Origin of the sequence: Roseovarius sp. PS-C2 (assembly GCF_018862045.1) — a bacterium.
GTDB lineage: Bacteria > Pseudomonadota > Alphaproteobacteria > Rhodobacterales > Rhodobacteraceae > Roseovarius.
In genome coordinates, this window is record NZ_JAHKSQ010000008.1 from 1 (window position 1) to 113533 (window position 113533).

Here is a 113533-nt window from a genome sequence, read left to right on the forward strand (position 1 = left end):
CTCAGAGGCCGCAAAGAAAAAGAGAAAGGAGACGCCTGCATTGACCACAACATGACCGCTGAGACATAAACAAGGGTGGGTCAGTTCTCGGTGAAAATACCGGGTCACTTCTCAGCAGAAATCAACACCCCTAGGGCGTTTTGCGATAGGGACGTTCCCGCCCTTCCTTGCGGCCGTTCGTCAGGTAATGCACATATCCCGAGGGGACACGGCCGCTGGCGACTGCGGCTTTGACATCGGGATTCCCGGTCAGATAGGCCTCTTCGTCGAATTGCGGCTGTATGGCGACGGGGATATCCCCCGACGCCAGAATCTGAACCAGCGCGTCGATGGGCGCGTCGGGGTCTGCCGGGTCATGATCTTGGTTCTTGCGGCCCTTCCGGTTCATGTCCGCGCGCTGGATATGCACAAGAAGCCACAGCCTGTCGATTTCGGCGGTGTCTGTCCTGTTCTGCGTTTCTTGCGGTGCAGCGCCGGTTCCGACCGCATGTTCCAACTGGCCGATGCGTGTGCCGACCGCATCCAGCCGGTTGCGGATATCCGCTGCGAAATAGGCCGAGATCGCCGCCGCGGCGAGAGGGCTGCTGTTGCCATACTGACGCATGAACATGTTGCGGAAGACCGAGGCGAATTCCTCGTGTTTGCTTTGGCCGCCGACAACCGAATTGGCGTAGATACCCTGACGGGAGCTGTCGCCGAAATCACGGTGGTAATAATACGCCAGCGGTTCCGGCATGACCTTGATGTCCGAGCGCAGCACGAATTCGAGATTGAAATACCAGTCCCCGAGAACCGGAAGGTCCTCGTTATATCCGCCGATGTCGTCATAGACGCTGCGCCGGTAGAGGAAACTGATGGGCGCAAACAGGTTCTGGGCCAGCAATTCGGACAGGTGGATGTTGCGCACCCAGTTCATATAGGGCCTGCGGGCGTGTTCGATCACCTTGTCGCCGCGAATTTCCTCGGAGATGTATTCCGATCCGGTGACAACGCCATCGTAACGCTTGCCGCCGGACCCTTCGAGGAACCTGACCGTCTTTTCCAGAAACTGCGGATGCAGGGCGTCGTCGTCGTCGTGGATGATGATGTAATCGCTGTCGACGCTGCGGATGCCGACATTCGAGGCCGCCTCCATGCCAAGGCTGCGGGCATTCGAAACCAGATGAATCTTGCGCCGATCCACCGCACTTTGCGCGATCACCTCGCGCACCACGTCTTCGTCGCCGCCATCGTTCACCACGACCCAGACATAGGAATCATAGGTTTGCCGCGCCACGCTGTCGGCGGCCCGGCGCAGCAGGATCGGCCGGTTCTTGGTGCGTGTGACGATAGCGACCAGCGGGTCCTTGGGCAGGTCTGCGTCAATCCCGGCGGTCTGCGTGGCGGCGTCCGTTCCCAACGGATCGAAATGGGATGTGTTGTCTTCCTGCCCGCTCACCCGGTTTTGCAGGCTTTCGCGGAACGCGCCCGTGTATTCCAGGGCGATCTGGCCCTGCGGCCACAGCGCGCGCTGAATGCGCTGATCCACATTGAGATCCGAGGCAAGCGTATCGCCATCGGGCTCGATCAGAACCGGAACGTCCAGATCCTTGCCGAAATCCGCAGACCTGTCCTTGCACAGAACGGCCAGGGCCTCGTCGCGGGTGGGCCGGGCAAGGATGCGGGCCAGTTCGGGGGCCGCCTGTTGATGGTTCGCGATGATCGCTGCCGGGCCAAGGCCCGCATGATCGCGCAAATAGGCCTCGACATGCAGGAACAGGGCGTCGCGTTCGGGATCGACCCGTTCGTTCAGGTTGGCCTGGATCTGGTCTTGCGCCACGTCGTCGTTCGGGCCGCCCGTGATTTCCTCGATCGAGGGGCCGTTCGGCTCCAGCAGGGTTTCGAACAGGTGGCGATGCAGCGTGATCGCGGTTTCGGGCCTGTCCGGCTCATAGCTTTCGGACTGGAACAGCAGGCCGATCACCCTGTCGGCGATCCTGGCGTCATGGGCAGGTGTCAGGATGCGGCCCACATAGAGGCCGTGCCAGTCTAGCGACGGAAAGGCGCGATGCAGAATGCTTTGCGACGTGCCCTGCCAGCCACTGTCGATCAGCACCACATCGGTCGCATCGCCGATCAGCGACGAGAGATAGGCATCGAACGAGTCGGCGCACCCGCGCAGATAGGCATCGACGGGTTCGACAAGCGGATGATCGCTTTTCAGCCAGCCGGGAAAATTGAAGCCATGCGCATCGAACACACCGTCCTGCAACAGGTCTTCGTTCGCATTCAGAAAGGTCTGATCGTGCCGGAACAGCCCCGCGATCAGGTCGCGCATCGGCTGATGATGGTATTCCCGCGCGATGATCTCGGCGGCATACTGGCGGTTATGGGCATAGGTGCCCTTGCACAGCGCCAGACGCGATATCCAGAACATGTGATGACGATCGCCCGTCTGACGGCCCAGACCGTCGAGATACAGGTCGTACAGCCGGCTAATCCGCACGCCCGCCCGCGCGCAATACAGGAAACGGGTGCTGCCCTTGTCGAAGAAATGCACATGCTGGTCCAGCGCCAGCAGCCAGCGATGCACGACAGGTCCAAGGCAATCATAGCCAACGTGCCGGATCATTTCGTCAGAATTTCGCGCCATGTCTTTTCGGTCCGGGGTCTGGGTCATTTGGGCATCGCGATGTCGATATCGACATTGAACATATCGCGCAGCATGCTGGCCGTTTTCGCATGATCCCTGCGCCGCTCGAGGATGTCGGCCTGCGCCAGCGGCAGGTGCAGCGCCTGCCAGCCCTGCCGGATCGGCTGCGCCACATCCCCGCGGAAACTGTCACCGATGTGAACGAATGCGCCGGGGGCGGCCTGCAGCTCGTCCTGCATGTTCCGAAAGATCCCGCCCGAGGCTTTGGACACCTTGGTATCGGCGCTGGACAGAAGGAAATCGTATTGCTTCGGGGAGATGCCCAGAAGGTTCAGCAGCTGTGTGACCTGTTCGGCATGCATGTACATATCGGTCAGCAAGACCACCCGGCCACCGCGGGCCCGGTGGCGGGCGGCGTAGTCCACAAGGAACGGGTTCGGTTCGATTCGCCCCGCTTCATACTCCAGTTCGGCCTCGACAAAGGGCGAGGACATCTCGCCGCCACCGGTCAGGATACGGCTGGCCGTGGCGTGGATTTCCAACAGCGATCCCTCGCGGCAACCCCTTATCTTGCCCGAGGCGCGATAGGTGGCCTTGGTGCCCAGATGACGCGCCACAAAGGCATCGACCTGCGCGATATCCCGCCCGGTATGCGATGTGGCCAGATCGGCCATCTTGCCGCCGATCTCGTAAAAGCGGGTTATCTCGGATGAATTGTCCCGCAACACCAGCGTGTCGAAGACATCCATCGACAGGATGCGCTCCCCGTCCAGCATGCGGTCCAGGCGATCCGCCAGCCGTGCGGTGAAATCCTTGTCGGAAAACAAATCCCGCCGACACGTTTTTGCCTGGGTCAGCAGGGTTTCGATCTCATCGAAACGATGCAAACTCGTTACATCCGTGTCCCTCATGGTTTCCCCGTTTAACGTGAAAAGCTTTCGGGCATTGCTATGTCAGGTTGTGCCTGGAAGTTCAAAGCAATTTATGGGACCAGCCGTATCCAAAGTTGTTGAAGTCGAACTCGTAGATTTCCTTGATCAGGGAAATGGCGTTTTCTGTCATGAATTCTTCGAGTTTGCCCGAGGCGCCGGTTGCATGACGGCTGACATTGCGGGACGGCACATTTATGCCGAGAAAGGCCTTTATGCTGTCGAACTGGGGCCCGAACAGCTCGAAACGGCCGATAAAGGAATACTTGTATCGCCGGGGCCGCAACAGGAATGTCTGGGTGGCCCAATGGATGTCGCGTTCCATGTCGTCCTGGGCGCGGATCGCCTCCAGAAACTCGATGAAGGTTGGCGGCGTTTCGGGATCGAACCCCAACTGGCCGGACAACCGCTGGCGCTCCCATTCGTTGGTGACGAACTTGTCCAGATAACATGACAGCGCGCGCGAAAACGGGTTTCGCACAAAGCAGAACTTGAACGTGTCGGGATCGTCGTTCAGCGCCTTGAACTCGCCGGGCGCGTCTGTGACCCGAAGCAACGGCGAGGCATCCCGGTCATGGACATTCCCCGTGACGGGTTCGCCGGTCGCATCCATTTGCAGATCGTGTTTGATCGTCGTGCAGGCCACCTTGGGAGTTTCGACATAGATGTAATTCCGGCCTCTCGTCCAGTGGACAAGGTAGTTTGCCGTTGCCGGGCGATTGGCAAACAGAGCCTTAAGGTATTCCCGCGTCTCCACCGTCTCCGCTCCACTCGAAATTGAACCAGAATGTAGCTAGCAGCCGCACCACAGGCGGTCAACGAAAGACGGACGGATAATACACGGAAAAGGCGAGCGTTTGCCACGTCACAGCCGCCGGGCCTGTCTTCAGCACCCGGCGGCCCTGATAGTGAGTCGCCGCAATCAGAACCGCGCGGCAAGGGCGGCGACGCTGGCGGGCAGGGTGGGCCATGCCGTGTCGTCGCGATAGGGCGCGGACGGGTTTGCCGCCAGTTCCGCGCAGGCCGCCCGCATCCGTGCGATCCAGTCCCGTGTCGTCGCCGAACCGGCGACATCCTCCGCCGACAGCCCCGAGGCCGCTTCGGCCCCGTCCGGATCGAGGCCCGAGGCCAATGCGGTGGCGTGGCTCGCGATGGCCTGCGCGATGTTGGTCTGCACCTCGAAGGGCAGGGCGGCCAGAATGCGTCGGCGGCACTCTGCCTTGACGGCATCGCGGTGCGCGGCAAGCTGCCGGTCCGCCGCATCCTCGGCGCTGATGATCCGCGAGAAATCTATATTGCTCATGGCCGGGGCTCCTCGGTGTCATAGGCGGGCAGGTCTACCGGCCCGTCGTCGTTCAGGGTGATCGGTGCGGGATGGCGGGTCATGCCGGGGGCGTTCGCGCCATGCGGCAGGATCAGCGGGATGTGCAGGCGGCCCTCCTTGCGGCTGACCTCCCCGGCGATCCAGTCCGACCTGATCGCATCGCCGGGCAGGGTGGCCCCCTCGGGCAGGGCGGTAAAATCGAACTCTTCGCCGTTGATCGTCAGAACGTCGCCCTGCCGCGACAGGGTCAGCCGCACGTCATGGCGCATCGGCGTGAAAATCAGGTGCATGTCTTATCTCCTCAAACCCAGCGACCGATTGCCGTTGCCAGAACAACCGCCGTATCCCCGGACAGGAATCCGGTATTTCCGTTGATGCTGTTGACCCTCACCATGACACTGGTGCCGCCCAAGGCCCCCGCATCCAATGTGCCGATGTCACCGATGCCGGCGCTCGACACGCCCTGAACAAAGGACGTGCGGTCGATTGAGGCGCTGTAGCCAGGGATCTGCGAAAACGCCGCGGGAAAGACCCAGAATCCACTCATGTTGCTTGCATTGGCATAGCTGACCGGAACGGCGTGCGTACAAATCTGTGTCCCGTCCGCGAAACGCACATAGTCACCATTGGCGTTGCTGCCCCGTTCGATGACCGACCCGGTCGGGATGCCACCGGATTGGGCGACGGCCCCCACAAGGGTGGCCGTGGAATAGTATTCCGCCCAGCCGCTCCATGCCGATCCGCTCCAGCCGCGCGTGAACATCCTGTTGCTCCCGTCAACCACGCCCAACTGGAAGGAATCGCCGTGGGGCGGTTCACCATGCCGGACCGAGATCAGGTTGAAGGCGTTCGTCGGCTTGTCGCCCGCCGCATCGTCGCGCACCCGATAGAACCCGGTCGGAAGCTGCGCCGGATCGTCGATGTCGCCGCTGAACGAGATCATCGACCCGCCCAATCCGAACGCCCCGACGCGCATCAGGCGGCCTTCGGTCGTATCCGTGGCGTCGGCCTGAACCGCCGCGCCCGAGGCCCGCCCGCTCTGCCCGTCGAACCGCAAGGCACTGGTCCAGGCCGCGCCATCCGGGCTGATCTTGATCGAGAAATCGTTGTCTCCGGTCAGGCCCATTTCCGCATGACCGGTCCAGCCCGTCTGGAACATCACGCTGGCAGTATCCGCCGTTTCGGCCTTGTTGACCTTCAGCTGATGCCCCGCGTCTTCGCCGGTCAGCAGCGTCGCGGGGGCGGAAACGGTCAGGCGGTTGGTGTCGTCCGCTGTCGCGTTGATGCCGATACGGTCCAGGTTCTGCGTCCAGGCCTGCCAGCCCCCCGCGCGCCAGACACGCGGCGCACCCTGTGTCGTGGGAACGGCCAGCCACCCGTCTTGCGGCTGCAGGAAGACCCATCCGGCATTACCGAAAACCGCAAGCTGCCCGCCCTGTCCCGCCCAGTGTCCCAGCGGGGCATCGCCAAGCGCGAATATCGCGCCCGGCGCGGGATCGGCTGGCGGATCGGTGGCATCGAAGGCCTCGACCCGCAACTGAACCAGCGCGTCCAGGCGCTCCAGCGCTTCGTTATGCGTGACGTGTTTCTGGGCTTGCGATTGCGCTATGTAAGGCAATCCCAGCCGTGCCGAGATTTCTGACATTCCGTGCTCCTGGCGATTTGCTGTCCCCCGCGACATTCACCGCCAATCCCTCACGTTTCCCGAGCAGGGCGTTCCATCGCTTAACGCTTCGTCAAGACTCACCCGCTGGCCAGCGGCCTCAGAACAGGATGTCCTCCGCGCCCCAACTGTCGGTTTCGATCGGGTCGCCATCGGCGCTGTGGATGTGCAGCAGCTCGTCGCGCCACGCGATGGTGGCGCCCCAATCCTGCCGGGTCAGCGTCAGCACGGACAGGTCGTACAGCATCCCCCAATCGCCCAGGTCGATCCGGTCGATGCCCGGCTGGAAATCGGTGATCGTATCGGGCTGCCCGTCGGCGCGGAACACGAACACATCCGCACCGCCCCCGCCGGTCAGGCTGTCCTCGCCCGTCCCGGCCATCAGGGTATCCTCCCCGCCCGATCCGAACAGGGCATCGTTCCCGTCCCCGCCGATCAGCATGTCGTCCAAAGGGGTGCCCGTCATTGTATCGTCACCGGGGCCGCCACGCATCGACATGCCCAGGTCCGACAGCGGCAACACCAGTTGCGCAATCGCTCCCGCATGGCTGCCCGCCAGAACGATATGCTGGGTGTCACCCGTGACCGCCACACTGATATCGAGGATATTGCCGATATCCCAGTTCGCGGATTGCTCCACGCTCTGATGATGCCAAAGCTGCCCGTCAGGCAGCACCTCGAACAGGCTCAGCCCCCCGTCCGTGCCGCCCGTCACCACGAATCCCCGGCCCGCGATGCTGAACACGTCCAGCGCGACCGCCCCGGCAAAGCGCGTGTTGCGGTCGTCATATTCGATATCCTCAAGAAACAGGGCCCCCACCGGGTTGATCCGCACCGATGTCAGCGTCCCGCTTTGCCCCGAAACCCCGACGATATATTGCGTCTCTCCGGCGGTCAGGGCCGCGATATCGTTCAGCCCGTCGATCCAAAGCCCGTCCTTCGGCCCCAGCGTGTCGCACAGGTTCAGCGTGTCGCCATCCCCGATGGCATAGCTGCTCAGCCCGTCCTCGGCGGCAGAACTGACCGCTATGAACTGAGTGCCGCCGACCGACAGGGCCACGATATCGGACACCCCTTGCAGCGTCGTCTTGGCCGTTTCCTCGGCCCGGTCCAGCAGCGTGGCCCGTTCGGCCCCGTCCTCCAGACGATAGAGGGACAGGCCCTGCCCCAAGGCAGGCGCACCGATCAGCAGGCCGGGAGACCGATCCGCAGGCAGGACGGCAAAAACCGACAGGGCCACCGGATCGCCCGCATTGTCCCGTATCTCTACCGGTGGCGACAGCGCCCTCGACTGATCCGCGCGCAGCGACACAAGCCGCCCGCTCATCGCTTCGGGCAGAATCAGAACCTCGCCGCTTACGGTGTCGGCGGTGGCAAGCTGACTGAAGCGATACACATGATCGGTAAGCCAGCTTTCGCTTTGCACCGTCAGCGTCAGGTTGTCGTCCATGACCATCCGGCGCAGCCCCCCGGTGGCGCTGCTGCCTGCCCATATGACGGCCTGCCCGTCCGGGCCGGTCCACAGCCGGTCAAACAGCATCATGTCCCCGCCGCCCAGAAGCGCGCGGAATGTCATCTTGTCCATGTCGCCCCCCACGGGCCGTTGTCGTGCCATCGAACGTGGTCGGCCAACACGGATCAAACGGGCCACGGATGCGGCAGGATCGTGGAGGTTTCCTAAAATCCGGGCATTTCGGATTTGCCTCAAACCTGAGTGACTTCACCGCCGGACGTTCACCCAATCTCAATTCCGAACGCCGATTTTTCCGGGTGGGAGGTGCTGACAATGGCGCAAAACGGAACGGTCGTATCCGGGCTCGGCGGCCCCGAAGGCTATGGCGAACTCATGGTGCCACGCAATGACGACGGGTCGCTGCAACTGGATGCCAGCCTCATATTCGGCGCGGGCTTCGATTTCTTCGGCACGCTCCATGCGGCGGACAGCCTGTTCGTCAACACCAACGGCACGCTGTCCTTTGGCGCGGCGCTGCCCCTCTATCCGACGCCTGAGAACGAAAGCCTGTCTTGGGACGTGATCGCGCCGTTCTGGGGCGATGTGGACACCCGCCTCGATGGCGAGGGCGCGGAAAGCGGTGCGATCTGGGTCGACCTGTCAACGCAAACCGGAACGCTGACCGTCACATGGCACGATGTCGGGGTGTATCGCCGCAATGGCGACCTCACCAATACCTTTCAGGTTCAGCTTGTCGATCGCGGCAGCGGCGATTTCGATATCGTGTTCCGGTATCAGGCGCTGAATTGGGCGACGGGCACCGCCGAAAACGATGCCGGGGCGCGCATCGGGCTGGCGGCAGGGGGGGCATCCACCCCCGGCTGGCTTTTCACGCATGAACAGAACAGCGATCTTTTGCAGCTGCCGGGGATCGCCGGGAATACCGGGGTCGCTGGGCTGTGGCTTTACGAAATGCGCGGTGGCACGGCGTCCCTGCCTGCGGATACACCGCCTGACCCTCCCGTTCCGCCCGATCCTCCTGACCCATCCGATCCGTCGGACCTGCCCGAACACCTGATCGGCACCGACGGCACTGACATCCTGCGCGGTGAAGGTGGCAATGACACGCTCGAGGGGCGCGACGGGCGCGATACCCTGTCGGGCGGCGACGGCGATGACCTGATCTTCGGCGGCGCGACCGATCTGGACCGTGGTGACGTGATCTATGGCGGTGCGGGTCATGATCACATCGACGCGGGATACGGAAATGACGAGGTGCATGGCGGCACCGGCGATGACACGATCTCGGGTTTCTATGGTAACGACACGCTGATCGGGAACGAGGGCGACGACCGGTTGAACGGCTCGGTCACCGCCGACCTGATCTTTGGCGGCGACGGGTTCGATTTCATCAATGGCGGGTTCGGCAGTGACCGTCTGAACGGCGGCGCGGATGGCGATACGTTCTATCACACCGGAATCGCCGGTCACGGCAGCGACTGGATTCAGGATTACGATGCCGCCGAGGGCGACGTGCTGCAATATGGCGGTGACACCACGGGCGCTCATCGGTTTCAGGTAAACTACGCCTCAAGCGGCGCGGGCGACGATGCGGTGGACGAAGCCTTCGTGATCCACAAGCCCACCGGTCAGATCCTCTGGGCGCTGGTCGACGGTGAGGCGCAGAGCAGCATAAACCTGCGCATCGGCGACGAAGTGTTCGATTTGCTGGCCTGATTTCGCCATGCGCGTGTTTTGCCGGTTGATTTCGCGCCATGCGTGTTCTACCGCCTTTGAAATCGAAAGCCGCAATAGCGCAGGTGCACATGAGTTTTGACATCGGGTTCGGTTATCGTTTCGGCGCGACAGGCTTCTTTGGCGGCAAGCTGTTCGATTTGCCGGTGTAACGGAGCTGCCGTGCCATGATTTGCCGGACTCCTGGAAAAGAACTGTCGGTCTGCCGGTATGGGCCCCTGCCGCCCATATTGCCCCAGTCGTCGGAGGCCGGTGCCATCACGACAGAATGTCAGATATCCGGCAGGACACCGGCGGTTGCCGTCCTGCTCGCAACCTGGAACGGGGCGGCCCGGCTTCAGGCGCAACTGGACAGCTTCGTCGCCCAGACATTGCAGCCCGCCCTGATTCTGGTCAGCGACGATGGCTCGACGGATGACACCCGCGATATCGTCCGCGCCTTCGCAGATGCGAATCCCGCGCTGAACGTGACCTTGCTAAATGGGCCTCGCAAAGGGGCCGCGCAGAACTTTCTCAGCCTGATCCGCGCCATCCCGGAAGGAATCGATTATGCCACCTTGTCCGATCAGGACGATGTCTGGCTGCGCGACAAGCTGCAGCGCGGAGTAGATGCGCTGACGGGGGCAGCCCGCCCCGAGGATTGCCTGCTCTATTGCGGGCGCACTTGGGAATGTAACGCCGAACTGCGCGACATGCGGATATCGCGCCCCTTGCGCCGGCCGGCGGGATTTCGCAACGCCCTGGTTCAGAACATCGCCAGCGGAAACACGATCATGCTGAACCGGCCCGCGATAGAACTCGCTCAGGCCGCCAGTCTCGAGGCGCGCAAACCCGTGGTGCATGACTGGTGGCTCTATCAGATCGTCACCGGCGCGGGCGGCGCGGTGCTGTTCGATCACGCCCCGCTTCTGATGTACCGGCAACACGAGGGCAACCTGATCGGCGCCAATCGTGGCTTTCAGGCCAAAAGGAAACGGCTGCGCTTCATGCTGGCCGGGCGCCTGCGCCGCTGGAACACGATGAATATCGATACCCTCAGCGCATCGGCCCATCGACTGCGCCCCGAGAACCGCCAGACGCTCGAGGATTTCGCCACCGGGCGGAACGGCGGCCTCTGGACCCGCCTGGCCACGATCCGGCGAAACGGCCTTTATCGGCAAGGCAAACAGGGTACGCTGTCGCTCTATCTGGCGGCCGCCCTGCGCAAGCTGTGACAGGCTGGTTCAGGCGACAAGGACGGTCAGGATACCATGAAACTCCTTCTGCACATCGGAACCGGCAAGACCGGCAGCACCTCCATTCAGGGCTGCCTGCAGGCCAATGCCGACAGGATACGCGCCCAGGGCGTATATGTCCCCGCAATCCTGGGTGAGCGCAATCATCGCAAACTGCCCGCCATCGTGCAAAAGGACGCGGCCTCGAAAAACTTCATGGCGACGCAGGGCATCAAAGGGCCCGGCCAAAGGCAGGCCGCGCGCGACAACTGGAAAACGGAATTCCTGAACGATATCGTCGCCGCGCGGGCCCGGTATGACAGATCTATCATCACCGCCGAACACCTGAGTTTTCTGGACGCCGGTGAAATCGAAGACCTGAAGGCCCTCCTGTCCGGCCCGTTTCAGGCGCCGCGCATTCTGGTCTACCTGCGCGATCCCATCGACTACGAAGTGTCGATGTACGACACCGCGCTCAAGGTCGGCGGCCTGCGCCCCGGCCCCCGCCCCCCCGAACCCGGCGGCGAGACCGATTACCGGATGCTTCTGGAAAAATGGGCCGGTGTCTTCGGCGTCGATGCGCTGGACGTGCGGATTTTCGACCGCCGCGAATTGCTTCAGGGCGATATCGTGGCCGATTTCGCCCAGGCGGCGGACCTCGACGCCACCGGGTTCGCCTGTCCCGATCCTGAAAACCCGTCGCTCGATCTTCTGGGCAAGGCCTTGCTGACGCAGGTCAACCGGAAACTGCCGCGGTTCCTGCCGGATGGCCGCCCCAATCCGCGTCGTCGGCAAATCCATCGCATGTTTGAACGGCATTTCGCCACCGGGCCGAAATATACCCCCGATCCCGATCTGGTCGCGGCCTATCGCAAGGTGCTGGCGCCCTCGAACGAATGGGTCCGCAGCAGGTTCTTTCCCGACCGCCCTGCGCTGTTCGAACCCCGCGACTATCCGCCGAAAACGGCGCTGAACGTCAGCCCGCAAGAGATCGACCGGATCGCCGATCTGGTCATCGCCCTGTGGACGCGGAAATGACCCTGCATCGCCCCGCCCAGGCCCCGCTCAGCTTTCGGCCGATCCCGCCCTGCGCGCCAGCCTGCGGCTCAGCCGCAGCCAGAACGGCCCGCCGATCCGGTTGCGAAAGATCAGCCGCTCGATCTCCTCGGGCGTGCTGCGGCTCAGGGTGAAACCGGGCTGCACCTGCGCCAGCCGCTCTTGCAGGGCGGTGTTGATCGGCCCGAAACGGGCATTCAGCGCATCGAGCTCATCCCGGCGAAACAGGCAGGGCTGGCTTTCGGGGCCGAATTCCGCCTCGAAAGCGGCGCTGGCCTCTTCGATCAGCCATCCGGGGGCGGGATCGGGCTGACTGACCATGACGGCGGCCCATGCCGGCAGCGACGGGGGCGATGTGTTCGCATGGGCCTTGCCGCCCATGTCCAGATCACCGGCGCTCAGGTCGCACTCCATCAGATGCAGCAGCCTGCCCAGAATCCCGCCATCCGATTTCCGCGCGCCGGCGTAATCCTCGAACCGGATTTCCTCGGGCGCGAAATGCTCCAGAAGCCGGTCGTGAAACTTCAGGTAATCCACCCACATGCCTGCGCAATACTGACCCTCCAGCGCCCTGGCGACCATCTGTTTGGGGGCCGGAGGAACCGCCTTTCTGGCGATCTCCAGATACACCGATTGCATGAACCGCCACTGTTCGCGCAGCAGGCACAGCACGCGGATTTCCTCGAACGGGGCCAGCGCCGCGCGAATGGCGCGGTAATCCGGCGCACCGTTCGGATGCCCGATCGACAGCGTTTCGCTGGACAGGAACACCGTGGCGTCGCTGTCGGCATGGCGTCGGGCGATCTCGTGCCACATCTTCAGGCTGCCGCCGGGATAGCGCAAATGCGCGGGCAGGTCCTTGTACCCGTCCGCCGCCAGCCCGTGATGCCCCGCCGCCGTGCCCAGCCGGGGATAGACGATCCCGTGTTGCGCCAACAGCGTCGCGTTGCGGTGAAACACGTTCTGAATCGTGGTCGTCGCGGTCTTGTGCGTTCCGATATGAAGAACGATCCGGGCCATTGTTCTACCCTTCCGCGGGGGGGGCTTGCATCCGTTCCCGAACGAACTCCCTGCAAAACCGGGTCCAGAACCGTCCGTCGATCATCCCGCGCATGACGGTATCGTCTTTGGGCGAAACCTCCGACAGGGCAAAGCCCGGCTGTATCCCGGCGCGGCGTTCGGCCAGCTTGCGGTTCAGCGGCCCGAACCGGGCCTGAATGTTCCGGATTTCGCCAGCGGTGAAAATGCAGGTTGCCAGGTCCTTGTTCTCGAAATGCGCGCGCAACAGGCTCCCCGCCCGCTCGACCAGCCATTCGGGTGCAATCCTGGGCTGGGCCAGCACATTGGCCGCCCAGCTTGCCAGCGGCATGGGCGAGACATTGGAACTGCCCTGATTGACGGGCTCCAGCGCATCGGCCCCGATCCCGAGCCCCAGATGGTTCAGGAACGCGCCGATGATCCCGCCCGGCGCGGCGATGCCCGAATGGTAGTCGAGCAAGGTGATTTCCTCGGGTGAAAACACCGTTTCCAGCCGGTCGAGCAGCTTGTTGTAATCCACCCAGAGCCCGGTGACTTTCCCCGTGTCGATGGCCGACCTGACCATTTCGGGGGGGCGCGGCGGTGTCTGTTTCTTGGCGATTTCCAGATAGACCGACTGCATGAACTGCCATTGCGTGCGCAGGGTGCAGATCACCTCGAAACTCTCGAACCCGTCCAGCAGGCGGCGGATCGCGGCCAGATCGGTGTGCCCGTCGTCACAGCGTGAAAATTCCTCGCTCGACACGAAGACCGTGCCGGGACCATCGGCATATTTGTCGGCCAGATCGCGCAGGGCGGCGCGGCTGCCGTGTTCCGGTTTGTAGAACGGCGGCAGGTGCGCCCAGTCATAGATCAGCCCATGATGCCCCGTGGCCTTGCCCAGCCGGGGATAGATCAGCCCGTGCTGCGCCAGCAGGTCGGCATTGTGGTGAAACGTATCCTGAAGCGTCGTCGTGGCCGTCTTGTGTGTGCCGATATGCAGAACGATTTTCGCCATGCGCTCAGCCCTTCGAAGATGCGGAGGCCGTGGCCGCCGCGCCGGTATGATCGGCCAGAACCTTCAGGTACATGTCGTCCCATGTGACGCTGGGTTCCAGCATGGCTTTCTCGGCCCATTCGTTCCAGGCGTTGACGAACAGTTCCTGCCCGTACGATCCGCCCAGCCGCGTTTGCGTCAGGTCCAGAAGCCAACGGTTGAAACTGGCAGGGTTCGCGCCATAGGCGATATGCGCATTCAGGTCGCGCCGCGCGGTGTTGTCCCAGCTCGGCATGACGCCGCAGATCGTGTTGCCGGGCAACGCCCCGGTATAGTCGGGCGACATCGCGTTCGCGATCACCTTGCGGTAATCGTAGACCAGCCCCTCGAACCCGGTTTGAATGTCGCGCTCCAGACGATTGCCCGCCGAGCCGCCGAACAGGTAATCGTCCTTGGTTACCAGACCATGCGGCGGCATCTCGATCCAGAAATCGAACAGATCGGAGTCGACCGGCGAGTCGCCCGCGATATGGAAACAGACCGCACCCAGTTCGACCTCGCCGATCCCGGCCTCGCGCCATGCCGCGCGCATCCGCGCTACGCTGGCCGCCGGGTCGGGCATGTCCTCGGGGCGGTAGATGACAAACCGGGGGCGGGTGCCGTCGGGCCGCTGATAGCGCGGGTCGCGCATATAGGGCAGGCAGTCGGCGACAAGCCGCTCCTCGAACCCCTCGGCATAGGTCTGCTCCAGCAGCACGCTGCCCGACAGCCCGTCCCAGTTGCGCCGCCAGCTTTCGTTGGCCCAGCACAGGTAGAAGGGAAAGTCGATGTCGGGGCGTTGCAGAAGGTTGTCCAGCGGCGCTTGCAGTACGCGGCGGCCGTCGAACCAGTAATGATAGACACAGAACGCGTCGATCCCGGCGGCCCGCGCCATGCTGGCCTGCTCGCCCATGGTTTCAGGCACCCGCAGGTCGTAAAACCCCAGGTCCGAGGGCAGGACAGGCTGCGTATGCCCCTCGAAAAACGGCTCCGCGCCCACCGTGCCGCGCCACTCGGTAAAGCCCTTGCCCCACCACGCGTCATTCTCGGGGATGGGATGGAACTGCGGCAGGTAAAAGGCCGACACCAAGGCGGGCCGCAGCCGCTTGGGGGCCGGTTTGCTCAGGGCCTGCTGCAATTCGGTGGTCTGCACCACATGCTGCCCGGCGGCCCGCGCCAGGATACCGATGGCGCGTTCCATCGCATGAGCCAGGGTGCCATCCACCTGCGCCTCTTCCGGGTCGAAATGTCCGGGGCGCAGCTTCATCGCCTTCAGCATCCCGACCATCAGCGGTTTCAGCCAATAGATCGACCCGGCGGGAAAGGACAGGTCCGCGCGCCCGATCTCGATCTCCACCCGCCGCAACAGGCTTTGTGTGGCCTCGAAATTCGATCCCCACCAGCGCGGATCGCTGTAATGCTGCCCGTCGGCCACCCAGAAGGCGGCGGTCGGGTCGGACAGGAAGGCGCTCAGCAGATGCTCCAGCCCCTCGTCCGGCAAAACCCCGTCGATCAGGTGCCGCCGCCAGATGTCGCCATCCTCGCGGTGCGGGGATTTCTTGGTGTGGATCTTGCACACGGCCTCGTACCCGTCCAGCGCCCCGGCATTCACCAGCCGCAGAAACGGCAGGATATCGCGCCCGCGGTTCTCGACCGGATGCACGAAGGCGCGCGGGAAATCGCGGCGGATCTCGTCGGCCAGATCGTCGGTTTCGTCGCCGCGATAGGTCAGGGTCACGAAGACGTCGAAATCGCCGGGCAGGCGGCGCAGCCTGTCGGCGAATTCCGGCCACAGGTCGGGGTAATAGACATGCATGACAACCGCCACGCGCCCCCGCTCACGCATCCGCTCGAACCGTGGCAGGCGCGGGGTGTCGTCCGGCATCTTCTCGACCTTCGGCAGGTCCTTGTGCACGCGCTGTTCCGCGTGCCCGCCCCGTATCCAGTGCAGCAGCGGCGATATCTCTTCCCCGGCCACGTCCGGGTTGTAGCGCAGATAAGCCCAGGGCGAAAAATCCGGGTTCGGACGATAGCCGCGCTTCTCGCCGTAAACGATGTAATGGCGCAGTGGAAAGCGATGGAACAGCGGGTGAATGTCGGGATAGGCGCCGGTATAGTAGACCGGATCGAAAAACCCCGATCCGCGCGCCGCCCTGTAAAGGGCGCGTTCCTCCCGGGTCAGGCTGAAGATCCTCAGAAAACGCAAAAGCCGGGCGGCATGCCCATTGGAAGACGACATTATTTCACAACCCAGTTCAACTTTACCCGGCCCATAGCAACCCCCCCGGACAGAGGCAAACGAAACCCGCCGCCGCCGCTATAATTGCATATATGCGCCGACTTGTCTCTCGGGGGTTGTGTGTCGTGGCGATGCCCCGCGGCTCAGCGTTCGTCGATGATCATGCGGTGATAGCGATGCAAAAGCAGCACCCCGGACACGGCGCAGACCAGGGAAATCAGATAGACATAGACCGGCGACACAAGGGGGGCTTCGTAGGTGGCGTAGAACCCCGCGCGCATCTGCATGATCACATGCGCAACAGGATTATACAGCAGGATATCGCGATAGGCGGCGGGCAGGTTGTCTATCAGAAAGAATATCCCCGACACGATGAACAATGGCCGCGTCAGGATTTGCCAGACCTGTTGCCAGACCGGGAACATGCTCATCAGGAAACAGTTCAGTATCCCGACGCCAAAGGACAGAGCGGTCAGCATCGCCCACGCCTTGAAGATTTCGGGCAGGTCCAGAATGATGCGCAGATCGAACATGGTGACGATCCCCGTCATCAGGATGATGAACACCAGGAACGAGGTCAGCGTGTTCAGCAGGAACCGCGCCAGAATGGCGTCCATCAGCGTGACGTTGGGATAGGTCAGCAACGGTTTCGAGAACCGGATCGCGATGCCCATTTTCTGGTTCAGCCCGTTGAAATGGCTCAGCACGATGAACCCGGTGGCATAAAACAGCGCAAAGCTGGTGCCGATGGGCGGCGAGCGAAACGCATAGGAAAACACGATCGACAAAAGCGCGATGCCGCCGACCGGTTGCAGGACTTCCCAGACATAGCCGCCCGGTGATCGCCCATAGGTGGTGGACATTTCCCGCAGGATCAGGGCAAAGATCGCCCGCGCCGAGGCGAAACGGCGCTGCGGGCGGGGCCGGGGGGGCGCAATATGGCCGATTGTGTCGGACAGGGCCTTCACTCCAGGGGCTGTTATGCTAGACGTGCCTTGTTGTATTGGGTCGCCTTTCGCGTGTAAACTCGGAATGCTTCCGTGACAGGAAGGTCAGAAAAAGGGCTGTTACGATTTCCCAGGTCTCTCCACAAACCACTCCCGTGAAAAACGCGCCACAACCCGCCGCGCAGGCGGCAAAAGGGCCCGCAAAAACCGCCAATCACAGGGGTAAGACGCCGGAGGTCGCGGGCCTTGCGCGGGTGCGTCCGCGTCACTACGGCATTCTCGCCAGCTTCGTCATTCTGGTGCTCGTGCCATTCGCGCTATGCGTGTTCTATCTGTTCGTCGTCGCAGACGATCAATACGCCTCGCGCGTCGGCTTTGCCGTGCGTTCCGAAGAAATCAGCAGCGCGCAGGATTTGCTGGGCGGGATTTCGAGTTCGCTGTCGGGGGCCAGTTCTTCGGATACCGACATTCTCTATGAATTCATCCAGAGCCAGAACCTGGTCGAACGCGTGCACGCCGATCTCGACCTTGTCGCGATGTATACCGTCCCGTCTTTCGATCCGGTTTTCGCCTACCACCCCACCGGCCAGATCGAAGACCTCGCCGAGTACTGGAAAAGGATGGTTCAGGTCTCCTATGACAGCAACACCGGGCTGATCGCGCTGCGGGTCAATGCCTTCCGCGCCGAGGATGCCCACGCCATCGCCGAACGCATCGTCGCTGAATCCACCCGCCTAATCAACGATCTGTCGGCCATCGCGCGCCAGGACGCCACGCGCTATGCGCGCGCCGAACTCGAACTGTCGCTCGAACGGCTCAAGGGCGCGCGCGAAACGCTCACCGAATTCCGCAGCCGCACACAGCTTGTCGACCCCAGCGCCGATATTCAGGGCCAGATGGGCCTGCTGAACTCGCTCGAGGCGCAACTGGCCGAGGCCAATATCGAACTCAACCTGTTGCTGGAAACCTCGCGTGAGGGCGATCCCCGCGTCAGTCAGGCGCGCCGCCGCATCGCCGTCATCACCAACCTGATCGAAGAGGAACGCACCAAGTTCGGGTTCGGCGGCACCACCCGCGCCGACGGCAAGGATTACTCGACGCTGGTGGGCGAATTCGAACGCCTGATGGTCGATCTGGAATATGCCGAGAAAAGCTATCTCGCGGCGCAGGCCGCGCTCGATACCGCTCTGGCCGAGGCACAGCGCCAAAGCCGCTATCTGGCCACCTACGCGAACCCGACCATACCGCAAAGCCCGCGCTACCCGAAACGGTTCCTGCTGTCGGTGATCGCCGGTGCTGTCTTGCTTTTGTCATGGGCCTTGCTGGTGCTGGTCTATTACAGCCTGCGGGACCGGCGCTGAGCCACAGGGGGCGGACGCGATGATCGAACTGCGCAACCTGTGCAAGACCTACCACCTCAACGGCGTGTCCAAGACCATCGCCGACAATATCAGCTTTACCTTTCCCACCGGCTCCAGTGTCGCTTTGCTCGGGCGCAACGGGGCCGGCAAGTCCAGCATGCTCAAAATGATCGCCGGAACGATGGACCCCGACAGAGGCCAGATCGTTTCAAGCGGCACGATCTCGTGGCCGGTCGGGTTTGCGGGATCGTTCCATCCGGATCTGACCGGCGCGCAGAACGTCCGCTTCGTCGCGCGCATCTACGGTGTGGACACCGATGAGATGGTCGCCTTCACCCGCGAGTTCGCGCAGCTCGAAGGGCATTTCAACCTGCCCCTGCGCACCTATTCCTCCGGGATGAAATCGCGGCTGGCCTTCGCCATGTCCATGGCCGTGCCCTTCGATACCTACCTGATCGACGAGGTCACCGCCGTGGGCGATGCGGCCTTCAAACAGAAAAGCGAGGCAATGCTGCGCAACCGTCTGCAAAACAGCGGCGCGGTCATCGTCTCGCATTCGATGCCATTGCTGACGCGCCTGTGCGAGTCCGGTGTCGTTCTGGATCGCGGGCGGTTCTTCTACTACCCGAGGATCGACAAGGCGATCGAACATCACGAACACGTCATGCAGGGCCGCCTGCCGCCCTGGATGCGCCGGAACCAGGGCAAGGGCAAAAAAGCCGCCGGTCACGCGTTCCCGCGCGAGGACTGATCCGCGCCGGGCCGTCCGGCCGATGATGCGGCGATGGTTGAAATCCGGTCGTGGCGCTCGGCGATCAGGGCCGGTTTGCGTCCATGATGGGTGCAAATTCGCGATACCACCCTGTATTTCGTACAAAACCCGCGTACAGATTGTACGAATTGTACGAAACTCCACAGCACAGGGGGGCGGCCATGCAGGCAGAATACGCGATCATCGGCGGCGGCGTTGTCGGCCTCTCCATCGCGTGGGGGCTTCTGCAAAAAGGCCGTAAAATCATCGTGTTGGATGGCGGCGACACCGCTTTCCGCGCCAGCCGCGGCAATTTCGGGCTGGTCTGGGTGCAAGGCAAGGGCCTGACCCAACCCGCCTACGCCCGCTGGACCCAACACTCCGCCACCGCCTGGCCCACCTTCGCAGCCCGGATTTCCGAGGCGACGGGCCATGATCTCGCCCTGCGCCAGGACGGTGGTTTCGATTATCATCTGAGCGAAGAAGAGCTTGAAAACAAAGTAAAATCTTATGAAAAACTGCGCGAGGAACTGAACGGAAATTACCCGTTCGAGGTGCTGAGCCCCGCTGACCTGAAACGCGAAGAGCCCAATATCGGCCCTGCTGTCGCGGGTGCAATTCTGCATCGTCAGGACGGTCATGTGAACCCTCTGCGCTTGCTCAAGGCGCTGTCCGACGATGTCCGCCGCATGGGCGGCATCGTTCTGACCGGCAAGCAGGTCACCGATGTGGACAAGCCCTCGGGATTTCGTCTGACCTGCGCGGATGGAAGTGTATTCGATTCTGAAAAAGTCATTCTTTCCGCAGGTTTAGGCGGAATCGAGCTTGGCCCGAAAATGGGCTTCAAGGCCCCAATGCGCCCTCAGCGCGGCCAGGTTCTGATCACCGAAAAGCTGCCAAAACTGATGAACCGCCCCTCCGGCATCATTCGTCAGGTGGACGAAGGGGGCGTGCAGATCGGCAACAGCAAGGAAGAGGTCGGATATGATGACGCCGTCACCACCGACACCATCACCCGCATCGCCGCCCGCGCCACTCAGGTCTTTCCCGATCTCGCCCGCGCGCAGGTCGTTCGTGCGTGGGGCGCGCTGCGGATCATGTCGCCCGACGGGTTGCCGATCTATCAGGAAAGCCATGAATTTTCAGGAGCTTACCTAGTGACCTGTCATAGCGGAATTACCCTTGCCGCTGCTCATGCCATGTCTTTGACCGACTGGCTGGAAGGCAATGACTCCGCCCCGGATCTGGAGGTGTTCAGTGAACAACGCTTTGCCGTTTCATGATCTTTCGACCGATACCGCACCCCTTGTAAACGTGCGGTTCGACGGGGCGGAATACGCCTTGCCCGAAGGCGCCAACCTGGCCGCGGCACTTCTGGCCGCCGGGGTCACGGTGTTTCGGACAACCCCTGCATCGCAGGCCCCCCGCGCACCCTATTGCATGATGGGGGCTTGTTATGACTGCCTTGTGAGGATCGACGGTACGACCCGTCAGGCCTGTATGACAGAGGTGCGGAAAGGTTTGATCGTCGAACGCGCCCATACTGTGGGAGGTATGGATGAAAACGGCTGATCTGATCGTTATCGGTGCTGGCCCGGCTGGCATGGCCGCAGCATCCACCGCCGCCGATGCGGGTCTGAGCGTTCTGTTGCTGGATGAACAGCCCCGCGCGGGCGGGCAGATTTACCGGGATGTAAAACGCGCCGCCACTGTGCGGGGCCATATTCTGGGACATGAATTTGCGGATGGCCTACCGCTGGCCGAAGACATTGAAAAACAAGGGATTAAACGTGTCTTCGGCGCTACCGTATGGAATGTCGAGCCCACAGGCAAGGTCGCCTGTTCGGTGAACGGACAGGGGATGGTTGCACAAGGGTTGCGTGTCTTGCTGGCCACTGGCGCACTGGAACGTCCCATGCCCATTCCCGGCTGGACCTTGCCGGGTGTGATGACGGCAGGTGCGGCGCAGATATTGCTCAAGCAGTCCGGTTTGGTGCCCAAGCGGGCGGTTCTGGCCGGGTCCGGCCCGCTGCTCTACCTGATCGCGGCGCAAATGGTTCGCGCTGGCGTCCCTCCGCTGGCATTGGTGGAAACCCAGGCGCGCGGCGATTTCATCGCCGCCCTCAGGCATTCCGTTGGGGCGCTGCGGGGCTGGCGGTATCTGCTCAAGGGATTGAAAATGCTGCGTGAAACAGAGCGAGCCGGTGTGCCGCGTTATCGCGGGGCAACGGGGCTCGCCGTGGAGGGGGAAGGTCAGACCGAGGCGCTGACATTCACTGTATCCGGCCAATCGCACCGCATCGCTTGCGATACCGTGTTGCTGCATCACGGTGTCGTTCCCAATACGCAGGCGGCTCGCTCGCTTGGCGTCGATCACGTCTGGAGCGATCGACAGGCGTGTTTCGTTCCCCGTCTGGATCAATGGGGCGGCACCGGTCATGACCGTATTCTGATCGCGGGTGACGGTGCGGGTATCGGCGGTGCCAGGGTGGCCGAAATCGCGGGTCGGCTTGCCGCACTCAGGGTCGCGACGGATCTGGGCCGGATGACCGGGCAAGAGCGCGATGCACTCGCCGCGCCTTTGTTTCGGCAACGAAACAGGGAACTGGCTGTGCGTCCCTTTCTTGATATGGCCTATCCGCCCTATACCGGCGCGCTTTCGCCGGATGACGGCACGATCATTTGCCGCTGCGAAGAGGTGACAGCAGGTGATATCCGCCGTTTTGCCCGATTGGGGTGCAAGGGCCCAAATCAGGCCAAGGCTTTTGGCCGCGTCGGTATGGGACCTTGTCAGGGTCGATATTGCGGTTTGGCCGTCAGCAGCCTTCTGGCGCAGGAAAACGATGCCACGCATGACGAGACAGGGTATTTTCGCATTCGCCCGCCGCTGAAACCCGTCACTTTGGGCGAGTTGGCGGCGACGGAAGATCAAACCGACCGGGCCGGGTAGTGCGAGGAAACAGCACTGCCCAAGCATCTGTATTCCGCTTCACAGAGTGTTAACCACTCTCGCGAGATAGGTTTGACTGTTTTCGGGCTTTGTGGCTCAATTTCAGGTAGTATGTATGGAATGGTGCGATGCTGCTTCTTGCGGGTCTGTTAAGTATGATGGCTGTCGGCGCTACGGCGTTTTTCGGGTTCGATATGGGCGCGAACGACGATGACGACAGTATGATGGACCTGCCGATGCCCGATTCCGCAGATAGGCTCTCTGGCGGTGACGATCTGCTGACCGACCCCGAGGACGAAGCAGAGCGCGATCCGCCCCCGGAGTCTCCGTCGCCCGGTGGCAGTAGCGCAGCCGGGCAGATCGTATCGGGCGGGCCTTCGGCGGATGTCATGCAGGGAACTCCCGGAAACGATCAGATGAATGGCTATGCCGGGGCCGATCAGGTGTTCGGCGGGGCCGGAAACGATCAACTGTTCGGCGATCTCGGCGCTGACACCATCGACGGGCAGCAAGGGAGCGATACGCTGCATGGCGGTGCGGACAATGACAGCCTGATGGGCGGCCCCGGTAGCGATCAGGTGTTCGGCCATGACGGGGCTGACACGCTCTCGGGCGATGACGGCGACGACAGTCTTGTGGGTAGCGCCGGGAACGACCTGCTTTTTGGGCAGGATGGCGCGGATGCGCTGCATGGTGATCTGGGCGACGATACGCTGGATGGCGGCCTCGGGGCGGATACGCTGTTCGGGGGGTGGGGTAACGACACCCTTATCGGTATCATCGACACTGATGATCTGGCCGGCATTCAGGATCAGGATGAAGGCGACTATCTGAATGGCGGGGACGGTGACGATCTGATCCTTGCGGGTCGTGACGATATTGTCGGCACCGGGGACGGTTCGGATAAGGTCGTGCTGGGCGAGTGGTTGTCGCAAGACCATCAGGCCGAGATCGGCGATTTTTCGGTGGCCGAGGATTCGCTGATGGTGATTTACGACGATATCGCCAACCCCGACCCCGAGGTGACGATCGAACAGGACGACACCGATGAGACCCGTCAGCATATCGTGCTGAATGGCAAACGTATCGCTGCTGTCGACGGGGCCGATGGGCTGTCACTGGAACACATCACCCTGATTGCGGAAAGTACCTTTGGCACGGTCATGACCGGCTGAGCCCCCTTGGCAATTTTCGCTTTCATTTTTCCCTGATATCTTCTAAACGCACGCATCCCCGGCCTGGATCGGGGATATTCTCCATAGGACCCTGCTGGACGACATCCCGGCTTGTGCCCTGAACCCTTGATTGAAAAGGAGACCCCGATGTCGATCACTGCCGAAGACAAAGCACGTGTCATGAAGGAATACGCAACCAAGGACGGCGACACCGGTTCGCCCGAAGTACAGGTTGCCATCCTCAGCTCGCGCATCGCGACCCTGACCGAGCATTTCAAGACCCACAAGAAGGACAACCACGGTCGCCGTGGCCTTCTGAAAATGGTTGCTCAGCGCCGTAAGCTGCTGGACTACCTCAAGGGCAAGGATGAGGCGCGTTATCGCGACCTGATCAAGCGCCTCGGCATCCGCCGCTAAGCGCTGACCGCCAAGTCTTGAAACGCCCGCATTTGCTGCGGGCGTTTTTTGTTGACCAGTCAAGCCCTGCAGGTGGCCGGATCGCGTAAATCGCTTTCCAAATCGGGCATTCTGCTGTATGGCGCGCACATCTGAGACGTGACGCTCTGACCCCGGCGCATGTGAGGATGAAGGGGTCGGCGGCAATGGGGCCGCCATTGAAACGGAGGACCCGGGATACGCTCGGGAGGGCCTCCAGCTAGGAAACGATGATGTTCAACGAAGTGAAAAAATCGATCCAGTGGGGCGAAGAAACGCTGACACTGGAAACGGGCAAGGTCGCCCGTCAGGCGGATGGCTCGGTCATCGCCACCCTTGGTGAAACCACGGTCATGGCGAACGTGACCTTTGCCAAATCCCCGAAACCCGGTCAGGATTTCTTTCCGCTGACCGTCCACTATCAGGAAAAATACTATGCCGCGGGCAAGGTGCCCGGCGGCTTTTTCAAGCGCGAGGCACGTCCGACCGAAAAGGAAACGCTGACCGCGCGCCTGATCGACCGTCCGATTCGTCCTCTGTTCGTCGAGGGTTTCAAGAACGAAGTTCTGGTGATGTGCACCGTGCTGTCGCACGATCTGGTCAACGATCCCGATATCGTGGCGATGATTGCCGCGTCGGCCGCGCTGACTATTTCGGGCGCTCCCTTCATGGGGCCGATCGCAGGTTGCCGCGTGGGCTTTGAGGATGGCGAATACATCCTGAACCCCGAGGTCGAAGATATGCACGACCTGCGCAACAACCCCGATCAGCGCCTTGATCTGGTGGTTGCCGGCACCAAAGACGCCGTGATGATGGTTGAATCGGAGGCTTACGAGCTGACCGAAGACGAAATGCTGGGCGCCGTGACCTTCGCGCATGAACAGATCCAGCCAGTGATCGACCTGATCGTCGATCTGGCCGAGGAAAGCGCGAAAGAGCCGTTCGATTTCACCCCGCCGGATTATTCCGAACTGTACGATGCCGTCAAAGCGGCGGGCGAGGACAAGATCCGTTCGGCCTATGCCATCACCGACAAGCAGGAACGCACCACCGCCGTCGCCGCCGCCAAGGAAGCGATCCGCGAGGCGCTGACCGAAGAACAGCTGGAAGATCCCAACCTGGGTTCGGCCCTGAAAAAGCTGGAAGCCACCGTTCTGCGTGGCGACGTGGTGAAATCCGGCAAGCGGATCGACGGGCGCAGCCTCGACACCGTGCGCCCGATCGTGGCTGAAACCGGCTTCCTGCCGCGGACGCACGGCTCGGCACTGTTCACCCGTGGCGAAACGCAGGGCCTTGTCGTGACCACGCTTGGCACCGGCGACGATGAACAGATCATCGACGCCCTGCACGGGAACTTCCGCTCGAACTTCCTGCTGCACTACAACTTCCCGCCCTATTCGGTTGGTGAAGCGGGTCGTGTCGGCCCTCCGGGCCGTCGCGAAGTCGGTCACGGCAAGCTGGCCTGGCGCGCCCTTCAGGCGGTTCTGCCCGCAGCCACCGATTTCCCCTACACGATCCGCGTTGTGTCCGAGATCACGGAATCGAACGGGTCGTCCTCGATGGCCTCCGTCTGTGGCGGGTCGCTGTCGATGATGGATGCCGGTGTGCCGCTCAAGTCGCCGGTCGCCGGCGTGGCGATGGGCCTGATTCTGGAAGACGACGGGGAATATGCCGTTCTGACCGACATTCTGGGTGACGAAGATCACCTTGGTGACATGGACTTCAAGGTGGCGGGCACCGAAAACGGCATCACCTCGTTGCAGATGGACATCAAGGTCGCGGGCATCACCCCCGAGATCATGAAGAAAGCCCTGGCTCAGGCCAAGGATGGCCGGATGCACATTCTGGGCGAGATGTCCAAGGCGTTGACCGAAGCTGGCGATTTCTCGGTTCATGCGCCGCGCATCGAAACCATGAACATCCCCACCGACAAGATCCGCGAAGTGATCGGCTCGGGGGGCAAGGTGATCCGCGAGATCGTGGAAACCAGTGGTGCCAAGGTCGATATCAACGACGATGGCGTCATCAAGATCGCCTCGCCCAACGGCGAAGCCATCCAGAAGGCTTACGAGATGATCCACTCGATCGTCGCCGAGCCCGAAGAAGGTGCGGTCTACAAAGGCAAGGTCGTGAAGATCGTCGATTTCGGCGCCTTCGTGAACTTCTTTGGCAAGCGTGATGGCCTGGTGCATGTCAGCCAGATCGAGAACCGCCGCCTGAACCACCCTTCCGACGTTCTGAAAGAAGGTCAGGAAGTCTGGGTCAAGCTGTTGGGCTTCGATGATCGTGGCAAGGTGCGCCTGTCGATGAAAGTCGTCGATCAGGAAACCGGCGAAGAGATCAAGAAAGAGGAAAACGCCGAGGACTGATTCCCGGCCAATTCCGGCAAGTTATGGCCCCGGCAGCGATGCCGGGGTTTTTTTGTGGACAAGTTGACGTAGCGTAAGCTTTATTTTGCAGCAAAAGGTAAGGAATTCCATACGAGACAAAATTCGAATTCTTCACCATGACCAGAGTTGTGCTTTTGTGCACAGCCGCAACCTTAACGAGTTTCGTGTTCCAGGTTTTCGAGTGACGAGTATTCTGTTCACGGTAGACTGGCTACGCTGACCACTCACGGAAAGAGCGTACCGGTTCAGGCCCCGGCGGACACGCCGGGGTCGACTTTTTTAACGACTATCCGCATGGATCAGATCGGCGGCTTTTTCGGCGATCATTATGGTGGGGGAATTGGTGTTGCCGCTGGTGATGGTCGGCATCACGCTGGCATCCACCACGCGCAACCCCGTGAGCCCCCGCAGGCGCAGGCTGGCATCCAGCGGCGCGCCGTCATCCGCCCCCATATGGACCGTCCCCACCGGGTGAAAGATCGTCGTGCCGATATCGCCAGCGGCTTTCGCCAGCTCGTCTTCGGTTTGCGCGGAAAGACCGGGTTTCATCTCTTCGGGGCGGTAGCGCTGCATCGGGGATTGAGCGACGATGTCGCGTGTCAGCCGGATCGCCGCCGCCGCCACTTGTCTGTCCCCCTCCGTCGACAGGTAATTCGGCGCGATCTCGGGCGCGTCTTGCGGGTTGGCCGAGGTGATTGCGACGTGGCCACGGCTTTCCGGGCGCAGGTTGCAAACGCTGGCCGTCAGGCCGGGGAAATCGTGTAGTGGCTGGCCGAACGCCTCCAGCGTCAGGGGCTGGACATGGAATTCCAGGTCCGGCGTGGCTAGGTCGGGCCGCGATTTCGCAAAGGCGCCCAACTGGCTGGGCGCCATCGACATCGGCCCCGAACGGTTCAGCAAATAGCGCGCCCCGATCGACGCCTTCCCCCATAGCGAATTGGCCATCGTGTTCAGGGTCTTCGCGCCCGACAGCCGCCAGGCACAGCGCAGTTGCAGGTGGTCCTGCAGGTTGCCGCCGATCATCGGCATATCGACGCGCGTTTCAATTCCGTGACGTTGCAGCAGGTCGCCGGGTCCGATGCCCGACAGTTGCAGGATTTGCGGGCTGCCGATTGCACCCGCGCTCAGGATCACCTCGCCCTGCGCATGGGCGGTTTTCACCTCGCCGCCCTGTTCGTATTCCACGCCCACGGCGCGCCCGTTCTCGACGATCACGCGTCGGGTATGGGCCTGGGTTTCGACCTTCAGGGTATCGCCGCTCTGCGCGCCCAGAAACGCTCGCGCCGTGTTCAGCCGCCATCCCTTGCGCTGGTTCACCTTGAAATACCCGACGCCCTCGTTGTCGCCGGTGTTGAAATCGTCGGTTTCCGGCAGGCCCGCCGCCACGGCGGCGTCTTTCCAGTGATCCAGAACGTCCCAGTGCAGGCGTTGATTGTCGACGCGCCATTCACCCCCCGTGCCATGCAGGTCGGATGGGCCATCGACATAATCTTCCGAGCGCTTGAAATAGGGCAGCACATCGTCCCAGCCCCAGCCGGTATTGCCCCTCTGCCGCCAGCCATCGTAATCGGCGGCCTGCCCGCGCACATAGAGCATGCCGTTGATCGAACTGCACCCGCCCAGAACCTTGCCGCGCGGATAGATCAGGGACCGCCCGTTCAGGCCCTTTTCCTCGACCGTGCGAAAACACCAGTCGGTTCGCGGATTGCCGATGCAATAGAGATACCCCATCGGGATGTGAATCCAGTGGTAATTGTCGCGCCCTCCGGCTTCCAGCAGAAGAACCTTGTGACCTTTGCTGCTCAGGCGGTTTGCCAGCACGCAACCGGCGCTGCCCGCGCCAACAATGATATAATCCCATTTCATGGCGCCAAGATTGATCATCCCGCGACCGTTGGCAAGTATCCTGCCCGCAGGAACGGATTAAACCGGCAGGGCCGTGGTGCTGAATACCGTGCGCAAGGCGAAGCTGGATTGCATCTTGGCGACGCCCGGCAATCGCGTCAGGTATTGCCGGTGAATGCGCGCGAAATCCTCGGTGCTTTCGGCGACGACCTTCAGGATGTAATCCGCCGCGCCTGCCGTCAGGTGGCATTCCAGAACGTCAGGGATGCGGGTCACGGCCTTTTCGAAGGCCTCCAGAACCTCGTCGGCTTGTGTGGACAGGGTGATCTCGACAAAGATGGTTGCGGCCACCCCCAGTTTGCGTGCATCCAGAAGGGCGACATAGTCGCGGATATACCCCTCGGCCTCCAACCGCTGCACGCGCCGATGACAGGCACTGGCCGACAGGTTGACGGTTTCGGCCAGATCGGCATTTGAAATGCGTCCGCGTCGTTGCAGGGCCGCCAGTAAACGACGATCCATCGCATCCAGTGCCATATGTGCAAAACCTTTCAGCTCTTGGGTCAATAGTTCGAAGAATATTCACATCAAAGCCGGAATTGCGAGGGATTTTTCAATCCGATTGCGCGCCAGATGCGGCATTATGCCCATCATTCAGGAGAGGAGACCCCCAATGAAAATCGGATGCCCGACCGAAATCAAACCCCAGGAATTCCGCGTCGGGATGACCCCGAACGCCGCGCAAGAGGCCATCGCCCACGGTCACGAGGTGATCGTTCAGGCCGGTGCCGGCACGGGGGCCGGCTTTGAAGATTCGGATTACCTGGCCGCAGGTGCCACGATCCTCGACACCGCCGAGGAAATCTTTGCCGCCGCCGACATGATCGTGAAGGTGAAGGAACCGCAGGCGGCCGAACGCAAGATGCTGCGCGAAGGTCAGGTGTTGTTCACCTATCTGCACCTCGCGCCCGACCCCGCGCAAACCAGGGACCTGCTCGACTCGGGCTGCACCGCCATCGCCTATGAAACCGTCACCGACACTCGCGGCGGTCTTCCCCTTCTGGCGCCGATGTCCGAAGTCGCCGGGCGGCTGGCGCCGCAAAGCGGGGCATGGGCCTTGCAAAAGGCCAATGGCGGCAGTGGTGTGCTGATGGGCGGCGTGCCCGGTGTGCGTCCGGCGAATGTGATGATCGTCGGGGGCGGGGTCGTCGGAACGGCCGCGGCGCGTGTCGCCGTGGGCATGGGGGCCAACGTGACCGTGCTTGACCGTTCGGTGCCGCGCCTGTCCTATCTGGATGACGTGTTCATGGGCCGCCTGACGACGCAGTTCTCGGATCAGGCCTCGCTGGCGGAATTGCTTCCGGCGGCGGACATGGTCATCGGTGCCGTGCTGATTCCGGGGGCGGCGGCCCCCAAGCTGGTGCGCCGCGACCAGTTGGCGATGATGAAGCCGGGGTCCGTGCTTGTGGACGTGGCCATTGATCAGGGCGGATGTTTCGAAACGTCGAAACCCACCACCCATGCCGAGCCGATATACGATGTGGACGGGATCGTGCATTACTGTGTGGCCAACATGCCCGGCGCCGTGGCGCGCACCTCGACCATCGCGCTGGGCAACGCGACCATGCCGTTCATGCTGGCGCTGGCCGACAAGGGCTGGAAACAGGCCTGCGCGGACGATCCGCACCTGCTGAACGGTCTCAATGTCCATGCCGGGCAGTTGACATATTACGCTGTGGGCAAGGCGCTGGGCATCGACGTGATCTCGCCCGAGAAGATCGTCAAAGGCTGAGGCGCGACCTTTCATTGCCTTCAGACGGGGCCGCTTCTTTCGGGCTGGCCCCGTTTTGCGTTTCGCAAAATGGCTTGAGGCGCTGCCCATGCCCGGCTAGGACACCGGGACAAAGGAGTGCAGGACCATGAGCCTCAACACATTCGGACATCTGTTTCGCGTCACCACATGGGGCGAAAGCCACGGACCGGCCCTTGGGGCGACGGTGGATGGCTGCCCGCCGGGTATCGAAATCGACGAGGCGTTCCTGCAACAATGGCTGGACAAGCGCCGTCCGGGCCAGAACAAGAACACCACCCAACGGCAGGAGCCCGATGCGGTCAGGATCCTGTCGGGCGTGTTCGAAGGCCAGACAACCGGCACCCCGATCCAGTTGATGATCGAAAACACCGATCAGCGCTCGCGCGATTACGGCGAGATTTCCCAGACCTTCCGCCCCGGCCATGCCGATATCACCTACCACCAGAAATACGGGCTGCGCGACTATCGCGGCGGCGGGCGCAGTTCGGCGCGTGAAACGGCGGCCCGCGTGGCGGCCGGTGGCGTGGCGCGGGCGGCGCTGAATGCGCTGATTCCGGGGATCGAGATCAAGGGCTACATGACTCGTATGGGCGAGCTGGCCATCGACCGCGAACGGTTTGACTGGGCCGCCATCGACGGTAACGATTTCTGGGTTCCCGACGCCGCTGCCGCGCCCGAATGGGAAGCCTACCTGCAACGGCTGCGCAAGGACAAGAACTCGGTCGGGGCCGAGGTCGAGGTGGTGGCCCGTGGCCTGCCCGCAGGGCTTGGTGCGCCGGTCTATGGCAAGCTCGATACCGATCTGGCCGCCGCGATGATGTCGATCAATGCGGTCAAGGGCGTGGAGATCGGCGAGGGCATGGCCGCCGCGCGCCTCACCGGCACCGAGAATGCCGATGAGATTTTCATGGGTAAGGACGGGCCGGAATATTCCTCGAACCACGCGGGGGGTATCTTGGGCGGTATTTCGACAGGGCAGGACGTGGTGGTGCGTTTCGCAGTCAAGCCGACCTCGTCGATCCTGACGTCGCGCCGCTCGATCCGGTTGGATGGCAGCCCGACCGAAGTCGTGACCAAGGGTCGTCACGATCCCTGCGTCGGCATCCGCGCCGTCCCCGTGGGCGAGGCGATGATGGCCTGTGTGGTGCTGGACCATTTCTTGCTGCATCGCGGACAGGTTGGTGAGGGGCCGCGCGGTACCATCGGGTGATCCGCATCTGCGGCTTTGGCGTGCCGGTTTGCTTGTGTAAGGCCCGACCGCCCTGTTAACCCGACCGGGATCGGTGTCGCGCACCGATGCAATACCGACGTTTTACCGATGTGACGCCGATTGCACATTTTACTGTATGCGTTGGCGTTAACGCTGATTCGCCGGCTTTCAGGCCGAAACCTGTTTCTGGCGTGACAGTTGGACGGCCAGAATACCCACCATGACCACCGCCACCCCGATGATATCCGAGGGGCCGAGCTTCTCGCCAAGGACAACCGCCGCGATGGCGACACCGAAGAACGGGTTGAGGAAATGAAACGTGGCCGCCTTGACCGCGCCGATCCGGTTGACCAGCAGGAACCAGACCAGTGTCGCCGCCAGGCCGGGGACCAGCGTCGTGTAAAGGAAAGCCGCGACCAGGGTCCAGCTCCAGTCGATGATCAGCGGTTCGGTGGCCAGCCCGATCACGCCCAGAACGGCGCTGCCGACAAGCATCTGTAACCCCACGATCATCACGAAATTCCCGCCCGACGTTGCACCGCGCATCGTCAGGGTTGCCAGGGCCAGGGCCAGGGCTCCGCCCACGCACAAGGCCACGCCGTAAAGGTCGGCTCCGCCCTGCAGGCGCGTGCCCATGATGATGCTGACGCCGACGACGCCTGTCACCAGACCCAGGCCTCCGACCGGGCCGATCTTTTCCCCGAAGATGGCCCAGCTTGCCAACCCGACCATGAGGGGCATGCTGGAGGCGACAATGGCGGCAAGAGACGCCTCGATGGTTTGCATGGCCATGAAATTAAGCCCTAAATACAAGGCGTTCTGGCATATTCCAAAGACGATTGTGGCGCGCCATTGCGCGCGCGTCAGACGCCAGGTCTGCCGCAGGGCAAGGGCGATCAGCACCCCGAGCACGCCCGAGATCAGAAAGCGCAGGCTGAGGGCCGTCAAGGGCGGCGCCGAGGCCACGATGATCCGCGCCGTGGTGAAGGCACTGGACCACATGGCGGCAAAGGCCAGCCCCGTCAGGATCGCCCGAATGTTCATTGCCTGCCTCCCAATGGAAAAGGGCCGCCCCTTGTCGGGGCGACCCTTTCCGAAACTTACGCGGTTTTCAAGTTCAGCCGTTGACGCTGTCCTTGAGGGCCTTGGCGATCGTCATCTTGACGACTTTGTCGGCCTCTTTCTTGATCTGTTCGCCGGTGGCGGGGTTACGCACCATGCGCTCGGGGCGCTCGCGGCAATAGATTTTGCCGACGCCGGGCAGGGTGACGGCGCCGCCGCCCGACACTTCGCGCGTGATGATCGAGGTCACGGCATCCAGTGCGGTGCTTGCGGATTTCTTGTCGCTGCCCATTTCTTCGGCCAGGGCCGCTACGAGTTGGGTTTTGGTCATCGGTTTTGCCATTTCATGGTCTCCTTCAACTGCCCGATCTATGGGCCTCATGTGCAGAATTTAACTGTATCTTGTGACCAAACACAACGAATAGTGGCGAAAAGCAAGTGTTTTTCATGGATTTTGCGGTGATTTTCGCAACGTCAGAGAAAAGCCGTCTCGCTGAAGCTGCGCAATTTGCGGCTGTGGATACGCTCCAGGGGCATCTGGCGCAAGCTTTCCATGGCGCGAATGCCGATCATGAGATGCCGTGCCACCTGCGTTTTATAGAAATCCGAGGCCATGCCCGGCAGCTTCAATTCGCCATGCAGCGGCTTGTCCGAGACGCAAAGCAACGTCCCATAGGGCACACGAAACCGGAATCCGTTCGCCGCGATCGTGGCGCTTTCCATGTCCAGTGCGATGGCGCGCGACTGGCTGAGCCGCTGCACCGGGCCGGATTGGTCGCGCAGTTCCCAGTTGCGATTGTCGAAACTCGCCACGGTGCCGGTGCGCATGACCTGTTTCAGGTCATAGCCTTCCATCTGGGTTTCGGTTTCGACAGCCTCTTCCAGGGCGATCTGTATCTCGGCAAGGGCCGGGATCGGCACCCATGACGGCAGGTCGGCATCCAAAACGCGATCCTCTCGCAGATAGGCATGCGCCAGCACGAAATCGCCCAGCCTCTGGGTATTGCGCAGCCCGGCGCAATGCCCGACCATAAGCCATGCATGAGGGCGCAAGACGGCGATGTGATCAGTGGCCGTTTTGGCGTTTGACGGGCCAATGCCGATATTGACCAGCGTGATCCCCGATCCATCCGCGCGTTTCAGGTGAAACGTGGGCATCTGGGGTTGTTTGGCCGATATCGGCAAGGGTTGATCGGCTGCCGTGATGGTTACGTTCCCGGTGCCGACAAACTCGGTATAGCCGCTGTCGGGATCGCCAAGCATCTCGCGGGCATAGGCCTCGAATTCCGAGACATAGAACTGGTAGTTCGTGAACAGAACGTGGTTCTGGAAATGTCCGGGGTCTGTCGCCGTGTAGTGCGACAGACGCGCCAGAGAGTAATCGACGCGTTGCGCGGTGAACAATGCCAGCGGCTCGGAGCCATCCGGCGCGGGGTGATGGGTGCCGTTGACGATGTCGTCATTGGTGGTGCCAAGATCGGGTACGTCGAACACATCGCGCAGGGTGAATTCCGCCGCCCCTTCCTGCGGCACGGTGATCGACGGATCGTTCGCCACGGCAAAATGAATGGGAATGGGAGTGTCCGATTGGCCAATGGTGATCGGAACGCCGTGGTTTTCCAGCAACAGGCCGATCTGCTGTTCCAGATAGCCACGAAACAGATCGGGCCGGGTAATCGTGGCCGTATGCGTGCCTGGTGCCGCGACATGGCCGAAACTCAGGCGGCTGTCGACCTGCGCATAGCTGGCCGTGGTAATGCGGATTTCGGGATAAAATGCGCGGATGCGCTGTAGCGGCTGTTTGCCGCGCATGACCTGATTGAACGCCTCGCACAGAAAGCCGGTCGCCGTCTCATACATCTGGATGAGATGATCGACGGCCTGTCCGGCATCGGTGAACTGTTGCGGTTCAGGTTGCTCCGGCGTTTGAAACCGGACGCCTGCATCATTGGGAGTCATGCGCAATCCTTGCGGGTCGTGTCGGGTCCGACGTTGACATGGGGGCGGGGGGCAATCAACCATTCCCGCGACGGTCGGACGGTAAGGCGTGGTGCTTCATGGACTATGAAACGGTCAGCCCCGAGGTATTCGGCGCATCCTTGCGCGGGTTCGGATTCAATATTCTGGTAACGGATGTGCCGCGCAGCGCGCGGTTTCTGGAAACGGTGTTCGGGATGACCGCACATCGGGTTTCGGCCGATTTCGCGATCATGGCCCACGGGACGCATGTGATGCAGTTGCACGCAGACGGTACCTATGTTGAAAATCCCCTGCTGACCCTGTTGCCCGAGAACCCGCCGCGCGGCGCGGGGGTCGAGATCAGGCTCTATGATTGCGACCCCGACCTGGCCGCCAGCCGGGCCGAGGATGCAGGTGGCACCATCCTGCAAACCCCACCGACAAGCCTCACGGGCTACGCGAATGTTACATTCTGTGCGCCGATGGCTATGCGTGGGTGCCATCCCGGCCATTGTCGGGTGTGGCAGGATGATCAGGCCGGGCGCAGGCCGGTTTCCACCAGCAGGCCCTTGCGCTTGGCTTCGTAATAATAGCCGCGCGCATACCACATGATCGCCTCATCGGGATCACCGTCAGCCACCAGATATGCGCCGCGCAGATACTTGACCGCGTATTTCAAGTTGGTTTCGGCATCCAGCAGATCATCGGGGTGACCGCGAAATCCCATGGTGCGCGCGGTTTGCGGCAGGATTTGCAACAGCCCGTAATATGGGCCGTTGCGCGCCCAGGGCCGGTGTGTGCTTTCGCGGATGGCCAGCCGGTGCACCAGCGAACTGGGAACCTGATACAGATCGGAATATTTGTTGATCAGGCGTCGTAGCTCGGGCGTTTCGTTGGGGTAAAGCGGCGGCATGGCCGGGCCGCTGGTGGCCGCGACGGGGCTGCGTTTGGACGAGGCGCATCCCGACATCAGGGCAGCGCTGATCAGGGCAAGGGCGGAACGGCGGGTCAGGTTGGCCATGGGATCTCCGGCAAGAGTTTGGCGCAGTTTGCCACCGATGGCGACGGATAGGCCAGAGCCCGCGGCATGCGGCGGCGAAAGGTCGCCGGCGTCTTCGCCCTTGCCTTTGCGCCTCGTATGTCCAATTCATGCCCCATGACCAAGACACTTCTTTCTTTCGGGCATGGGTATTCGGCCCGTGCGCTGGCACGGCGGCTGCTGCCGCAGGGCTGGACGATCTACGGCACCACCCGCAACCCGGACAAGGCAGACAACCTTCGCGCCGAGGGCGTGACGCCCATCCTGTGGCCCAATGGCGATCTGTCCACGGCATTCGATACGGCCACGCATCTGCTGATTTCGGCCGGGCCGGATGCTGAGGGCGATCCGGTTCTGAACCTGTATCATGACAGGATCGCGGCAATCGCCCCGCGGCTGGAGTGGGCAGGGTATCTGTCGACCACCGGAGTGTATGGCGATCATCAGGGCGGTTGGGTCACCGAGGACACCCCCCTTACCCCGTCCACCCGGCGCGGTCAGATGCGTGTAGATGCCGAGGCCGCATGGCGAGCCATTCCAAATCTGCCGCTGCATATCTTTCGGCTGGCAGGCATTTACGGCCCCGGTCGCGGCCCGTTCGAAAAGGTCCGGCAGGGGACGGCCCGGCGCATCGTCAAGCCGGGGCAGGTTTTCAGCCGCATCCATGTCGACGACATCGCGCAGGTTCTCGAGGCTTCGATCCGGCAACCAAATCCCGGCGCGGCTTATAATGTCTGTGACAATGACCCGGCCCCGCCGCAGGACGTGATCGGCTATGCGGCCGGGTTGCTGGGCCTGCCCGCCCCGCCCGAGGTGCCATTCGACGAAGCCGGGATGACCCCCATGGCGCGTAGCTTCTATGCTGAATCCAAGCGTGTGGACAACACCAGGATCAAGCAGGAACTAGGCGTCAGTCTGATCCATCCCGACTATCGCAGCGGCTTGAAAGCCCTGCTCGAGGCGACTGGCGACGCCTGATCCCGATCGGCGCGGACGGGTGAGGTGATTTACCCCATGGCAAGGGCCGGGTGTGGCGGTAATCTTGTCCCGGCAGGTATCGGAGATCAGCGGTTGCGCCGAGTGGTACTCATATCCGGAGGGGTGACCCTTGTCGCGGGGCAGGCATTTGCGCATGCCTCCGAACAGGGGTTCGTGCTGTTGCTGCCCACGGATATCTACAGCGCCGCCGGAGTGGCCGTTGTTGCCCTGACCGTGATTTTGCTGGCTGTCCTGCCGTCCTGGGTGGCGACTCGGTTGTTTCATCCGTTCGCGATAATTCCGCGCCCTGATATTGCGTTGCACCATGTGACAAGCTGCCTGTCCGCTTTACTTGTCGCGTTTCTGGTATGGCGCGGTCTGACCGGAACGCACGATCCGCTGGTCAATCCGCTGCCATTGTTCATCTGGGTGGTCTGGTGGGTTGCGATGGTGTCTCTGCAGGGGATCATCGGCAATCACTGGCGCTGGACCAACCCCTGGACCGGCCCGGCCGCCGTTTTGGGCCGATTGACCGGCTCAACCGCCTTGATGCGGTATCCATCGGTGCTGGGGTATGCGCCTGGTATTGTTATTTTCCTTGGATTCGGTGGTTTCTTGCTGGCCGATCCCGCGCCGACCGATCCGGGGCGGCTGGCCTTGGTGGTGGGAGGCTACTGGTATCTGACGCTGATGGGGGTCACGCTGTTTGGACCGCGCTGGATGGTGCGGGGCGAAGCGCTGACCATCCTGATGCGCGCCTATGCCCGTGTCGGCCTGCTGGGGCGCCTGCGCGGGCGTATCGCCGTGGGCCTGTGGGGCTGGCAAGGGCTGACACGGCCGCAGGTCTCGGGCGGGCTGGCGGTGTTCATTATCCTCATGCTGGGCACCGGCAGTTTCGACGGAGTAAACGAAACCTTCCTGTGGATGGGGTTTCTCGGGATCAACCCGCTGGAATTTCCCGGTCGCTCCGCTGTTATCACGCAGAACCTCGTGGGTATGCTGGTGGCCAACCTGGCTCTGATCATGGTTTTCGCCGCCTGCCTAGCGTTCGGCGAGCGGCTGGCCGGAACGCGCCGGCCCACAGCCGAAGCGGTCCGACTTTTCGCGCCGTCGCTCCTGCCGATTGCCCTAGCCTATCACATCGCACATTATCTGACGGTGCTGCTGGTCGACGGTCAGTATGTGATCGCCTGGCTGACCGATCCGCTGAACACCGGCGCCGACCTGTTGGGGCTGGGGGATTTTCACGTGACAACCGGGTTCCTGAATACACCTGCAACGGTCAAACTGATCTGGCTGACGCAGGCAGGCGCGGTGGTGATCGGCCATGTGATCGCGATTTTGCTGGCTCATGCGGTGGCGGTGCGTGGACATGGCAGCAACTGGCGGGCCATACTGGGGCAAGCGCCGCTGGCGGCGTTCATGATCGGGTACACGTTTTTCGGGCTCTGGCTGCTGGCCTCCCCCAGAGGCGTCTGAACCCGGTTGCGCAAACATGTAAAAATATCTTGCAATAAAGATAAGCAAAAGTTTCACAATATGGTCAGTCGCAGGACAGAGGAACATTCGCAATGACTGAGAACTCCAAAGGCCCGTCGCGCCGCGTGGCGCTCAAGACACTGGCCGGAGGCGCGGCAGCTGCCGCCACCATGCCGCTTTGGGCGCGCTATACCCATGCCCAAAGCGCCGAACCGATCCGTATCGGGTTTCAGGTGCACCGTACCGGCATCGGGGCCGCTTATGGCCGCTGGTATGATCGCACGACCCAGGCTGCCGTGCGCCTGATCAACGAGGCTGGCGGCATCAATGGCCGCCCGGTCGAAATCGTGGCCGAGGACGATGGCACCGATCCCAAGCGCGGCGCCGAGGTGGTCGAGAAATTCGCAACGCAGCACAATTGCGATATCGCTTTCGGTACGCTGTTTTCGCATGTGGTGACGGGCTCGGCCCCGCGGGCGGGGGAATTGAAACTGCCGTATTTCGTGGTTTCCGAAGGCCACCACGTCGCCAGCGGTATCCTGAACCGCTACACGCTTCAGCCCGGTATCACCGATGTGAAAAGTCAGGTCATGTCGATGGCCCCATTCGTGACTGAAAATCTTGGCAAGAAGGTCACGCTGATTTTCCCCGATTATGCGTTCGGTCACGATCATCGCGATTTCTTTTCACAGGCAGTCGAGGCGCAGGGCGGTGAGGTCGTGGCCAAGCTGGCCATCCCGCCGACCGAAACCTCGTTCACCAAGTATTTCCCGAAGATCCCGCGCGATACCGAGGTGATCTATCACGTCATGGTCGGCCCGGCCGTTCTGACCTTCGTCAAGGAAATGGGCGAATTCTTCGGGGGGCAGGGCCCGCAACTGTTCGGGTTCATCGACAGCCTCGAAGCCGTGGCCATCGACAGCCCCGGCCTTGAGTTCCTCGAAGGCACCCATTTCTGGGAGGGCATGCCGCGCCACGCGCAGCCCGATCAGACCGAGTTTGAAAAGTTCTACCGCGAACAAGTGGGCGTGGATGATCGCGGCGCGTCAATCAGCGATCCCACAGATGTATCCACCTATGGCCACATGTTTGGATGCTGGGAAACGCTTTATGTCGTGAAGAACGGCATGGAGGCTGCGGGGTATCAGGGGCCGCAAGACCGCGCCGCATTGATCGAGGCGGTCGAGGCCATGACGACCATGCCGCATTCCAATGAGCACCCCCAAGGGCCCAAGATGTTCAACGGCAAGACCCATCAGGTCTTTGGTCAGCAACACATCTCGCGAGTCGAGAATGGAAATCTGGTCAAGGTTCACACCACATCGATCGAGGATACATTCTATCCTGACGAGGTGGATTACACCAAACAGCCGCTTTGATCGCGGTGTGAGGCGGCGTCAGCCAAGCATGGCCAGCGTCGCCTCACACGGGTTTCCGTCATAGAACCCGTCAAGAATTTGCTCGAAAACCGGGTCGTTCCCCGCCGCAGCAAACAATGTCGCGCATGACCGCAGTTTGAGCGCGTCGACCGGCCCAAGAATGGCCTCGGGCGGTGTGCCTGAATGGTCCAGCATGGCGCGGCTGATTTCGCTCAGGCGCGAACCCAGAACCGGATGGGCCAGATAGGCCCGTGCCTCATCCAGATCGGCAATGCCATAGTGCTGTGCGGTGGGGGAATGGCCCAAACCACATAGCTGGGGAAAGACGTACCACATCCAATGCGATGTCTTGCGCCCCGCCCTGATCTCCTCCAGCGGGCGGGGCCAGACACGCGCCTGAGCGTCCGTAAAACGCTCAAGGCTCATTTCAGGATACCGGGCAGGTTCAGCCCGTGCTCGCGTGCGCAATCCAGAGCGATGTCATAGCCCGCATCGGCATGGCGCATGACGCCTGTGGCCGGGTCGTTCCACAAAACCCGTTCGATCCGGCGGTCGGCGTCTTCTGTTCCGTCGCAACAGATGACCATTCCCGAATGCTGGCTGAACCCCATGCCCACGCCACCGCCGTGATGCAGGCTGACCCAGGTCGCGCCGCTCGCGGTGTTCAGCAGCGCGTTCAGCAATGGCCAGTCGCTCACCGCGTCCGAACCGTCCTTCATCCCTTCGGTTTCGCGATTGGGCGAGGCGACCGAGCCGCTGTCCAGATGATCCCGCCCGATCACCACGGGTGCCGACAATTCGCCAGTGCGGACCATCTCGTTGAACGCCAGCCCGAGTTGGTGCCGCAGGCCCAGACCAACCCAACAGATCCGCGCCGGCAAGCCCTGAAACGCGATCCGCTCTCGCGCCATGTCCAGCCAGTTGTGCAGGTGTGGATCGTCGATCAACTCCTTCACCTTGGCATCGGTTTTATAGATATCCTCGGGATCGCCCGACAGAGCGCACCAGCGGAACGGCCCGATTCCCTGGCAGAACAGCGGGCGGATATAGGCGGGCACGAAACCGGGAAAGGCAAAGGCATCTTCCAGCCCCTCGTCCTTGGCCACCTGCCGGATGTTGTTGCCATAATCCAGCGTCGGAACCCCTGCGTTCCAGAAATCCACCATCGCCTGCACGTGCACCCGCATCGAGGCGCGGGCGGCCTTTTCCACGGCCTTTGGGTCGCTATCCTGTTTGGCGCGCCATTCGGCCACGCTCCAGCCTTGTGGCAGGTAGCCGTGCACAGGGTCGTGCGCACTGGTCTGGTCGGTCACGATATCAGGCCTCACGCCGCGCCGGACCAGTTCGGGAAACACATCCGCCGCATTGCCGATCAGCGCCACCGATTTCGCCTCGCCCGCCTTGGTCCAGCGGTCGATCATCTGCAATGCGTCGTCAAGGCTGTGGGTGATCTCGTCCACATAGCGCGTGCGCTTGCGGAACTCTGCGCGGCTTTCGTCGCATTCCACGGCCAGACAGCAGGCCCCGGCCATAACTGCCGCCAGCGGTTGCGCACCGCCCATGCCGCCAAGGCCCCCGGTCAATATCCAGCGGCCCGTCAGGGTGCCGTCGTAATGCTGGCGTCCGGCCTCGACAAAGGTTTCGTAGGTGCCCTGCACGATGCCCTGAGACCCGATATAGATCCACGATCCCGCAGTCATCTGGCCGTACATCATCAGGCCCTTCTTATCGAGTTCGCTGAAGTGATCCCAGTTGGCCCAGTGGGGGACGAGGTTGGAATTGGCGATCAACACGCGTGGCGCATCCTTGTGGGTGCGGAACACGCCCACCGGCTTGCCCGACTGCACCAGCAGGGTTTCGTCCTCGTCCAGCCCTTTCAGTGTGGAAACGATCCGGTCGTAATCCTCCCATGTGCGTGCCGCGCGCCCGATGCCACCATAGACCACCAGTTCATGCGGATTTTCCGCCACGTCCGGGTGCAGGTTGTTCATCAGCATCCGCATCGGGGCCTCGGTCACCCAATGCTTGGCACTGATCTGCGTGCCGGTGTCGGGATAGATGTCTCGGGCGTTGTGACGAGGGTCGGTCATGTCAATGCTCCTTCAAGGGCCAGACGCTCCAGGCGGTGCAGGATGTCGGAAAGATGTGGGCGCAGGGCTTCGGCGCGGTCATGCAGATAGGGCCATGGCGCGGCTTCCTCCATGTAGGTGGACTGGGCCAGTTCCATCTGAATCGCGTGGATGCCCGTTTCGGGCTGTCCGTAGTGACGTGTGGTCCAGCCGCCCTTGAACCGGCCATTCACGATGGTGCTGTAACCCTGTGCCGCGCGGCAAACCTGTTCGACCTTCTCGGCAATGACGGGCGCGCAGGTGGCGCCGTTGTTCGTGCCGATGTTGAAGTCGGGTAATGTGCCGTCGAACAGATATTCAATACGTGATCGTATTGAATGGCAGTCATACAGAATCGCGACACCATGCCTGGCTTTGACGCGGGCAAGTTCAGCCTCCAGTGCGGCATGATATGGGGCATGCCATGTTTCGCGCCGATGTTCGACCTCGCCGCCAGACGGGGGATGGCTCCAGATCGGCTCGCCCTCGAAATCCGTAAATGGAACAAGGCCCGTCGTGTTCTGACCGGGATACAGGCTTTGCCCTGAAGGATCGCGATTGGCGTCGATCACATAGCGGTGGAACGTGGCGCGTACCGTGGTCACGCCGGCCAGCAACCCGTCATACAGTTTGTGAATATTCCAATCGGTATCGGCCAGTGCCTTGCCCAGGTCATTCAGTTTATTGCGAATGTCCGCCGGAACATACGTTCCCGTATGCGGTAATCCCAAAACCACCGGGCTGTCGCCCGAGACAATTTCGACAGGGTCCATCACATCTCTCCTATTTGCATGGTCAGCCCGGCGGCGGATACCAGATCGCCACCGCGCACCAGCGCCGCAGCGCTTTCCAAATCCGGCGCCAGATAACGGTCCGCTTCGATTGCCGGAATGGCCTCGCGCAGTCGCGCGATGACACGTTGCAGAGGCACGCTGGTTTTCAAAGGCGCCCGAAACCCGATACCCTGCACGCCGCAAATCGCCTCGACCCCGAGGATCGCGTTCAGGTTCGCGTTCATCCTTGTCAGGCGTCGCGCCGCATGGGCCGCCATGCTGACATGGTCCTCCTGATTGGCGCTCGTGGGGGTGCTGTCGGTGGTGCAGGGATTGGCCAGATGCTTGTTTTCGCTCATCAGTGCGGCGGTGGTGACCTCGGCAATCATCAGGCCCGAGTTCAGCCCCGGTTCCGGCGTCAGGAACGGCGGCAGATCGAAGCTCAGGTTCGGGTCCACCATCAGCGCCACACGGCGCTGCGCAATGGCGCCGATCTCGGAAATGGCCATGGCGATCTGGTCGGCGACAAAGCCGACGGGTTCGGCATGGAAATTCCCTCCGGAGACGATACGCCCCTCGCCGACCAGCACCAGGGGGTTGTCGGTCACGGCGTTCGCTTCGATCTGCAGAACGTCGCCCGCGCGGCGCAACAGGTTGATGGCCGCGCCGCTGACCTGTGCCTGACAGCGGATGCAATAGGGGTCCTGGACGCGGGCGTCGCCCTCGCGATGGCTCTCGCGGATTTCGCTGCCGTCCATCAGGGCGCGCTGTGCGCGTGCGGCATGAATTTGTCCGGGATGGCCGCGCAACGTGTGGATGTCATCCAGCAAGGGCGCGGTCGATCCCATGATCGCATCCGTCGAAAGCCCCGCCGTCACGATGCAGTTTTGCGCATTGCGCCAGGCCCCCCATAGCCCGACCAGCGCACAGGCGGTTGAAAACTGCGTCCCATTGATCAGCGCCAGCCCTTCCTTGGGGCCAAGAACGATGGGCTCCAACCCTGCGCGCCGCAGCGCCTCGGCGCCCGGCAGGCGGGTATCGCCGGCCCATGCCTCCCCTTCACCGATCATCACGGCGGCCATATGGGCCAAGGGCGCCAGATCGCCCGACGCCCCGACCGATCCTTGATCGGGAACAACCGGAATGACATCGGCGGCCAGCATCGCCTCGATCAACTCGATGGTCTGCCACGCCACGCCCGACGCCCCCCGGCCCAGTGACATCAGCTTCAGAACCATCATCAGGCGCGTTGTGGCCACATCGAGCGCTTCGCCCACACCGCAGCAATGCGACAGGATCAGGTTGCGTTGCAGCGTGGCGGTTTGATCGGCGGGAATCTTGACGCTGGCCAGTTTGCCAAAGCCGGTATTCACGCCATAGATCGCCTGATCGCCTTCGGCGGCCTTGCGAACCAGATCGGCTGCGGCTTCGACCTGCGGGCGCACCATACGGTCAAGTATGGCATTGCGCCGTTCGCACCAGATCGTTTCAAGTTGATCCAGTCGAACCGTTCCGGGAACAAGAGTCTCGGTCATTCCTTCCCTCCGAAAATCCGCTGATACAGCGGGTTGAAACCGATGCGGTATGCCAGTTCTGCGGGTTGCACGACGTTCCAGATCGCCAGATCGGCCCGTTGCCCCGCAGCGACCTGCCCGCTATCGCTCAGCCCAAGGGCGCGGGCCGCGTTGCGGGTGACACCGGCAAGCGCCTCGGCCGGGGTAAGGCCGAACAGGGTGCAGCCCATGTTCATGGTCAGCAACAGCGAGGACAAAGGCGATGAGCCGGGATTGCAATCGGTGGCCAGCGCCATCGGCACGCCGTGCTTGCGAAAGGCATCGACCGGGGGTTTTTGCGTTTCATGCAGTGTGTAGAACGCGCCCGGCAGCAATACCGCCGTCCCCCCCGATCGCGCCAGGGCTTCGGCATCCGCCTCACCGGCATATTCCACATGATCCGCAGACAATGCCCTGTAGCGCGCGGCCAGTTGTGTGCCGCCCGACTGGCTCAGTTGTTCGGCATGTAACTTGACGGGCAATCCAAGGCGCTGCGCCTCTTGAAAGACGGGTTCGATCTGCTCGGGGGTAAAGGCGATCCCCTCGCAGAACCCATCCACCGCATCGACCAGCCCTTCGGCGGCCGCCTGCCGTAATGCGGGGATGCAGACCTGTTGAATATACATGTCGGGATTGCCCTGCATCTCCTGCGGCACCGCGTGCGCCCCCAGAAAACTCGTACAGATACGAACCGGGCGGACCTGCCCGATGCGTCGCGCCACGCGCAGCATTTTCAACTCGGTCTCGATATCCAGCCCATAGCCTGATTTTATCTCGATCACCGAAACGCCCTCGGCAATCAGGGCATCCGCGAACCGCAGCGCGCTACGCAGCAATTCATCCTCGCTGGCCGCGCGGGTGGCCCGCACGGTGGATACAATACCGCCGCCCGCGCGTGCCACCTCCTCATAGCTGGCCCCGCCAAGGCGCATCTCGAACTCGCCCGCGCGGTCGCCGCCATGCACGATATGGGTATGGCAATCTATCAGGGCCGGGGTGATCAGCCGCCCCTCCATGTTTTCGCCTTGCAGGTCATGGGTGGCGGGCAGGTCCGCCTCGGGCCCGACCCACGCGATCCGGTCGCCTTCGATCAGCACAGCGCCCTTGTCGATCAGCCCATAATCCGGGCCGTCGCACATTGTGGCTATTCGTGCGTTTCGCAGAAGCATGTCGAAACCTTGTTGATTTGCGAGTCGTTTGATGTCATTATGTCTAGACATAATAATTGCGTCAAGACGGGAGTTGGGGATGACACAAATCTGGGCCGAACAGGCGCTGCTGCCTTCTGGATGGGCGCGGGATGTTTGCGTCACGCTCGACACGTCCGGGCGCATCGCGTCGGTCGCCGCAGATCGGCCTGTCTGCGGCTATCGCACGGGCATCCTGTTGCCGGCCCCGGCCAATGCGCATTCGCACGCGTTTCAGCGGGCCATGGCCGGCCTGACCGAAGGGCGCGGCCCCGATCCGCGTGACAGTTTCTGGACCTGGCGCAAACTGATGTATCGCTTTCTTGATCGGCTGGACCCGGAGCAGGTGCAGGCCATTGCAGCCCTTGTGCAGATGGAAATGCTCGAAGCCGGGTACGCCACGAATGTCGAATTCCACTACCTGCACCATGCGCCGGGCGGTGTGCCCTATGACATACTGTCTGAGATGGCACAGCGTATCGTGGCGGCGGCGCAGGTTACGGGGATCGGCCTTACCCTGTTGCCCGTGCAATACCAGTTCGGGGGGTGTGACCGGCGCGACCTGACCGCGGGTCAGATCCGTTTTGGCAACGATCCCGAGCGTTTCGCGCGATTGGTCGAAGACTCGCGGCAGGCGCTTGCTGCGTTGTCCTCCGATGCGCGCCTTGGCGTGGCCCCGCACAGCCTGCGCGCCGTTACCCCGCAGGATGTGGCGCGCGCGCCGGAACTGGCTCAGGACGGGCCGGTTCATATGCATCTGGCCGAACAACTGGCCGAGGTCGAAGAAGTGCAGGGCGCGCTTGGGGCTCGCCCGGTCGAATGGCTTCTGGACAATGTGCCTGTCGATGAAAACTGGTGCCTGATCCATTGCACGCAGATGCAGCCTCATGAAACCGAAGGACTGGCAAAGACCGGGGCCGTTGCCGGGCTGTGTCCGATCACCGAATCCAGCCTTGGAGACGGGATATTCGACGGGGTCCGCTGGTTGCAGGCCGGTGGCCGGATCGCCGTGGGCTCGGATTCCAATATCCGCATCTCGCTGTCCGAAGAGCTGCGCACGCTGGAATATTCGCAACGGCTGCGCGACCGGTCGCGCGCAGTTCTGGCCACGCCCGAAAAATCCACGGGCCGCCGCCTGTTCGATGCGATCTGTTCAGGTGGGGCGCAGGCCGCCGGGCGCGATAGCGGGCGGATTGCCGAGGGCGCGTTTGCCGATCTGCTGGCGCTGGATGCGGGGCATGTCGATCTGACGGATCAACAGGGCGACACGTTGCTGGATTGCTGGCTGTTCGCGGGCAGCGACGCGATGGTGCGCGATGTCTGGTCGGCGGGGCGTCATGTGGTTCAGGATGGCCGCCACCATGCGCGCGACCGGATATTGCGCGATTACGCTCGCGCCATGAAACCACTGCGCGAGGCCCTATGACCAAACACCATGTCAAAGGCTGGCAGGCCATTCAGGACGAAGTTCTGCGCCGTATTCATGCGCGCGAATGGCCACCGGGCCATGTCATCCCGAACGAGGTGGATCTGGCGCAGGAATTCGGCTGTGCCCGTGCCACGGTGAATCGCGCCCTGCGCGCCTTGGCCGAAGAGGGGCTGCTGGACCGTCGCCGCAAGGCGGGCACGCGCGTGGCGCTGCATCCGGTCACCCGCGCGACCGTCGATATTTCCGTTATCCGTCAGGAAATCGAAGAACGCGGCCAGCATTATGACTACCGCCTTCTGGCATGCGATACCGCCAGCCCGCCAGCCCCGGTGCGGGCAACTCTTGGGGCCGGGCCCGCCCTGCATGTCACCGCGCTGCACAGTGGCGATGGCGCGCCCTATGTTTTCGAGGATCGCTGGATCAGCCTGAAAACCACCCCCGACGCACGCGGGGCCGATTTCACCGGGATCAGCGCGAACGAATGGCTCTTGGCCCATGCGCCCTATACCCACGGGGATATCGCATTTTCTGCCGAAGCGGCCTCGGCGCAGGATGCCAGCCTGTTGAACACCGCAGAGGGTGCTCCGCTTTTCGTGGTCTCGCGGACCACATGGGATCACGATTGCGCCGTCACCGCCGTTCGGCTGGCCTATGCCCCTGGATACCGGATTCATACCCGGATCGGAGCACAGAGCGACAGCGCCGGATAAAATCCGGCTCAGCTATCGCTGTCGCGGGCATAGACATCCTCGTAGCGGATGATGTCATCCTCGCCCAGATAGCTGCCGGTCTGCACTTCGATCAGAACCATCGGCACCTTGCCGGGGTTTTCCATCCGGTGCACGGCGCCGAGCGGGACGTAGACGGACTCGTTCTCGCTGACCAGTTTGATCTCTTCGTCAATGGTGACCTTGGCCGTACCGGACACCACGATCCAATGTTCGGCGCGGTGCAAGTGGCTTTGCAGGCTCAGGGCCGCGCCGGGTTTCACGACGATCCGCTTGACCTGAAACCGGTCGGACAGGGCCAGCGTTTCGAAATATCCCCAAGGGCGATGATCGCGGGCAAAGCTGTCGGCTTGCGCCACGCCCTTGGCACGCAATGTCTTGACCACCTGGCCCACATCCTGCGTGCGGCTCATGTCGGCGACCAGCACGGCATCGGGCATCGCCACTACCAGGGTATTCTTCAGGCCCAGACCGACCAGTTCCAACCCCTCGCTCTCCGAGCGCAACAGCGCATTCTCGCACTCGATCGCCGTAACCGGCCCCGAAGTGGCAACCCCATCGCTGTCGACACCGCTTTCCTGTTGAACCGCCGCCCAGCTTCCCAGATCCGACCAATGCCCCGTGAATGGAACGACCGACAGGTTCCCGGCCTTTTCCATTACTGCGAAGTCGATCGAAATGCTGTCCGCCGTGGCCCATGCGGCAGGATCGAGGCGCAGGAAACCCAGATCGCTTTTGGCGTCGTCAACTGCCCGTTGCACAGGTGACATGAGGTTGGGGGCGTGATCCGCATAGGCGTCGATGATCGCCTGCGCCGAAAACAGGAAAATCCCCGCATTCCACAGAAAATTGCCAGCTTCGACCATGCCTTTCGCGGTCTTGCCGTCCGGCTTTTCGACAAAGCGCAGTAACGGCTTGGCCGTGCCCGAGGTGTCGGGCGCGCTTTCCAGTTCCAGATACCCATAGCCGGTTTCAGGATGCGTGGGCGCGATGCCGAAGGTCACAAGCCGCCCGCTTTCGACAGCGGCGACACCCACCTGAATTGCCGCATGAAAGGCCGGGGTATCCGGGATCACATGATCGGACGGTGCAACCAGCAACAGCGCGTTGGGATCGGTGGCCGCAACATGCAATGCGGCGGCCAGAACGGCAGGGGCGGTATTGCGGGCTTCGGGCTCGATCAGCACGGCACCGGGGTCGATCCCGGCCTGCAGCAACTGTTCCGTGACCATGAAACGGAAATCGGTATTCGTCAGCACGACCGGCGGTGCGAATTGCAGTGTTTCGGTGTTGCCGCTCAGACGTTTGGCACATGACTGCAACAGGCTGTCCGGCCCGGTGATGCGGGCGAACTGCTTGGGATAGCCCTTGCGCGACAGCGGCCAGAGCCGCGTGCCGGACCCACCGCAAAGGATCACTGGTGTAATGGATTGCATGGCTGCCCGCCCTCGTGATTGACAGTCACAGTTAAACTGCATCGGGGCGATCAGGGCAAGCCATCGGCACTGTCCCGTTACGCTTAGCTTTCGCGTTCGACTGCTGCGACAACGGTGTTCAGCACACGATCCAGCAATGCGGGGTCCACGGCCTCTGCCATGACCCGGATCAGGGGTTCGGTCCCCGATTTGCGGATCAGCAACCGGCCATCGCGGCCAAGGGTTTTCTCGGCTTCGGCAATCGCCTCCTGCACCGGGGCGGTCTCCAGCGGGGCCTTGCCCGGCTCATAGCGCACATTGATCAGTTTTTGCGGCACGGGCTCGAACACGCGGGCCAGATCGCTGGCCTTGCGTCCTGTTTCCACCATGCAGGCAAGGAATTGCAGCGCGCCGATCAACCCGTCGCCGGTGGTGGCGTAATCGGTCATCACGATATGACCCGACTGTTCGCCGCCCAGGTTGTGATCGCCGCTACGCATTTCCTCGACCACATAGCGATCTCCGACCGAGGTGCGCTTGAGGTCGATGCCGCGGTCGTTCAGGAACCGCTCGAGCCCCAGGTTGGACATGACCGTCGCCACAAGGGTATTCCCGGCCAGCCGTCCACCTTCGGCCCACCGCGAGGCGATCAGCCCCATAATCTGGTCGCCATCGGCCACCTGGCCTTTCTCGTCGATCAGAACCACCCGGTCGGCATCGCCATCAAGGCAGATGCCGATATCGGCGCGGGTCTCGATCACCTTCCTGACGGCTGCCGCCGGTTGGGTCGATCCGCAATTCTGATTGATGTTGGTGCCATCGGGTTCGACCCCTAGGGCAATCACCTCGGCGCCCAGTTCCCACAGCACTGCCGGGGCTGTCTTGTAGGCCGCGCCGTTTGCGCAATCCACCACGATGCGCAGCCCATCGAGCCTCCGGCGTGACGGAAAGGTCGTCTTGGCATATTCCACATAGCGTCCACGGGCATCCTCGAACCGCTTGGCACGGCCGATGTTTTCGGGTGCGGTCGGTGCGACGCCCTCGCTCATCAGGGCTTCGATGCCCGCCTCGGCGTCATCGCTCAGCTTGAATCCGTCAGGGCCGAAGAACTTGATGCCGTTGTCACTGGCCGGGTTGTGGCTGGCCGAGATCATCACGCCCACATCGGCGCGCAGGCCATGCGTCAGGTATCCGATGGCCGGGGTCGGCATCGGGCCCAGCAGGAACACGTTCATCCCCGTCGAGGTGAATCCGGCGGTCAGCGCATTCTCGATCATGTAGCCAGACAGGCGCGTGTCCTTGCCGATCACCACGCGGTGATCCTGCTTGTCGCGCCGGAAATAACGGCCTGCCGCCTCGCCCAGTTTCAGGGCCATTTCCGCTGTCATCGGCCAGCTGTTGGCGCGGCCCCTGACACCATCGGTGCCGAAAAGTTTCTGCGACATGATCGCGATCCTTCATGGTCTGACCGGGGCAATGTCGTGCCCCTGATATTCGATGTCTTTCCTTAGCCTTGCTGCAGGCTCGTGTCCAACACGCGCTGTAGGGGCGCTGCAAAGCCGTGCAATCGGGCCCACGGCCCCGCGGGATCGGGCTCCATCGGCTTCGCCATGATTGACGCGCGTTCGACCGCACTGCATTAACGTCTCAGGGAAAGGTCAGTTAAAGGTTAGATGCCATGAAAATCGCCATGATCGGAACGGGCTATGTGGGGCTGGTGTCTGGTGTGTGTTTCTCCGATTTCGGTCATGATGTCGTTTGCGTCGACAAGGACCCGAAAAAGATCGAGATGCTGGAACGCGGGGAAATCCCGATTTACGAACCGGGTCTCGACCGGCTTCTGGCCAAGAATGTCGAGGCTGGCCGGTTGTCGTTCACGCTGGATTTGCCAAGCGCCCTTCACGAGGCGGATGCGGTTTTCATCGCTGTCGGCACGCCCACGCGGCGCGGGGACGGCCATGCGGACCTGAGCTATGTGATGGCCGCCGCCGAGGAAATTGCCCGCATCGCGGACCATTACATCGTGATCGTTACCAAATCCACGGTTCCGGTCGGCACCAACCGGCAGGTCAAGCAGGCCGTGAAGAAAGCCAATCCCGATCTTGATTTCGATGTCGCCTCGAACCCGGAGTTCCTGCGCGAAGGCGCGGCAATCGACGATTTCATGAAGCCCGACCGCGTTGTCGTCGGCGTTCAGACCGAGCGCGCCGCCGAGGTCATGGCCGAAATTTATCGCCCGCTATACCTGCGCGAATTCCCGATCCTCACGACCGATCTGGAAAGCGCCGAGATGATCAAATACGCGGCCAACGCCTTTCTGGCGACCAAGATCACCTTCATCAACGAAATCGCCGCCTTGTGCGAGCGCACCGGCGCGGATGTCAAGCAGGTGTCGCAGGGGATGGGGCTGGATGGCCGCATCGGCAAGAAGTTCCTGCATTCCGGTCCCGGTTACGGCGGCAGTTGCTTTCCCAAGGATACCCGCGCGCTGGCCCGGACGGGGCAGGAATACGGTATCCCGATGCAGATCACCGAAAAGGTCATCTCCGTCAACGAAGAGGTCAAACGCCGCATGATCGACAAGCTGCTCGACATGTGTGACGGTTCGTTCAACGGCAAGACCATCGGCGTTCTCGGCGTGACCTTCAAACCCAATACAGATGACATGCGCGAAGCCCCGTCGCTGACCATCATTCCCGCGCTTGTGGGCGGCGGTGCCAAGGTCAAGGTCTGTGATCCACAGGGCCGCCACGAGGGCGAAACCCTGTTGCCCGGTGTCCAGTGGGCTGACGATCCGTACAAATGCACGCACAAGGCGGATTTGCTGGTCATCCTGACCGAATGGAACGAATTCCGCGCGCTCGATCTCAAGCGGATCGCCCGCAAGATGGCCACGCCCCGTCTGGCCGACCTGCGCAACATCTATTCGGTCAAGGACGCGAAACGCGCCGGGTTCGAAGCCTATGAAAGCGTGGGCCGCGCCGGGTTCCTGAAAGAATCGTCCGAAGATGACACCGACGGCTGAGACCCGTTCAACGCTCCGGTAAAATCAGGATGGCGCGGAAATCGTTGACGTTTGTCAACGTCGGGCCGGTGACAACCTGATCGCCGATGGTTTCGAAAAACCCGTGCGCGTCATTGCGCGACAGGGCCGTTTCCGGGCTGCATTCCGCCTTTGTCGCTTTCGTCAGGGTCTCGGGGCCGATGATGGCGCCCGCCACTTCGGCGGCGCCGTCCACACCGTCGGTATCGCAGGCGATGGCGTGGATACCCGATGCCCCGTCCAGGGCGATGGCCATGGCAAGGGCGTATTCCGCATTTGGCCCGCCCACACCGTCGCCCCGGCGGGTCACGGTCAACTCCCCGCCCGACAACAGCAAGACAGGCGCATCGTCCGGCGTCAGGGCCGCCTTCAGCTCCAGCGCAAGCGCGGCATGATCAGATGCCAATTCGCGCGCTTCCCCTTCCAGGGCATCGCCAAGGATACGCACGTTCAGCCCCGCATCACGCGCGATCCGCGCCGCCGCCTCCAGCGATTGCGATGGCGCGGCATAGATCACGTTTTCCACGTTCGACAGGCGCGGATCGTCAGGGGCGACAACGCCGCTCTGCCCCTCCAGCACGTCGCGCACCGAATGCGGCACGTTGATATCGTACCGTTCCAGAATGGCCCGTGCGTCATCCGGTGTGCTGGCATCGCCCACCGTCGGGCCCGATCCGATCATCGCCGGATCGTCCCCCGGCACGTCGGAAATCATCAGCGTCAGCATCCGCGCCGGACAGGCCGCGGCGGCCAGTTGCCCTCCCTTGACGCGGCTCAGATGCTTGCGCACCACGTTCATCTGTCCGATCGGCGCGCCCGAGGCCAGAAGCCCCTGGTTGACGGCCTGTTTTTCCTCCAGCGTGATCGCGCCCGCAGGCTGCACCAACAGCGCCGACGCCCCGCCCGAGATCAGCGCCAGCACCATATCGTCCTTGCCCAGAGTCCCGACCAGATCCAGCATCCGGGCGGTCGCGTTCATGCCCGCCGCGTCCGGCACGGGATGCGCGGCCTCGACGATCTCTATGCCCTGACAGGGCCGGGCATAGCCATACCGGGTGATCACCAGCCCCTCGCAGAGGCCATAGTCCTGCTCGACCGCCTCGGCCATGCGCGCGCTGGCCTTGCCTGCGCCGATCACCACCAGCCGCCCGTCCGGGCGCGGGGGCAGGGCGCGGTGCAGGCTTTGCATCGGGTCGGCGACCTCGACCGCGCGGTCGAACAACCGGCGCAAAAGGCCCTCGGGGGCGTCGACCGAAGATGTCCCGGCCACGATCAGCCGCCCCGCTCGATCAGAACATCCACATGCGCCGCTGCACAGCGGGCGAGCGCTTCAAGGTTGTAGCCGCCTTCCATGCAGGACACGACGCGCCCCTTGCAATGCGCATCGGCCAGATCGCACAGGCGGCCCGTCAGCCATGTGAAATCACTCTCGTCCCACTGCAACTCGGCCAGCGGATCGTCTCTGTGGGCATCGAACCCGGCGGACAGGATCAGCAATTCGGGGGTGAAAGCTTCGAGCGCCGGAAACACCTTTTCCTCATAGGCCTGTCGCATGGTGGCGCCATCCGAAGCCGGGTCCAGCGGCAGGTTCAGAACATTGCCATGTGCGCCGCGCTCATCGGCCCTGCCAGTGCCGGGCCAGAGCGGAAACTGGTGCGAGGACACGAAAAAGCTGCGCTCTTCCGACCACAGCAGGTCCTGCGTGCCATTGCCGTGATGCACGTCGAAATCCACCACGGCGACGCGGCTCAGCCCATGACGCTCCATTGCGTGGCGCGCGGCGATGGCTGCCGTGCCGAACAGGCAGAACCCCATCGTGCGCTCGGTTTCGGCGTGGTGGCCGGGCGGGCGCGTGGCGACAAAGGCATTGCCCACCTCGCCCCCAAGCACCAGATCGACGCCCTTCAGCGCACCGCCGACGCCGCGCATTGCCGCATCGAACGATCCCGGCGACATCCATGTGTCGGCATCGAGTTGCACGATTCCCTCATCCGGTTCCGCACTGCGCACCCGCTCGATATGCGATTGCGGATGGACGAGGCGCAGGTCGTCTTCGCTGCCCATCGGGGCCTCGAACCGCTCCAGTGTCTTGCCGTCGATTGCGGTCAGGACATGCTCCAGCCGGGCGATTTGCTCGGGGTGTCCGTCCGGCGTGCGGTGTTTCAGGCAATCGGTATGGGTGATCAGCGCGGTCGTCATGAAGCCTCCGGGTGGTTTGCAGGGAAAATGAGCGTGAAATGCACCGCTTGTCCAGTGCAGGCTTGTTGGAAACGCGCACCCGTGCAAATCTTGGGGCAATGGGAAACGATATTCTACAGGCTCCGCACGAGATCGCCTTCAGTCTCTGGGCGCAGGCACAATTCTTTATCGCGGGCCTGATGCGGCCCTGGAATGCCTATCAGGTTGCTATCGCCATCGGCCTGTTCATTGCGGCGCATTTCCTGGCGCGGCTGCTGGGGCCGCATGTCCATGCATGGATGCGCGCCCGCGAAGGTTGGCCGAAATGGCGGATGCGCTTTCTGGTGATGCTGCATCGCCGTTTGCGGCTGATCTTTTTCGTGGCGTTGATCTGGCCCACCGTCTGGATCATGCAATCGACGACATGGCCCAGCCGGTCCTATCTGCTGGACATACTGGCCAGCCTCGCCCTGGCATGGCTGATCATCACGATCGTCACACGGTTCATCGTCAACGGGTTCATCCGCACCATGGTGCGCTATGTGGCGTGGACATGGGTCACCCTCGGCATCCTCGGACTGACGGACGAAACGCAGCGCCTGCTCGACAGCGTCGCCATCGAACTGGGCGATATGCGCCTGTCGCTATGGGTGATCCTTCAGGCGATTACCGTGATCGCGGTGTTGATGTTCGGCGCGCGCTTCGTGTCGCGCACCACCGCCGCGCAGATACGCCAGAACAAGGAAATTTCGCCCTCCATGCAGGTGCTTGCCGTCAAGTTCCTGCAAGTGCTCTTGTACGGTGCGGCGTTCTTCATCGGATTGCGAGCCGTGGGGGTCGACCTGACCGGCCTTGCGGTCCTGTCCGGCGCCATCGGCGTGGGTCTCGGTTTCGGCCTGCAAAAGGTGGTGTCGAACCTCGTGTCGGGGGTGATCCTGCTTCTGGATCGCTCGATCAAGCCGGGCGACGTGATTTCGCTTGGGGAAACCTTCGGCTGGATCAATTCCCTTGGCGCGCGCTATGTGTCGATCACCACGCGCGACGGCAAGGAATACCTGATCCCGAACGAAGACCTGATTACCGGGCAGGTGGTGAACTGGTCGCATTCCAACGATTACGTGCGGCTGGATATCTATTTCGGCACGGCCTATACCGACGATCCCCATACCGTGCGCCGCATCGCCATCGACGCCGCCAAAGGGGTCGAGCGGGTGCTGGAATTCAAACCGCCCGTCTGCCACATCGTCGGGTTCGGCGACAGCAGCGTGGATTATATCCTGCGATTCTGGATACGCGACCCCACCGGCGGGCTGACCAACATACGCGGCAATGTCTATCTGGCGCTCTGGGATGCGTTTCAGGAAAACGGCATTTCCATCCCCTTCCCGCAGCGCGAGGTCAGGGTGCTGGAAGGGTCCACACTTGAGACGCATCAGGCCGATCCGGCATTTTCCGCGGATGACTGAACAGGCGTGATCCGGCGCGCGCTTATTTGTGCCATACGCGTTTATTGAAATGTCACGCGCGTGTTGCTACCTTTGAACCATGCCCGGCACCGGGGCAGATCGGTGTGCAACGAAGGAGGACTATGTCCTGTCTTTTACGGCTGATGCGGCTGGGGCCGCTGAACAAGGGGTGTCGGTTATGACCCCCATCAAGGACGTGACAAGCGAAGTGCAGCTTGACCGCATCCTTTCCTCGCTCGATGATGACAAGGCCGAAGATGTCGTGCAGATCGACCTGCGCGGGAAATCCGCGTTGGGCGATTTCATGGTGATTTGCTCGGGCCGGTCGTCGCGGCAGGTGTCGTCGATCTCGGAAAAGCTGGCCGACAGGCTCAAGCAGGAGCTCGGCATTCTCTGCAAGGTCGAGGGCAAGGAGGCCGGAGATTGGGTGCTGATCGACACGGGCGATGTGATCGTCCATGTCTTCCGCCCCGAGGTGCGCGAGTTCTACCAGCTTGAAAAGATGTGGCTGCCCGCAGGGCAGGCTGCCTCCGCCGACAGCTGAATGCGCGTCCATATTTGCGCCGTGGGCCGGTTGAAACCCGGCCCCGAGCGCGATCTGATCCAGGATTATCTGACCCGTTTCGATCGTTCGGGCCGCGCCCTCGGGCTGGGCCCTGTGCAGATGCACGAGGTCGAAGACCGCAAGGGCGGCGGCATGGCGACCGAGGCCGCCTTGCTGTCACGCAGCCTGCCCAAGGGCGCGCTGACGGTCATGCTGGATGAACGCGGCAAAACGCTCAGTTCCCCGCAATTTTCCGATCATCTGGCGGGGTGGCGCGATGCCGGGTGCGGCGACGTGGCGTTCGTGATCGGCGGGGCCGACGGGATCGCGCCCGATCTGCGGGCGCAGGCGGAATTCAAACTGTCCTTCGGTGCGATGGTCTGGCCGCATATGCTGGTGCGCGTGATGCTGTCCGAACAGCTTTATCGCGCGGCATCTATTCTGGCTGGCAGCCCCTATCACCGGGCCTGACGCCTCATGAAAAATGCGCGGCCCGCCGGACCGCGCATCGCATTTTGAAATTTCCGGAACTCAGTGTCCCAGAATCTGGCTGAGGAACAGCTTGGTCCGGTCCGATTTCGGGTTGTTGAAGAACTCTTCGGGTTCGTTCTGCTCCACGATCTGCCCCTGATCCATGAAGATCACCCGGTTGGCCACCTGCCGCGCAAAACCCATCTCGTGGGTGACACACAGCATGGTCATGCCTTCCTCGGCCAGTTCGATCATGGTGTCCAGAACCTCCTTGATCATCTCGGGATCGAGCGCCGAGGTGGGTTCGTCGAACAGCATGATCTTGGGCCGCATGCACAGGCTGCGGGCGATGGCCACCCGCTGCTGCTGCCCGCCCGACAACTGGCCGGGATACTTGTTGGCCTGTTCGGGGATCTTCACCTTTTCAAGGAAATGCATGGCCGTTTCCATTGCTTCCTTGCGGGGGACCTTCCGCACCCAGATGGGCGCCAGTGTGCAGTTCTCCAGAATGGTCAGGTGCGGGAACAGGTTGAAGTGCTGGAACACCATCCCGACTTCGGAGCGGATCTTGTCGATGTTCTTGAGGTCGTTCGACAGCACCGTGCCATCCACCGTGATGCTGCCCTTCTGGTGTTCCTCCAGCGCGTTGATACAGCGGATCAGCGTGGATTTCCCAGATCCCGACGGCCCGGCGATGACGATCCGTTCGCCCTCGTAAACCGTCAGGTCGATGTCGCGCAGCACATGGAACGCGCCATACCACTTGTTCATGTTGTTGATTTCGATAGCGACGTTATCCGAGACCTGCATCCTGGAGCGGTCGATATTACGATCAGTAGCCAGCTCTGACATTGGCGTGATCCTTTCTTAACGATGTCCGGTCTGAAGCTTGCGCTCCAACCACATGGAATAGCGGGACATGCCGAAGCAGCAGATGAAGAACAGCAGCGCGATGAAAGCGAAAAGCTCCCAGTAGATGCCGTTCCATTCCTGATTGGCACGGATACTTTGCGACAGGCCGATCGGGTCCAGCAGGCCGATGATCGACACCAGCGTCGTGTCCTTGAACACGCCGATGAAGGTCGACACGATGCCGGGGATCGAGATTTTCAGGGCCTGAGGCATGATGATCAGCCGCTGCGCCTGCCAGTAGTTCAGGCCAAGGCTGTCGGCCCCTTCGTACTGGCCCTTGGGCAGTGCGGCCAGGCCGCCGCGGATCACTTCGGCCATATAGGCCGAGGCGAACAGCGTGACCATGATCATGACCCGCATGATGATGTCGAAATTCGTGCCCGGCGGCATGAAGTAGTTCAGCAGAACCGACGCCACGAACAGCAGCGTGATCAGCGGCACACCCCGGATGAATTCGATGAACCCGACGCACAGCGTCTTGACGATCATCAGGTCGGATTGCCGGCCAAGCGCCAGCACGATGCCGATGGGCAGCGAGATGCCGATCGCGACCACGCCGATCAGGATCGACAGCATGAAGCCCCCGAACGCACGGCTTTCGACCACCGGAAGGCTGATCGGGATGATGTCTGCGAACAACCCGGCGACAGGCCCCGACAGGAACATCCACCACACGATCGCCACGACAGCCGCCGCGATGATCGAGCCAAGCGCGCCAAGCGTCGATTGCCCGTATTTCGCAATTCCGAACAACAGGGCGAACCCGACAGCGGCCATCACCGGCACCCAGATCGTTCCGCCCCACAAAAGCCAGGGCATCAGGAACGGATAGGCCGCCGTCACCACCAGCAACTGGCGCGGCACACGGCCGAACAGAACCGGCGCCAGCGCCACGAACAGCAGGATCAGCGCAAGGTTGGGCCGGAAATAGGACGGCAACCAGCCTTCGGCGGGTGGCGTGCTGACCGTTGCATCGGGATAGGCCGGATAGGGCGGATAGAACCCGTACAGCAATTGCAGCCAGCGATCCTTGATCACCGCCCAACAGGCGTGATGCGTGTCACCCCATGTTGCGTTCATGATCTCGCGACACTCGGTCAGCGATCCTGCATTCCAGACCGATTGAAAGGTCCACGGAATCACGCCCGACAGCACGTAATAGATGAGCAGGACGGACAGGATCGTCAGCGTGGAGTTCAGCCAGCCCGAGAACAGGTTCTCGCGCATCCAGCCGATCACGCCGATGGAGGTTGCCGGTGGCGCCTGCTCTGGCAGCATTTCGGTGCGGACAAAGGAATGTTCAGACATCTTACCGCTCCACCAGTTTGACACGATTGTTGTAGAGGTTCATCACCCCCGAAATCAGCAGCGAGATGATCAGGTAGATCAGCATCAGGAACAGCATGCATTCCATCTCGCGCCCGGTCTGGTTCATGGTGACCCCGCCAAGCGTGCCGGTAATGTCGAAATACCCCACGGCAATCGCCAGCGAACTGTTCTTGGTCAGGTTCAGGTATTGCGAGATCAGCGGCGGCACGATCACCCGCAGTGCCTGCGGCAGCACCACAAGGCGCATGATCCGGCCCTGACGCAACCCAAGGGCCGCGGCGGCCTCGGTCTGGCCGTGACTGATGGCCAGAATGCCACCCCGGACGATCTCGGCGATGAAGGCCGCCGTATAGAGCGACAATGCCAGCCACAACGCAATCAGCGAGTTGCGCATGTAAATCCCGCCGGAAAAGTTGAACCCTTTCAGTTCGGGATAGCCCAGGTAAAACCCGAGGACGGTCAGCAGGATGACGGTCGGGATGACGATGATGCCAAGGTTGATATACCATGTCGTCGGGCGCTCGCCGGTCGCGTTCTGGATCGCCTCGGCGCGCGCCGTGACCTTGCGTGCGGCAAAGATCGACAGGCCCAGAACGATCAGGAACGCCAGGAAATCCAGCGATACATCCATGCGCAGGCTGGATTGCCCGAACAGGTGAATATCGCCCAATGAGCGCGAGAACAGCGGCTCGGGCACATAGAACCCCCGGTTGGTCAGCGCGACGCTGTCGAAAATCTTCATGGTGGCGGCCGGGTCTTCGCCCCGGAACGCGCGCGGCATCGGCAGGCTTTCGATCAGGATCGCCATCGACAGGACGATCCACAACAGCACGGGGATGTTGCGGAACATTTCCACATAGACGGCCATGATCTTGGCCACCAGCCAGTTCTTGGACAGGCGCAGAACGCCCACCATGACGCCGATGACCGTCGCCGTCGCACAGCCCATCGCGGCCACGATCAGGGTGTTGATCAACCCGATGAAAGAGGCCCGCAAATGCGTGTCCTGATTGTCGTATTCCAGAAGATGCTGGTTGATGTCATAGCCTGCGGCATCGGTGAAGAAACCGAACTGGATCGGTTTGCCAAGCGCCGCAAGGTTCTGAATCGTGTTGTTGATCAGCCAGGCTGCCAGCAGCATGAAGCCCATCAACGCGATGATCTGGATGGTCATCGAGCGGTACCGGGTGTCATACAAAAGCATGGACAACCGGAACGACTCCTTGGGAGGGTCGGTGTATGTTGTCATATGGGGTTCCCCGTCTGTCGGCCCGGTCCGGTTTTTTGTGCGGCTGCCGTTCTGGCGCCGTGGGCCGATCGTTTGGTCCGGTAAAGCGAGAAGGGCGCGGGTTGATCCGCGCCCTTCATCGGTTCAGGTCTTAGCGGAAGGGCGGCGAGTACAGCAGGCCGCCGTCTTTCCACTGGGCGTTCAGGCCACGAGCCAGACCCACCGGCGTGTTTTCACCGATGTGCTTCTCGAACAGCTCGCCATAGTTGCCACCGGCCGCGATTGCCTTGACGGCCCAGTCGGCCTCAAGGCCCAGCATCTCGCCCAGGTTACCCTCGGTGCCGAGGATACGGTTGACCTCGGGGCTGTCGGTGCCGTTCGAGGCCATGTCCTGAATGTTGGCCGAGGTGATGCCGAATTCTTCGGCAGCGATCAGCGCGTTCAGGGTCCAGCGAACGATGTCGCCCCATTCCTGGTCACCGTGGCGCACCAGCGGGCCAAGCGGCTCTTTCGAGATGATTTCCGGCAGAATCACATGCTCTGTCGGGTTCTCGAAGGTCGCCCGCGTCGCGGCCAGGCCCGATGCGTCGGTGGTGTAGGTGTCGCACGCACCGGCCAGGTATTGTTGCTGGCCTTCGGCGTTGGTTTCGATCGGAACCGGCTCGTATTCCATGTCGTTCGCGCGGAAGAAGTCCGCCAGGTTCAGTTCGGTCGTGGTGCCGGTCTGGATGCAGACCGTCGCGCCGTTCAGTTCTTTGGCCGAGCTCACGCCAAGCGACTTGGGCACCATGAAGCCCTGACCGTCATAGTAGTTCACGCCGACGAATTCGTTCTTCAGGTCGACGTCACGGCTGAGCGTCCAGGTGGTGTTGCGGGCCAGCATGTCGATCTCGCCCGACGACAGCGCGGTAAAGCGCGTCTTGCCGGTGGTCGGCACGAATTCCACGGCCGACGCGTCACCAAGAACAGCGGCCGCTACAGCACGGCACACAGCGACGTCAAAGCCCTGCCACTCGCCGTTTGCATCGGGCGCGGCAAAACCGACCAGGCCGGTGGTCACGCCACAGTTCAGCTTGCCACGCGCCTTGATGTCGTCCAGCGTCGCGGCACCAGCCACGCCAGCCGTCAGGCCGGCGACAGTCAGCGCGCCAAGAAATACGGTTTTTTTCATGTTTACCTCTTCCTGATTATCCACCCTTGACCGGGCGGTTCATCCAACCTCTTTCGGGTCGGGGCTATACTGTAAAAAGGGTTAGTCCCCCCTCAGTAATAGCGATTTTGTCTGGATTCATAACGAAACGTCAAGCCCTGGATCACGAAAAACAATGGCCATCCGCATAGGGTTCCGCAGGGGAATGCTGACGGCTTTCGCAATCAGGACGTGCCTGCCGCAAGATCGTGAAAGCGTTTTGCGGCCCGAAACTCAGATTCTTTCGTTTCGGCCTGCTCTCGCGCCTCTTCGTCAATTCCCCACAGTTCTTCCTGCCAGGTTTCGTCGATCCGCGACAATTTCCAGAGTGCCCCGATATCGTGCAACTCATGCAGCGCCGCAAAGCCGATGATCAGCGATCCGGACAGGCCGACCAGATCATGAAACGCCGTCAGGCGATAGGCGTCCATGCCGTGAACCTGCTGCGCTAGCATCGCAAGCGCCTTGGGATTCTGGGGGGTGTGCATGACGCCGATGACGGGTGTCAGCCGCGCCCCCAGGGCCTCGTCTGCCCAGTCCAGCAACGGGTCCCACGCCTCGGCCTGCCGCGCGACAAGCTCGGCGGGGCTTTCCGCGCGATAACACAGCAAGTCCGAATCCCCGTAATCCGCGATCATCTGTGCAACCTCGGCATGCTGGTGGCTGACCTTGTCGATTGCCGCATTGGCCGCTCGGGTCACCGGCATGCTGTTGGGGTCGATATGCTCTTCCTGAGCGTCCCATTCTTCGGCAATTGCCTGCGCCATTTCCTGCGTCGGCACGATCAGGGGTGCCTTGGCGGGGGTTTTCACCGCTCTCCCGTCCAGTTGAACGGTATAGCCTCCGGGGGCTTCGACCGCCTCGGCGGTTTTCCAGAAACGCTTGGCCTTCCATTCGCTCATTCGGCTGTCTCCCACAGATGGTTCAGGCAGGCGGGCAAGTCGCTGAAATCGTCGATCACACGGACGGCATCGCGCAGGGACGTGCGCGGGTGATAGCCCCAGCTGACGCCGATTCCCGCCATGCCGGCGGCGCGGGCCATCTCCATGTCGAAACTGGTATCGCCGATCATAACCGCATCGCTCGCGGAAACGCCGGTTTCCGACAGTGCGGCCTGCAACATCGCCGGGTGCGGTTTTGACGGGTGATGGTCGCTGACCTGCTGGGTCACGAAATACCGCCGCAGATCATGCGCCTCCAGCAGCTTGTCCAGCCCCCGGCGCGATTTTCCCGTGGCCACGCCCAGCAGGATCTCGGGCACGTCATGCAGCGCCTCGATCGCCTCCAGCGCACCGGGATACAGCGGCGAGGATTGCGCCGCCCCGGCCTCGGCCCGCAACGCGATATAGGCCTCCTTGTACCAATCCACCATCCGCCCGTGCTGCGCGGCATCCAATTCGGGGGCCAGCCGCGTCATCGCCACGTCCAGCGACAGGCCGACAATGCCCAGAACCGTATCGCGCGCGGGCAGGGGATGATCGGCGCGCTCGAACGCATATGCCATAGCCGCCAGAATATCGGCCTGACTGTCCACCAGCGTGCCATCGACATCGAACACGACCAGACGCAGCGGGGCGCTCATGCCAGATCCTCGAACGGGTCCTCCGGGGCCTCGGAGGGCTGCCATTGGAAAAACTCCCAGGTGCGCGCCATATGCTCGGGCAGCGGGGCCGTCAGGTGCAGCGTTGCGCGCGTCACCGGATGTTCCAGCGTCAGGGACCGCGCATGCAGGTGCAGCTTGCGGCTGATCTCGCCGCCCAGTTGCGCACCCCAGCCATCGCCAAGGTTTTCCTGCCCCGATCCGCCGTATTTTCCGTCACCCACGATGGGATGCCCGATCTCGGCCATGTGCGCGCGCAGCTGATGGGTGCGCCCCGTGACCGGGATCAGCCCGACCCAGGCACAGCGGCTGCCGGCGGCCTCGATCACCGCGTAATCGGTGGTGGCGTGTTTCGCGCCCGGCGTCGAATCGACATCGCGGGGATGCAGGCACAGCATCTTTTCACCTTCGCCCCCGGAACCATGTCCCGGCGCTTTGACCAGTCCGAAACGGATCGTGCCCATGCGCGGCATGGGGACACCGGCCACGGCGGCCCAGTAAATCTTGCGCGTGTTGCGATGCCGGAACGATGCGGTCAGCGCCTTGGCCACGGCCCGGCTGCGCGCCAGGATCAGAACCCCCGAGGTATCCTTGTCCAGCCGGTGCACCAGACGCGGCTTTTCCTCCAGCCCGAATCGCAGCGCCTCGGCCAGACCGTCCACATGGCGCGTCTGCTTGCTGCCGCCCTGCACCGGCAATCCGGGCGGCTTGTTGAGCGCAATGATATGATCGTCGCGATAGATCACGGCGTTCTGGATCATCCTAGCGTCGGCATTGCTGACCTGCGGCTTGGGCGCGGTCTGGATGTCTCCGGGCTCGGGCAGGGGCGGGATACGCACCTGCTGCCCGGCCTCCAGCCGTGTATTGGCCTTCACCCGCCCGCCATCGACGCGCAATTCGCCTTTGCGGCACATCTTTTCGATGCGGCCCTGCGGCAGGTGCGGAAACTGTCGGCGCAGCCAGCGGTCCAGCCGCTGATCGGCGTCATCGGCGCCGACCGTAAGTGTTTGCACACGGCTCATGCCCAGATCCCCCGCGCCAGCCACACCCCAAGCACCAGCCCCGCCAGCGACAGCACGACCGACAGCACCACATAGAGCCCCGCCGATCCGATCTGCCCGCGCTCATACAGCGTGAACGCCTCCAGCGAAAACGCCGAAAACGTGGTGAACCCGCCCAACAGGCCGGTCATCAGCAACGGTTTCAGATGTTCGAGGTCGCGATGAAAGGTCAGCACGATCAGAACCCCCATAAGGAATGAACCGATGATGTTCACCGGAATGACCCCCAGGGGAAAACCGCCCTGCCAGTGACGCAGCACCGCCAGTCCCACGCCAAAGCGCAGGGCCGAGCCTATCGCGCCGCCAAGGGCCACCTGAAGAAAGGTCATGATCATGGCCGCGTCTGTCGCCCGCTCCCCTTGAATTGTCAAGCTGCGCAGATATGTGCGCCACAGTGCCGGGTGCGGTGAATCCGCTTTAACCTTATGCCGCGCTGCGGTATGAGGCCCCCCGTCTGATGCAAATGGAGATCCGACATGGGTTACAAGGTCGTCGTCGTTGGCGCCACGGGCAATGTGGGCCGCGAAATGCTGAACATCCTGGCCGAGCGCCAGTTCCCGGTAGACGAGATCGCGGCTCTGGCCAGCCGCCGCTCGCTGGGAACCGAGGTGAGCTTCGGGGACCAGACACTGAAAACCCAGGACCTCGACACGTTCGATTTCACCGGCTGGGACATCGCCCTGTTCGCCATCGGGTCGGACGCCACCAAAACCTACGCCCCCAAGGCTGCGGCAACGGGCTGCGTGGTGATCGACAACAGCTCGCTCTACCGCTACGACCCGGACGTTCCCCTCGTGGTGCCCGAGTGCAACCCCGAGGCGGTCGACGGCTATGCCAAGAAGAACATCATCGCCAACCCCAACTGTTCGACCGCGCAGATGGTCGTGGCACTCAAGCCGCTGCATGACCGCGCGACGATCAAGCGCGTGGTGGTCAGCACCTATCAGTCGGTCTCCGGCTCGGGCAAAGAGGCCATCGACGAGCTGTGGGATCAGACCAAGGCGGTCTACAACCCCACCGAAGAGGTCGCGCCCAAGGTCTATCCCAAACAGATCGCCTTCAACGTGATCCCGCATATCGACGTTTTCCTCGACGACGGTTCGACCAAGGAAGAGTGGAAGATGGTCGCCGAAACCAAGAAGATCGTCGATCCCAAGATCAAGGTCACCGCCACCTGCGTGCGCGTGCCGGTCTTCGTCGGTCACTCGGAATCGATCAATATCGAGTTCGAAGATCACCTCGACGAGGACGAGGCCCGCGATATCCTGCGCGAAGCGCCGGGCATCATGGTGATCGACAAGCGCGAAGACGGCGGCTACGTCACCCCCGTGGAATGCGTCGGCGATTTCGCCACCTTCATCAGCCGCATCCGTCAGGACAGCACCATCGACAATGGCCTGAACCTGTGGTGCGTCTCGGACAACCTGCGCAAGGGCGCGGCGCTGAACGCGGTTCAGATCGCCGAAACCCTGGGCAAGCGGGTGCTGAAAAAGGGCTGATTGCCTCAAAACGGAACAATCCGGCCATGATCGGGCGTCCCATCCGGGGCGCCCGTTTTGCATTTCCAAGGCGTGAATCCGCAGATACGGGAAACCCGCCTTGCCATTCGGTCCGCGCCGGGGGGATAGTCGGCCCATCAGTCGCAAGGAGTGTCCCGCATGCGTGCAATCGCCAGTTTCCTGATCCTTCTGCCCTCGGCGCTCTGGGCCGATGACATTCCCCTGACCAGCACCGTCAACGCGGTCACGCTCTACCCGCAGGGCGGCACCGTCACACGCCGGGTCGATTTCAGCGCCCCCGCCGGACAGCACAGCCTGATCCTGACCGATCTGCCGCAGAACACGCCGCTGGCCGCCGTGCGCGTCGCGGTCGAAGGCGCCACAATGGGCAGCGTCACGGCGCGCAGCGATTACGTCCCGCCGCGCGATCCCGAAACCTCCTCCGCCATCGAAGCCGCACGCGACAAGGTCGAGGGCCTGGAACAATCCCTGCGCGATGGCGAAGCCGCCGTCGAAGCGATCCGCCAGGAAGAAAAGGCGGCGCAGGCCCGCATCGGGTTCCTGTCGCAACTGGGCAAGGGCGAGGCCGTGGCGGGCATGGACGCTGCCGGGCTGCGCGATCTGGTCGCCATGATCGGCGAGGAAAGCCTCGCCGCCCGGCAGGCCGCGCTCGATGCGCGTCAGCGCGCCGGGGCCGCCGACCGGGCCCTGAAGGATCTGCGCAAGGATCTCGAACAGGCCCGCGCCGCCCTGCGCGCGCTGGTTCCGCAGGACACGCCGCGCGCCATGCTGGCCGTGGCGATCAGCACCGAACAACCGGCCGAAGGCCAGGTGACCGTCACCTACACCATCCCCGAGGCCGGCTGGCAGCCGGTTTATGACCTGAAACTCACCCGCGAATCCGGGGAATTGGAAATCGAACGCGGCGCTTTCATCCGGCAGGCCACGGGCGAAAACTGGCAGGACATCGCGCTGACGCTGTCCACCTCGCGCCCGTCCGATCAGACCGCGCCAGGCGACATCTGGCCGTGGCTGCGCCGTGTCACCGATCCCAACGCCCCCATCCCGAAAATGTTGTCGCGCGGGGCCGCTGCCGATGCCGTGGCCGAACTGGCCGCGCCGCAGACCGAAGCGATGATCGTCGAACAGGCCGCTGCCCGGTTCGACGGGCTGGCCGTGACCTATGACTATCCCGGCGCGGTGTCCGTCGCGTCGGATGCCGACCGGGTGCGCGTGGCGCTGGGCACGCTGTCGCTTCAGGCGGATATCGTTGGGCAGGCCGTGCCGCTGGCCGATGACCGCGCGTTCCTGATGGCCGGTTTCACCAACACCGCCGACGAACTGATCCTGCCCACGCCCGAGGCGCGCTTTTACCTCGATGGCCGTTTCATCGGTCAGCGGTTCCTCGACATGATCCCGGCGGGGGCCGAGGCCGACCTGTCCTTCGGGGCCATCGACGGGCTGCGCCTCGCCCGTGTGATCCCGCAACGGCAAGAGGGCGACAAGGGCGTGTTCACCCGCTCCAGCGCTCTGGACGAAACCGTTCAGATCGAGGTCGAGAACCTCACCGCGCAGGACTGGCCGATGCGCGTGCTGGATCGCGTGCCTTATTCCGAACAGGAAGAGTTGCAGATCGAATGGAGCGCAGAGCCTTCGCCGTCGGAAACCGAAGTGGACGACAAGCGCGGCGTACTGGCATGGACCTTCGACCTGCCCGCCGGTCAGACACAGGCGATCACGCTGGACTATTCGCTGGAATGGCCCGAGGGCAAGGTGCTGCGCTGACGGCTGGCAAGATCAGGAGCGCGCGCGGACTCAAGCCTGCAGGGGGCCGGGCAATCGCCCGGCTTTCCCGCTTTGATGTCCGTTGTTCGAATAGCTGCCGCAGTCCTTGACGATGCCGCCGCCGCCCCGATCAGATCGGGGCGAAGCCGCCGGTCGAGGGGCTGTATTGCTCGACCCCGCCTTCGCCGATCTCGTGCCACAACCCGTGCAGGGTCAGTGTGCCCTTGTCCACGGCTTCGGCCACGAACGGAAAGGTCATCAGGTTTTCCAGCGAGATGACGACTGCCTGCTTTTCCAGCGCATGGCGGCGTTTGTCCTCGTTCTCGATCTTCTTCACCCGCTCGTAGCCGGGGCGCAGGATGTCCATCCAACGGCCCACGAAACTGGATTTCTCCTCCAGAGCGGGGGCCTTGCCGGTGCACATGTCCATGCAGCCCTGAACCCCGCCGCAATTGGAATGCCCCATGACGATCACATGCGCCACTTTCAACGCGGTCACCGCATATTCCACCGCTGCCGATGTGCCGTGCTGGTTGCCGTCGGGCTCGTGCGGGGGAACGAGGTTGGCGATATTGCGGTGGATGAAGAACTCCCCCTGATCCGCGCCGAAAATCGACGTGACATGCACCCGGCTGTCGCAACATGAAATCACCATTGCGCGGGGGTGCTGGCCTTCGTTGGCCAGCCGTCGATACCATGCCTGATTCTCGGTATAGGCCGTGGCTTTCCAGCCGTGGTAGCGATGAACGAGATAAGTAGGCAAAGGCCGTGCGTGTTCCATGAAGGGTCCCTCGGTCTTGTTGCGTCGCGCCGTGATAATCGGAATTCTCCGACAATTCGAGAGACAATATGGGGCGAGTGAAACCTTTTGGGAACCTGTCCAGATGCATCCTGTCCCGGTTCGTGGGAGAACTGAAAGATGGGTGAGACTTTGGAACAGGTAACGCTGCTCAGGCAGGACGAAGCGGTTCGGCTCGATTCCACGCGAATCGTCGAACTGGTGGCGCAACTCGGTGAATCCGGGGCCGAAGACGTGATTTGCCGCGCGCTTGAAGAACTGGCCGCGCGGCTGTCGCATACCGAACGCTGCCATCGCGAAGGGCGCACCGACGATATGCGCCGCAGCGCGCGCAGCCTGATCGCGATTTCCGAACAGATCGGCATGCAGGGTCTGGCGCAGGTCGCCGGGGACGTGACCCATTGCATCGACCGGCGCGACCGTATCGCGCTGGCCGCCACATTGGCGCGTCTGTTGCGCATCGGGGAACGCTCCCTTGGCGAGATGTGGAACATTCAGGACCTGCGGATCTGACGGCCGCCGTCGTTTGATGGCTTGCAGCTTCCGACAGGAGGGATAGGCTGGGCGCAAGATACCCCGAATTTGAAAGGGACGCGCCCGATGGACCTGACCTTTGCCGCCGCCGATGCCCCGGCCATTCCCCTGCATGTGATCGAACAGGACTCGCTTGAGGGCTGGCTCGCGGATCAGCCCGATCGCGTGGCCACATGGGTGCGCGGCGCCGGCTTTACTGCCGCGCTTGGCACAACCCTTCTGGTGCCCGATTCCAAGGGCGGGCTGGATATGGCGCTGGCCGGGTATGGCGATACCGGCGCACGGGCGCGCGGGCGCTTCCATCTCGCCACGGCGGCGATGCAACTGCCCGAAGGGGCGTATGCCTTTCACGGGCTCGACCCCGCCCGCGCCGGGGAAGAATCGCTTGGCTGGCTGCTGGCGCAATACGGCTTTGATCGCTACCGCGAACAAAAACCGGCGCTGGCCCGCCTGGTCCCGCCCGAAGGCGTCGATCCCGCCCGATTGCAGGCCATCGCGGCGGGCGAGGCCCTGACGCGCGACCTGATCAACACCCCGGCCTCTGACATGGGCCCTGCCGATCTGGAAGGGGCCTGCGCCACGCTGGCCTCGGCCCACGGCGCCAGCATCGACGTGATCCGCGGCGATGCCCTGCTGGAACAGAACTTTCCGATGATCCACACGGTGGGCCGCGCCGCCGCGCAGGCCCCGCGCCTGATCGACATGCGATGGGGCGATACCGGCCCGGCGCTGACGCTGGTGGGCAAGGGCGTGTGTTTCGACACCGGCGGGCTCAATCTCAAACCCGGCGCCAGCATGGGCCTGATGAAAAAGGACATGGGCGGCGCGGCCACCGTTCTGGGGCTGGCGCAGATGATCATGGCGCTGGCCCTGCCCATCCGCCTGCGCGTTCTGGTGCCCGCCGTGGAAAACGCGGTCGCGGGCAACGCCTTCCGCCCCGGCGACATTCTGACCGCGCGCAACGGCAAGACGGTCGAGATCAACAACACCGACGCCGAGGGCCGCCTCGTGCTGGCCGACGCGCTGGCCTATGCCGCCGAAGACTCGCCCGACCTGCTGATCTCGATGGCGACGCTCACAGGCGCGGCGCGGGTGGCTGTCGGCCCCGACCTGTCGCCCTATTTCACCGATGACGCCTCCCTCGTCGCCGCGCTCGAAGCCGCCGCCGTGCAGGTGGCCGATCCGGTCTGGCGGATGCCCTTCCACACCCCGTACGAGACGATGATCGAACCCGGCATCGCCGATCTGGACAACGCGCCCAAGGGCGGCTTTGCCGGGGCGATCACCGCCGCGCTGTTCCTGCGCCGCTTTGCAGGCCGGGCGCGCTATGCCCATTTCGACATCTACGGCTGGAACCCCGAGCCCAAACCGGCCCGGCCCAAGGGCGGTGTCGGCATGGGCGCGCGCGCCCTGTTGCAGGCCCTGCCCAAGGCGCTGAAGCTATGAGCCACCCGCGCCTGACCCCGGCCAATCCCCGCGTGGCGCATGTTTCGCTGCGCGGGCAGGTCACGGCGGATCGCTTCACCGAGGGCGATGCGCGTCAGGTGACCGTGCCGGTGGCCGACCTGCTGCACGCGCCGGGCGGTCGGCGGGAACGCCAGTTGCTGATGGGCGACGGCGTCACCTGTCTTGAGGATCGCAACGGCTGGGCCTTCGTTCAGGCCGCGCGCGATGGCTTCGTCGGTTATCTGCGCAGCGACCAACTTGGGCAGGACGAAGACCCCCCTACCCACCGCGTCACTGCCCGCGCGACGCATCTCTACCCGACGCCGGATTTCAGATCGCATGAACTGGCCATGCTCAGCCACGGCGCGCGGCTGGCGGTTCTGGGGCAGGAGGGGCGCTTTGCCGAAACCCCGCAGGGCTACGTGCCCGCGCCGCATCTGACCCCGCTCGATAAACTGGCCGACGATCCCGTGGCGGTGGCCGGCCTGTTCCTTGGCACCCCCTACCTGTGGGGCGGCAATTCGGCGCTCGGGATCGACTGTTCCGGGCTGGTGCAGGCCGGGTGCCTGGCCTGCGGTATCGCCTGCCCCGGCGACAGCGACCTGCAAGAGACCGCGCTTGGCGCCGACCTGCCCGAAGACGCCCCGCTGCAACGGGGCGACCTTCTGTTCTGGAAAGGGCATGTGGCATGGGTCGCCGACCCGGACACGCTGTTGCATGCCAATGCCTTTCACATGGCCGTGGTCCATGAGCCGCTGACACAGGCCCTTCCCCGGATCGCGGCGCAGGGCGACGGCCCGGTGACCGCCCGCAAACGACTGAAAGGATAACCCCATGTCCGACAGCTTTTTCCACCCCGTTTCCGGCTTCGACCTGCCGCGCTTTGCCGGGGTGCCGACCTTCATGCGCCTGCCCTATGTGCCGCCGGAACACGCGCGTTTCGACGATGTCGATATCGGGCTGATCGGCGTGCCCTGGGACAGCGGCACCACCAACCGCCCCGGCCCCCGGCACGGCCCGCGCCAGTTGCGCGATGCCTCCACCATGATCCGTGCCCAGCATCAGGCCAGCGGCATCCGCCCGTTCGAGGCAGTGAATTGCGCCGATCTGGGCGATGTCGGGCCTAATCCCGCCGATATCATCGATTCGATGGCGCGGATCACCGCGTTCTACGACCGGATCAAGCAGGCGGGCATCACGCCGCTGACGGCGGGCGGCGATCACCTGACCTCGCTGCCGGTGCTGCGTGCGCTGGCCAAGGACGCGCCGGTGGGCATGGTCCATTTCGACAGCCATACCGACCTGTTCCATTCCTATTTCGGCGGCACGATGTATACCCACGGCACCCCGTTCCGCCGCGCGGTCGAGGAAGGGCTGCTCGACCCCAAACGCGTGGTGCAGATCGGCATTCGCGGCACGATGTACGATTCCGAGGATCGCGATTTCGCCAGGGCCGAAGGCATCCGCCTGATCGAGATCGAGGAATTCCATGATCGCGGCGTGGCCGATGTGATGGCCGAAGCGCGCGAAATCGCGGGCGATGGCGCGACCTATGTCAGCTATGACATCGACTTCGTCGATCCCACCTTCGCCCCCGGCACGGGCACCCCCGAAGTGGGCGGGCCGAACAGCTATCAGGCGTTGCAGGTGGTGCGCGAACTGGCCGGGCTGAACATCGTCGGCGCCGACATGGTCGAGGTCTCACCGCCCTTCGATCCCTCGGGCGGCACGGCATTTCTTGGCGTGTCGATCATGTTCGAATTGCTTTGCGTGATGGTCGGCAGGGCCGGTCAGGCCGCGTAAAGCGGTTCGATGTCCGATACGTCAATCGTCTGGGCCGCGACGGCCATGTCATGCTGTGTTTGCATGTTCATCCAGTATTCCGGCGTGGTGTTGAAAGCGCGGGATAACCGCAGGGCGGTGTCCGGCGTCATGCCGGTTGTGCCCTTCACCAATCGTTCGATCCGGGTGCGCGGGACACCAAGGCGGCGCGCAAGTGCAATCGCCCCGATTCCCATCGGGTTCAGGTAAAGTTCTTTCAGGACTTCGCCGGGATGCATGGGGTTTGCAAGCTGGCTCATGGCGTTTCCTCTCAATGGTAATCGACGATTTCGACATCGGCGGGGCCATGTGCGGTCCAGACGAAACAAATCCGCCACTGGCCGTTTATCCGCACCGAATGTTGCCCCGCGCGATTTCCTTGCAACTCTTCCAGATGATTGCCGGGGGGAAAGCGTAAATCCTCAACGACAACCGCCGCGTTCAGGGCCGTCAGCATCGCCCGTGTTCGTTTGACCAGATCGGCAGGGAAGCCTTTGCCGTATTTGCCGTTGAGGGCATTCGTGGCAAGCTTACCCTTGGTGCTCTGGATCATGTCAGATATGTATCATCATGTGATACGTGTGTCAAGGGGCGATACATCGAGTCTGCCGCCAGTGCATCGTATCGACGTCATGCGGGTTGGCTTGGATAAAGTGCTTTTCTCAAACGTCGGATCGCCATCCCGCAGTCTGGCAATCACGCTTCCGCCCCTCACTCCACCGAGCGGATCAGCTTGCGTTCCAGCACCCGCAGCACGGTTTTCAGATCGTGACCGCGCTTCAATATCTGCCCGTCCATGCCGATCACCGCATAAAGCCCTTGCTTGCTGCGCAGTTTGGGGCGTTTTTCGATGCGATACAGCGGATGTTCGGCCGTGCGCCGGAAGACCGAAAACACCGCCACGTCGCGCAACGATGAAATTCCGTAGTCACGCCACTCGCCCGCCGCCACCATGCGCCCGTAAAGCGACAGGATGATATTCAGTTCGGTCCGGTGAAAGGCCACCTGATCCTGACTGCCACTGGCCGAAAACGGTGGAGGCGATTGAAAGTTCATGCCAACAGCCTTGCCTTGAAACCCGTGCAAATCAAGAGATTTCGCGCCCGGCGTTCAACCGCACCACAGCCGGGTGATGATATCGTCCTCGTCCAGCTCGATATTCAGGCGGTCGGGCCGGTGGTCCATCGTCATCACCGACCCCGGCGGCAATATCCGCACCGTGCCGTCAATACTGCTGTCGTCGAACGCGTCGCGCGGCTGGCCCACCAGATGCTGCATCTCGTTCGCGCCGCATGTCCCGCTCATGTCCGGCATGCTGTTCTCCTCCTCGACGCAGCCGGTCAGGGTCAGTGCGCACAGCGCCGCCATCAGATATTTCATCGTCTCTCTCCTTGGATGTCGCGAATGGTGCCATTCAAGTCGGGCACGGTCCATCCCCTGTCGCTCATGGGAATTGAAACTCCGCGTCATTTCGCTCAGACTCGGCGCAAATCGAAACCCGGAGGGATTATCATGCGCACCACCGCCGCCGTCGCCGTCGAGGCGGGCAAACCGCTCGAAATCATGGACGTGAACCTCGAAGGCCCGAAAGAGGGCGAGGTTCTGGTCGAAATCAAGGCCACCGGCCTGTGCCACACCGACGATTTCACCCTGTCCGGGGCCGACCCCGAGGGGCTGTTCCCCGCCATCCTGGGTCATGAAGGTGCCGGTGTGGTGCTTGAGGTGGGTCCGGGCGTCAAATCGCTCCAGCCGGGCGATCACGTCATCCCGCTCTACACGCCCGAATGCCGCGAATGCGAATACTGTCTCAACCCGAAAACCAACCTCTGCCAGTCGATCCGCTCGACGCAGGGGCAGGGCCTTATGCCCGACGGCACCTCGCGCTTTTCCATGCTCGATGGCACGCCGATCCTGCATTACATGGGCTGCTCGACCTTTTCCAACCACACGGTCCTGCCTGAAATCGCGCTTGCCAAGGTCCGCAAGGACGCGCCGTTCGACAAGATCTGCTATATTGGCTGCGGCGTGACCACCGGCATCGGCGCGGTCATCAACACCGCCAAGGTCGAAATCGGCTCCACCGCCATCGTATTCGGCCTCGGCGGCATCGGCCTCAACGTCATTCAGGGCCTGCGTCTGGCCGGGGCCGACCAGATCGTCGGCGTCGATCTGAATCCGGGCAAGATTCCCATGGCCGAACGCTTCGGCATGACCCACTTCGTCAACCCCAACGATGTCGAAGGCGATCTGGTCTCGCACCTTGTGGACCTCACCGGCGGGGGTGGCGATTACACCTTTGACGCCACCGGCAATGTCGGCGTGATGCGCACCGCGCTGGAATCGGCGCACAAGGGCTGGGGCGAAAGCATCGTCATCGGCGTCGCCCCGGCGGGTGCCGAGATTTCCACCCGCCCGTTCCAGCTTGTCACCGGTCGCTCCTGGCGCGGTACGGCCTTCGGCGGCGCGCGCGGGCGCACCGACGTGCCGCAGATCGTCGACTGGTATATGGACGGCAAGATCGAAATCGACCCGATGATCACCCACACGCTCAAGCTCGAAGACATCAACAAGGGCTTCGAGATGATGCACGCGGGCGAATCGATCCGCTCGGTCGTGGTCTATTGATCGCCACAGGCTCACGACAGATGTGATTTGCAGGGCCGCACATTCCCTTGTGCGGCCCTCAACATTGTTGATAGGCCTCAATGGCATAAGTTCGCTGACGAACCACAGCAATCACGTGGGCCATTCCCCACCGATCTCCGAAGGACAGGCAGCATGAGCGATACAAACGGCTACATCCCCCCAAAGGTCTGGACATGGGAGGTTCCGTCGGGCGGCCGGTTCGCCTCGATCAACCGCCCCATCGCCGGCCCCACCCATGACAAGGAGCTGCCGGTCGGCCAGCACCCGTTCCAGCTTTATTCGATGGGCACGCCCAACGGGGTGAAAGTGACCGTGATGTTCGAGGAACTCCTCGCCGCCGGTCACGCCGCCGAATACGATGCCTGGCTGATCCGTATCGGCGACGGCGACCAGTTCGGCAGCGGCTTTGTCGATGTGAACCCCAATTCCAAGATCCCCGCACTGGTCGACCGCACCGGGGCCGAACCGCTGCGCGTTTTCGAATCCGGCTCGATCCTGCTACACCTGGCCGAGAAATTCGGCGCCTTCCTGCCTGCCTCGGGCCCGCAGCGCACCGAAACGCTCAACTGGCTGTTCTGGCAGATGGGCAGCGCGCCCTATCTGGGCGGCGGTTTCGGGCATTTCTACCATTACGCGCCGGAACAATGGCAATACCCGATCGACCGTTTCACGATGGAGGTCAAACGCCAGCTCGACGTGCTGAACCGCCAACTGGCCGAGCGGCCCTTTATTGCGGGCGATGAGTATAGCATTGCCGACATGGCGATCTGGCCGTGGTACGGTAACCTCGTGTTGGGGCGGCAATACGGTGACGCGGCGACCTTCCTCGATGCGGCCAGCTATGAAAACGTCATGGCCTGGGCACAGAAGATCGACGCGCGCCCGGCGGTCCGGCGGGGCCGCATGGTCAACCGCACCAGCGGCGAGCCGCACGAACAACTGCTCGAACGCCACGATGCAGGCGATTTCGACACCAAAACCCAGGACAAGATCGGCGACAGCGCCGACTGACCCCGATGAAAGGACGCGCCATGGCTGACAAGACCCCCCTGCTTGCCGTCCTGATCGACGCTGACAACACCTCGCCGAAATGGACCGGGGCGATCTTTGACGAGATCGCCGCCATCGGCGAGGCCAGCGTGCGCCGCTGCTATGGCGATTTCTCCTCGCAGCTCATGAGCGGCTGGAACAAGGTGCAGGCCGAATTCGGCCTCGTGCCCCACCACCAGCCCGCCAACACCGTCGGCAAGAACGCCAGCGATATCGCATTGGTGATCGACGCGATGGACCTGATGCATTCGGGCCGCTTCGACGGTTTCGTTCTGGTCAGTTCCGACAGCGATTTCACCCGCCTGGCCAGCCGCATCCGCGAACAGGGGCTCGAGGTCTACGGCATTGGCGCGCGCAAGACGCCCGAGGCCTTCCGCAAGGCCTGCAAACGCTTCATCTATCTGGAAAACCTCGGCTCCGAGACCGCCGATGCGCCCGCGCCGAAACGCTCGAGCAACCTGACCGAGGCGCGCGACCTGCTGCTCAAGGCGATGGACAGTATCGACCAGGACAGCGACTGGTACACGCTTGGCCGCCTCGGCCAGCAAGTGACCGCCGCCAACCCCGATTTCGACACCCGCACCTACGGGCATCGCAAACTCAGCGATCTGGTGGCGGCGATCAAGGTTCTGGAAACCCGGCGCGAGGGCAATCACCTCTACGTGCGCCGGGTGGACTGAAAGGGCTGGCAGGGCCGTATCCGGTCTCCCGGCTTCAGTTCGTCAGCCCCGCATGGCGCATCGCGTCGTCGATCAGCGCCTTGGTTGCATCCGTCAATCCCACCAGCGGCGAACGCACCTCTTCGCTGCACAGGTCCAGGCGCGACATGGCGTATTTCGCGCCCACCAGCCCCGGCTCGGTAAAGATCGCCTTGTGCAGCGGCATCAGCCGGTCCTGCAACTCCAGCGCGCGGGCGTAATCCCCTTCCAGCGTCGCCTCCTGCACCTGCGAAACCAGCTTGGGCGCGACATTGGCGGTGACCGAGATCACACCGACCCCGCCTTGGGCGTTGAACCCGTGCGCGGTGGCGTCCTCGCCGGAAATCTGGATGAAATCCTTGCCGCAGGTCATGCGTTGCAGGCTGACACGCGCCAGATCGCCGGTGGCGTCCTTGACCCCGATGATGCGCGGCAGTTTCGCCAGTTGGCCCATGGTCTCGGGCGTCATGTCGATCACCGACCGGCCCGGAATGTTGTAGATGATGATCGGCAAGTCGCAGCAATCGTGCAGCGCGGTGAAATGCGCGATCAGGCCCGCCTGCGTGGGCTTGTTGTAATAGGGCGTCACCACCAGAGCGGCATCGGCGCCCACCTTCTGGGCGTGCTGCATGAAGCGAATGGATTCCAGCGTGTTGTTGCTGCCCGCCCCGGCGATCACCGGAATACGCCCGTTCACCGCGCGCACCACTTCCTCGACCACCGTTTCATGCTCTTCATGGGTCAGCGTGGGGCTTTCGCCCGTCGTTCCCACCGGAACCAGGCCCTTGCTGCCTTCGCCGATATGCCATTCGACAAGTTTCTTCAGCGTGTCCAGATCCAGCTCGCCGTTCTTGAACGGCGTGACCAGGGCAGGAAAAGATCCTTTGAACATGACACGCTCCTTTCTTGTCGTCACTTTCGGGGCCGCAATGCCCCTGTCTGATCTTCGCCCATTTCGCGCATTGGCAACAGACCGCCGTCCATTACCGTTTGTGATTGGACGGGGCCCTTGCGCGCGCATAGGCTGGCGCTGTCTATCCTTCGCCTTTGCGGGAAATGCAAGAGATCATGCGCCTGTTCTGCTTTCTCATCGGGCTTGGTGTCGGGCTTGCAAGCCTCTCATCGGCCGAACCGGCGCGCATTGCGCCGCGTCCGCTGGCGGCGGCGCTTTACGCGATGGAAGGCGGGCGATGGGATGTCGCCGCGCGCCTGGCCGAACGTGACGGCCCGGCGGCCTCGGCGCTGATCGAGTGGTATCGCCTCAGCGACGGGCAGGGCACACCGGGCGAGGTCGCGGCGTTTCTGGACGCGCATTCCGACTGGCCCGGTCTCGACTACCTGCGCCGCCAAAGCGAAGAGCGGATGGCGGCGGTCGGGACCGATTCGCAGATTCTGGCCTTTTTCGACGGGCACTTGCCGCAAACCGGCGCAGGGGCGCTGGCCCATGCCCGCGCCCTTCTGGCCGCAGGCCGGACCGGCGAGGCCGAGGCGACACTGGCGCTGGCCTGGCTGACCATGGACCTGTCCACCGCCGAACACGATCAGTTTATCGCGCGCCACGGGAACCTCTTGGCGCCGCACCACGATACACGGCTCGACATGGCACTCTGGCGCGGGCTGCGCGACGTGGACCAGATGCTGCCGCTGGTCAGCGAGACCCGGCGCAAGGTGGCCGAAACCCGCCAGCAGGTCGAAGACGGCAAGATCGCCCCCGACGATGTGCCGCAAGCCCTGCAAACCGATCCTCTGGTGGCTCATGCCCTGTTCAACCGCCACCTGAAACGCAACGACAGCGACAAGGCGATCGCGGTGATTCTGCGCCAGAGCCGCGCGGATGAGGGTCTGGGCGAGCCGGGCCGGTGGGCGGGCTGGCGGCGCTATCTGGCGCGCGCGCAGATGCGCGAGGGCAATGCGCAGACGGCCTACGATCTGGCCTCGCGGCACGGGCTGGTCGATGGGTCGTCCTTCGCCGATCTGGAATGGCTCTCGGGTTATCTGGCGCTGACCTATCTGGACGATCCGGCGCTGGCGCTCGATCATTTTCAACGCTTTCGCGCGGCGGTCGAAACGCCGATTTCCCTTGGCCGCGCCGGGTACTGGATCGGGCGCGCCCAAGAGGCGCTCGGCGATCCCGAAGCCGCGCAGATATCCTACGCCCGCGGCGCCGCGCATCAGACCAGCTTCTACGGCCTCCTGGCCGCCGAAAAGGCCGGTCTCCCCGCCGACCCCGATCTTGCGGGCGACAGGGCCCTGCCCGACCCCCGGCAGGCGGCCTTTACCCAAAGCCTCGTCTACAAGGCGGCGATCCTGGCCCTCGCCTCGGACGAGCTGAACCTCGCCGAGCGGTTCTTCGTGCGCCTCTCAGACAGTCTCGACGCCACCGGGCTGGGGCAACTGGGCGCGATCCTGGCCGACCTGGATCAGCCCCACCTGCAGGTGATGATCGGCAAGGCCGCCGCGCAGCGCGGCATCGTCCTGCCCGGCCCCTATTACGCCCTGCACCCGATGACCGACATGGACCTGCCCGTGCCGATGGAACTGGCCCTGTCCATCGCCCGCCGCGAAAGCGAATTCGACCACCGCGTCGTCAGCGGCGCAGGCGCGATGGGCCTGATGCAGCTCATGCCCGGCACCGCCGGTGACATGGCCCGCGCACTTGGCGAATCCGATCATTCCCGCGCCCGCGTGTTCAACGACTGGCGCTATAACGTGCGCCTCGGCAGCACCTATCTGGCCGGTCTGGCCGAACGGTTCGACGGCAACGTGGTGATGATGGCCGCCGGGTATAACGCCGGTCCGGGCCGCCCCCGCGACTGGATGGAAGAAAACGGCGATCCCCGCAGCGATGCGATCGACGTGGTGGACTGGATCGAACACATACCGTTTCGCGAAACCCGCAACTACGTGATGCGCGTCGCCGAAAGCCTGCCGGTCTATCGCGCCCGCCTCGGCAAGCCGCCGCACCCGGTACCGTTCTCGCAGGAATTGACGGGCGCAACCCTGCGCACCGTGTCGGACTAACCCTCGCCCTTCACCTTCTGCCGCCACAGGGTGAACAGCCCCGCCGCCACGATCAGCACCACGCCGACCGCCACGTTCGGACGGATCGTTTCGCCGAACACCGTCAGCCCAAGCGCGCTGGCAAAGGCCAGTTGCAGATAGGCGAACGGCTGGACCGAACTGGCCTCGGCCACCTCGTAACACTTGATCAGCGTGTAATGCCCAAGCGCCCCGGTCACGCACAGCACCGCCATCCAGCCCCAGTCAGGGCCGCTCATCGGCTGCCAGTACCACAGGCCGACCAGCGTCATCGCCACAGCCCCCACCGTGCCGGTCCAGAAAAACGAGGTCGTCGCGGAATCGCCCCGCGCCACATAGCGCGTCAGCAACCCGTACAGCGCGAACATCAGCGCCGCCATCAGGGGCACCACCGCCTCGGGCTGGAACACGCCGAATCCGGGCTGCAGGATGATGATCACCCCGACGAACCCCACCGCGATCGCAGCCCACCGCCGCCAGCCCACGCTTTCGCCCAATACCGGGCCGGACAGCGCCGCGATCAGCAGCGGATAACAGGCGAACACCGCATGGCTTTCCACCAGCCCCAGCAGGGTAAAGCCATAGATCATCACACAGATTTCGGCCACCAGCAGCACCGCGCGAAACCCCTGCACCAGCGGCTGTCGCGTGGCCGCCGCCGCGCGCAACCCCCCGGCCTTGCGCGCCGCCACGGCAATCACGAAAGCGGCAAAGAACCAATAGCGGATCATCACCACCATCTGCACGTTGTATTCCGCCGCCAGATGGCGGCTGATCCCGTCCTGCACGGCAAAGATCAGGGTGGTCGCCACCATCAGCAGGATACCGAGGCGGGTGTTCTGTTCGGTCATGCCGTTCCTTTCGTCGCGCGGGTCATGTGCCGCTTGCGCCCGTATCCCGGAATGCGCTCCACCGCAAATCCCGCGGCCTCCAGCCCCCGGCGCACGAATCCCGCCGCGGTATAGGTCGCCGCCGTGCCACCCGGCGCGGTATGCTGGCCCATAGCGGTTAACAATCCCTCTTCCCACAGTTCGGGGTTCTTGGCGGGCGAAAACCCGTCCAGAAACCACGCATCGGCGCACCCGTCCCATCCGGGCAGGGTGTCGCGCGCATCGCCCACGATCAGGCGAAACTCCAGATCGGGCAGGTCGATCGCGTGCCCCCCGGCCTGCCAATACGGGGCCAGTTCGGCGGCGATGTCGCCCAGTTCGGGAAATTGCGCCTGCGCGCGGATCATGTCGGGGGCCGCCATCGGGAAGGCCTCGAAACTGGCAAAGCGCAGCACACCGCCCACGCCCGCCTGCCGCCAGGCCTGAAGACAGGCCAACAGGTTCAGTCCGGTGCCGAATCCCAGCTCGGCCACCTGAAACCCGTCGCGAAACCGCGCAGGCAGGTCATTGCCCGCCAGAAACACGTGCCGCGTTTCCGCCAGCCCGTTCTCGAGGCTGTAATACGGATCGTCGAACCGGGTCGAAACCGGCACCTCGCCCGCGCGCCATTCCAGCTTGGCAGCGTCTGTCATCGTTCCCCCGGATCGTGTTTGTGCCGAATGGGCGCAGTTCAATATCGCGCCACCCGTCGCATGGGCATGGGCCGCAGCCTGTGCCATAACCGCGCCGACAATGCCGCTCTGACGGGGGAATGACAATGGCCGATGTAACGGTTCTGGGTGCGGGTATCTTTGGGCTGTCGATTGCCTGGACCTGCCTGCAACGCGGGGCCACCGTGCGGGTGATCGACCCGAACGGGCCGGGGGCCGGGGCCTCGGGCGGGGTGGTCGGTGCGCTTGCTCCGCATGTGCCGGAAAACTGGAACGACAAGAAGGCCTTCCAGTTCGACAGCCTGATCATGGCCGAACCCTTCTGGGCCAAGGTCGAACAGGTTTCGGGCCTGTCTCCGGGCTATGCCCGGCTTGGCCGCCTGCAACCCGTGGCCGACGATCACGCGCTTGGCCTTGCCCATGCGCGGGCCGAAACCGCGCGCGCGCTCTGGCAGGGTCGGGCCGATTGGCAGGTGATCCGCGCCGACGGTCTGGACTGGGCGCCGCTCACCCCCACCGGCTGGCTGATCCATGACACGCTCACCGCCCGGATGCACCCCCGGCAGGCCTGCGCCGCCCTCGTGGCCGCGATCCGCGCAAAGGGCGGGCAGATCGTGACCGACGGTCCCCTGACCGGCCAAGTGATCCACGCCACCGGCACCGCCGGGCTCGAAGAACTGACCGCCCATCACAGCCGCACGGTCGGCAATGGGGTCAAGGGGCAGGGCGCGGTCCTGTCCCATGCCGCGCCCGACATGCCGCAACTGTTCGCCGATGCCATCCACATCGTCCCGCATCAGGACGGCACCACCGCCATCGGCTCGACCTCCGAACGCGACTATGACGATCCCAAATCGACCGACAGCCAGCTTGACGATGTCATCGCCCGCGCCCGCGCCGCCGTGCCCGCCCTGCGCGATGCGCCCGTGATCGAACGATGGGCCGGGGTGCGCCCCCGCAGCCGTTCACGCGCGCCGATGCTCGGGGCGCACCCGCTGCATGACGGTCAGTTCATCGCCAATGGCGGATTCAAGATCGGGTTCGGCATGGCGCCGAAGGTCGGGCAGGTCATGGCCGATCTGGTTCTGGACGGGGTGGATACCATCCCCGAGGGCTTCCGCCCCGAGGCGTCGTATTAGGCGATTTGCGTCCATGATGGAGGCAAAATTCGCCCGCCCCCCGGATTTTCGTACAAAACGCTCGTACACTTCGTACAAAACGTACGAAACGCGCGTCGCTTGGATGCTCCCGGCTCAGGTTGGACCGGATCAGGGCAGAAATCGCTCGGTTTGCCGCCGCGCCGCGCGTTCCGAATACGGCCCCCGAACACCGACGCAGGGGGCAAAGCCGGTTTGTTGCAGGCATTGGTCGTTCGATGATAATGGATTGAAAACAAAAGGAAGTTCACATGCTCCCATCCGTTTTGTCGCTGGATCACCTCGTCCTGACGGTTGCCGACATCGAAAAAACCGTGGCCTTCTACCGGGATGTTCTGGGCATGACTCCGCAGAAATTCACCCCCGCCGACGGCACCACCCGATGGGCCCTGACCTTCGGCTCCCAGAAAATCAACCTGCACCAATCCGGCGCCGAGTTCGATCCCAAGGCCGCACATCCCAAATCGGGCAGCGCAGACCTTTGTTTTCTTTCAGAAATTTCGCTTGCCGATTGGGCGGCGCACCTGCGAAAACATGGCGTTTCGATCATCGAAGGCCCCGTTCCGCGCACAGGCGCCACCGGTCCGATCCTGTCGCTCTACCTGCGTGATCCAGACGGAAACCTTTTGGAAATTTCCAATAAATCAAAAGGTTAATCGTCTTCCGCAAAACTCTCCGCGCGGTAGCGATGCACCCTCACGCTGTCACTCCAATATTCTCTGGGCAACCCTGCCTTGACCTTCAGGCTATCGAGAAAACCCCGAGGCTCCGGCAAACTGTCCCACACCATCGGCAGGAATGTCCCCCTGCGCCCCTTGTCCGACAGGATCAAACCATCCTTCCCCGGCTCCAGTTGCGACACAAGATCGTCCTGATCGGAAAACCGCATTTCCCGCGACGGTGACAGCACGGCGACCTTGATGCGGATGCGGTCCAGCTCTGCCTGCGTGACGGGCTGAAACCGTGGATCGTTGAACCCGGATTTCAACGTGTTTTCAATAACATCCCGAATCAATGGCTGGTGCGCGCGAAGAGATCCGATGCAGCCTCGCAACCGCCTGTCGATGGTCAGCGTGACAAAGCTGGCCGCATGTCCCTGCAACGGTGTGGCAAAACTTTTGTCGTCCGTTTCGGCCCCATAACCGCGCCGCAGGCGAACCCGCAATGCCTCGCGCGCGGCGTTCAGTAGCTCGGTACGGTGCGGGTTCGGAATGATTTCACCTTCCGTTCCAAACAACGCCCACGCCCCATACCCCACGGTGCGCGAAGCATCTCCCGAACGGTCGTATGAATTGGCCATCGCCAACCTCTGCACCCGCGCCCCCTGCCCATGCCGCGACGCCATATAGCCCGCCACCGCCCGCACCCCACAGGCATGTGCCGGGGTCAGGCGGTCATACTGTCCGGTTTCGATCAGTTTGGCGGTTTCCAGATCGTGGGTTCTGGCGGCGTCCAGAGTCAGGAAATGGCTGAGGTCGCTGGACAGGATGAACAGCGTAAGGCCATCCATTTCAGATATGAAATCAATGACTTGAGCGACCTGATCTGTTGCCGCGCGGCCAATCGCCAGAGGTACGATCTCGGTCTTCGGATGCAGGCTGTGGAGAAACGGCAATTGCGTTTCGATGCCATGCTCCCGGTCGTGCGCGGCGTCTTCGACATGGGCCAGACCTGCGTTTGCCAGGGCCTGCCGCGCGGCCTGATCCACGGGCACGTCAAAACCCGGCATGCTGAAGGTATCGGCAGAGGGCAGGGCGATCCCGTCAAAGCCATGCCGGTGCGACGGTGACAGGATGGCCACCCGTTGTGGCCGCAGCCCCGCAGTGGTGCGCCAGGCAACTCCGGCCAGCCAGCCGGAATAGGCATAGCCCGAATGGGGCGAGATCACCGCGCATGGTCCCGATCCGGGCGGCTGTTGTTCCGCGTCGGTTTGGGCGATGCACGCCTCGACCATGCGGTGCAACGCGGCAGGATCGGCGGGATAGAACTGCCCTGCAACCGCTGGCGCGCGCGCCTTTATGCCTGTGTGCCTATTCATATCGTCACCATGTCACATAAGTATCAAGCAGACCCAAGGAAAGGTAAGCCCGCTTTATGCAGCACGCACGATATTGGTCACAGCACTCCGACGACCGCCTCAGATGCGAGTTGTGCCCGCGCTTTTGCAGCCTGAAGGACGGGCAGCGGGGCATGTGTTTTGTGCGTATGCGGCAGGGTGACGAAATCGTTCTGGACACCTATGGACGTTCCACAGGCTTTTGCATCGACCCCATCGAAAAGAAGCCGCTGAACCATTTTTTGCCGGGCTCTCCGGTGCTGAGTTTCGGCACGGCGGGCTGTAATCTGGCGTGCAAGTTCTGTCAGAACCATGAGATTTCCAAAAGCCGTGAGATCGACAGCCTGGCGCATGAGGCCTCACCCGAAACGATTGCGCGGGTTGCTCGGGATCATGGCTGTAACTCGGTGGCGTTTACCTACAACGACCCGGTGATCTTTCTGGAATATGCGTTGGATACCGCCGCCGCCTGCCACGAGGTGGGGGTAAAAGCCGTTGGTGTGACGGCCGGGTATATCTGCGATGCGCCACGGGTCGAGTTCTTTTCTGCCCTGGATGCGGTGAACATCGACCTCAAGGGGTTCACCGACAGGTTCTATCGCAAGCTGACCGGATCGGGGATCGGTCCGGTTCTGGACAGTATCCGCTATGCCGTGAACGAAACGCCGTGCTGGGTGGAACTGACAACGCTTCTGATTCCCGGCGAAAACGACAGCACCGCCGAACTGGAACAGCTAAGCCAATGGGTGTTGGACGAATGCGGCCCGGACGTGCCGTTGCACTTTACCGCATTCCACCCCGATCACAGGATGCTGGATCACGATCCTACCCCGCTGGAAACCCTCCTGCGGGCCCGCTCGATTGCGCAAATGGCGGGGTTGCGGCATGTCTACATCGGCAACGCGCATCATCCGCAGGCGCAATCCAGTTACTGCCACGGGTGCGGTGCGCGGGTGATCGGGCGTGACTGGCATATGCTGAGCGACTGGAAGTTGGACGATCAGGGTTTCTGCACTGCCTGTGGCACGCGCTTTCCGGGTGTGATCCAAGGTCCGCCGGGCGAATGGGGCCGCAAGCGGCTACCCATTCGCATGCACGAGGTTTAAATTGCAGCGGCGCGCAGCGCCTGCATTCTCGTGGCCAGCACCTCGAGATAATGATCGTTTGTCAGTTTCCCGTTCTCGTCAAATTCGTTCTGCGCCCCTGCCACACAGAGTGTCGGGCCGCTTATGATCTGCGCTTGCAGCGGGACGAGACAACTGAGAGTCATGTATTGCCCGGTTTCGCCCCCCGTGCGGCCCGCATTGGCGGACATGACCACAGTCGGCTTGCCCTTGAAGGCCATGCCCTCGACGCGGCTGATCCAGTCGAAGGCGTTCTTGAGAACGCCACTGACCCCCTTGTTGTATTCGGGCGACGAGATCACGACTGCATCCGCGCCCTTGATCAGGTTGGCCAGTGTGGTCACGGCTTCGGGGATGCCTTCGGCCTGTTCCAGATCGCCATCGTAAAGCGGCAAGTTCAGATCGCCCTCAAGCACCTGCGCCGGACCAAAGGCTGCCCGGGCTTCTTTCAGGAGCATCCGATTGTACGAACCCTTGCGCAAAGAGCCTGAAAGCGTGACCAGAATTGGATCGGCCATGATGGTTTCCTTTTCATCTTATCAAACCTGTCTCGACTATCCGGCATGTCGCCGTCATCTGGCAACAGGAGGAGACGCACAAAGAATGTGCAGGACGTGACAAGGAAAAAGCCCCGGAGGCTCGTATGCATCCGGGGCAGGTGGCCAGTTACTGGCTACGAGGAAATCTTACCACTCGTTCGGGCCTTTGTCGGCAAAGGCATGAACGAGGAAGTCGATAAAGGCGCGAACCTTGGGCTGTGTGAAGCGACCCGGTGGATAGACCGCAAAGATGCCTTGCGTTTCGACCGGGAGATCGGGAATGACATCCTCGACCAGACCATCGGTCATGGCCTGCGCGTACAGAAAGCTGGGCAGATACGCGATTCCAAGACCGGCGATCGCGGCATTGAGGAGCGATTGACCGTCATTCACCGACAGTCCGCCAGCGGTGCGTACCTGCCGCTTTTCGCCTGAGGGAGCCGTCAGCTTCCACACGGCTCCGCCCGACTGACTGGAATAGTGCAGCAGCTTGTGTTCGTTCAGGTCGTCGATCTTGGTCGGGCGCCCGTTCTTTCGCAGGTATTCGGGGCTGGCGATCATGCGCTTGGTGGTCTCGGTCAGTTTGCGTGCGCGCAGGGTGCTGTCTTCCAGCTCGCCTATGCGGATCGCCATGTCGAACCCTTCCGAGATCAGTTCGACATACCGGTTGTTCAGCACCATGTTGACCGAGATATCGGGGAATTCGTCAAGAAATGAGCCCAGAACCGGGCTGAGGTGGTTCACCCCGAAATCCGTCGCAACCGAGATGCGCAGCAACCCGGAGGGCGCGGATTGCATCGAACTCACCAGAGCGTCGGCCTCACCCGCGTCATTCAGAACACGTAATGCCCGGTCATAATAGGCCAGACCGATTTCCGTAGGGCTGACGCGGCGTGTCGTGCGGTTCAGGAGGCGTGCGCCCAGGCGTGCTTCGAGTGAAGAAACGTGCTTGGACACGGCGGATTTTGAAATCCCCATTTTGCGTGCAGCGTCCGTGAACCCCCCCTGGTCCACAACCGTTGCAAATGCCTCCATTTCCGTCAGGCGATCCATGCTCGATACCTCTGTTCGTTTGTCGAAATCGGTTATCGGGATGAATTCGGGCACAACTGGGGCGTATGCCCGACAATATCTGGGTTTTGTGACGGATCGTTCGTGGCATGGAAACAGGGAAACCGGTGTTTCCAGTTGATCGTCAGTCGGGGAGCGGAAGGTTAAAGCGTTGCCGCCAATCGTGTTCCCTGATCAATGGCGCGCTTGGCGTCCAACTCTGCGGCCACATCAGCGCCACCGATGATATGAGCGGCGATCCCTTTTGCTTCCAACGCGTCGGCAAGACCGCGTTCCGGGAGTTGCCCGGCGCACAGGACAATGGTGTCGGCCTCGATCAGCGTGGGGTTCTCCCGCGCCTCGCCGTGGCTGATATGCAGGCCCTCAGCGTCGATGCGTTCGTAATTCACACCGCTCAGCATTTGTACGTCTTTCATGCGCAGCGTCGCACGGTGAATCCAGCCTGTCGTCTTGCCGAGCCGCTTGCCGGGGCGTTCGGCCTTGCGTTGCAGCAGGGTGACGAGCCGGGCAGGAGCTTCGGGCTGCGGCCCTTCCGAGGCCACTCCGCCGCGTGTCTCTGCCGGGTCGCCAACGCCCCATTCCTCTTTCCACTCCGACAGGTTTTCGGTCGGGCTGTCGCCGTCCTGTACCAGGTATTCGGCCACATCGAAGCCGATCCCACCCGCGCCGATGATGGCGGCGCGCTTGCCCACGGGTGCTTTGTGGCGCAGCACGTCGATGTAGGACAGCACGTTGGGTCCGCCCTGCCCCGGAATTCCCGGATCGCGGGGGATAACGCCCGTGGCGATGATCACATCGTCAAACCCTGTCAGATCGTCGGTCGTGGCTGTCTGGTTCAGTTTCAGAGTTATGCCGAGTTCGGTCACCATGGTTTCAAACCAAGCGACCAGCCCGTGAAATTCCTCTTTGCCAGGGATTTCGCGCGCCATGTTCAGTTGGCCGCCAATCCGATCGGCCTGATCGAACAGGGTGACGGCATGGCCACGCTCGGCGGCGGTAATGGCGGCGGCCAACCCGGCAGGGCCCGCGCCGACGATGCCGATGGATTTCGGGCGGTCGGAGGGGGTTACCGTCAACTCCGTTTCATAGCAGGCGCGCGGATTGACCAGGCAGGTTGAAATCTTGCCACTGAAAGTATGGTCAAGACAGGCCTGGTTACAGGCGATGCAGGGCGCAATGGTGCTGGCCCTGTCATCGGCGGCTTTTTTCACGAAATCCGGATCGGCCAGAAAAGGCCGCGCCATCGAGACCATATCGGCACAGCCATCCGACAATACCTGTTCGGCCACGTCGGGGGAGTTGATCCGGTTCGAGGTGATGACCGGGATGCCGACTTTGCCCATCAGTTTTTTCGTGACCCAGGCAAAGGCCGCGCGTGGCACGGATGTGGCGATTGTGGGAATGCGCGCCTCGTGCCATCCGATCCCGGTGTTGATAATGCTTGCCCCGGCCTGTTCCACCGCCTGGGCCAGTTCTACGACCTCGTCGAAGGTCGAGCCATCCGGGATGAGGTCGATCATCGACAGGCGGTAGATCACGATGAAATCCGCGCCCACGGCAGTGCGCACGCGGCGCACCACTTCGACGGGCAGGCGCATGCGGTTCTCATACGAGCCACCCCACCTGTCGGTGCGCTTGTTGGTGTGGGTCACGAGGAACTGGTTGAGGAAATAGCCCTCGGACCCCATGATTTCGACCCCGTCATAGCCCGCCTCGCGGGCGCGGGTGGCGGCGGTGACGATATCGGCGATCTGTTTCTCGATGCCGTCCTCGTCCAGTTCCTTGGGGGGAAAGGGCGAAATGGGCGATTTGATGGGTGAGGGGCCTACACAGTTTGGGCCGTAGGCATAGCGGCCGGCGTGCAGGATTTGCATGGCGATGCGCCCGCCCGCGTCATGTACCCGGTCGGTGACGTGGCGGTGGTTGGCGATGTCCTGTTCGGTATAAAGCCCTGCCGCGCCGGGAAAAACACCGCCTTCGGGGTTGGGGGCCATGCCGCCGGTGACCATCAGACCCACCCCGCCACGGGCGCGGGTGGCGTAAAACTCTGCCACGCGGTCCCAGTCCTTGGTTTCCTCGAGGCCGGTGTGCATCGAGCCCATGAGGACACGGTTCTTCAACGTCACATGGCCCAGATCGAGGGGTGACAGAAGGTGGCTGTATTTGGTCATGGCGGCCTCCGGGTTTTGACGGGCAGCATGGCGGGGCCGCGCGTGTTTGTCACCCGAAACGCTGCGTTAAGGCCGCAGAGCAACCCCGCCGGAAACCGCATCTGTATAACGTCGGTATCGCGTCGGTGCGCTCAGTCCCCGGATGAGGCCCAGTCCCAATAGAGATCCAGCACGCGCCGGGTCATCGGGCCGATCTGATACTGCGTATCTTCGAAGGCGGTGACCGGTGTGACCTTCATCATGTTGCCGGACAGGAATACCTCGTCGGCGTCGTGGAAGTCCTGAAAGCTCATGACGGTTTCATGCACCGTAACGCCATCGGCCCGCAGGTTGGCGATGTGCCGCGCGCGGGTGATGCCCGAAAGGAAGGTGCCGTTGGGTACGGGCGTGAAAACTTCGCCGTCCTTGACGGCGAAGACATTTGCCGTCGCGCTTTCAGCCACATTGCCGAGCGCGTCGGCCACAAGCGCGTTGCCGAACCCTTTGGCCTGGACCTCGGCGATCATGCGGGCGTTGTTGGGGTAGAGGCAGCCCGCCTTGGCGTTCACGACCGCGTCTTCCAGAACCGGGCGGCGGAACCGTGTGCGCGCCAGGGTGGTGGAACTGCCCGGAGGCGCCATAGGCGTGGCTTCGAGACAGATAGCGAACCCCGTGCCGCCTTCGTAGTCGGGCATGACACCGAGCGGCCCGCCACTGATCGACCAGTACATCGGGCGGATATAAACGGCGGTCTCTTGGCTGTAGGCCTTGAGCCCCTCCTGCACGATGGCGACCATGTCGTCGGCGGCGACGGTGGGTTTGATCATCAGCGCCCTGGCCGATGCGTTGACCCGTGCGCAGTGCTTGTCGAGATCTGGCGTCAGGCCGTTCGCATAGCGCGCGCCGTCGAATACCGTGGTGCCCAGCCATGACCCGTGATCGGCCGCCCGCATGACGGACAGATCGCCGTCATGCCATGCGCCGTCGAAATAGGTTCTGATCTCTGTCCCGACTGCCATTGTCTACCTCCTGTATCCGGGCGCAGATTAGGCCGGTTATATGGGAGGGTCCAGCCCGTCCACGCCCGCGGATATGTGAAAGCGACAGGCTGGTCCCGGTTGTTGTGCGCCAGGATGATTCCGGACAGTAGAAGGTCAGGGCGCTTCGGCCAGCAGGGCGTCGAGATCGAGCGGTGCATTGCTCATGGCGATCTGGCCGTCGGCGCTGCGTGGCCAGTCCTCGGGAGCGCGGTCGCGGTAAAGTTCGACCCCGTTTCCGTCCGGGTCCGAGAGATAGATTGCCTCGCTGACGCCATGATCGGCAGCGCCTTCGATGGGAATACCGGCGGCAACCACCCGGCGCAATGCATCTGCCAGCTGTGCCCGGTCCGGATATAGAAAGGCGGTATGGTAGAGGCCGGTATGGCCCTTGGGGGCAGGTGTGCCGCCGAGGCTTTCCCAGGTGTTCAGCCCGATATGGTGATGATAGCCGCCCGCACCCAGAAAGGCGGCGCGGTCGCCCCATCGTTGCTGCACCTTGAATCCGAGGACGTCAGAGTAAAAGCCGATGGCGCGGTCGAGGTCGGACACTTTCAGATGAACATGACCGATGGAGGTTTGTGGATGGACAGGGGTTGGCATGGGATGGTCCTTTCGCGTGTGTTGATACACAGCTAGGCGACCGAGCGTTTTTGAACAATTCTACATATTTCGGCACAATCTGTGCATTTCTGCAATATGTGGGCGAGGGTCTTATGAGCCCCGGTCGGATGACAGGGTTTGTTGGGTTCGGGCCACAAGCCGTTCAATCGCGTCGGCAAGATGCACTTCCTGAATGTTGTAATCGCCTCGCTCGACGCGGATGCGGTGCGCCTCGATCATGACATCGGCGTGGCTGCATCCGCGTGGCGGTTCGAAGCGATAGCAAGCCAGTTCGATCAGCAGACCGAGCGGATCCTTGAAATAGATCGAGTCCATGAATCCGCGATCCTTGGGGCCGGAATGACCGATGCCGCGTTCGGTCAGGCGTTCGGCCACCTGCGAAAAGGTGGCGCGGCTGACATTGAATGCCAGATGATGCACACACCCCGGATCGGTCGGCGTGCGGTTGTGGACGGGTTTGCGGGCTTCATTCGTGAAGACCGTGATCAAACGCCCGTCGCCGGGGTCGAAATACAGGTGGCCCTCGTCCGGATCGTCCAGGTTCGGCTGATCGAAAACGAAGGGCATGCCAAGCACACCTTCCCAAAAGTCGATGGATGTTTGCCTGTCGGCTCCGGTCAGGGTGATGTGATGCACCCCTTGGGCTTGCAGTTTGCGCATGTCGGCGTTTCCCTTTTCTCAAGGGTAAGGTGCGAATGTGCTGTTTCGCAAGGTATCTGTGCCGTTTGATCCTGCCTACCCAAGATTTCGTGATTTGCATGTGAACGAATGATTTGGCCCTGTCGCACCCGAGGCAATCAGGCAGAATGAAGAGGTTTATCATGACAATGGGCAAGGTTACCCGGCGAGGAATCATCGCGGGGGGCGCGGCCATGTTGGCGGCACCGGCGGTTTGGGCCAATCCGGCAGAAGGCGTGCGGCGCAATGTATCGGGTTTTGCGGCGATTGATTGGCGTGACCATTTCGATACGCTCAAGGGCGGGGCGATCGTGGCCGATACACAATCGCGGGCGCTGCATTTCTGGTCGGAGGATGAAAGCATCTACCGGCTGTTTCCCACTTCGGTTCCGCGCAGCGAGGACCTGACCAGGCTGGGCTATACCCGGATCATCAAAAAGGTCGAGGGCCCGTCCTGGACGCCGACACCGTCGATGCGCGAGCGCGATCCGTCTTTGCCGGTGACGGTCCCGCCGGGGCCGGAAAACCCGATGGGCACCCATGCGCTGCATCTGTCGTGGCAGTACTATCGGATTCACGGCACCCATGACACGCGCAAGATCGGGCGCAAATCGTCCGATGGATGTATCGGGCTGTATAACGAAAAGATCGCAGAACTGTTTGGGCTGACCAATGTCGGGACACAGGTCAGGCTGATCTGATCCGGTCGGATGCATGGCCCTGCCGGTTACCCGGTGTGGTCCGGGACGGGCAGGGCGTTGCGCCGTGTGATGGCGCGCAAGGCAAAGTTCGACCGCAGGTTGCGGATGCCGGGAATCGGCATCAACCGGGTTTCGAGAAACCGGTCGAAGGCCGTCAGATCGGCGGCCACGACCCGCAACAGGATGTCGCGCGAACCGGTCATCAGATAGCATTCCATGACTTCCTCGCAATCCTTGATCGCGCGTTCGAATGCGTCGATGGCGGTGCGGTCCTGTTTGTCGAGTTCGACCGAAACAAAGATCGTTACGCCAAGCCCCAGCTTGTTGGCGTCGACGCGCGCGCCATAGCCGGTAATCACCTTCTCGGACTGCAACCGCTCGAGCCGCCGGGCGCAGGGTGTGGGGGACAGGCCGACGGCTTCGGCCAGGTCGGTGATGGTCATGCGCCCGTCTTCTTGCAAGGCAGCGATAATACGGTGATCTATACGGTCCATGTGGTGAATATCTCCAATATAAGAGAAAATCATATAAGAACTCTCTAAATCCATCTCGTCTTCCGGGCAAGTTTGGTGAAATCGGCCTGTCCTGTTTTGCTATGCAAGAGGAAAGAGTTGGAGGTCCCATGAAACTGATTCCCGTTGACGCGCCAGGCCATGAACAGGTTGTTCGCATCGAAGATTCCGAAAGCGGCCTGAGTGGCATCATCGCCGTGCATTCAACGCAACTTGGCCCGGCGGCGGGTGGGTTGCGGATGCGGCCCTATGACGGTTTCGAGGCCGCACTGGAGGATGCGCTGCGCCTGTCGCGGGGGATGACCTTCAAGAACGCTGCAGCGGGATTGCCGCTTGGCGGCGGGAAGGCGGTGATTATCGGCGATCCGGGGCGGGACAAATCGCCAGAGGTGCTGCGCGCCTTCGGCCGGGCGGTCGAGGCGATGCAGGGGCAATACTGGACGGCCGAGGATATGGGCATGACCCCGCGCGACATGGCTGAAATCGGGACGCAAACCGATTACGTGGCGGGGCTGGCCGATGGGGCATATGCCAGCGGCGATCCGTCTCCGATCACCGCGCGGGGCATATTCAACGCGATTCATACGACGGCGCGGCACCGGTTCGGCAGTGCCGATCTGACCGGGCGCAGGGTGGCGATACAGGGTTTGGGCCATGTCGGCCTGCATCTGTGCCGGTTGTTGCACGGGGCCGGGGCGCGGTTGGTTGTGACGGATGTATCGGATGCTTCGATGCGGCAGGCGGTCGAAATGTTCGGGGCACAGGCGGTTGCGACGGATGCGATCTATGGTGCCGAGGCCGATATTTTCGCGCCCTGCGCTATCGGGGCCATCCTGAACGAAACCACGATTCCGCAACTGCAGGTCAGTGCGGTGGCCGGAGGCGCGAACAACCAGTTGGCCACGGCGCATGACGGGCAGCGCCTGCATGAGCGCGGTATTCTTTACGCGCCGGATTTCGTGGCGAATGGCGGTGGTATCATCAACGTGGCCACCGAGATTTTGCGCATCGGGAACCGGGAAATCTGGGTCGGTGAAAAGCTGGAGGCGCTGGACGATACGATGGACCGTATCCTGACCCGCGCAAGGCAATTGTCGGTCAGCCCAAATGACGTGGCCGAAGCCATCGTGACCGAGCGTTTGCAGAAGGCGGCAGCCTGAGTGCCGCACAGGCCGGGGCGCTGCGATGCACGCCCCGGCTCTGAACCTCTGCGCGCTCAGGTCTGTGCGGGTTGCACCATGCCGATGATGTCGTAGGTCTGGCGCAGGATCGGGTGCGCAATGGCGCGGGCGCGCTCGGACCCGTTGGCGAGAATGCGGTCGATTTCACCGACATCCTGCATCAGCCGGCCCATCTCTGACGAAATCGGCGCCAGTTTTTCCACCGCCAGTTCGGCCAGCAGCGGCTTGAATTCGGAAAACGGTTTGCCGCCCATGTCCTGCATCACCTGATCGACGCCTTGATCGTTGAGCGCAGCGAAGATGTTGACCAGATTGCGGGCTTCGGGGCGGTCTTCCAATCCTTCGGCGGTTTCGGGCAGGGGCTCGGGGTCGGTCTTGGCCTTGCGGATTTTCTTGGCGATGGTGTCGGCATCGTCTGTCAGGTTGATGCGGCTCATGTCCGAAGGGTCGGATTTCGACATCTTCTTTGAACCGTCCCGCAAGCTCATGACGCGTGTGGCTGCGCCTTCGATCACCGGCTCGGTGATCGGGAAGAAATCGACGCCATAGTCGTTGTTGAACTTGATCGCGATGTCGCGGGTCAGTTCCAGATGCTGTTTCTGATCCTCGCCCACGGGAACATGCGTTGCGTGATAGACAAGAATATCTGCCGCCATCAGCGCGGGGTATCCGAACAACCCGAGGCTGGCCTGTTCGGCGTTCTTGCCGGCCTTGTCCTTGAATTGGGTCATGCGCTTCATCCAGCCCATACGCGCCACGCAGTTGAACACCCATGCCATTTGCGTGTGCTCGGGCACCTGGCTTTGGTTGAACAGGATGGATTTCTGCGGGTCGATCCCCGAGGCGATGAAACCGGCGGTCAGCTGGCGCGTGGCATGGCGCAGTGCATCGGGTTCCTGCCACACGGTGATCGCATGCAGATCGACCATGCAGAAGATCGACTCGATCCCTTCGTTCTGGCTGTCGGCAAAGCGCTTGAGCGCGCCAAGGTAGTTGCCAAGCGTCAAGTTGCCCGAGGGCTGGATGCCCGAAAAGACACGCGGGGTAAAGGCCGCCTCGGTCATGGATCATCTCCGTGGTGGATTTCTGTGCCCGCCTCGCTTACCCATGGGTCAAAGCCCCGTCAAGGAGAGCAGGCATGAGCAGCCCCCAAACCGACAGCCCCGTCAATCCGATCCCGCCCGTTGTGGTCGCCCTGTTTCTGGCGATCATCGTGATCGAAGCGGTGTTTTCGCTCGGAACGCGGGGGATGATCGGCGGGCCCGAGGCCGTGGGCTGGCGGCAGGGCGCCATTCAGGATTACGGGTTCAATGCCGAGATTTTTGGCTGGATGCTGCAAAACGGGGTTTGGCCGCTGGAGCATGTGAAGCGGTTCATCACCTATGTCTTTGTCCACGGGTCATTCACCCATGCGTTATTCGCCGGAGTCATGCTGTTGGCGCTTGGCAAATTCGTGGGTGAGGTGTTTTCGCAATGGGCGACGCTGCTGTTGTTTGTGACCTCGGCTATCGCAGGGGCCGCCGTTTTCGGATTGGTTGCCCCCGAACGGCCCTGGCTGATCGGGGCCTTTCCCGGCGTGTACGGGTTGATCGGCGGGTTCACCTATCTGCTGTGGTTGCGCCTTGGCCAGATGGGGGAAAATCAGGCGAGGGCGTTTTCCCTGATCGGTATTCTGATGGTATTGCAGTTGATTTTCGGGCTGCTGTTCGGATCGAACAGCACATGGCTGGCCGATGTATCGGGCTTTGGTTTCGGCTTTTTGCTGTCGTTTTTCCTTGCCCCCGGAGGGTGGGCCAAGATCCGTGCCAGGATACGACACCGCTAGCGCGCGGAGTCAGAACATCTTGGACGGCAGGATAGGCAGGAACAGGGCAAACCGCCTGTTCCGCTCATACGGGTAGGGCATCACGAAACCTTCGCGATTGTCCGGGGACAGCGCGGCATTGGCTTGTGCGGCCTTGTGCCATGTGCTGGCCCTGGTCGTATCGCCCTGATCGAAGTGGTCCCCCAGCCATTTGCGTGCCAGTTCTTCGCGCAGGTTCTGCACCACGGCGGGATTGTCGAAGGCGATACTGGCCTCGGTATCCCAGTGCATCGAACGGCCGTTCAGGTTGGCCGATCCGATCATGCCCCATTCATCGTCGATCAGTGTGAGTTTGGCGTGAACATAGACGATAGGCGCTCCTTCGAGGGCCCCGTCCTCGTCGGGTTTCGTGCTGCGCGGCTGCACCGGGGATATGGCGACCATCCGCTCGCCAAAGGCTTTGTGGCATTGGCGCAGGTTGCGCACTTGCAGGGCCTGCGCCAGCCGCGCATCGAACCCGTCATCGCCATCAAAAATCACCCGTTCGGGCTCGGTCGGCATCAGCAGGATCAGGTTCAGATCGGGATTACGGCGTCCGGCATCGGCCAGGGTGCGGGCCAGTTGCCGGTGGCGGAAAAACTGCGTTTCGATGTAAATATGGCGCCTGGCCCTGGCGAATGCCTTGAGCAGCACATCGAGATGTTCTGTGACGTGATCGTCGGGGCCCAGGGCCGAATAGGTTAGCCTTGGCATCGAAATGGTGCGTACAAGACGGGTGTCGCCGTTGGGCTGCGAAGGCGCGGCAGGAGGCAGGTGTTCGCCCTTGTCGCAAAGTGACGGGGCCTGCCAATCGAGCGCGCGGTTCCATGTGTCGATGAAATGCGCGCGGATGTCCTGACAGATCGGGCCAGAGGATTCGGCGCTGATGTCGTGCCATGTCTTGTCGGCTTCGCGCTCGTGGTCGGGTGAATCGTAGCGCCTTTCGTTCACGTCCAGCCCGCCGATCACGGCGCGGCAGCCGTCGCTGACGGCGAATTTCTGGTGCAGGGTCACCGGGCGCAGGCGCCCCCCGCGTTCGAGGATCTGCTTTTGCAGATCGGTCAGGACCTCGGGGGCATCGTTGCGCAGGTCGGCCATTTTCGAGCGAATCTTGCTGCGCAGGGCCCACATCCACAGGCTGCCCACGAATTGCCCGTGCGGGGCGCAGAGAATGTCGCAATCGCCGCTCATGGCATCGGCAAAGCCTTTGGCATTGGTCCAGGCCGAACGATGCAATTCCTTGGTGAAGATCGCGTCGAAATCCGAGACGATCATGCGGATACGCACGCCCCGGTTGCTGATGTGGCGCAGCAGGCTTTTCCAATCGGTCAGCCCTTGATCGAGCAACTCGGGAGAGCGCAGAGCGGTGTTGGGATCGAAGATACGGAAGGACAGGAACAGGTCCTGTTCAGCCTCCCAGGCGATCCGTTCGAGCGCGGGAAAGACCTGTGCGGCGGTAATCAGGGGTATGAGGGGCGTATCGACCATGCCCGTCAACCTACCCGGTGCGCCGCAGGTTGCGGAAGTCCTGTATGCGGAAGGCGCCGATCAGGTGGCCAATGCCGAAATAGCTGACGATGCCTGTCGCGATCAGAACCAGCAGCGCGATCCAGCGCAGGCCGGGCATTCCGAAGAACGGGCTCAGCAGAACATGAACGCCCCAGACGATGACCCCCATCAGCGCCGAGGCGGCGATGATGCGCCAGATGCGGCGGTGGAACCGGTCGTCGAAGCGGGCCACATCCCCATAGGCGCGCGCGCCATGCATCAGTAGCCAAACCATGACCCAACCGGCGACGGTGGTGGCGATGGCCGCCGCGACCCAGTCGAGCACAAAGGCCAGGCCGATGGCCAGAACGGCATTCACGATCATGGCGACAACCGCATAGCGGAAAGGGCTTTTGGTGTCTTCACGGGCGAAGAACAGCGGTTGCAGGATTTTTTGCAATACAAAGGCTGGCAGGCCGAGACCATAGATCGCGACCGCCAATGCGGTGGCGGCGGTATCGTCGGTTCCGAAGGCGCCGCGTTCGAACAGGACCGAGACCAGCGGCATGGGCACGGCGACCAGAGCGACCGCGCAAGGCACCGTCAAGATCAGGGAAATCTCGGCGGCGCGGGAATAGGCCGCGCGCGCGCCGGTGTGGTCCTCGACCTTCAGGCGGCGTGACAGGTCGGGCAACAGGACGATGCCAACGGCGATGCCGACCACGCCAAGAGGCAACTGATACAGACGGTCGGCGGAATAGAGCCAGCTGACCGCCTTGTCATAGTTTGAGGCGACCTGCTGACCCACCAACAGGTTCACCTGCATCACTCCGCCCGCCAGGGCGGCGGGGATTGCCACCCGGACCAGGCGGGCCATGTCCGGGGTCCAGCGGGGGCGGACGGGGCGGATGTGCAGCCCCGCCTTTCGGGCGGCGATCCAGACCAGGGCCAGTTGGGCGATGCCGGCAAAAGGTATGGCCCAGACAAGAGCGTGGGCCACTGCCCCCCCTGTTTGAGCGGCGAAAACCATGGCGGCGACCAGCATGACGTTCAGCAGGACCGGCGCGGCGGCGGCGGCGGTGAAGCGTCCCACGGCATTCAACACCCCGGAAAACAGCGCGGCCAGCGAGATGAACAGAATATAGGGAAAGACCACGCGACCGAATTCCACTGTCAGGTCAAAGCGTTCGTCCCCGGCAAAGCCCTCGGCCGTGGCCCAGACCAGTGCCGGCATGAACAGCAGCGCAAGCCCGGTCAGCATCAGAAGCACCAGCGACAGGCCGGACAGGGCCAGCGAGGCGAATTGCTGATGATCCTCGTGGCCTTCGTACTTCTTTGAAAACATTGGCACAAAGGCGGCGTTGAAGGCACCCTCGGCAAAGAAGCGGCGGAACATGTTGGGCAGGCGGAAGGCGGCGACGAAGGCATCCATCATCGCGCCCGGCCCCAAGTAACTGGCGATCAGAACGTCACGCACGAAACCCAGCATTCGGCTGAGCAAGGTCCACCCGCTGACGGTCAGGACACCGGATAACAGGCGAACGGGTCTCATGGGCGGGCCTTTGCTTGGGGCGGTTCCGGTCACGCTTAGCGGATCGCGAGGCGGTGGGGAAGGGCGGGAAAGCCGGGTGACCTGCGGTGTGGGTGGCGAATCGGCGTTAATGCGCTGAAATCACGGCAAAAGCCGGATCGGCAAAGCGTCGGTATCACGTCGGTATTGCGTCGGTGCCGGGGGCGGTGCGGGGCGGGGTTAACGGGGCGTCCTCAGCCAGCCGACACCAGACGCCAGAAAAACACCGCGCTCATCCCGAACCCGATCAGCGTGATCAGCAGGCGCACAGTGGATTTCGGCAGGGCGCGGGCCAGCGGAGCCCCGGCATAGCCGCCCGCCGTGGCGGCGACCATCATCATCAGCGCCTGCGGCCATGCCACCAGACCGGCCAGGGCAAAGACCGCCACGGAAATGGCCGAGATGGCAAAGCTGAGGCCGTTTTTCAGCCCGTTCATCTGGTGCAGGTCTGTCATGCCCCACATGGCGAACAGTGCCAGCAGGACGATCCCGAGCCCGCCATTGAAATACCCGCCATAAAGGCTGACCGCGAAAAGGCCGAACGCGCCTTCGGGGGTGACGCTGCGAGCGTGGGCGGCGGCCCATGTGCGGATCCGGTCGCCAAACAGAAAGATGATCGTTGCCGCCAGCAGAAGGAAAGGCACCACGACCGAGAACGCCTTGTTCGACGAAATCAGCAGCAAGCCCGCGCCGGTGACGCCCCCGGCCAGAGAGATCAGGCCAAGGCGCAGAAGGCGGGGCCGGTCGATACTGGCCAGTTCGGCGCGGAACCCGAGCGCCCCGCCAAGATAGCCCGGAAACACGGCAACGGCACTGGTGGCGTTCGCGGCCACGGGTGGCACCCCGGTAAAGACCAGCGCGGGAAAGGTCAGAAACGTGCCACCGCCCGCGATGGTGTTGAGCACACCCGCGCCAAAGGCGGCTGCCATCAGTATCAGGATATCGGTCATGGGAAAGTCACCTGTCACAAAAAGCAGGGGCGCGGAAAATGCGCCCCGGTGCGATGTCGGTGATTTGGCGGGCCGGTGTCAAGCGGTGGCGCGTTCAACCCCTTCGGCGATGGCGGTGCGAAGTTTCTTTTCAAGCGCCTTTTGCTTGGCCTCCGAGTGGAATTTCAGGCCGAACATATCCTTGACATAGAAGGTATCGACCACCTGCTCGCCATAGGTCGCGATCACGGCTGAGTTGATGTAAATGTTGTTGTTCGCCAGCGTCCGGGTGAGATCGTAAAGAAGGCCGGGACGGTCGCGGGTGTCGACTTCGATGATCGTGTAGATTTCGGACCCTTCGTTGTCGAAGGTGATATGCGTGGGCACTTTGAAGGCGCGTTCGCGTTTCTTGATCTTGTCGCGCGATCTGATCGCTTCGGTCGCCACGATTTCGCCCTTGAGGGTTTTGTGGATCATGTCGCGCAGACGCGGCAGACGCGCGGCCTCATAGGGGTGGCCATCGGCATCCTGTATCCAGAACACGGCGGTCGCGAACCCGTCTTTCGACGTGTAGGTGCGCGCATCGACGACATTGGCCCCGACAAGGGCCAGAGCCCCCGCCAGCCGAGAGAAAATGCCGGGATGGTCGGCCAATGCGAAACAGGCGCGGGTGGCGTCGCGGTCTTCGTCGATGGCAAGGTCGATGGCGATCTCGTCGGATTCCAGATCGCGCAGCAACCGGGCGAAAACCACATGCGCGGTTACGTGCAGGCCTTGCCAATAGGGCGGATAATGGCGGGCGGTTTCGCGCTTGAGGGCCTTGGCGGGCCAATCGGTCAGGGCGTCGCGCAGGTTGCGCTTGGCGTCCGAGCCGCGCTGTTCGCGGTTGAGGTCCTCGAGCCCGCCTTCCATGGCGCGCTGTGTCTGGCGGTACAGCGCCCGCAGCAGCGAGGCCTTCCAGTTGTTCCAGGTGGTCGGGCCGACGCCGCGGATGTCGCAAACCGTCAGCACGCACAGCAAATCCAGCCGGTCCTTGGTTTGCACGGCCTTGGCGAAATCGCGCACTGTGCGCGGATCGGCAATGTCGCGTTTCTGCGCCATGTCCGACATCAGGAGATGATAGCGCACCAGCCATTCGACGGTGTCCACCTCTTTGGGTTTGAGACCGAGCTGCGGGGCGACCTTGCGGGCGATGCGGGCGCCGACGATCGAGTGATCCTCGTCCCGGCCCTTGCCGATGTCGTGCAGCAGCAGGGCGACATAGAGAACCCGGCGGTTTACGCCGGCCTCGAGAATCGAACTGGACACAGGCAGGTCATCCGTGCGTTCGCCGCGTTCGATCTGTGCAAGGTTCGAGATGCACTGGATCGTATGTTCGTCCACCGTGTAGCTGTGATACATGTTGAACTGCATCAGCGCGACGATGGGCTCGAATTCGGGGATGAAGGCCGACAGCACGCCCAGTTCGTTCATCCGGCGCAGGGCGCGTTCGGGATTGCCGTGTTTCAGCAGCAGATCGAGGAACAGCTTGCGCGCCTTGGGATCGTTGCGGAACGTATCGTCGATCAGGTCGAGATTGGCAGTGACAAGGCGCATCGCGTCGGGATGGATCAGCAGGCCGGTGCGCAATCCTTCCTCGAACAAGCGAAGCAGGTTCAGCGGATCGGACAGGAAGGCCTCTTCGTCCGCGATCGCCAGGCGCCCGTGGACCTCGGTATAACCTTTCTTGAGCTTGCGCTTGCGGCGGAAGATGCGTTGCAGAAGCGGTTGGGATTTGACGTGGGCCGCTTCCAGCTTGGTCAGGAAGATGCGGGTCAGGTCGCCCACCTGCGTCGCATGGCGGAAATAATCCTGCATGAACACTTCGACCGCGCGGCGCCCGGCGGTGTCCTTGTAGCCCATGCGCTCGGCCACCTCGACCTGCAGGTCGAAGGTGAGTTGATCGGTGGGGCGCCCGGTGATCAGGTGGATATGACAGCGCACCGCCCAGAGAAAGTTCTCGGCCTTGGCGAATGTGTCGAATTCGTCCTCGGTGAACATGCCGACATCCACCAGATCGGCGACGCTGTCGACGTGATGCAGGTATTTGGCGATCCAGAACAGCGATTGAAGATCGCGCAAGCCGCCCTTGCCTTCTTTCACATTGGGCTCGACCATGTAGCGCTGACCGCCCTGTTTTTCATGGCGGGCGTCACGTTCTTCGAGTTTGGCCTCGATGAATTCGCGCTCGGAACCATCGAACAGTTCATGCCAGAGGCGTTTCCTGAAGTGGTCGGCCAGTTGCCGGTCGCCAGCCAGGAAGCGGTTTTCCAGAAGCGCGGTGCGAATCGTGAAATCCTCGCCGCCCAGACGAAGGCAATCGCGGATCGTGCGGCTGGCATGGCCGACCTTCAAGCGCAGATCCCACAGGATGTAGAGCATCGATTCGATGACGCTTTCGGCCCAGGGGGTGATTTTGTACGGCGTCAGGAAGAGCAGATCGACATCCGACTGCGGGGCCATTTCCCCACGGCCATAGCCACCGACCGCAAAGACGGTGATCCGCTCTGCTTCGGTCGGGTTGGCCAATGGATGGATATGGCTGGTGACGACATCGAGGGCGGTCAGGATCACGCAATCTGTCAGCCAGCTATAGGCGCGCACGGTGGGGCGCGAGGCAAAGGGGCGCTCGGCCAGTCCGGCGGCGATTGCGTCGCGCCCGTGCCTGAGCTGATCCGACAGGATACCCACGACGGCCTTTCGCAGGTCGCTGGTGTTCCCGTCGGCCTGTTCGGCGGCGGTCTCGATCCGTTTGGCGACCGCCGCGCTGTCGAAGATCTCGGGGGCCGGGCAGATCAGGTCATCCGGCTGCGGGATCAAGTCTTTCATTCTGTTCCTTTGTCGGGATCACACGAACGATCAGAAGCCCGCGCCGCCAAAGCTTTTGGGAGCCGGGTCGATCACGGCAACCTGGTTGTTGCGGATCGTGGCCACGGCAAGCCCGCGGTCGGTGCTGTTGTCCTGCCGGAAGCGGAACACGCCGTTGACGCCCTGAAAGCCCGCGCTTTGGGTCAGCGCCGCACGACCGAGTGAATCGGCGCGTCCGGACCGGGCCAGTGCGCCCACTACGGCAATTCCGTCATAGGCCAAACCGGCCAGAGCATGGGGCGCCTCGCCATATGCCCCCTGGAACCGGCTGCGGAACTGTGCCGCACGTGGCGGGTCGGGCAAGGTGAACCAGCCGCCCTGAACGCCCGGCAATTGCAGTGTTTGCGGCGGTGTGTCCCAACGGCTGAGGCCCATGTATTGTACGTTGGCGGGGCTCAGGCCCGCTTCGGGCAGCATTTGCGAAAACAACGGCAGTGCGCCGGCGGTGTTCGCCGTCAGAAAGATCGCGTCGGCACTGTTTTGCGCTGCGGCGGTCTTGATCTGGGGGATGGCGGCGACGACGCCCTGTTGCGAGAATTCGTATCCAACGCTGCCAGCCGGGGTGGCCCCGTTCTGGGCGATGGCCCGATCGATGGCCTGTTTGCCCATACGGCCCGACAGGTTGTCGGAGTAGACGGTCAAAATGCGGCTCTTGCCTTGCCGTGTGGCGAAGCTGGCCAGACGGTCCGCCGTGGTCTGGAACGTCTGGCCAAGGATGTAAAGGTTGCCCCCCGCGATGGTCGGGTTGTTGGAAAAGGCCAGTACGTTGACGTTGTCGTTCGCGACGGCGACAGCAACGGCATTGGCCGATTCCGCGTGCAGCGGGCCGATAATGATCCGGGCGCCGTCGGCCACCGCGTTCATCGCGGCGGTTTGCGCCTGAGCCGCGTTTCCAGCCGTTCCGTAAACTCGCAGGTCGATCCTGACGCCGTTCAGGTCGGCGGCAGCCAGGCGGGCGGCATTCTCGAGGTCGCGTGCCAGTTTCTGCTCCTGCGGCACCGCCGAGCCGTGCGGCACCAGCAAGGCCACGGGGACGGCAGCACCGGTCCCGCCGGGTTGTCCGCCGCCTCCGCCTCCGCCGCTCATGGAAACGGGCTGACAGGCGGCCAGCCACAGGATCGAGAACAGCACGGCCAGAAAGCCGGGCACCTTGCGGGCAGTGGTCAAAACGGCGAACATGGGTACGTCTACTCCCTGATTGCGGACAGGTCTGAGCCTGTTCCGGTTTCGGGGCCGATAATAAACGTCATGCGAGGCGGGTCCAGTGGTGAATCCCAAACAGCAGAATCTGGCGCCGGGCCTGTACCTGATCGCCACGCCCATCGGCACGGCCCGCGACATCACGCTGCGGACGCTGGACATTCTGGCGTCAGCCGATGTGATCGCTGCCGAAGACACGCGCAGCCTTCGGAAATTGCTGGATATTCACGGGATTGCCTTGGGCGAGCGACCGCTGATCGCCTATCACGACCATAATGGCGATCGCGTGCGCCCGCGCCTGATACAGGCGTTGGAGGCAGGCAAATCGGTTGTCTACGCGTCGGAGGCGGGTACACCGATGGTGGCCGATCCGGGATACGATCTGGCGCGCGCCGCGGTGGCAGAGGGGCATACGCTGATTTCCGCCCCCGGACCGTCGGCGGCGATTACCGCACTGACTCTGGCCGGATTGCCGACCGACCGGTTCTTCTTCGCGGGGTTTCTGCCCAATGCCGCAGGGCGGCGGAAAACCGCCCTGCAAGAGTTGGCCGAGGTGCCCGGAACGCTGATCTTTTACGAATCACCCAAGCGCATCGCCGCCATGTTGCGCGATGCCGCGCAGGTGCTGGGGGGCGCGCGACGGGCGGCGGTGTGCCGGGAACTGACCAAGAAATTCGAAGAGGTGTTGCGCGGAACGCTGGACGAGTTGGCCGCAACATGCGCCGAACGGACCCTGAAAGGCGAGATCGTCGTGCTGATCGACCGCGGGCATTTACCAAATGTTCGGGAAGTGGATTTAGATTCTGCGTTGAATGAGGCACTACAGGGGCTGTCGGTGCGCGATGCGGCGGACAAGGTCTCGGAGGATCTGGGGTTGAAGCGGCGGCAGGTCTATCAGCGTGCGCTGGATCTCGATACTCAACGCTCGAAGGAGGGCGACAGATGATGCACACGATTGATTTGCCGGGACATGCGCAGGGTGTTGGCAAAACCGCGCGGCGTGAACGTGGCAAGCGGGCTTACCTGTCGGGCATGGCGGCGGAAAAGATCGTTGCCGGGGCGTATGATGCGCGCGGGGCCGATTTGCTGGAAATGCGTTGGCGGGGCCAGAGCGGCGAAATTGACATGATCCTTCAGGATGGAGCCGAGATCGTCTTTTGCGAGGTCAAGAAAGCCCGTGATTTCGACACGGCCATGGCGCGGCTGCGCCCGACGCAGATACAGCGTATTCATGGCGCAGCGGCAGAGTACCTTGCGAATGTGCCAGCGGGGCAATTGGCCGAGGTGCGGTTCGATCTGGCCGTGGTGGATGAAACCGGACGGGCGGAGATCATTGAAAACGCGTTTGGCCATTTCTGATTTGCGCTCGCGCGCCCCATGTTCCATGTAAGACCGGAAACATGATTGCAGGGGACGGCCATGAAAATCGCCTTTCAGATGGACCCGATTGGGCCGATCGACATCAATGCCGACAGTACGTTTCGTCTGGCCGAAGAGGCTCAGGCGCGGGGGCATGAGCTGTTTTACTATACGCCCGACCGTCTGGCCTATATCGAAGGGCGGGTCGTGGCGCGGGGCTGGCCGCTGAAGGTGCAGCGGGTCGAGGGGGATCATTTCCAACTGGGCGACGAGGTCGAGGTGGACCTGGCCGATTACGATGTCGTCTGGCTGCGACAGGACCCGCCGTTCGACATGTTCTACATCACCACGACACATTTGTTGCAACGGGTGATGCCCGGAACATTGGTGGTCAACGATCCTTTCTGGGTGCGGAACTTTCCTGAAAAGCTGCTGATTCTCGATTTCCCTGACCTGATGCCGCCGACCGCCATTGCGCGCGATCTCGCGACGATCCGCGCCTTCAAGGACCGGCATGGCGATGTGATCCTCAAGCCGCTTTACGGCAACGGGGGCGCCGGGGTGTTCCACCTGCCGGCCTCGGATCGGAACCTGAGTTCATTGCATGAGCTGTTCACCGGGTTCAGCCGTGAGCCGCTGATCGTTCAGAAGTACCTGCCCGAGATCAAGAACGGCGACAAGCGCGTGATCCTCGTGGACGGGGAACCGGTGGGCGCGATCAACCGGGTTCCGGCGCAGGGTGAGACACGGTCGAACATGCATGTGGGGGGACGCCCCGAGAAAATCGCGCTGAGCGACCGGGATCGGGAAATATGCGCTGCCATTGGGCCGTTGTTGCGTGAAAAGGGACAGGTGTTCGTGGGCATCGACGTGATCGGCGATTACCTGACCGAGATCAACGTGACCTCGCCCACCGGCATTCAGGAGCTCGAGCGGTTTGATGACATCAACGTGGCCGCCATGATCTGGGACGCCATCGAGGCCAGGCGCGGGTGAGCCTTCGGCGGGGCATTCTGAACATTGTCTTGCGACTGACCGAAAAGCGCCATCTGGCACGGGCCACGGACCCCATGGAATTGCGGGAGGCGTTCGAGCGCAAGGCGCGTTTCTGGTTTCGCGCCCCACGTGGCAGCCGGTTTGTCGACGCCCGGATGGACGGGGTGCCGGTCACCTGGGCCTATGGGCCGGGTGTTGGTGATGAAGGTCCGGTCATTCTCTATCTGCATGGCGGGGGTTATGTGATTGGCTCGCCGCGCACGCATCGGGCGATGGTGGCGCGGTTGTCGGGAATAACGAGGCTGCCCGCCTGCCTGCCGAACTACAGGCTGGCACCCGAGCATGTCTTTCCGGCGGCATTGGAAGATGCGCTGGCTGTCTATATCGACTTGAGCGCACATCGCGAGGTGATCCTGGGCGGTGACAGCGCGGGTGGGGGGCTGGCTTTGGCGTTGCTGGCAGAAATCCTGAAACACGGTTTGCGCCGTCCTGCCGGTGTGTTCTGTTTTTCGCCGATGACCGACATGACCTTTTCCGGGGACAGCATGGTCGCCAACAGGCAGGCCGATGCGATGTTGCCGGCGAAACGCGCCGGGGAGTTGGGGGATATGTATTTGCGGGGTGTCAGCCCGTGCGATCCCCGAGCCTCGCCGCTGTTTGCACAGATGCGCGGTGCGCCGCCGGTATGGATGGCAGCGGGGGATACCGAAATCCTGCTGGACGACACGCGGCGCATGGCCGCGCGGCTGCGTGAGCAGGGCGTTGACGTGACCGAGGAGATCGAACACGACCTGCCGCATGTCTGGCCGGCGTTCGGCCCTGCGCTCTTGCCCGAGGCGGGTGAGACATTGACCCGTCTGGCGGGCTGGATCAGCTGTCTGCGGCAAAGCTCAGGCGATAGCTGACGGCTTCGGCGACATGCGGGCGGCGTAGATCGTCCGACCCTTCCAGATCGGCTATGGTACGGGCGACGCGCAACACGCGATGATACCCCCGTGCGGAGAGGCCAAAACGCTCGGCCACCTTGTTGATAAGTGCGCGCCCTTCACTGTCGGGGGTAGCGATCTGTTCCAGAACCTTGCCTTCGGCATCGGCGTTGAGCCGTATGCCGTCTTGTGTTTCGAACCGTGCGGCCTGCAGGGCGCGGGCGGCGGACACCCGCTCGGCCACGATGGCGGAACTGTCGCCCGAGGTTGGCAGATCGAGATCGGTAAAGGCCACCGGGGGGACTTCGACGCGCAGGTCGAAACGATCCATCAGCGGCCCCGAAATGCGGCCCATGTAATCCTCACCACAGGCGGGGGCGCGGCTGCAGGCGCGGTTGGGATCGGAAAGGTAGCCGCATTTGCAGGGATTTGCGGCAGCCACCAGCATGAAGCGGCAGGGGTATTTCACATGGGCGTTGGCGCGGGCGATCATCACCTCGCCGGTTTCGATCGGCTGGCGCAGGGTTTCCAGCACGGTGCGGGAAAATTCAGGAAACTCGTCCATGAACAGCACGCCGTTATGGGCGAGGCTGATTTCACCCGGTGACGCGCGCCGCCCGCCCCCGACGATGGCGGCCATGCTAGCGGTGTGGTGCGGTTCGCGGAAAGGGCGGGTGCGGTTGATGCCACCCTCGTCCAGCAGGCCGGCCAGCGAATGGATCATTGAGGTTTCCAGGGCTTCGGGTGCGGTCAGCGGAGGCAGAATGCCCGGTAGTCGTGCGGCCAGCATGGATTTTCCCGATCCGGGTGTGCCGACCATCATCAGGTGGTGCCGCCCGGCGGCGGCGATCTCCAGTGCCCTTTTGGCACGTTCCTGTCCCTTGACGTCCAGCAGGTCGCGGCCCGAACTGTCGGAGGTCACTTCACCCGGTTCAGCGGGGGCCAATGGCGATTGGCCGGTGTAGTGACGCACCACGTCGGCGAGGCTGGCCGCGCCGATGACCTGAGTCGCGCCGACCCAGGCCGCCTCGGCCCCTGACGCCTTGGGGCACAGGAGCGTTCGATCTTCTTCGGCGGCGGCCATGGCCGCAGGCAGGGCGCCGAGCACCGGGATCAGGGAACCGTCGAGCGATAGCTCTCCGAGGGAACAGGTGCCCTCGACCGCATCGGTGGGGATGATTTCAAGCGCGGCCAGCAGGGCTAATGCGATCGGCAGGTCGAAATGGCTGCCTTCCTTGGGCAGGTCGGCGGGGCTCAGGTTGATGGTGATCCGTTTGGAGGGCAGGGCGATAGCCATGGAATTGAGCGCAGTGCGTACCCTGTCGCGGGCTTCGGACACGGCTTTGTCGGGCAGGCCCACAAGCGAGAAGGCCGGAATGCCGGGGGTGATGGCGCATTGCACCTCGACCTGACGGGCCGTGACGCCCTCGAAGGCGACGGTATAGGCGCGGGCGACCATTGGCGGGCAATCCTTGGTTAAACTTGGTTAACTCTTGGATAGCGTGTGGTTGGTTGAGGAAGCGTTAACATCGTCCCGGTGACGGGGGCCTGGCAAGGCCGGGGCTGCGCCCGGTCGCGACGCCATAGCCCACCAGGTATTTCGGGAACGAGGCGACGCTTTCAGGGCAGGTGGTTGATGCGCGCTGCCCGCCAACCATTGTCCTGCCAGTGCAGTTCGGTGACCGACAGGTTTTCGATCCGGTGCGCGAACGCCTCGTAGGCGGTAACTCCAAGGGCCTGTTGCACCTGTGTCAGGATCGCGCCGAAATGGGCGACGGCGATGATATCGCGGCCGGGATGGGCCATGCGCAACCGGGAAACCGCACGGTTGACGCGCGCCGTGATCTGGTTCCAGCTTTCGCCTTCAGGTGCGCAGAGATCGCCGGGGCTATCCCAGAAAGCGCGCAGGTGGTCGGGGTTGGGCACGGTATCGAATGCCTTCAACTCCCACGCGCCGAAATGAATTTCGCGCAGGTCGCGATCATGGGGCAGACGGGTGCGACGCCCGGTGATGGCGTCGGCGGTGGCGGTGGCGCGTTTCAGGTCGGACGAGACGACCAGCGCATCCTTGGGCAGGTGGGCATCGAGCCGGGCCAGTTGTGCGGTGTCGCTCAGGTCGGCGGGCAGGTTCGACCAGCCGACCATGGATTTCGCATGTGTCGGCCCATGACGCACCCAGAAGATGCGGCTCATGGCAGGTGCCCCTTGAGCACCTGCGGCAAGCCTGCAACGACGTTGACGACCAGCCCTGCGCGCGCGGCGAGGGTTTGATTGAGGCGGCCCTGTGCCTCTCGAAAACGGCGGGCAAGCGGGTTTTCCGGGACGACGGAGAGGCCCACCTCGTTTGATACGACGACGACCGGGGCGGGGCAGGCGGCAAGACCGGCAAGCAGGGTATCTCGTGCCTGTTCCAAATCGGATTCGGCCAGCAAATGATTGCTGAGCCACATCGTTGCGCAATCCAGCAAAACGACCTGATCGGCAGCGATGTCATGCAGGGCAGAACTCGGATCGAGCGGTGCCTCGATGGTTTGCCAGCCATCACCGCGCATCTGGCGGTGACGGGCGACCTTGGCCTGCATTTCATCGTCGAACGCCTGTGCGGTGGCAAGATAAACGCGATTTTGCCCGGACTGAACAACCAGAGACTCGGCAAAGGTGGATTTACCCGAGGCCGCGCCACCAAGCACAAGGGTGAGTTTGGGAAGCATCTTTTGCGCCTTTGATTGATCCGGTTTCGTCCGGTCTGCGTATCACTTGGCGAAGCGCCTAGAAAGGAACAAAAACGGACCGACAGGTCGGGAGGGTACATGCCGCAGGATGAATCGCAAGGGAACAGCATGTCACGCAGGGCAATGAATGCGGAACTGCTGGATGCCGAGACCGAACTGAAACTGGCCTATGCCTGGCGTGACGAGCGAGACGAACAGGCGTTGCACCGGCTCACGACCGCTTACATGAGGCTGGCGATTTCCATGGCAAGCAAGTACCGCCGCTATGGCGCGCCGATGAACGATCTGATCCAGGAGGCCGGATTGGGCCTGATGAAGGCGGCGGACAAGTTCGACCCGGATCGTGGCGTGCGGTTTTCGACCTATGCGGTTTGGTGGATCAAGGCGTCGATTCAGGATTACGTGATGCGCAACTGGTCGATGGTGCGGACGGGATCGACCAGCAGCCAGAAATCGCTGTTCTTCAACATGCGCCGGGTTCAGGCCCGGATCGAACGCGACGCGATGACCACGGGGCAGGATCTGGACGGCCATCAGCTGCGTGAACTGATCGCGCATGAGGTCGGTGTGCCCTTGCGCGATGTCGAGATGATGCAAGGACGTTTGTCAGGCTCCGATTTTTCACTGAACGCCACGCAATCGGTCGAAGACGAAGGCCGCGAGTGGATCGACACGATCGAGGATGACGGGCCGCGAGGGGATGAACTGGTCGAGCAGGACCATGACCTGTCGGCATTGCGCGGCTGGCTGGACGATGCGATGGGCGATCTGAGCGACCGTGAAAGGTTCATCGTGCATGAACGCAAGCTGCGCGAGGGTCCACGGACGCTGGAGTCTTTGGGGCAGGAACTGAACCTGTCGAAAGAAAGGGTGCGGCAGTTGGAAGCGGCGGCTTTTCAGAAGATGCGCAAACATCTTGAACGTCATGGCGACGAGGTGCAGAACTTGTTGGCATGAAGCTGTTCCACGCCGCCATATTCACGATCGGGGTCGTCTCGTCTGCTGCTTTGGCGCAGGATGTGGTGGTTGTGGGTGAGGTCCATGACAACCCCGCCCATCATCGGGTGCAGGCCGGGATCGTGCGCGAGGTCGCGCCCAAGGCGCTGGTGTTCGAGATGCTGACCTCCGGGCAGGCCGATGCGATCACGCCGGACAATCGCGGCGATCCGGTGGCTTTGGCCAGGGCGTTGGATTGGGCGAATTCCGGCTGGCCGGATTTTTCGATGTATTACCCGATTATCGCTGCCGCCCCCGAGGCGCGGATTTACGGTGCGCAGGTGCCGCGCGACGTGGCGCGCGCCGCGTTCGGGGATGGGATTGCGGCATCGTTTTCCGGGGATGCCGAGACCTATGGGCTGACCGCCCCCTTGCCGGAGGCGCAACAAAGCGCGCGTGAAGCGATGCAGATGGTCGCGCATTGCGATGCCCTGCCGCAAGAAATGCTGCCGGGCATGGTTGCCATCCAGCGGCTGCGGGATGCGGAACTGGCGCTCGCCGTGGCGCAGGCGAAGCAGGATACGGGCGGACCCGTGGTGCTGATTACCGGCAATGGCCATGCCCGCAAGGATTGGGGCGCGCCGTCTTATCTGGAACGGGTCGCGCCCGATCTGGAGCTGCGGGTGATCGGCCAGAGCGAAGATGATGCGCCGTTGGCAGGAGAGTATGACGAGATACGTTCGGCCCCGGCGGTGGAGCGCGAAGATCCCTGCGCCGCCTTCAAGGGAAGCGGCTGAGCCGCCCTTGCCAGCCCGCGGGGCAGGGCCTAGTGTCGGCGCGGTTCTGACAAGGAAAGCGCCATGCTGGCATCCAAACGCATCCTTTTGATCATCGGCGGCGGTATCGCGGCCTTCAAGGCGCTGGACCTGATCCGTCGCCTGCGCGAGCGTGGTGCACAGGTGACCCCGGTCCTGACCCGCGCGGGCGCGGAGTTCGTCACGCCGCTGTCGGTGTCTGCACTGGCCGGAAGCAAGGTGTTCCGCGACCTGTTCGACCTGACGGACGAGGCCGAAATGGGCCATATCGAACTGAGCCGGAGTGCCGATCTGATCGTCGTGGCGCCGGCCACGGCGGACCTGATGGCCAAGATGGCGCATGGCCATGCCGACGATATGGCCTCGACCCTTCTGTTGGCCACTGATACGCCGGTCCTGATTGCGCCCGCGATGAACGTGCGCATGTGGCAGCATCCCGCAACCCAACGCAATATCGCCACCTTGAAGGGCGACGGTATCGGGTTTGTCGGCCCCGCCGAGGGCGATATGGCCTGTGGAGAACACGGGCCGGGGCGCATGGCGGAACCTCTCGAGATCGTCACCGCCATTGATGCCGCCCTGTCGGAGGGGCCGCTGAAGGGCAAGCGCATTGTCGTGACCTCGGGACCGACGCATGAGCCCATCGACCCTGTGCGCTATATCGCCAACCGGTCTTCGGGGGCGCAGGGCACGGCGATTGCCCGTTCTCTTGCAGCGCTCGGGGCCGAGGTGATTTTCGTGACCGGGCCCGCCGATGTGCCCCCGCCCGAAGAGGTCACCGTGGTGAAAGTGGAGACCGCGCAACAGATGCTGGAGGCCGTACAGCGGGCGCTACCCGCAGATGCGGCAGTGTTCGCCGCCGCCGTGGCCGATTGGCGCGTGGCGAGTGCCAGCAGTTCCAAGATCAAGAAAACCAAGGGCGGGCTGCCGGTGCTGGAGTTCGCCGAGAATCCCGATATCCTAGCCTCTGTCAGCCAGATGGACCAGGGCCGCCCCGGTCTGGTGGTGGGGTTCGCCGCCGAAACCGATGACGTCATCGAAAACGCCACCGCCAAGCGTGCGCGCAAGGGGTGTGACTGGATCGTCGCCAATGATGTCAGCCATGAAACGGGCATCATGGGCGGTGCGGAAAACGATATCACCCTGATCAGCGATGCGGGGGCCGAGGATTGGCCGCGCATGTCGAAATCGGACGTGGCCGCCCGGCTGGCCGAGCGGATCGCGCAGGCGCTGGCCTGAGGATTTGAGTATTTTGGGAAAGATGAAAGGACGGGCATGGTCCTGATCACATTCGTTTGGGAAGACGGCGCGGACCGGTCGCCTGGTCTGCCAGCCTATGCAACCGAGGGCGCGGCCGGTGCGGACCTGCGGGCGAACTTCCCCGAAGGGCAGCGCGATGGTATGACGGTGCGGCCCGGTCAGCGTTGCCTGGTGCCGACGGGTTTGCGTATGGCCATCCCCGAAGGGTATGAGGTGCAGTTGCGCCCGCGATCGGGGCTGGCGCTCAAGCATGGGATCACGTTACCGAACAGTCCGGGCACCATTGACAGCGATTATCGCGGTCCCTTGGGGGTGATCGTGATGAATGCAGGCGACGAGGAGTTTCATATCGAACACGGTATGCGGGTCGCGCAGATGATCGTGGCTCCGGTGGTGCGGGCGCGGTTCGATCTGGCGGAAACGCTGGATGACACGGCGCGTGGCGTAGGTGGGTTCGGCTCGACAGGGCGCGGGTGATGCTGCTGGTTCTGGTCATGGCGGCGGCGCTGTGGGGGATCGGTGCGCTGATGGGGGCGCCCCGGCGTCTGCGCTGGAGCATGATCGTGGTGTTGTGGCTGGCGGTGGTCGCGCTGCATCTGTTGTTGCCCCAGGGGCATCCGTTGCGCATGGCGACGGGGGAAAGTCCGGCCTTGTGGTTGATGCTGGGCGGCTTTGCGGCATTGGTGCTGGTGTATCGGTGGGGCCTGCAAAAGCTGCGGAACAAGGCGAAGACAACCCAACCTGCTGAAAAGAAAAATCTTTTCTCTGATTCCGAACTGGAAAGATACGCCCGTCATATCGTTTTGCGCGAACTTGGCGGGCCGGGGCAAAAGGCCCTGAAAGAGGCGCGTGTTCTGGTCATCGGGGCCGGTGGGCTTGGGTCGCCCGCGCTCTTGTATCTGGCGGCGGCGGGTGTGGGCACGATCGGGGTGATCGACGATGACGCGGTGGACAATTCGAACCTGCAGCGGCAGGTGATCCATCGTGACCGGGATATCGGACTGCCCAAAGTGCAATCGGCCATGACGGAGATGCAGGCGCAGAATCCGCATGTTCAGGTACACCCCTATCAGCGGCGCCTGACCGAAGACATCGCCCATGATCTGTTTGCCGAATACGACGTGATCCTTGACGGGACCGATAATTTCGACACCCGTTACCTGGCCAATGCCACGGCTGTGACGCAGGGCAAGCCGTTGATTTCAGGCGCACTTTCTCAGTGGGAAGGGCAGTTGAGCGTGTTCGATCCGGCCCGTGGCGCGCCGTGTTATCAGTGCATCTTTCCCGAACAGCCCGCGCCGGGGCTTGCGCCGTCTTGCGCCGAGGCAGGAGTGCTCGGGCCTTTGCCCGGCGTGGTCGGTGCGATGATGGCGGCCGAGGCGATCAAGCTGATCGCGCAGGCCGGTCAGCCCCTGTTGGGCGAGATGCTGATCTATGACGCGCTGTGGGGCGAGACGCGCAAAATCGGGCTGAAGCCGCGGCAGGATTGCCCTATCTGCATGAAAACAAAAGAAAAGGACGCAAAGGCATGAGCAACCCCTTGTTGGCCGATTGGGATACGCCGTTTCAGATCGCTCCGT

General features: G+C 62.7%; 108 protein-coding genes and 1 pseudogene (1 of these 109 cut by a window edge). 50 read left to right on the forward strand and 59 right to left on the reverse strand.

Going from position 1 to position 113533, the window contains the following annotated elements; translation table 11 throughout:
* Positions 1-130: 130 nt before the first annotated feature.
* From KPG71_RS15095 to KPG71_RS15125, 7 genes are all read right to left on the reverse strand, one after another.
* Positions 131-2611 carry a glycosyltransferase gene (locus tag KPG71_RS15095; RefSeq protein WP_216338836.1) on the reverse strand — a complete coding sequence of 827 codons (2481 nt, stop codon included), beginning with the start codon at positions 2609-2611 and terminating at the stop codon, positions 131-133.
* 44 nt (positions 2612-2655) lie between these two features.
* Positions 2656-3543, reverse strand: a complete 888-nt coding sequence (locus KPG71_RS15100; RefSeq protein ID WP_216338837.1) for an HAD family hydrolase — start codon at positions 3541-3543, stop codon at positions 2656-2658.
* A gap of 61 nt (positions 3544-3604) precedes the next feature.
* Positions 3605-4318 (reverse strand): sulfotransferase family protein, encoded by a 714-nt coding sequence (locus KPG71_RS15105; RefSeq protein WP_216338838.1) that lies wholly within the window; start codon positions 4316-4318, stop codon positions 3605-3607.
* 165 nt (positions 4319-4483) lie between these two features.
* A complete protein-coding gene (locus KPG71_RS15110; protein WP_216338839.1) occupies positions 4484-4864 on the reverse strand; it encodes a hypothetical protein in 381 nt (126 codons plus the stop codon).
* The gene (locus KPG71_RS15115) at positions 4861-5175 is read right to left on the reverse strand and encodes a hypothetical protein (protein ID WP_216338840.1); all 315 of its coding nucleotides are present in this window, start codon (positions 5173-5175) and stop codon (positions 4861-4863) included. The genes KPG71_RS15110 and KPG71_RS15115 overlap by 4 nt, the downstream gene beginning before the upstream one ends.
* A gap of 11 nt (positions 5176-5186) precedes the next feature.
* Positions 5187-6530 carry a DUF2793 domain-containing protein gene (locus KPG71_RS15120; RefSeq protein WP_216338841.1) on the reverse strand — a complete coding sequence of 448 codons (1344 nt, stop codon included), beginning with the start codon at positions 6528-6530 and terminating at the stop codon, positions 5187-5189.
* Positions 6531-6648: 118 nt separating this feature from the next.
* Positions 6649-8163, reverse strand: coding sequence for a calcium-binding protein (locus tag KPG71_RS15125; RefSeq protein WP_216338842.1), 1515 nt, complete (start codon positions 8161-8163; stop codon positions 6649-6651).
* Between the two features lie 171 nt (positions 8164-8334).
* On the opposite strand from KPG71_RS15125, the gene KPG71_RS15130 reads away from it, so the two are divergent.
* The 4 genes from KPG71_RS15130 to KPG71_RS15140 all read left to right on the forward strand — a co-directional run bounded on the left by KPG71_RS15130 (position 8335) and on the right by KPG71_RS15140 (position 12008).
* On the forward strand, positions 8335-9738 hold the full coding sequence (locus KPG71_RS15130; RefSeq protein WP_216338843.1) for a calcium-binding protein: 1404 nt from the start codon (positions 8335-8337) through the stop codon (positions 9736-9738).
* Between the two features lie 38 nt (positions 9739-9776).
* Entirely contained in the window at positions 9777-9908 is a 132-nt protein-coding gene (locus tag KPG71_RS19785) for a hypothetical protein (RefSeq protein ID WP_301182906.1), read from the forward strand.
* A gap of 78 nt (positions 9909-9986) precedes the next feature.
* A complete protein-coding gene (locus tag KPG71_RS15135) occupies positions 9987-10970 on the forward strand; it encodes a glycosyltransferase family 2 protein (RefSeq protein ID WP_253196297.1) in 984 nt (327 codons plus the stop codon).
* A gap of 36 nt (positions 10971-11006) precedes the next feature.
* Positions 11007-12008: a hypothetical protein gene (locus KPG71_RS15140; RefSeq protein ID WP_216338845.1), complete on the forward strand. Its 1002-nt coding sequence runs from the start codon at positions 11007-11009 to the stop codon at positions 12006-12008.
* A gap of 27 nt (positions 12009-12035) precedes the next feature.
* On the opposite strand, the gene KPG71_RS15145 is transcribed toward KPG71_RS15140, so the two are convergent.
* The 4 genes from KPG71_RS15145 to KPG71_RS15160 all read right to left on the reverse strand — a co-directional run bounded on the left by KPG71_RS15145 (position 12036) and on the right by KPG71_RS15160 (position 17286).
* Positions 12036-13046, reverse strand: a complete 1011-nt coding sequence (locus KPG71_RS15145) for a hypothetical protein (RefSeq protein ID WP_216338846.1) — start codon at positions 13044-13046, stop codon at positions 12036-12038.
* Positions 13047-13050: 4 nt separating this feature from the next.
* Entirely contained in the window at positions 13051-14061 is a 1011-nt protein-coding gene (locus KPG71_RS15150; RefSeq protein WP_216338847.1) for a hypothetical protein, read from the reverse strand.
* A gap of 4 nt (positions 14062-14065) precedes the next feature.
* Positions 14066-16318 carry a glycoside hydrolase family 99-like domain-containing protein gene (locus tag KPG71_RS15155; RefSeq protein ID WP_216338848.1) on the reverse strand — a complete coding sequence of 751 codons (2253 nt, stop codon included), beginning with the start codon at positions 16316-16318 and terminating at the stop codon, positions 14066-14068.
* A 143-nt stretch (positions 16319-16461) separates the two neighbouring features.
* Positions 16462-17286 carry an ABC transporter permease gene (locus KPG71_RS15160; protein ID WP_367397363.1) on the reverse strand — a complete coding sequence of 275 codons (825 nt, stop codon included), beginning with the start codon at positions 17284-17286 and terminating at the stop codon, positions 16462-16464.
* Between the two features lie 134 nt (positions 17287-17420).
* Between KPG71_RS15160 and KPG71_RS15165 the strand changes: the two genes are divergently transcribed.
* The 8 genes from KPG71_RS15165 (at position 17421) to pnp (ending at position 26306) form a co-directional block, all read left to right on the forward strand.
* Positions 17421-18626, forward strand: a complete 1206-nt coding sequence (locus tag KPG71_RS15165; RefSeq protein ID WP_253196298.1) for a sugar transporter — start codon at positions 17421-17423, stop codon at positions 18624-18626.
* A 19-nt stretch (positions 18627-18645) separates the two neighbouring features.
* Positions 18646-19377, forward strand: a complete 732-nt coding sequence (locus KPG71_RS15170) for an ABC transporter ATP-binding protein (RefSeq protein ID WP_216338849.1) — start codon at positions 18646-18648, stop codon at positions 19375-19377.
* Between the two features lie 182 nt (positions 19378-19559).
* The gene (locus tag KPG71_RS15175) at positions 19560-20660 is read left to right on the forward strand and encodes an FAD-binding oxidoreductase (RefSeq protein ID WP_216338850.1); all 1101 of its coding nucleotides are present in this window, start codon (positions 19560-19562) and stop codon (positions 20658-20660) included.
* On the forward strand, positions 20635-20949 hold the full coding sequence (locus KPG71_RS15180; protein WP_367397364.1) for a (2Fe-2S)-binding protein: 315 nt from the start codon (positions 20635-20637) through the stop codon (positions 20947-20949). The genes KPG71_RS15175 and KPG71_RS15180 overlap by 26 nt, the downstream gene beginning before the upstream one ends.
* Positions 20936-22327, forward strand: a complete 1392-nt coding sequence (locus tag KPG71_RS15185; RefSeq protein ID WP_216338852.1) for an NAD(P)/FAD-dependent oxidoreductase — start codon at positions 20936-20938, stop codon at positions 22325-22327. Before KPG71_RS15180 ends, KPG71_RS15185 begins: the two co-directional genes overlap by 14 nt.
* A gap of 128 nt (positions 22328-22455) precedes the next feature.
* Positions 22456-23502: a calcium-binding protein gene (locus KPG71_RS15190; RefSeq protein ID WP_216338853.1), complete on the forward strand. Its 1047-nt coding sequence runs from the start codon at positions 22456-22458 to the stop codon at positions 23500-23502.
* 147 nt (positions 23503-23649) lie between these two features.
* Positions 23650-23919 (forward strand): 30S ribosomal protein S15, encoded by a 270-nt coding sequence (rpsO, locus tag KPG71_RS15195; protein ID WP_073035742.1) that lies wholly within the window; start codon positions 23650-23652, stop codon positions 23917-23919.
* A 251-nt stretch (positions 23920-24170) separates the two neighbouring features.
* Positions 24171-26306, forward strand: coding sequence for a polyribonucleotide nucleotidyltransferase (gene pnp, locus KPG71_RS15200; RefSeq protein WP_216338854.1), 2136 nt, complete (start codon positions 24171-24173; stop codon positions 26304-26306).
* A gap of 300 nt (positions 26307-26606) precedes the next feature.
* Here the strand turns inward: pnp and KPG71_RS15205 are convergent, their stop codons facing one another.
* Together KPG71_RS15205 and KPG71_RS15210 are read right to left on the reverse strand one after the other, a co-directional pair.
* Positions 26607-28193 carry a GMC family oxidoreductase gene (locus KPG71_RS15205; protein WP_216338855.1) on the reverse strand — a complete coding sequence of 529 codons (1587 nt, stop codon included), beginning with the start codon at positions 28191-28193 and terminating at the stop codon, positions 26607-26609.
* A 57-nt stretch (positions 28194-28250) separates the two neighbouring features.
* Complete coding sequence (locus KPG71_RS15210) at positions 28251-28709, reverse strand: Lrp/AsnC family transcriptional regulator (protein ID WP_073035740.1); 459 nt, start codon at positions 28707-28709, stop codon at positions 28251-28253.
* Positions 28710-28845: 136 nt separating this feature from the next.
* Here KPG71_RS15210 and ald point away from each other — a divergent pair, with 136 nt between their 5' ends.
* Both ald and aroC read left to right on the forward strand, forming a co-directional pair.
* Positions 28846-29964, forward strand: coding sequence for an alanine dehydrogenase (gene ald, locus KPG71_RS15215; RefSeq protein WP_216338856.1), 1119 nt, complete (start codon positions 28846-28848; stop codon positions 29962-29964).
* Positions 29965-30091: 127 nt separating this feature from the next.
* On the forward strand, positions 30092-31195 hold the full coding sequence (aroC, locus tag KPG71_RS15220; RefSeq protein ID WP_216338857.1) for a chorismate synthase: 1104 nt from the start codon (positions 30092-30094) through the stop codon (positions 31193-31195).
* A 168-nt stretch (positions 31196-31363) separates the two neighbouring features.
* Here aroC and KPG71_RS15225 read toward each other — a convergent pair whose 3' ends face one another.
* The 3 genes from KPG71_RS15225 to KPG71_RS15235 all read right to left on the reverse strand — a co-directional run bounded on the left by KPG71_RS15225 (position 31364) and on the right by KPG71_RS15235 (position 34216).
* Complete coding sequence (locus tag KPG71_RS15225; protein ID WP_216338858.1) at positions 31364-32239, reverse strand: DMT family transporter; 876 nt, start codon at positions 32237-32239, stop codon at positions 31364-31366.
* Between the two features lie 73 nt (positions 32240-32312).
* Positions 32313-32600: an HU family DNA-binding protein gene (locus tag KPG71_RS15230; RefSeq protein ID WP_216338859.1), complete on the reverse strand. Its 288-nt coding sequence runs from the start codon at positions 32598-32600 to the stop codon at positions 32313-32315.
* Between the two features lie 131 nt (positions 32601-32731).
* Complete coding sequence (locus KPG71_RS15235) at positions 32732-34216, reverse strand: AMP nucleosidase (protein WP_216338860.1); 1485 nt, start codon at positions 34214-34216, stop codon at positions 32732-32734.
* 98 nt (positions 34217-34314) lie between these two features.
* On the opposite strand from KPG71_RS15235, the pseudogene KPG71_RS15240 reads away from it, so the two are divergent.
* Positions 34315-34748: pseudogene (locus tag KPG71_RS15240) on the forward strand (VOC family protein).
* Here KPG71_RS15240 and KPG71_RS15245 read toward each other — a convergent pair.
* Positions 34749-35237 (reverse strand): transglycosylase SLT domain-containing protein, encoded by a 489-nt coding sequence (locus tag KPG71_RS15245; protein WP_216338861.1) that lies wholly within the window; start codon positions 35235-35237, stop codon positions 34749-34751.
* A 135-nt stretch (positions 35238-35372) separates the two neighbouring features.
* On the opposite strand from KPG71_RS15245, the gene KPG71_RS15250 reads away from it, so the two are divergent.
* The 3 genes from KPG71_RS15250 to KPG71_RS15260 all read left to right on the forward strand — a co-directional run bounded on the left by KPG71_RS15250 (position 35373) and on the right by KPG71_RS15260 (position 39091).
* Positions 35373-36233 (forward strand): SDR family oxidoreductase, encoded by an 861-nt coding sequence (locus tag KPG71_RS15250; RefSeq protein ID WP_216338862.1) that lies wholly within the window; start codon positions 35373-35375, stop codon positions 36231-36233.
* Positions 36234-36335: 102 nt separating this feature from the next.
* Positions 36336-37712: a hypothetical protein gene (locus KPG71_RS15255; RefSeq protein WP_367397366.1), complete on the forward strand. Its 1377-nt coding sequence runs from the start codon at positions 36336-36338 to the stop codon at positions 37710-37712.
* 92 nt (positions 37713-37804) lie between these two features.
* Positions 37805-39091 carry an ABC transporter substrate-binding protein gene (locus tag KPG71_RS15260; protein ID WP_216338864.1) on the forward strand — a complete coding sequence of 429 codons (1287 nt, stop codon included), beginning with the start codon at positions 37805-37807 and terminating at the stop codon, positions 39089-39091.
* 18 nt (positions 39092-39109) lie between these two features.
* Here KPG71_RS15260 and KPG71_RS15265 read toward each other — a convergent pair whose 3' ends face one another.
* From KPG71_RS15265 to hutI, 5 genes are read right to left on the reverse strand one after another with little or no spacing between them, the layout of a single operon-like run.
* On the reverse strand, positions 39110-39517 hold the full coding sequence (locus tag KPG71_RS15265; RefSeq protein ID WP_216338865.1) for a DUF1810 domain-containing protein: 408 nt from the start codon (positions 39515-39517) through the stop codon (positions 39110-39112).
* Complete coding sequence (gene hutU, locus KPG71_RS15270; RefSeq protein ID WP_216338866.1) at positions 39514-41181, reverse strand: urocanate hydratase; 1668 nt, start codon at positions 41179-41181, stop codon at positions 39514-39516. Before hutU ends, KPG71_RS15265 begins: the two co-directional genes overlap by 4 nt.
* Complete coding sequence (hutG, locus tag KPG71_RS15275; RefSeq protein WP_216338867.1) at positions 41178-41972, reverse strand: N-formylglutamate deformylase; 795 nt, start codon at positions 41970-41972, stop codon at positions 41178-41180. The genes hutU and hutG overlap by 4 nt, the downstream gene beginning before the upstream one ends.
* Positions 41972-43507 carry a histidine ammonia-lyase gene (gene hutH / locus KPG71_RS15280; protein ID WP_216338868.1) on the reverse strand — a complete coding sequence of 512 codons (1536 nt, stop codon included), beginning with the start codon at positions 43505-43507 and terminating at the stop codon, positions 41972-41974. The genes hutG and hutH overlap by 1 nt, the downstream gene beginning before the upstream one ends.
* Entirely contained in the window at positions 43504-44694 is a 1191-nt protein-coding gene (gene hutI / locus KPG71_RS15285) for an imidazolonepropionase (protein WP_216338869.1), read from the reverse strand. The genes hutH and hutI overlap by 4 nt, the downstream gene beginning before the upstream one ends.
* Before the next feature lie 79 nt (positions 44695-44773).
* Between hutI and KPG71_RS15290 the strand changes: the two genes are divergently transcribed.
* Together KPG71_RS15290 and KPG71_RS15295 are read left to right on the forward strand one after the other, a co-directional pair.
* A complete protein-coding gene (locus tag KPG71_RS15290; protein WP_216338882.1) occupies positions 44774-46138 on the forward strand; it encodes a formimidoylglutamate deiminase in 1365 nt (454 codons plus the stop codon).
* The gene (locus tag KPG71_RS15295) at positions 46135-46851 is read left to right on the forward strand and encodes a GntR family transcriptional regulator (protein ID WP_216338884.1); all 717 of its coding nucleotides are present in this window, start codon (positions 46135-46137) and stop codon (positions 46849-46851) included. Before KPG71_RS15290 ends, KPG71_RS15295 begins: the two co-directional genes overlap by 4 nt.
* Positions 46852-46859: 8 nt before the next feature.
* Here KPG71_RS15295 and KPG71_RS15300 read toward each other — a convergent pair whose 3' ends face one another.
* Together KPG71_RS15300 and glmM are read right to left on the reverse strand one after the other, a co-directional pair.
* Entirely contained in the window at positions 46860-48305 is a 1446-nt protein-coding gene (locus tag KPG71_RS15300; protein WP_216338886.1) for a mannose-1-phosphate guanylyltransferase/mannose-6-phosphate isomerase, read from the reverse strand.
* An 83-nt stretch (positions 48306-48388) separates the two neighbouring features.
* Positions 48389-49729 (reverse strand): phosphoglucosamine mutase, encoded by a 1341-nt coding sequence (gene glmM / locus KPG71_RS15305; protein WP_216338888.1) that lies wholly within the window; start codon positions 49727-49729, stop codon positions 48389-48391.
* 233 nt (positions 49730-49962) lie between these two features.
* On the opposite strand from glmM, the gene KPG71_RS15310 reads away from it, so the two are divergent.
* On the forward strand, positions 49963-51309 hold the full coding sequence (locus tag KPG71_RS15310; protein WP_216338890.1) for a UDP-glucose/GDP-mannose dehydrogenase family protein: 1347 nt from the start codon (positions 49963-49965) through the stop codon (positions 51307-51309).
* 7 nt (positions 51310-51316) lie between these two features.
* Here KPG71_RS15310 and KPG71_RS15315 read toward each other — a convergent pair whose 3' ends face one another.
* Complete coding sequence (locus KPG71_RS15315) at positions 51317-52597, reverse strand: glycerate kinase (RefSeq protein ID WP_216338892.1); 1281 nt, start codon at positions 52595-52597, stop codon at positions 51317-51319.
* Positions 52598-52599: 2 nt separating this feature from the next.
* On the reverse strand, positions 52600-53526 hold the full coding sequence (locus KPG71_RS15320) for a histone deacetylase family protein (RefSeq protein WP_216338894.1): 927 nt from the start codon (positions 53524-53526) through the stop codon (positions 52600-52602).
* A 98-nt stretch (positions 53527-53624) separates the two neighbouring features.
* Here KPG71_RS15320 and KPG71_RS15325 point away from each other — a divergent pair, with 98 nt between their 5' ends.
* The 3 genes from KPG71_RS15325 (at position 53625) to rlmH (ending at position 55986) form a co-directional block, all read left to right on the forward strand.
* On the forward strand, positions 53625-54971 hold the full coding sequence (locus KPG71_RS15325; RefSeq protein WP_216338896.1) for a mechanosensitive ion channel family protein: 1347 nt from the start codon (positions 53625-53627) through the stop codon (positions 54969-54971).
* A 178-nt stretch (positions 54972-55149) separates the two neighbouring features.
* The gene (rsfS, locus tag KPG71_RS15330; protein WP_253196300.1) at positions 55150-55515 is read left to right on the forward strand and encodes a ribosome silencing factor; all 366 of its coding nucleotides are present in this window, start codon (positions 55150-55152) and stop codon (positions 55513-55515) included.
* A complete protein-coding gene (gene rlmH / locus KPG71_RS15335) occupies positions 55516-55986 on the forward strand; it encodes a 23S rRNA (pseudouridine(1915)-N(3))-methyltransferase RlmH (protein ID WP_216338900.1) in 471 nt (156 codons plus the stop codon).
* A gap of 60 nt (positions 55987-56046) precedes the next feature.
* Here the strand turns inward: rlmH and KPG71_RS15340 are convergent, their stop codons facing one another.
* The 8 genes from KPG71_RS15340 to crcB form a co-directional block, all read right to left on the reverse strand.
* Complete coding sequence (locus KPG71_RS15340; RefSeq protein ID WP_073035717.1) at positions 56047-56838, reverse strand: amino acid ABC transporter ATP-binding protein; 792 nt, start codon at positions 56836-56838, stop codon at positions 56047-56049.
* Positions 56839-56853: 15 nt separating this feature from the next.
* Entirely contained in the window at positions 56854-58206 is a 1353-nt protein-coding gene (locus KPG71_RS15345; RefSeq protein WP_216338902.1) for an amino acid ABC transporter permease, read from the reverse strand.
* Position 58207: 1 nt separating this feature from the next.
* Positions 58208-59476: an amino acid ABC transporter permease gene (locus KPG71_RS15350; RefSeq protein WP_216338904.1), complete on the reverse strand. Its 1269-nt coding sequence runs from the start codon at positions 59474-59476 to the stop codon at positions 58208-58210.
* A 130-nt stretch (positions 59477-59606) separates the two neighbouring features.
* On the reverse strand, positions 59607-60626 hold the full coding sequence (locus tag KPG71_RS15355; protein ID WP_216338906.1) for an amino acid ABC transporter substrate-binding protein: 1020 nt from the start codon (positions 60624-60626) through the stop codon (positions 59607-59609).
* A gap of 203 nt (positions 60627-60829) precedes the next feature.
* Positions 60830-61546, reverse strand: coding sequence for an ATP12 family chaperone protein (locus tag KPG71_RS15360; protein ID WP_216338908.1), 717 nt, complete (start codon positions 61544-61546; stop codon positions 60830-60832).
* The gene (locus KPG71_RS15365; protein ID WP_216338910.1) at positions 61543-62226 is read right to left on the reverse strand and encodes an HAD-IA family hydrolase; all 684 of its coding nucleotides are present in this window, start codon (positions 62224-62226) and stop codon (positions 61543-61545) included. The genes KPG71_RS15360 and KPG71_RS15365 overlap by 4 nt, the downstream gene beginning before the upstream one ends.
* Positions 62223-63266, reverse strand: coding sequence for an RluA family pseudouridine synthase (locus KPG71_RS15370; RefSeq protein ID WP_216338912.1), 1044 nt, complete (start codon positions 63264-63266; stop codon positions 62223-62225). The genes KPG71_RS15365 and KPG71_RS15370 overlap by 4 nt, the downstream gene beginning before the upstream one ends.
* Complete coding sequence (gene crcB / locus KPG71_RS15375) at positions 63263-63640, reverse strand: fluoride efflux transporter CrcB (protein WP_216338914.1); 378 nt, start codon at positions 63638-63640, stop codon at positions 63263-63265. Before crcB ends, KPG71_RS15370 begins: the two co-directional genes overlap by 4 nt.
* 141 nt (positions 63641-63781) lie before the next feature.
* On the opposite strand from crcB, the gene KPG71_RS15380 reads away from it, so the two are divergent.
* Entirely contained in the window at positions 63782-64804 is a 1023-nt protein-coding gene (locus KPG71_RS15380; protein WP_073035709.1) for an aspartate-semialdehyde dehydrogenase, read from the forward strand.
* A gap of 159 nt (positions 64805-64963) precedes the next feature.
* Positions 64964-66589 (forward strand): DUF4139 domain-containing protein, encoded by a 1626-nt coding sequence (locus KPG71_RS15385; RefSeq protein WP_216338916.1) that lies wholly within the window; start codon positions 64964-64966, stop codon positions 66587-66589.
* Between the two features lie 130 nt (positions 66590-66719).
* On the opposite strand, the gene KPG71_RS15390 is transcribed toward KPG71_RS15385, so the two are convergent.
* Positions 66720-67370 (reverse strand): carbonic anhydrase, encoded by a 651-nt coding sequence (locus tag KPG71_RS15390; protein WP_216338918.1) that lies wholly within the window; start codon positions 67368-67370, stop codon positions 66720-66722.
* A 138-nt stretch (positions 67371-67508) separates the two neighbouring features.
* On the opposite strand from KPG71_RS15390, the gene KPG71_RS15395 reads away from it, so the two are divergent.
* From KPG71_RS15395 to speB, 4 genes are all read left to right on the forward strand, one after another.
* On the forward strand, positions 67509-67901 hold the full coding sequence (locus KPG71_RS15395) for a hypothetical protein (RefSeq protein WP_216338921.1): 393 nt from the start codon (positions 67509-67511) through the stop codon (positions 67899-67901).
* A gap of 87 nt (positions 67902-67988) precedes the next feature.
* On the forward strand, positions 67989-69368 hold the full coding sequence (locus KPG71_RS15400; RefSeq protein ID WP_216338922.1) for a M17 family metallopeptidase: 1380 nt from the start codon (positions 67989-67991) through the stop codon (positions 69366-69368).
* Positions 69365-70198, forward strand: a complete 834-nt coding sequence (locus tag KPG71_RS15405) for an NlpC/P60 family protein (protein WP_216338924.1) — start codon at positions 69365-69367, stop codon at positions 70196-70198. The genes KPG71_RS15400 and KPG71_RS15405 overlap by 4 nt, the downstream gene beginning before the upstream one ends.
* A gap of 4 nt (positions 70199-70202) precedes the next feature.
* Positions 70203-71171 (forward strand): agmatinase, encoded by a 969-nt coding sequence (gene speB, locus KPG71_RS15410; RefSeq protein ID WP_216338927.1) that lies wholly within the window; start codon positions 70203-70205, stop codon positions 71169-71171.
* Here speB and KPG71_RS15415 read toward each other — a convergent pair.
* The 4 genes from KPG71_RS15415 to KPG71_RS15430 form a co-directional block, all read right to left on the reverse strand.
* Positions 71159-71449: a HigA family addiction module antitoxin gene (locus tag KPG71_RS15415; RefSeq protein ID WP_216338929.1), complete on the reverse strand. Its 291-nt coding sequence runs from the start codon at positions 71447-71449 to the stop codon at positions 71159-71161. The two genes, speB and KPG71_RS15415, sit on opposite strands and share 13 nt — an antisense overlap.
* An 11-nt stretch (positions 71450-71460) precedes the next feature.
* On the reverse strand, positions 71461-71742 hold the full coding sequence (locus tag KPG71_RS15420; protein WP_216338931.1) for a type II toxin-antitoxin system RelE/ParE family toxin: 282 nt from the start codon (positions 71740-71742) through the stop codon (positions 71461-71463).
* A 158-nt stretch (positions 71743-71900) separates the two neighbouring features.
* The gene (locus KPG71_RS15425; RefSeq protein ID WP_073035702.1) at positions 71901-72245 is read right to left on the reverse strand and encodes a DUF2794 domain-containing protein; all 345 of its coding nucleotides are present in this window, start codon (positions 72243-72245) and stop codon (positions 71901-71903) included.
* 54 nt (positions 72246-72299) lie between these two features.
* Positions 72300-72569 (reverse strand): I78 family peptidase inhibitor, encoded by a 270-nt coding sequence (locus KPG71_RS15430; protein WP_253196301.1) that lies wholly within the window; start codon positions 72567-72569, stop codon positions 72300-72302.
* A 132-nt stretch (positions 72570-72701) separates the two neighbouring features.
* Here KPG71_RS15430 and KPG71_RS15435 point away from each other — a divergent pair, with 132 nt between their 5' ends.
* The 3 genes from KPG71_RS15435 to KPG71_RS15445 all read left to right on the forward strand — a co-directional run bounded on the left by KPG71_RS15435 (position 72702) and on the right by KPG71_RS15445 (position 75565).
* Positions 72702-73814: an S-(hydroxymethyl)glutathione dehydrogenase/class III alcohol dehydrogenase gene (locus KPG71_RS15435; RefSeq protein WP_216339065.1), complete on the forward strand. Its 1113-nt coding sequence runs from the start codon at positions 72702-72704 to the stop codon at positions 73812-73814.
* A 153-nt stretch (positions 73815-73967) separates the two neighbouring features.
* Entirely contained in the window at positions 73968-74846 is an 879-nt protein-coding gene (yghU, locus tag KPG71_RS15440) for a glutathione-dependent disulfide-bond oxidoreductase (RefSeq protein WP_216338932.1), read from the forward strand.
* A gap of 20 nt (positions 74847-74866) precedes the next feature.
* On the forward strand, positions 74867-75565 hold the full coding sequence (locus KPG71_RS15445; protein WP_216338934.1) for an NYN domain-containing protein: 699 nt from the start codon (positions 74867-74869) through the stop codon (positions 75563-75565).
* 34 nt (positions 75566-75599) lie between these two features.
* On the opposite strand, the gene dapA is transcribed toward KPG71_RS15445, so the two are convergent.
* Positions 75600-76475, reverse strand: coding sequence for a 4-hydroxy-tetrahydrodipicolinate synthase (dapA, locus tag KPG71_RS15450; RefSeq protein WP_216338937.1), 876 nt, complete (start codon positions 76473-76475; stop codon positions 75600-75602).
* A 164-nt stretch (positions 76476-76639) separates the two neighbouring features.
* Here dapA and KPG71_RS15455 point away from each other — a divergent pair, with 164 nt between their 5' ends.
* A complete protein-coding gene (locus KPG71_RS15455; protein WP_216338938.1) occupies positions 76640-78604 on the forward strand; it encodes a lytic transglycosylase domain-containing protein in 1965 nt (654 codons plus the stop codon).
* Here the strand turns inward: KPG71_RS15455 and KPG71_RS15460 are convergent.
* On the reverse strand, positions 78601-79473 hold the full coding sequence (locus tag KPG71_RS15460) for a DMT family transporter (RefSeq protein WP_216338940.1): 873 nt from the start codon (positions 79471-79473) through the stop codon (positions 78601-78603). The genes KPG71_RS15455 and KPG71_RS15460 overlap by 4 nt on opposite strands.
* The gene (mnmD, locus tag KPG71_RS15465; protein ID WP_216338942.1) at positions 79470-80144 is read right to left on the reverse strand and encodes a tRNA (5-methylaminomethyl-2-thiouridine)(34)-methyltransferase MnmD; all 675 of its coding nucleotides are present in this window, start codon (positions 80142-80144) and stop codon (positions 79470-79472) included. The genes KPG71_RS15460 and mnmD overlap by 4 nt, the downstream gene beginning before the upstream one ends.
* Before the next feature lie 125 nt (positions 80145-80269).
* Here mnmD and KPG71_RS15470 point away from each other — a divergent pair, with 125 nt between their 5' ends.
* Together KPG71_RS15470 and KPG71_RS15475 are read left to right on the forward strand one after the other, a co-directional pair.
* The gene (locus tag KPG71_RS15470; RefSeq protein ID WP_216338943.1) at positions 80270-81301 is read left to right on the forward strand and encodes an FAD-binding oxidoreductase; all 1032 of its coding nucleotides are present in this window, start codon (positions 80270-80272) and stop codon (positions 81299-81301) included.
* Positions 81302-81570: 269 nt separating this feature from the next.
* On the forward strand, positions 81571-81975 hold the full coding sequence (locus tag KPG71_RS15475; protein WP_216338945.1) for a VOC family protein: 405 nt from the start codon (positions 81571-81573) through the stop codon (positions 81973-81975).
* On the opposite strand, the gene amrB is transcribed toward KPG71_RS15475, so the two are convergent.
* Positions 81972-83357 (reverse strand): AmmeMemoRadiSam system protein B, encoded by a 1386-nt coding sequence (gene amrB / locus KPG71_RS15480; protein WP_216338947.1) that lies wholly within the window; start codon positions 83355-83357, stop codon positions 81972-81974. The two genes, KPG71_RS15475 and amrB, sit on opposite strands and share 4 nt — an antisense overlap.
* Positions 83358-83413: 56 nt before the next feature.
* Between amrB and amrS the strand changes: the two genes are divergently transcribed.
* Positions 83414-84481, forward strand: coding sequence for an AmmeMemoRadiSam system radical SAM enzyme (gene amrS / locus KPG71_RS15485; protein ID WP_216338949.1), 1068 nt, complete (start codon positions 83414-83416; stop codon positions 84479-84481).
* On the opposite strand, the gene KPG71_RS15490 is transcribed toward amrS, so the two are convergent.
* From KPG71_RS15490 to KPG71_RS15515, 6 genes are all read right to left on the reverse strand, one after another.
* Positions 84478-85017, reverse strand: a complete 540-nt coding sequence (locus tag KPG71_RS15490) for an NADPH-dependent FMN reductase (RefSeq protein WP_216338951.1) — start codon at positions 85015-85017, stop codon at positions 84478-84480. The genes amrS and KPG71_RS15490 overlap by 4 nt on opposite strands.
* Positions 85018-85185: 168 nt before the next feature.
* A complete protein-coding gene (locus KPG71_RS15495) occupies positions 85186-86091 on the reverse strand; it encodes a LysR family transcriptional regulator (RefSeq protein ID WP_216338953.1) in 906 nt (301 codons plus the stop codon).
* Between the two features lie 161 nt (positions 86092-86252).
* The gene (locus tag KPG71_RS15500) at positions 86253-88280 is read right to left on the reverse strand and encodes an NADPH-dependent 2,4-dienoyl-CoA reductase (RefSeq protein WP_216338955.1); all 2028 of its coding nucleotides are present in this window, start codon (positions 88278-88280) and stop codon (positions 86253-86255) included.
* A 131-nt stretch (positions 88281-88411) separates the two neighbouring features.
* Positions 88412-89278, reverse strand: coding sequence for a branched-chain amino acid aminotransferase (locus tag KPG71_RS15505; protein ID WP_216338957.1), 867 nt, complete (start codon positions 89276-89278; stop codon positions 88412-88414).
* Positions 89279-89413: 135 nt separating this feature from the next.
* Entirely contained in the window at positions 89414-89899 is a 486-nt protein-coding gene (locus KPG71_RS15510) for a VOC family protein (protein WP_216338959.1), read from the reverse strand.
* Positions 89900-90010: 111 nt separating this feature from the next.
* Positions 90011-90580: a VOC family protein gene (locus KPG71_RS15515; protein WP_216338961.1), complete on the reverse strand. Its 570-nt coding sequence runs from the start codon at positions 90578-90580 to the stop codon at positions 90011-90013.
* 161 nt (positions 90581-90741) lie between these two features.
* On the opposite strand from KPG71_RS15515, the gene KPG71_RS15520 reads away from it, so the two are divergent.
* On the forward strand, positions 90742-91299 hold the full coding sequence (locus tag KPG71_RS15520; protein ID WP_216338963.1) for a L,D-transpeptidase: 558 nt from the start codon (positions 90742-90744) through the stop codon (positions 91297-91299).
* A gap of 26 nt (positions 91300-91325) precedes the next feature.
* Here KPG71_RS15520 and KPG71_RS15525 read toward each other — a convergent pair whose 3' ends face one another.
* On the reverse strand, positions 91326-91793 hold the full coding sequence (locus KPG71_RS15525; RefSeq protein ID WP_216339067.1) for an Lrp/AsnC family transcriptional regulator: 468 nt from the start codon (positions 91791-91793) through the stop codon (positions 91326-91328).
* A 128-nt stretch (positions 91794-91921) separates the two neighbouring features.
* On the opposite strand from KPG71_RS15525, the gene KPG71_RS15530 reads away from it, so the two are divergent.
* Positions 91922-92971, forward strand: coding sequence for a Glu/Leu/Phe/Val dehydrogenase (locus KPG71_RS15530; protein ID WP_216338965.1), 1050 nt, complete (start codon positions 91922-91924; stop codon positions 92969-92971).
* A 56-nt stretch (positions 92972-93027) separates the two neighbouring features.
* Here KPG71_RS15530 and trpS read toward each other — a convergent pair whose 3' ends face one another.
* The gene (gene trpS / locus KPG71_RS15535) at positions 93028-94056 is read right to left on the reverse strand and encodes a tryptophan--tRNA ligase (RefSeq protein ID WP_216338967.1); all 1029 of its coding nucleotides are present in this window, start codon (positions 94054-94056) and stop codon (positions 93028-93030) included.
* A gap of 74 nt (positions 94057-94130) precedes the next feature.
* Here trpS and KPG71_RS15540 point away from each other — a divergent pair, with 74 nt between their 5' ends.
* Entirely contained in the window at positions 94131-94817 is a 687-nt protein-coding gene (locus tag KPG71_RS15540; protein ID WP_216338969.1) for a rhomboid family intramembrane serine protease, read from the forward strand.
* A 9-nt stretch (positions 94818-94826) separates the two neighbouring features.
* Here the strand turns inward: KPG71_RS15540 and KPG71_RS15545 are convergent, their stop codons facing one another.
* The 5 genes from KPG71_RS15545 to KPG71_RS15565 all read right to left on the reverse strand — a co-directional run bounded on the left by KPG71_RS15545 (position 94827) and on the right by KPG71_RS15565 (position 102908).
* Positions 94827-96323 (reverse strand): phospholipase D family protein, encoded by a 1497-nt coding sequence (locus KPG71_RS15545; protein WP_216338971.1) that lies wholly within the window; start codon positions 96321-96323, stop codon positions 94827-94829.
* A 10-nt stretch (positions 96324-96333) separates the two neighbouring features.
* Positions 96334-97875, reverse strand: coding sequence for a murein biosynthesis integral membrane protein MurJ (gene murJ, locus KPG71_RS15550; protein ID WP_216338973.1), 1542 nt, complete (start codon positions 97873-97875; stop codon positions 96334-96336).
* A gap of 212 nt (positions 97876-98087) precedes the next feature.
* A complete protein-coding gene (locus KPG71_RS15555) occupies positions 98088-98843 on the reverse strand; it encodes a sulfite exporter TauE/SafE family protein (RefSeq protein WP_216338975.1) in 756 nt (251 codons plus the stop codon).
* Between the two features lie 78 nt (positions 98844-98921).
* Positions 98922-101690: a [protein-PII] uridylyltransferase gene (locus KPG71_RS15560; RefSeq protein WP_216338977.1), complete on the reverse strand. Its 2769-nt coding sequence runs from the start codon at positions 101688-101690 to the stop codon at positions 98922-98924.
* A 30-nt stretch (positions 101691-101720) separates the two neighbouring features.
* Positions 101721-102908 (reverse strand): penicillin-binding protein activator, encoded by a 1188-nt coding sequence (locus KPG71_RS15565; RefSeq protein WP_216338979.1) that lies wholly within the window; start codon positions 102906-102908, stop codon positions 101721-101723.
* Positions 102909-102993: 85 nt separating this feature from the next.
* Here KPG71_RS15565 and rsmI point away from each other — a divergent pair, with 85 nt between their 5' ends.
* From rsmI to KPG71_RS15585, 4 genes are read left to right on the forward strand one after another with little or no spacing between them, the layout of a single operon-like run.
* Entirely contained in the window at positions 102994-103875 is an 882-nt protein-coding gene (gene rsmI / locus KPG71_RS15570; protein WP_216338981.1) for a 16S rRNA (cytidine(1402)-2'-O)-methyltransferase, read from the forward strand.
* The gene (locus KPG71_RS15575; RefSeq protein WP_216338983.1) at positions 103872-104288 is read left to right on the forward strand and encodes a YraN family protein; all 417 of its coding nucleotides are present in this window, start codon (positions 103872-103874) and stop codon (positions 104286-104288) included. Before rsmI ends, KPG71_RS15575 begins: the two co-directional genes overlap by 4 nt.
* A 60-nt stretch (positions 104289-104348) precedes the next feature.
* Positions 104349-105284 (forward strand): glutathione synthase, encoded by a 936-nt coding sequence (gene gshB, locus KPG71_RS15580; RefSeq protein ID WP_216338984.1) that lies wholly within the window; start codon positions 104349-104351, stop codon positions 105282-105284.
* On the forward strand, positions 105281-106189 hold the full coding sequence (locus tag KPG71_RS15585; RefSeq protein WP_216338986.1) for an alpha/beta hydrolase: 909 nt from the start codon (positions 105281-105283) through the stop codon (positions 106187-106189). The genes gshB and KPG71_RS15585 overlap by 4 nt, the downstream gene beginning before the upstream one ends.
* Here KPG71_RS15585 and KPG71_RS15590 read toward each other — a convergent pair.
* The 3 genes from KPG71_RS15590 to cobU form a co-directional block, all read right to left on the reverse strand.
* Positions 106155-107669 carry a YifB family Mg chelatase-like AAA ATPase gene (locus KPG71_RS15590; RefSeq protein ID WP_216338988.1) on the reverse strand — a complete coding sequence of 505 codons (1515 nt, stop codon included), beginning with the start codon at positions 107667-107669 and terminating at the stop codon, positions 106155-106157. The genes KPG71_RS15585 and KPG71_RS15590 overlap by 35 nt on opposite strands.
* A gap of 161 nt (positions 107670-107830) precedes the next feature.
* Entirely contained in the window at positions 107831-108403 is a 573-nt protein-coding gene (locus KPG71_RS15595; protein WP_216338990.1) for a histidine phosphatase family protein, read from the reverse strand.
* Entirely contained in the window at positions 108400-108921 is a 522-nt protein-coding gene (gene cobU, locus KPG71_RS15600; protein ID WP_216338992.1) for a bifunctional adenosylcobinamide kinase/adenosylcobinamide-phosphate guanylyltransferase, read from the reverse strand. Before cobU ends, KPG71_RS15595 begins: the two co-directional genes overlap by 4 nt.
* A gap of 144 nt (positions 108922-109065) precedes the next feature.
* Between cobU and KPG71_RS15605 the strand changes: the two genes are divergently transcribed.
* From KPG71_RS15605 to KPG71_RS15630, 6 genes are all read left to right on the forward strand, one after another.
* Positions 109066-109899 (forward strand): RNA polymerase factor sigma-32, encoded by an 834-nt coding sequence (locus KPG71_RS15605; RefSeq protein ID WP_253196309.1) that lies wholly within the window; start codon positions 109066-109068, stop codon positions 109897-109899.
* On the forward strand, positions 109896-110675 hold the full coding sequence (locus tag KPG71_RS15610; RefSeq protein ID WP_216338996.1) for a ChaN family lipoprotein: 780 nt from the start codon (positions 109896-109898) through the stop codon (positions 110673-110675). The genes KPG71_RS15605 and KPG71_RS15610 overlap by 4 nt, the downstream gene beginning before the upstream one ends.
* Positions 110676-110738: 63 nt before the next feature.
* Positions 110739-111932 (forward strand): bifunctional phosphopantothenoylcysteine decarboxylase/phosphopantothenate--cysteine ligase CoaBC, encoded by a 1194-nt coding sequence (gene coaBC / locus KPG71_RS15615; protein WP_216338998.1) that lies wholly within the window; start codon positions 110739-110741, stop codon positions 111930-111932.
* A 36-nt stretch (positions 111933-111968) separates the two neighbouring features.
* Positions 111969-112430: a dUTP diphosphatase gene (dut, locus tag KPG71_RS15620; RefSeq protein ID WP_216339000.1), complete on the forward strand. Its 462-nt coding sequence runs from the start codon at positions 111969-111971 to the stop codon at positions 112428-112430.
* Positions 112430-113485 carry a molybdopterin-synthase adenylyltransferase MoeB gene (locus tag KPG71_RS15625; RefSeq protein ID WP_216339002.1) on the forward strand — a complete coding sequence of 352 codons (1056 nt, stop codon included), beginning with the start codon at positions 112430-112432 and terminating at the stop codon, positions 113483-113485. Before dut ends, KPG71_RS15625 begins: the two co-directional genes overlap by 1 nt.
* Positions 113482-113533, forward strand: the start of a protein-coding gene (locus KPG71_RS15630; protein ID WP_216339003.1) for a M3 family metallopeptidase. The gene runs 1961 nt beyond the window's last position; the window shows 52 of its 2013 coding nt (coding positions 1-52); its start codon is at positions 113482-113484; its stop codon lies beyond the right edge, outside the window. The genes KPG71_RS15625 and KPG71_RS15630 overlap by 4 nt, the downstream gene beginning before the upstream one ends.

Bases quoted from the DNA above. Each gene is read 5' to 3' on its own strand.
- KPG71_RS15095 (WP_216338836.1), bottom strand. From the start codon at position 2,611: ATGATCCGGCACGTTGGCTATGATTGCCTTGGACCTGTCGTGCATCGC.
- KPG71_RS15100 (WP_216338837.1), bottom strand. From the start codon at position 3,543: ATGAGGGACACGGATGTAACGAGTTTGCATCGTTTCGATGAGATCGAA.
- KPG71_RS15110 (WP_216338839.1), bottom strand. From the start codon at position 4,864: ATGAGCAATATAGATTTCTCGCGGATCATCAGCGCCGAGGATGCGGCG.
- KPG71_RS15115 (WP_216338840.1), bottom strand. From the start codon at position 5,175: ATGCACCTGATTTTCACGCCGATGCGCCATGACGTGCGGCTGACCCTG.
- KPG71_RS15120 (WP_216338841.1), bottom strand. From the start codon at position 6,530: ATGTCAGAAATCTCGGCACGGCTGGGATTGCCTTACATAGCGCAATCG.
- KPG71_RS15125 (WP_216338842.1), bottom strand. From the start codon at position 8,163: ATGGCACGACAACGGCCCGTGGGGGGCGACATGGACAAGATGACATTC.
- KPG71_RS15130 (WP_216338843.1), top strand. From the start codon at position 8,335: ATGGCGCAAAACGGAACGGTCGTATCCGGGCTCGGCGGCCCCGAAGGC.
- KPG71_RS19785 (WP_301182906.1), top strand. From the start codon at position 9,777: ATGCGTGTTCTACCGCCTTTGAAATCGAAAGCCGCAATAGCGCAGGTG.
- KPG71_RS15140 (WP_216338845.1), top strand. From the start codon at position 11,007: ATGAAACTCCTTCTGCACATCGGAACCGGCAAGACCGGCAGCACCTCC.
- KPG71_RS15145 (WP_216338846.1), bottom strand. From the start codon at position 13,046: ATGGCCCGGATCGTTCTTCATATCGGAACGCACAAGACCGCGACGACC.
- KPG71_RS15150 (WP_216338847.1), bottom strand. From the start codon at position 14,061: ATGGCGAAAATCGTTCTGCATATCGGCACACACAAGACGGCCACGACG.
- KPG71_RS15155 (WP_216338848.1), bottom strand. From the start codon at position 16,318: ATGTCGTCTTCCAATGGGCATGCCGCCCGGCTTTTGCGTTTTCTGAGG.
- KPG71_RS15170 (WP_216338849.1), top strand. From the start codon at position 18,646: ATGATCGAACTGCGCAACCTGTGCAAGACCTACCACCTCAACGGCGTG.
- KPG71_RS15175 (WP_216338850.1), top strand. From the start codon at position 19,560: ATGCAGGCAGAATACGCGATCATCGGCGGCGGCGTTGTCGGCCTCTCC.
- KPG71_RS15185 (WP_216338852.1), top strand. From the start codon at position 20,936: ATGAAAACGGCTGATCTGATCGTTATCGGTGCTGGCCCGGCTGGCATG.
- KPG71_RS15190 (WP_216338853.1), top strand. From the start codon at position 22,456: ATGCTGCTTCTTGCGGGTCTGTTAAGTATGATGGCTGTCGGCGCTACG.
- rpsO (WP_073035742.1), top strand. From the start codon at position 23,650: ATGTCGATCACTGCCGAAGACAAAGCACGTGTCATGAAGGAATACGCA.
- pnp (WP_216338854.1), top strand. From the start codon at position 24,171: ATGTTCAACGAAGTGAAAAAATCGATCCAGTGGGGCGAAGAAACGCTG.
- KPG71_RS15205 (WP_216338855.1), bottom strand. From the start codon at position 28,193: ATGAAATGGGATTATATCATTGTTGGCGCGGGCAGCGCCGGTTGCGTG.
- KPG71_RS15210 (WP_073035740.1), bottom strand. From the start codon at position 28,709: ATGGCACTGGATGCGATGGATCGTCGTTTACTGGCGGCCCTGCAACGA.
- ald (WP_216338856.1), top strand. From the start codon at position 28,846: ATGAAAATCGGATGCCCGACCGAAATCAAACCCCAGGAATTCCGCGTC.
- aroC (WP_216338857.1), top strand. From the start codon at position 30,092: ATGAGCCTCAACACATTCGGACATCTGTTTCGCGTCACCACATGGGGC.
- KPG71_RS15225 (WP_216338858.1), bottom strand. From the start codon at position 32,239: ATGAACATTCGGGCGATCCTGACGGGGCTGGCCTTTGCCGCCATGTGG.
- KPG71_RS15230 (WP_216338859.1), bottom strand. From the start codon at position 32,600: ATGGCAAAACCGATGACCAAAACCCAACTCGTAGCGGCCCTGGCCGAA.
- KPG71_RS15235 (WP_216338860.1), bottom strand. From the start codon at position 34,216: ATGACTCCCAATGATGCAGGCGTCCGGTTTCAAACGCCGGAGCAACCT.
- KPG71_RS15245 (WP_216338861.1), bottom strand. From the start codon at position 35,237: ATGGCCAACCTGACCCGCCGTTCCGCCCTTGCCCTGATCAGCGCTGCC.
- KPG71_RS15250 (WP_216338862.1), top strand. From the start codon at position 35,373: ATGACCAAGACACTTCTTTCTTTCGGGCATGGGTATTCGGCCCGTGCG.
- KPG71_RS15260 (WP_216338864.1), top strand. From the start codon at position 37,805: ATGACTGAGAACTCCAAAGGCCCGTCGCGCCGCGTGGCGCTCAAGACA.
- KPG71_RS15265 (WP_216338865.1), bottom strand. From the start codon at position 39,517: ATGAGCCTTGAGCGTTTTACGGACGCTCAGGCGCGTGTCTGGCCCCGC.
- hutU (WP_216338866.1), bottom strand. From the start codon at position 41,181: ATGACCGACCCTCGTCACAACGCCCGAGACATCTATCCCGACACCGGC.
- hutG (WP_216338867.1), bottom strand. From the start codon at position 41,972: ATGGACCCTGTCGAAATTGTCTCGGGCGACAGCCCGGTGGTTTTGGGA.
- hutH (WP_216338868.1), bottom strand. From the start codon at position 43,507: ATGACCGAGACTCTTGTTCCCGGAACGGTTCGACTGGATCAACTTGAA.
- hutI (WP_216338869.1), bottom strand. From the start codon at position 44,694: ATGCTTCTGCGAAACGCACGAATAGCCACAATGTGCGACGGCCCGGAT.
- KPG71_RS15290 (WP_216338882.1), top strand. From the start codon at position 44,774: ATGACACAAATCTGGGCCGAACAGGCGCTGCTGCCTTCTGGATGGGCG.
- KPG71_RS15295 (WP_216338884.1), top strand. From the start codon at position 46,135: ATGACCAAACACCATGTCAAAGGCTGGCAGGCCATTCAGGACGAAGTT.
- KPG71_RS15300 (WP_216338886.1), bottom strand. From the start codon at position 48,305: ATGCAATCCATTACACCAGTGATCCTTTGCGGTGGGTCCGGCACGCGG.
- glmM (WP_216338888.1), bottom strand. From the start codon at position 49,729: ATGTCGCAGAAACTTTTCGGCACCGATGGTGTCAGGGGCCGCGCCAAC.
- KPG71_RS15310 (WP_216338890.1), top strand. From the start codon at position 49,963: ATGAAAATCGCCATGATCGGAACGGGCTATGTGGGGCTGGTGTCTGGT.
- KPG71_RS15320 (WP_216338894.1), bottom strand. From the start codon at position 53,526: ATGACGACCGCGCTGATCACCCATACCGATTGCCTGAAACACCGCACG.
- KPG71_RS15325 (WP_216338896.1), top strand. From the start codon at position 53,625: ATGGGAAACGATATTCTACAGGCTCCGCACGAGATCGCCTTCAGTCTC.
- rsfS (WP_253196300.1), top strand. From the start codon at position 55,150: ATGACCCCCATCAAGGACGTGACAAGCGAAGTGCAGCTTGACCGCATC.
- rlmH (WP_216338900.1), top strand. From the start codon at position 55,516: ATGCGCGTCCATATTTGCGCCGTGGGCCGGTTGAAACCCGGCCCCGAG.
- KPG71_RS15340 (WP_073035717.1), bottom strand. From the start codon at position 56,838: ATGTCAGAGCTGGCTACTGATCGTAATATCGACCGCTCCAGGATGCAG.
- KPG71_RS15345 (WP_216338902.1), bottom strand. From the start codon at position 58,206: ATGTCTGAACATTCCTTTGTCCGCACCGAAATGCTGCCAGAGCAGGCG.
- KPG71_RS15350 (WP_216338904.1), bottom strand. From the start codon at position 59,476: ATGACAACATACACCGACCCTCCCAAGGAGTCGTTCCGGTTGTCCATG.
- KPG71_RS15355 (WP_216338906.1), bottom strand. From the start codon at position 60,626: ATGAAAAAAACCGTATTTCTTGGCGCGCTGACTGTCGCCGGCCTGACG.
- KPG71_RS15360 (WP_216338908.1), bottom strand. From the start codon at position 61,546: ATGAGCGAATGGAAGGCCAAGCGTTTCTGGAAAACCGCCGAGGCGGTC.
- KPG71_RS15365 (WP_216338910.1), bottom strand. From the start codon at position 62,226: ATGAGCGCCCCGCTGCGTCTGGTCGTGTTCGATGTCGATGGCACGCTG.
- KPG71_RS15370 (WP_216338912.1), bottom strand. From the start codon at position 63,266: ATGAGCCGTGTGCAAACACTTACGGTCGGCGCCGATGACGCCGATCAG.
- crcB (WP_216338914.1), bottom strand. From the start codon at position 63,640: ATGATCATGACCTTTCTTCAGGTGGCCCTTGGCGGCGCGATAGGCTCG.
- KPG71_RS15380 (WP_073035709.1), top strand. From the start codon at position 63,782: ATGGGTTACAAGGTCGTCGTCGTTGGCGCCACGGGCAATGTGGGCCGC.
- KPG71_RS15385 (WP_216338916.1), top strand. From the start codon at position 64,964: ATGCGTGCAATCGCCAGTTTCCTGATCCTTCTGCCCTCGGCGCTCTGG.
- KPG71_RS15390 (WP_216338918.1), bottom strand. From the start codon at position 67,370: ATGGAACACGCACGGCCTTTGCCTACTTATCTCGTTCATCGCTACCAC.
- KPG71_RS15395 (WP_216338921.1), top strand. From the start codon at position 67,509: ATGGGTGAGACTTTGGAACAGGTAACGCTGCTCAGGCAGGACGAAGCG.
- KPG71_RS15400 (WP_216338922.1), top strand. From the start codon at position 67,989: ATGGACCTGACCTTTGCCGCCGCCGATGCCCCGGCCATTCCCCTGCAT.
- KPG71_RS15405 (WP_216338924.1), top strand. From the start codon at position 69,365: ATGAGCCACCCGCGCCTGACCCCGGCCAATCCCCGCGTGGCGCATGTT.
- speB (WP_216338927.1), top strand. From the start codon at position 70,203: ATGTCCGACAGCTTTTTCCACCCCGTTTCCGGCTTCGACCTGCCGCGC.
- KPG71_RS15415 (WP_216338929.1), bottom strand. From the start codon at position 71,449: ATGAGCCAGCTTGCAAACCCCATGCATCCCGGCGAAGTCCTGAAAGAA.
- KPG71_RS15420 (WP_216338931.1), bottom strand. From the start codon at position 71,742: ATGATCCAGAGCACCAAGGGTAAGCTTGCCACGAATGCCCTCAACGGC.
- KPG71_RS15425 (WP_073035702.1), bottom strand. From the start codon at position 72,245: ATGAACTTTCAATCGCCTCCACCGTTTTCGGCCAGTGGCAGTCAGGAT.
- KPG71_RS15430 (WP_253196301.1), bottom strand. From the start codon at position 72,569: ATGAAATATCTGATGGCGGCGCTGTGCGCACTGACCCTGACCGGCTGC.
- KPG71_RS15435 (WP_216339065.1), top strand. From the start codon at position 72,702: ATGCGCACCACCGCCGCCGTCGCCGTCGAGGCGGGCAAACCGCTCGAA.
- yghU (WP_216338932.1), top strand. From the start codon at position 73,968: ATGAGCGATACAAACGGCTACATCCCCCCAAAGGTCTGGACATGGGAG.
- KPG71_RS15445 (WP_216338934.1), top strand. From the start codon at position 74,867: ATGGCTGACAAGACCCCCCTGCTTGCCGTCCTGATCGACGCTGACAAC.
- dapA (WP_216338937.1), bottom strand. From the start codon at position 76,475: ATGTTCAAAGGATCTTTTCCTGCCCTGGTCACGCCGTTCAAGAACGGC.
- KPG71_RS15455 (WP_216338938.1), top strand. From the start codon at position 76,640: ATGCAAGAGATCATGCGCCTGTTCTGCTTTCTCATCGGGCTTGGTGTC.
- KPG71_RS15460 (WP_216338940.1), bottom strand. From the start codon at position 79,473: ATGACCGAACAGAACACCCGCCTCGGTATCCTGCTGATGGTGGCGACC.
- mnmD (WP_216338942.1), bottom strand. From the start codon at position 80,144: ATGACAGACGCTGCCAAGCTGGAATGGCGCGCGGGCGAGGTGCCGGTT.
- KPG71_RS15470 (WP_216338943.1), top strand. From the start codon at position 80,270: ATGGCCGATGTAACGGTTCTGGGTGCGGGTATCTTTGGGCTGTCGATT.
- KPG71_RS15475 (WP_216338945.1), top strand. From the start codon at position 81,571: ATGCTCCCATCCGTTTTGTCGCTGGATCACCTCGTCCTGACGGTTGCC.
- amrB (WP_216338947.1), bottom strand. From the start codon at position 83,357: ATGAATAGGCACACAGGCATAAAGGCGCGCGCGCCAGCGGTTGCAGGG.
- amrS (WP_216338949.1), top strand. From the start codon at position 83,414: ATGCAGCACGCACGATATTGGTCACAGCACTCCGACGACCGCCTCAGA.
- KPG71_RS15490 (WP_216338951.1), bottom strand. From the start codon at position 85,017: ATGGCCGATCCAATTCTGGTCACGCTTTCAGGCTCTTTGCGCAAGGGT.
- KPG71_RS15495 (WP_216338953.1), bottom strand. From the start codon at position 86,091: ATGGATCGCCTGACGGAAATGGAGGCATTTGCAACGGTTGTGGACCAG.
- KPG71_RS15500 (WP_216338955.1), bottom strand. From the start codon at position 88,280: ATGACCAAATACAGCCACCTTCTGTCACCCCTCGATCTGGGCCATGTG.
- KPG71_RS15505 (WP_216338957.1), bottom strand. From the start codon at position 89,278: ATGGCAGTCGGGACAGAGATCAGAACCTATTTCGACGGCGCATGGCAT.
- KPG71_RS15510 (WP_216338959.1), bottom strand. From the start codon at position 89,899: ATGCCAACCCCTGTCCATCCACAAACCTCCATCGGTCATGTTCATCTG.
- KPG71_RS15515 (WP_216338961.1), bottom strand. From the start codon at position 90,580: ATGCGCAAACTGCAAGCCCAAGGGGTGCATCACATCACCCTGACCGGA.
- KPG71_RS15520 (WP_216338963.1), top strand. From the start codon at position 90,742: ATGACAATGGGCAAGGTTACCCGGCGAGGAATCATCGCGGGGGGCGCG.
- KPG71_RS15525 (WP_216339067.1), bottom strand. From the start codon at position 91,793: ATGGACCGTATAGATCACCGTATTATCGCTGCCTTGCAAGAAGACGGG.
- KPG71_RS15530 (WP_216338965.1), top strand. From the start codon at position 91,922: ATGAAACTGATTCCCGTTGACGCGCCAGGCCATGAACAGGTTGTTCGC.
- trpS (WP_216338967.1), bottom strand. From the start codon at position 94,056: ATGACCGAGGCGGCCTTTACCCCGCGTGTCTTTTCGGGCATCCAGCCC.
- KPG71_RS15540 (WP_216338969.1), top strand. From the start codon at position 94,131: ATGAGCAGCCCCCAAACCGACAGCCCCGTCAATCCGATCCCGCCCGTT.
- KPG71_RS15545 (WP_216338971.1), bottom strand. From the start codon at position 96,323: ATGGTCGATACGCCCCTCATACCCCTGATTACCGCCGCACAGGTCTTT.
- murJ (WP_216338973.1), bottom strand. From the start codon at position 97,875: ATGAGACCCGTTCGCCTGTTATCCGGTGTCCTGACCGTCAGCGGGTGG.
- KPG71_RS15555 (WP_216338975.1), bottom strand. From the start codon at position 98,843: ATGACCGATATCCTGATACTGATGGCAGCCGCCTTTGGCGCGGGTGTG.
- KPG71_RS15560 (WP_216338977.1), bottom strand. From the start codon at position 101,690: ATGAAAGACTTGATCCCGCAGCCGGATGACCTGATCTGCCCGGCCCCC.
- KPG71_RS15565 (WP_216338979.1), bottom strand. From the start codon at position 102,908: ATGTTCGCCGTTTTGACCACTGCCCGCAAGGTGCCCGGCTTTCTGGCC.
- KPG71_RS15575 (WP_216338983.1), top strand. From the start codon at position 103,872: ATGATGCACACGATTGATTTGCCGGGACATGCGCAGGGTGTTGGCAAA.
- gshB (WP_216338984.1), top strand. From the start codon at position 104,349: ATGAAAATCGCCTTTCAGATGGACCCGATTGGGCCGATCGACATCAAT.
- KPG71_RS15590 (WP_216338988.1), bottom strand. From the start codon at position 107,669: ATGGTCGCCCGCGCCTATACCGTCGCCTTCGAGGGCGTCACGGCCCGT.
- KPG71_RS15595 (WP_216338990.1), bottom strand. From the start codon at position 108,403: ATGAGCCGCATCTTCTGGGTGCGTCATGGGCCGACACATGCGAAATCC.
- cobU (WP_216338992.1), bottom strand. From the start codon at position 108,921: ATGCTTCCCAAACTCACCCTTGTGCTTGGTGGCGCGGCCTCGGGTAAA.
- KPG71_RS15605 (WP_253196309.1), top strand. From the start codon at position 109,066: ATGAATGCGGAACTGCTGGATGCCGAGACCGAACTGAAACTGGCCTAT.
- KPG71_RS15610 (WP_216338996.1), top strand. From the start codon at position 109,896: ATGAAGCTGTTCCACGCCGCCATATTCACGATCGGGGTCGTCTCGTCT.
- coaBC (WP_216338998.1), top strand. From the start codon at position 110,739: ATGCTGGCATCCAAACGCATCCTTTTGATCATCGGCGGCGGTATCGCG.
- dut (WP_216339000.1), top strand. From the start codon at position 111,969: ATGGTCCTGATCACATTCGTTTGGGAAGACGGCGCGGACCGGTCGCCT.
- KPG71_RS15625 (WP_216339002.1), top strand. From the start codon at position 112,430: ATGCTGCTGGTTCTGGTCATGGCGGCGGCGCTGTGGGGGATCGGTGCG.